The 115,343-nt window shown below is 64.7% G+C and carries 94 protein-coding genes and 2 riboswitches (1 of these 96 only partly in view); of the genes, 54 read left to right on the forward strand and 40 right to left on the reverse strand.

Features of this window, described 5'->3' with window-relative positions; genetic code table 11:
* The 6 genes from ISS97_RS13860 to ISS97_RS13885 all read right to left on the reverse strand — a co-directional run.
* Positions 1 to 79, reverse strand: partial view of a GNAT family N-acetyltransferase gene (locus ISS97_RS13860; RefSeq protein ID WP_379985830.1) — the beginning only. The gene continues 443 nt to the left of window position 1, outside the view; 79 of the gene's 522 nt are visible here — the first part of the coding sequence; the start codon lies at positions 77 to 79; its stop codon lies beyond the left edge, outside the window.
* Positions 79 to 525 (reverse strand): transcription antitermination factor NusB, encoded by a 447-nt coding sequence (nusB, locus tag ISS97_RS13865; RefSeq protein WP_379985829.1) that lies wholly within the window; start codon positions 523 to 525, stop codon positions 79 to 81. The genes ISS97_RS13860 and nusB overlap by 1 nt, the downstream gene beginning before the upstream one ends.
* On the reverse strand, positions 525 to 986 hold the full coding sequence (ribH, locus tag ISS97_RS13870) for a 6,7-dimethyl-8-ribityllumazine synthase (protein ID WP_449757861.1): 462 nt from the start codon (positions 984 to 986) through the stop codon (positions 525 to 527). Before ribH ends, nusB begins: the two co-directional genes overlap by 1 nt.
* Before the next feature lie 336 nt (positions 987 to 1,322).
* Positions 1,323 to 2,288 carry a muramoyltetrapeptide carboxypeptidase gene (gene ldcA / locus ISS97_RS13875; protein WP_379985828.1) on the reverse strand — a complete coding sequence of 322 codons (966 nt, stop codon included), beginning with the start codon at positions 2,286 to 2,288 and terminating at the stop codon, positions 1,323 to 1,325.
* Between the two features lie 72 nt (positions 2,289 to 2,360).
* Positions 2,361 to 3,452 (reverse strand): bifunctional 3,4-dihydroxy-2-butanone-4-phosphate synthase/GTP cyclohydrolase II, encoded by a 1,092-nt coding sequence (gene ribBA / locus ISS97_RS13880; protein WP_379985827.1) that lies wholly within the window; start codon positions 3,450 to 3,452, stop codon positions 2,361 to 2,363.
* A 149-nt stretch (positions 3,453 to 3,601) separates the two neighbouring features.
* Positions 3,602 to 4,243, reverse strand: coding sequence for a riboflavin synthase (locus ISS97_RS13885; protein ID WP_379985826.1), 642 nt, complete (start codon positions 4,241 to 4,243; stop codon positions 3,602 to 3,604).
* Positions 4,244 to 4,375: 132 nt separating this feature from the next.
* Positions 4,376 to 4,572: riboswitch (FMN riboswitch) on the reverse strand.
* A 267-nt stretch (positions 4,573 to 4,839) separates the two neighbouring features.
* Here ISS97_RS13885 and ISS97_RS13890 point away from each other — a divergent pair.
* Together ISS97_RS13890 and ISS97_RS13895 are read left to right on the forward strand one after the other, a co-directional pair.
* Positions 4,840 to 6,924 carry a TonB-dependent siderophore receptor gene (locus ISS97_RS13890; RefSeq protein ID WP_379985825.1) on the forward strand — a complete coding sequence of 695 codons (2,085 nt, stop codon included), beginning with the start codon at positions 4,840 to 4,842 and terminating at the stop codon, positions 6,922 to 6,924.
* An 11-nt stretch (positions 6,925 to 6,935) separates the two neighbouring features.
* Positions 6,936 to 7,643, forward strand: coding sequence for a hypothetical protein (locus tag ISS97_RS13895; RefSeq protein WP_379985824.1), 708 nt, complete (start codon positions 6,936 to 6,938; stop codon positions 7,641 to 7,643).
* Between the two features lie 7 nt (positions 7,644 to 7,650).
* On the opposite strand, the gene ISS97_RS13900 is transcribed toward ISS97_RS13895, so the two are convergent.
* From ISS97_RS13900 to glyA, 5 genes are all read right to left on the reverse strand, one after another.
* On the reverse strand, positions 7,651 to 8,667 hold the full coding sequence (locus ISS97_RS13900) for a Gfo/Idh/MocA family protein (RefSeq protein WP_379985823.1): 1,017 nt from the start codon (positions 8,665 to 8,667) through the stop codon (positions 7,651 to 7,653).
* Complete coding sequence (locus ISS97_RS13905; RefSeq protein ID WP_379985822.1) at positions 8,664 to 9,506, reverse strand: phytanoyl-CoA dioxygenase family protein; 843 nt, start codon at positions 9,504 to 9,506, stop codon at positions 8,664 to 8,666. Before ISS97_RS13905 ends, ISS97_RS13900 begins: the two co-directional genes overlap by 4 nt.
* A gap of 33 nt (positions 9,507 to 9,539) precedes the next feature.
* Positions 9,540 to 10,613, reverse strand: a complete 1,074-nt coding sequence (gene ribD, locus ISS97_RS13910; RefSeq protein WP_379985879.1) for a bifunctional diaminohydroxyphosphoribosylaminopyrimidine deaminase/5-amino-6-(5-phosphoribosylamino)uracil reductase RibD — start codon at positions 10,611 to 10,613, stop codon at positions 9,540 to 9,542.
* 78 nt (positions 10,614 to 10,691) lie between these two features.
* On the reverse strand, positions 10,692 to 11,213 hold the full coding sequence (gene nrdR, locus ISS97_RS13915) for a transcriptional regulator NrdR (protein WP_379985821.1): 522 nt from the start codon (positions 11,211 to 11,213) through the stop codon (positions 10,692 to 10,694).
* A 20-nt stretch (positions 11,214 to 11,233) separates the two neighbouring features.
* Positions 11,234 to 12,487, reverse strand: a complete 1,254-nt coding sequence (gene glyA, locus ISS97_RS13920) for a serine hydroxymethyltransferase (protein WP_379985820.1) — start codon at positions 12,485 to 12,487, stop codon at positions 11,234 to 11,236.
* A 146-nt stretch (positions 12,488 to 12,633) separates the two neighbouring features.
* Between glyA and ISS97_RS13925 the strand changes: the two genes are divergently transcribed.
* The 3 genes from ISS97_RS13925 to ISS97_RS13935 all read left to right on the forward strand — a co-directional run bounded on the left by ISS97_RS13925 (position 12,634) and on the right by ISS97_RS13935 (position 15,383).
* Positions 12,634 to 13,704, forward strand: coding sequence for an alpha/beta hydrolase family protein (locus ISS97_RS13925; RefSeq protein ID WP_379985819.1), 1,071 nt, complete (start codon positions 12,634 to 12,636; stop codon positions 13,702 to 13,704).
* An 11-nt stretch (positions 13,705 to 13,715) separates the two neighbouring features.
* Positions 13,716 to 14,324, forward strand: coding sequence for a TetR/AcrR family transcriptional regulator (locus ISS97_RS13930; RefSeq protein WP_379985818.1), 609 nt, complete (start codon positions 13,716 to 13,718; stop codon positions 14,322 to 14,324).
* Positions 14,325 to 14,387: 63 nt separating this feature from the next.
* Positions 14,388 to 15,383, forward strand: a complete 996-nt coding sequence (locus ISS97_RS13935; RefSeq protein WP_379985817.1) for an aldo/keto reductase — start codon at positions 14,388 to 14,390, stop codon at positions 15,381 to 15,383.
* A gap of 12 nt (positions 15,384 to 15,395) precedes the next feature.
* Here the strand turns inward: ISS97_RS13935 and ISS97_RS13940 are convergent, their stop codons facing one another.
* The gene (locus ISS97_RS13940) at positions 15,396 to 16,262 is read right to left on the reverse strand and encodes a DUF817 domain-containing protein (RefSeq protein WP_379985816.1); all 867 of its coding nucleotides are present in this window, start codon (positions 16,260 to 16,262) and stop codon (positions 15,396 to 15,398) included.
* A 239-nt stretch (positions 16,263 to 16,501) separates the two neighbouring features.
* On the opposite strand from ISS97_RS13940, the gene ettA reads away from it, so the two are divergent.
* The 3 genes from ettA to ISS97_RS13955 all read left to right on the forward strand — a co-directional run bounded on the left by ettA (position 16,502) and on the right by ISS97_RS13955 (position 20,081).
* Positions 16,502 to 18,169, forward strand: coding sequence for an energy-dependent translational throttle protein EttA (gene ettA / locus ISS97_RS13945; protein WP_379985815.1), 1,668 nt, complete (start codon positions 16,502 to 16,504; stop codon positions 18,167 to 18,169).
* A 67-nt stretch (positions 18,170 to 18,236) separates the two neighbouring features.
* The gene (gene pyrF, locus ISS97_RS13950) at positions 18,237 to 19,049 is read left to right on the forward strand and encodes an orotidine-5'-phosphate decarboxylase (RefSeq protein WP_379985814.1); all 813 of its coding nucleotides are present in this window, start codon (positions 18,237 to 18,239) and stop codon (positions 19,047 to 19,049) included.
* Between the two features lie 63 nt (positions 19,050 to 19,112).
* Complete coding sequence (locus ISS97_RS13955; RefSeq protein WP_379985813.1) at positions 19,113 to 20,081, forward strand: MBL fold metallo-hydrolase; 969 nt, start codon at positions 19,113 to 19,115, stop codon at positions 20,079 to 20,081.
* A gap of 23 nt (positions 20,082 to 20,104) precedes the next feature.
* Here ISS97_RS13955 and ISS97_RS13960 read toward each other — a convergent pair whose 3' ends face one another.
* The 5 genes from ISS97_RS13960 to ISS97_RS13980 all read right to left on the reverse strand — a co-directional run bounded on the left by ISS97_RS13960 (position 20,105) and on the right by ISS97_RS13980 (position 28,226).
* Entirely contained in the window at positions 20,105 to 21,265 is a 1,161-nt protein-coding gene (locus ISS97_RS13960; protein ID WP_379985812.1) for a threonine aldolase family protein, read from the reverse strand.
* A gap of 97 nt (positions 21,266 to 21,362) precedes the next feature.
* Positions 21,363 to 22,142, reverse strand: coding sequence for a virulence factor family protein (locus tag ISS97_RS13965; RefSeq protein ID WP_379985811.1), 780 nt, complete (start codon positions 22,140 to 22,142; stop codon positions 21,363 to 21,365).
* Positions 22,139 to 24,748, reverse strand: a complete 2,610-nt coding sequence (mprF, locus tag ISS97_RS13970) for a bifunctional lysylphosphatidylglycerol flippase/synthetase MprF (protein ID WP_379985810.1) — start codon at positions 24,746 to 24,748, stop codon at positions 22,139 to 22,141. Before mprF ends, ISS97_RS13965 begins: the two co-directional genes overlap by 4 nt.
* A gap of 438 nt (positions 24,749 to 25,186) precedes the next feature.
* Entirely contained in the window at positions 25,187 to 27,181 is a 1,995-nt protein-coding gene (locus tag ISS97_RS13975) for an OPT family oligopeptide transporter (RefSeq protein ID WP_379985809.1), read from the reverse strand.
* Positions 27,182 to 27,335: 154 nt separating this feature from the next.
* Positions 27,336 to 28,226 (reverse strand): LysR family transcriptional regulator, encoded by an 891-nt coding sequence (locus ISS97_RS13980; protein WP_379985808.1) that lies wholly within the window; start codon positions 28,224 to 28,226, stop codon positions 27,336 to 27,338.
* A 110-nt stretch (positions 28,227 to 28,336) separates the two neighbouring features.
* On the opposite strand from ISS97_RS13980, the gene ISS97_RS13985 reads away from it, so the two are divergent.
* Complete coding sequence (locus ISS97_RS13985; protein WP_379985807.1) at positions 28,337 to 28,798, forward strand: YybH family protein; 462 nt, start codon at positions 28,337 to 28,339, stop codon at positions 28,796 to 28,798.
* Positions 28,795 to 30,045, forward strand: a complete 1,251-nt coding sequence (locus ISS97_RS13990; protein WP_379985806.1) for an MFS transporter — start codon at positions 28,795 to 28,797, stop codon at positions 30,043 to 30,045. The genes ISS97_RS13985 and ISS97_RS13990 overlap by 4 nt, the downstream gene beginning before the upstream one ends.
* Before the next feature lie 4 nt (positions 30,046 to 30,049).
* On the opposite strand, the gene ISS97_RS13995 is transcribed toward ISS97_RS13990, so the two are convergent.
* The gene (locus ISS97_RS13995) at positions 30,050 to 30,520 is read right to left on the reverse strand and encodes a hypothetical protein (RefSeq protein ID WP_379985805.1); all 471 of its coding nucleotides are present in this window, start codon (positions 30,518 to 30,520) and stop codon (positions 30,050 to 30,052) included.
* Positions 30,521 to 30,769: 249 nt separating this feature from the next.
* On the opposite strand from ISS97_RS13995, the gene ISS97_RS14000 reads away from it, so the two are divergent.
* The gene (locus tag ISS97_RS14000; RefSeq protein ID WP_379985804.1) at positions 30,770 to 31,093 is read left to right on the forward strand and encodes a helix-turn-helix domain-containing protein; all 324 of its coding nucleotides are present in this window, start codon (positions 30,770 to 30,772) and stop codon (positions 31,091 to 31,093) included.
* A 40-nt stretch (positions 31,094 to 31,133) separates the two neighbouring features.
* On the opposite strand, the gene def is transcribed toward ISS97_RS14000, so the two are convergent.
* Entirely contained in the window at positions 31,134 to 31,673 is a 540-nt protein-coding gene (gene def, locus ISS97_RS14005) for a peptide deformylase (RefSeq protein ID WP_379985803.1), read from the reverse strand.
* Positions 31,674 to 31,988: 315 nt separating this feature from the next.
* Here def and ISS97_RS14010 point away from each other — a divergent pair, with 315 nt between their 5' ends.
* From ISS97_RS14010 to ISS97_RS14030, 5 genes are all read left to right on the forward strand, one after another.
* Positions 31,989 to 35,486: a two-component regulator propeller domain-containing protein gene (locus ISS97_RS14010; RefSeq protein ID WP_379985802.1), complete on the forward strand. Its 3,498-nt coding sequence runs from the start codon at positions 31,989 to 31,991 to the stop codon at positions 35,484 to 35,486.
* A gap of 106 nt (positions 35,487 to 35,592) precedes the next feature.
* Positions 35,593 to 37,668: a carbon starvation CstA family protein gene (locus ISS97_RS14015; RefSeq protein ID WP_379985801.1), complete on the forward strand. Its 2,076-nt coding sequence runs from the start codon at positions 35,593 to 35,595 to the stop codon at positions 37,666 to 37,668.
* Positions 37,669 to 37,679: 11 nt separating this feature from the next.
* The gene (locus ISS97_RS14020; RefSeq protein ID WP_090451258.1) at positions 37,680 to 37,874 is read left to right on the forward strand and encodes a YbdD/YjiX family protein; all 195 of its coding nucleotides are present in this window, start codon (positions 37,680 to 37,682) and stop codon (positions 37,872 to 37,874) included.
* A 178-nt stretch (positions 37,875 to 38,052) separates the two neighbouring features.
* A complete protein-coding gene (rhuM, locus tag ISS97_RS14025; protein ID WP_379985800.1) occupies positions 38,053 to 39,036 on the forward strand; it encodes a RhuM family protein in 984 nt (327 codons plus the stop codon).
* A 164-nt stretch (positions 39,037 to 39,200) separates the two neighbouring features.
* Positions 39,201 to 39,719 carry a DUF2127 domain-containing protein gene (locus tag ISS97_RS14030; RefSeq protein ID WP_379985799.1) on the forward strand — a complete coding sequence of 173 codons (519 nt, stop codon included), beginning with the start codon at positions 39,201 to 39,203 and terminating at the stop codon, positions 39,717 to 39,719.
* A 10-nt stretch (positions 39,720 to 39,729) separates the two neighbouring features.
* On the opposite strand, the gene ISS97_RS14035 is transcribed toward ISS97_RS14030, so the two are convergent.
* The 6 genes from ISS97_RS14035 to xerD form a co-directional block, all read right to left on the reverse strand.
* On the reverse strand, positions 39,730 to 40,641 hold the full coding sequence (locus tag ISS97_RS14035; RefSeq protein ID WP_379985798.1) for a DMT family transporter: 912 nt from the start codon (positions 40,639 to 40,641) through the stop codon (positions 39,730 to 39,732).
* Positions 40,638 to 41,513, reverse strand: a complete 876-nt coding sequence (locus ISS97_RS14040; RefSeq protein WP_379985797.1) for a glycosyltransferase family 2 protein — start codon at positions 41,511 to 41,513, stop codon at positions 40,638 to 40,640. The genes ISS97_RS14035 and ISS97_RS14040 overlap by 4 nt, the downstream gene beginning before the upstream one ends.
* A gap of 132 nt (positions 41,514 to 41,645) precedes the next feature.
* Positions 41,646 to 42,389, reverse strand: coding sequence for a hypothetical protein (locus tag ISS97_RS14045; protein WP_379985796.1), 744 nt, complete (start codon positions 42,387 to 42,389; stop codon positions 41,646 to 41,648).
* A gap of 317 nt (positions 42,390 to 42,706) precedes the next feature.
* Positions 42,707 to 46,567, reverse strand: a complete 3,861-nt coding sequence (gene purL, locus ISS97_RS14050; RefSeq protein WP_379985795.1) for a phosphoribosylformylglycinamidine synthase — start codon at positions 46,565 to 46,567, stop codon at positions 42,707 to 42,709.
* 236 nt (positions 46,568 to 46,803) lie between these two features.
* A complete protein-coding gene (locus ISS97_RS14055) occupies positions 46,804 to 47,565 on the reverse strand; it encodes a DsbC family protein (RefSeq protein ID WP_379985794.1) in 762 nt (253 codons plus the stop codon).
* 111 nt (positions 47,566 to 47,676) lie between these two features.
* Positions 47,677 to 48,606 (reverse strand): site-specific tyrosine recombinase XerD, encoded by a 930-nt coding sequence (gene xerD, locus ISS97_RS14060; protein WP_379985793.1) that lies wholly within the window; start codon positions 48,604 to 48,606, stop codon positions 47,677 to 47,679.
* Between the two features lie 26 nt (positions 48,607 to 48,632).
* Between xerD and ISS97_RS14065 the strand changes: the two genes are divergently transcribed.
* From ISS97_RS14065 to ISS97_RS14085, 5 genes are all read left to right on the forward strand, one after another.
* On the forward strand, positions 48,633 to 49,130 hold the full coding sequence (locus ISS97_RS14065; RefSeq protein WP_379985792.1) for an RDD family protein: 498 nt from the start codon (positions 48,633 to 48,635) through the stop codon (positions 49,128 to 49,130).
* Positions 49,131 to 49,257: 127 nt separating this feature from the next.
* On the forward strand, positions 49,258 to 50,010 hold the full coding sequence (locus tag ISS97_RS14070; protein WP_379985791.1) for a class I SAM-dependent methyltransferase: 753 nt from the start codon (positions 49,258 to 49,260) through the stop codon (positions 50,008 to 50,010).
* A gap of 99 nt (positions 50,011 to 50,109) precedes the next feature.
* Positions 50,110 to 51,363 (forward strand): polyhydroxyalkanoate depolymerase, encoded by a 1,254-nt coding sequence (locus ISS97_RS14075; RefSeq protein ID WP_379985790.1) that lies wholly within the window; start codon positions 50,110 to 50,112, stop codon positions 51,361 to 51,363.
* A 114-nt stretch (positions 51,364 to 51,477) separates the two neighbouring features.
* Positions 51,478 to 52,185, forward strand: coding sequence for a helix-turn-helix domain-containing protein (locus ISS97_RS14080; protein WP_379985789.1), 708 nt, complete (start codon positions 51,478 to 51,480; stop codon positions 52,183 to 52,185).
* Positions 52,186 to 52,221: 36 nt separating this feature from the next.
* Positions 52,222 to 53,163, forward strand: coding sequence for a nitroreductase family protein (locus ISS97_RS14085; protein WP_379985788.1), 942 nt, complete (start codon positions 52,222 to 52,224; stop codon positions 53,161 to 53,163).
* A 43-nt stretch (positions 53,164 to 53,206) separates the two neighbouring features.
* On the opposite strand, the gene ltaE is transcribed toward ISS97_RS14085, so the two are convergent.
* Both ltaE and ISS97_RS14095 read right to left on the reverse strand, forming a co-directional pair.
* Positions 53,207 to 54,226, reverse strand: coding sequence for a low-specificity L-threonine aldolase (gene ltaE, locus ISS97_RS14090; protein WP_379985787.1), 1,020 nt, complete (start codon positions 54,224 to 54,226; stop codon positions 53,207 to 53,209).
* Positions 54,227 to 54,393: 167 nt separating this feature from the next.
* A complete protein-coding gene (locus tag ISS97_RS14095; protein WP_379985786.1) occupies positions 54,394 to 57,690 on the reverse strand; it encodes a TonB-dependent receptor in 3,297 nt (1,098 codons plus the stop codon).
* Between the two features lie 299 nt (positions 57,691 to 57,989).
* Between ISS97_RS14095 and ISS97_RS14100 the strand changes: the two genes are divergently transcribed.
* Positions 57,990 to 59,759 carry a glucan ABC transporter ATP-binding protein/ permease gene (locus ISS97_RS14100; protein WP_379985785.1) on the forward strand — a complete coding sequence of 590 codons (1,770 nt, stop codon included), beginning with the start codon at positions 57,990 to 57,992 and terminating at the stop codon, positions 59,757 to 59,759.
* A gap of 171 nt (positions 59,760 to 59,930) precedes the next feature.
* Here ISS97_RS14100 and lptG read toward each other — a convergent pair whose 3' ends face one another.
* Both lptG and lptF read right to left on the reverse strand, forming a co-directional pair.
* Positions 59,931 to 61,031, reverse strand: coding sequence for an LPS export ABC transporter permease LptG (lptG, locus tag ISS97_RS14105; RefSeq protein WP_379985784.1), 1,101 nt, complete (start codon positions 61,029 to 61,031; stop codon positions 59,931 to 59,933).
* Entirely contained in the window at positions 61,031 to 62,140 is a 1,110-nt protein-coding gene (gene lptF, locus ISS97_RS14110) for an LPS export ABC transporter permease LptF (RefSeq protein ID WP_379985783.1), read from the reverse strand. The genes lptG and lptF overlap by 1 nt, the downstream gene beginning before the upstream one ends.
* Before the next feature lie 99 nt (positions 62,141 to 62,239).
* On the opposite strand from lptF, the gene ISS97_RS14115 reads away from it, so the two are divergent.
* Positions 62,240 to 63,730, forward strand: a complete 1,491-nt coding sequence (locus ISS97_RS14115; protein ID WP_379985782.1) for a leucyl aminopeptidase — start codon at positions 62,240 to 62,242, stop codon at positions 63,728 to 63,730.
* Between the two features lie 119 nt (positions 63,731 to 63,849).
* The gene (locus tag ISS97_RS14120) at positions 63,850 to 64,272 is read left to right on the forward strand and encodes a DNA polymerase III subunit chi (RefSeq protein ID WP_379985781.1); all 423 of its coding nucleotides are present in this window, start codon (positions 63,850 to 63,852) and stop codon (positions 64,270 to 64,272) included.
* Between the two features lie 107 nt (positions 64,273 to 64,379).
* Here ISS97_RS14120 and ISS97_RS14125 read toward each other — a convergent pair whose 3' ends face one another.
* Positions 64,380 to 67,925 carry a hybrid sensor histidine kinase/response regulator gene (locus tag ISS97_RS14125; RefSeq protein WP_379985780.1) on the reverse strand — a complete coding sequence of 1,182 codons (3,546 nt, stop codon included), beginning with the start codon at positions 67,923 to 67,925 and terminating at the stop codon, positions 64,380 to 64,382.
* Positions 67,926 to 68,301: 376 nt separating this feature from the next.
* Here ISS97_RS14125 and ISS97_RS14130 point away from each other — a divergent pair, with 376 nt between their 5' ends.
* From ISS97_RS14130 to ISS97_RS14150, 5 genes are all read left to right on the forward strand, one after another.
* Positions 68,302 to 69,768: a GTPase gene (locus ISS97_RS14130; RefSeq protein ID WP_379985779.1), complete on the forward strand. Its 1,467-nt coding sequence runs from the start codon at positions 68,302 to 68,304 to the stop codon at positions 69,766 to 69,768.
* Positions 69,769 to 70,374: 606 nt separating this feature from the next.
* The gene (locus ISS97_RS14135) at positions 70,375 to 70,992 is read left to right on the forward strand and encodes a YceI family protein (protein WP_379985778.1); all 618 of its coding nucleotides are present in this window, start codon (positions 70,375 to 70,377) and stop codon (positions 70,990 to 70,992) included.
* On the forward strand, positions 70,989 to 71,567 hold the full coding sequence (locus ISS97_RS14140; protein ID WP_379985777.1) for a cytochrome b: 579 nt from the start codon (positions 70,989 to 70,991) through the stop codon (positions 71,565 to 71,567). The genes ISS97_RS14135 and ISS97_RS14140 overlap by 4 nt, the downstream gene beginning before the upstream one ends.
* On the forward strand, positions 71,567 to 72,124 hold the full coding sequence (locus tag ISS97_RS14145) for a YceI family protein (RefSeq protein WP_379985776.1): 558 nt from the start codon (positions 71,567 to 71,569) through the stop codon (positions 72,122 to 72,124). Before ISS97_RS14140 ends, ISS97_RS14145 begins: the two co-directional genes overlap by 1 nt.
* A 6-nt stretch (positions 72,125 to 72,130) precedes the next feature.
* Positions 72,131 to 73,471: a DUF697 domain-containing protein gene (locus ISS97_RS14150; protein WP_379985775.1), complete on the forward strand. Its 1,341-nt coding sequence runs from the start codon at positions 72,131 to 72,133 to the stop codon at positions 73,469 to 73,471.
* Positions 73,472 to 73,555: 84 nt separating this feature from the next.
* Here the strand turns inward: ISS97_RS14150 and ISS97_RS14155 are convergent, their stop codons facing one another.
* Complete coding sequence (locus ISS97_RS14155) at positions 73,556 to 73,792, reverse strand: glutaredoxin family protein (protein WP_379985774.1); 237 nt, start codon at positions 73,790 to 73,792, stop codon at positions 73,556 to 73,558.
* Positions 73,793 to 73,873: 81 nt separating this feature from the next.
* Between ISS97_RS14155 and ISS97_RS14160 the strand changes: the two genes are divergently transcribed.
* The 3 genes from ISS97_RS14160 to ISS97_RS14170 all read left to right on the forward strand — a co-directional run bounded on the left by ISS97_RS14160 (position 73,874) and on the right by ISS97_RS14170 (position 80,195).
* Positions 73,874 to 75,256, forward strand: a complete 1,383-nt coding sequence (locus ISS97_RS14160) for an L-serine ammonia-lyase (protein WP_379985773.1) — start codon at positions 73,874 to 73,876, stop codon at positions 75,254 to 75,256.
* Between the two features lie 232 nt (positions 75,257 to 75,488).
* On the forward strand, positions 75,489 to 78,254 hold the full coding sequence (locus ISS97_RS14165; RefSeq protein ID WP_379985772.1) for a LysM peptidoglycan-binding domain-containing protein: 2,766 nt from the start codon (positions 75,489 to 75,491) through the stop codon (positions 78,252 to 78,254).
* Positions 78,255 to 78,530: 276 nt separating this feature from the next.
* Positions 78,531 to 80,195 (forward strand): APC family permease, encoded by a 1,665-nt coding sequence (locus ISS97_RS14170; protein ID WP_379985771.1) that lies wholly within the window; start codon positions 78,531 to 78,533, stop codon positions 80,193 to 80,195.
* A gap of 172 nt (positions 80,196 to 80,367) precedes the next feature.
* Here the strand turns inward: ISS97_RS14170 and ISS97_RS14175 are convergent, their stop codons facing one another.
* The 3 genes from ISS97_RS14175 to metX form a co-directional block, all read right to left on the reverse strand.
* Positions 80,368 to 81,453, reverse strand: a complete 1,086-nt coding sequence (locus ISS97_RS14175; RefSeq protein WP_379985770.1) for a homoserine dehydrogenase family protein — start codon at positions 81,451 to 81,453, stop codon at positions 80,368 to 80,370.
* Positions 81,450 to 82,640: a cystathionine gamma-synthase gene (metB, locus tag ISS97_RS14180; protein WP_379985769.1), complete on the reverse strand. Its 1,191-nt coding sequence runs from the start codon at positions 82,638 to 82,640 to the stop codon at positions 81,450 to 81,452. Before metB ends, ISS97_RS14175 begins: the two co-directional genes overlap by 4 nt.
* 68 nt (positions 82,641 to 82,708) lie before the next feature.
* The gene (gene metX, locus ISS97_RS14185) at positions 82,709 to 83,746 is read right to left on the reverse strand and encodes a homoserine O-succinyltransferase MetX (protein WP_379985768.1); all 1,038 of its coding nucleotides are present in this window, start codon (positions 83,744 to 83,746) and stop codon (positions 82,709 to 82,711) included.
* Positions 83,747 to 83,823: 77 nt separating this feature from the next.
* Positions 83,824 to 83,939, reverse strand: a riboswitch (SAM riboswitch).
* A 178-nt stretch (positions 83,940 to 84,117) separates the two neighbouring features.
* Between metX and ISS97_RS14190 the strand changes: the two genes are divergently transcribed.
* The 12 genes from ISS97_RS14190 (at position 84,118) to ISS97_RS14245 (ending at position 96,049) form a co-directional block, all read left to right on the forward strand.
* Positions 84,118 to 84,855, forward strand: coding sequence for a 2OG-Fe dioxygenase family protein (locus tag ISS97_RS14190; protein ID WP_379985878.1), 738 nt, complete (start codon positions 84,118 to 84,120; stop codon positions 84,853 to 84,855).
* A gap of 79 nt (positions 84,856 to 84,934) precedes the next feature.
* Positions 84,935 to 85,288 (forward strand): DUF1304 domain-containing protein, encoded by a 354-nt coding sequence (locus ISS97_RS14195; RefSeq protein ID WP_379985767.1) that lies wholly within the window; start codon positions 84,935 to 84,937, stop codon positions 85,286 to 85,288.
* Between the two features lie 22 nt (positions 85,289 to 85,310).
* Positions 85,311 to 85,991 carry a M24 family metallopeptidase gene (locus ISS97_RS14200; protein ID WP_379985766.1) on the forward strand — a complete coding sequence of 227 codons (681 nt, stop codon included), beginning with the start codon at positions 85,311 to 85,313 and terminating at the stop codon, positions 85,989 to 85,991.
* A gap of 48 nt (positions 85,992 to 86,039) precedes the next feature.
* A complete protein-coding gene (locus ISS97_RS14205; RefSeq protein WP_379985765.1) occupies positions 86,040 to 86,534 on the forward strand; it encodes a GFA family protein in 495 nt (164 codons plus the stop codon).
* A gap of 53 nt (positions 86,535 to 86,587) precedes the next feature.
* Positions 86,588 to 86,845, forward strand: a complete 258-nt coding sequence (locus ISS97_RS14210) for a type II toxin-antitoxin system prevent-host-death family antitoxin (RefSeq protein WP_379985764.1) — start codon at positions 86,588 to 86,590, stop codon at positions 86,843 to 86,845.
* Positions 86,833 to 87,156, forward strand: a complete 324-nt coding sequence (locus tag ISS97_RS14215; RefSeq protein ID WP_379985763.1) for a type II toxin-antitoxin system RelE/ParE family toxin — start codon at positions 86,833 to 86,835, stop codon at positions 87,154 to 87,156. Before ISS97_RS14210 ends, ISS97_RS14215 begins: the two co-directional genes overlap by 13 nt.
* 84 nt (positions 87,157 to 87,240) lie before the next feature.
* A complete protein-coding gene (locus ISS97_RS14220; protein WP_379985762.1) occupies positions 87,241 to 88,842 on the forward strand; it encodes a peptide chain release factor 3 in 1,602 nt (533 codons plus the stop codon).
* A 95-nt stretch (positions 88,843 to 88,937) separates the two neighbouring features.
* Entirely contained in the window at positions 88,938 to 89,852 is a 915-nt protein-coding gene (locus ISS97_RS14225) for a CPBP family intramembrane glutamic endopeptidase (RefSeq protein WP_379985761.1), read from the forward strand.
* A 162-nt stretch (positions 89,853 to 90,014) separates the two neighbouring features.
* Positions 90,015 to 93,617 (forward strand): response regulator, encoded by a 3,603-nt coding sequence (locus tag ISS97_RS14230; RefSeq protein ID WP_379985760.1) that lies wholly within the window; start codon positions 90,015 to 90,017, stop codon positions 93,615 to 93,617.
* Positions 93,602 to 94,486: a CheR family methyltransferase gene (locus tag ISS97_RS14235; RefSeq protein WP_379985759.1), complete on the forward strand. Its 885-nt coding sequence runs from the start codon at positions 93,602 to 93,604 to the stop codon at positions 94,484 to 94,486. The genes ISS97_RS14230 and ISS97_RS14235 overlap by 16 nt, the downstream gene beginning before the upstream one ends.
* A 1-nt stretch (position 94,487) precedes the next feature.
* On the forward strand, positions 94,488 to 95,057 hold the full coding sequence (locus ISS97_RS14240; RefSeq protein ID WP_379985758.1) for a chemotaxis protein CheB: 570 nt from the start codon (positions 94,488 to 94,490) through the stop codon (positions 95,055 to 95,057).
* Complete coding sequence (locus tag ISS97_RS14245; RefSeq protein WP_379985757.1) at positions 95,054 to 96,049, forward strand: diguanylate cyclase domain-containing protein; 996 nt, start codon at positions 95,054 to 95,056, stop codon at positions 96,047 to 96,049. The genes ISS97_RS14240 and ISS97_RS14245 overlap by 4 nt, the downstream gene beginning before the upstream one ends.
* 10 nt (positions 96,050 to 96,059) lie before the next feature.
* Here the strand turns inward: ISS97_RS14245 and ISS97_RS14250 are convergent, their stop codons facing one another.
* The 3 genes from ISS97_RS14250 to ISS97_RS14260 all read right to left on the reverse strand — a co-directional run bounded on the left by ISS97_RS14250 (position 96,060) and on the right by ISS97_RS14260 (position 99,992).
* The gene (locus ISS97_RS14250) at positions 96,060 to 96,530 is read right to left on the reverse strand and encodes a hotdog fold domain-containing protein (protein WP_379985756.1); all 471 of its coding nucleotides are present in this window, start codon (positions 96,528 to 96,530) and stop codon (positions 96,060 to 96,062) included.
* A gap of 58 nt (positions 96,531 to 96,588) precedes the next feature.
* Positions 96,589 to 99,060: an acyl-CoA dehydrogenase gene (locus ISS97_RS14255; RefSeq protein ID WP_379985755.1), complete on the reverse strand. Its 2,472-nt coding sequence runs from the start codon at positions 99,058 to 99,060 to the stop codon at positions 96,589 to 96,591.
* A gap of 71 nt (positions 99,061 to 99,131) precedes the next feature.
* Positions 99,132 to 99,992, reverse strand: coding sequence for an alpha/beta fold hydrolase (locus tag ISS97_RS14260; protein WP_379985754.1), 861 nt, complete (start codon positions 99,990 to 99,992; stop codon positions 99,132 to 99,134).
* Positions 99,993 to 100,109: 117 nt separating this feature from the next.
* Between ISS97_RS14260 and ISS97_RS14265 the strand changes: the two genes are divergently transcribed.
* The 5 genes from ISS97_RS14265 (at position 100,110) to ISS97_RS14285 (ending at position 104,623) form a co-directional block, all read left to right on the forward strand.
* On the forward strand, positions 100,110 to 100,688 hold the full coding sequence (locus ISS97_RS14265) for a TetR/AcrR family transcriptional regulator (protein ID WP_379985753.1): 579 nt from the start codon (positions 100,110 to 100,112) through the stop codon (positions 100,686 to 100,688).
* A gap of 126 nt (positions 100,689 to 100,814) precedes the next feature.
* Entirely contained in the window at positions 100,815 to 102,593 is a 1,779-nt protein-coding gene (locus ISS97_RS14270) for a phosphoenolpyruvate carboxykinase (GTP) (protein WP_379985752.1), read from the forward strand.
* Between the two features lie 127 nt (positions 102,594 to 102,720).
* On the forward strand, positions 102,721 to 103,269 hold the full coding sequence (locus tag ISS97_RS14275) for an RNA polymerase sigma factor (RefSeq protein ID WP_379985751.1): 549 nt from the start codon (positions 102,721 to 102,723) through the stop codon (positions 103,267 to 103,269).
* Positions 103,266 to 103,703, forward strand: coding sequence for a hypothetical protein (locus ISS97_RS14280; protein WP_379985750.1), 438 nt, complete (start codon positions 103,266 to 103,268; stop codon positions 103,701 to 103,703). Before ISS97_RS14275 ends, ISS97_RS14280 begins: the two co-directional genes overlap by 4 nt.
* 17 nt (positions 103,704 to 103,720) lie before the next feature.
* Entirely contained in the window at positions 103,721 to 104,623 is a 903-nt protein-coding gene (locus tag ISS97_RS14285) for a DUF4097 family beta strand repeat-containing protein (RefSeq protein WP_379985749.1), read from the forward strand.
* A 68-nt stretch (positions 104,624 to 104,691) separates the two neighbouring features.
* Here the strand turns inward: ISS97_RS14285 and ISS97_RS14290 are convergent, their stop codons facing one another.
* Positions 104,692 to 105,609, reverse strand: a complete 918-nt coding sequence (locus ISS97_RS14290; protein WP_379985748.1) for a hypothetical protein — start codon at positions 105,607 to 105,609, stop codon at positions 104,692 to 104,694.
* A 274-nt stretch (positions 105,610 to 105,883) separates the two neighbouring features.
* Here ISS97_RS14290 and ISS97_RS14295 point away from each other — a divergent pair, with 274 nt between their 5' ends.
* On the forward strand, positions 105,884 to 108,787 hold the full coding sequence (locus ISS97_RS14295; RefSeq protein WP_379985747.1) for a bifunctional diguanylate cyclase/phosphodiesterase: 2,904 nt from the start codon (positions 105,884 to 105,886) through the stop codon (positions 108,785 to 108,787).
* A 9-nt stretch (positions 108,788 to 108,796) separates the two neighbouring features.
* Here the strand turns inward: ISS97_RS14295 and hslO are convergent, their stop codons facing one another.
* The gene (gene hslO / locus ISS97_RS14300) at positions 108,797 to 109,693 is read right to left on the reverse strand and encodes an Hsp33 family molecular chaperone HslO (protein ID WP_379985746.1); all 897 of its coding nucleotides are present in this window, start codon (positions 109,691 to 109,693) and stop codon (positions 108,797 to 108,799) included.
* Between the two features lie 211 nt (positions 109,694 to 109,904).
* Between hslO and mtgA the strand changes: the two genes are divergently transcribed.
* The 3 genes from mtgA to ISS97_RS14315 all read left to right on the forward strand — a co-directional run bounded on the left by mtgA (position 109,905) and on the right by ISS97_RS14315 (position 112,160).
* Positions 109,905 to 110,645, forward strand: a complete 741-nt coding sequence (mtgA, locus tag ISS97_RS14305; RefSeq protein ID WP_379985745.1) for a monofunctional biosynthetic peptidoglycan transglycosylase — start codon at positions 109,905 to 109,907, stop codon at positions 110,643 to 110,645.
* 59 nt (positions 110,646 to 110,704) lie between these two features.
* A complete protein-coding gene (locus tag ISS97_RS14310; RefSeq protein ID WP_379985744.1) occupies positions 110,705 to 111,643 on the forward strand; it encodes a glycosyltransferase family 2 protein in 939 nt (312 codons plus the stop codon).
* Between the two features lie 88 nt (positions 111,644 to 111,731).
* Positions 111,732 to 112,160, forward strand: coding sequence for a CBS domain-containing protein (locus tag ISS97_RS14315; RefSeq protein ID WP_379985743.1), 429 nt, complete (start codon positions 111,732 to 111,734; stop codon positions 112,158 to 112,160).
* 3 nt (positions 112,161 to 112,163) lie between these two features.
* On the opposite strand, the gene ISS97_RS14320 is transcribed toward ISS97_RS14315, so the two are convergent.
* A complete protein-coding gene (locus tag ISS97_RS14320; protein WP_379985877.1) occupies positions 112,164 to 113,435 on the reverse strand; it encodes an NTP/NDP exchange transporter in 1,272 nt (423 codons plus the stop codon).
* 127 nt (positions 113,436 to 113,562) lie between these two features.
* Between ISS97_RS14320 and ISS97_RS14325 the strand changes: the two genes are divergently transcribed.
* Positions 113,563 to 115,185: a GMC family oxidoreductase gene (locus ISS97_RS14325; protein WP_379985742.1), complete on the forward strand. Its 1,623-nt coding sequence runs from the start codon at positions 113,563 to 113,565 to the stop codon at positions 115,183 to 115,185.
* Positions 115,186 to 115,343: the final 158 nt, after the last annotated feature.

Consider the following 115,343-nt stretch of genomic DNA (forward strand, 5'->3'; position numbering starts at 1 on the left):
GGCAAGTATCGAAATCGTCCGCACGATGGGCGCGCAGCACCAGGCGCTCGGTTTCGAGCACCGGAATCTGCGCCGCCATCAACCCTTCTTCTCCACCGAGCGCAGCGCCCCGGCGAGCTTGTCCAGCACGCCGTTGACGTAGCTGTGGCCATGGTCGGCGCCGAAGCGCTTGGTGACCTCGATGGCCTCGTTGATGATCACGCGGTACGGCACGTCCGGGCGGTACTTCAGCTCATACGCGGCCAAGCGCAGCGCGGCGCGCTCGATCGGGTCGATCTGGCCGACTTCGCGATCGACGTAAGGCTTGAGTGCATCGTCGAGTTCATCGACATGCTTCTCGACGCCGTGCAGCAGGTCCTCGAAGTATTCGAGGTCGGCCACTTCCATGTCCTGCTCGTGGCGAAACTGGTCGATCACTGCATTCATGTGGCTGCCACTGAGCTGCCACGCATACAGCGCCTGCAGCGCACGGCGGCGGGCACGCGAGCGAGCGGCGAGATCGATGCCTTCGGGACGCTGGCTCATCACAGCTTTCCGTACAGGTTGACCATCTCGAGCGCAGCGATGGCAGCATCGGCGCCCTTGTTGCCGGCCTTGGTGCCGGAGCGCTCGATGGCCTGCTCGATGTTGTCGGTGGTCAGCACGCCGAAAGCCACCGGCACGCCGGAAGCATAGGCCGCCTGGGCCAGACCTTTGGCGCACTCGCCGGCCACGTAATCGAAGTGCGGCGTGGAACCGCGGATCACCGCGCCCAGCGCGATCACCGCAGCGTACTTGCCGGAGTTCGCCAGCTTGTGCGCGGCCAGCGCGATTTCCCAGGCGCCCGGCACCCGGATCAGCTCGATGTTGTCGTCCTTCACGCCATGGCGCACCAGCGCGTCACGCGCACCAGCCACCAGCGGCTCCACGACGAAGCCGTTGAAACGGCCGGCGACGATGGCAAAACGGCCCTTGGGCGTGGCGAAATCGCCTTCGATGATCTTCATGGTCAGTGTGTTCCTGGGTGGACCGCGGGCTTAGGGATGCTCTGAAGAAGTCTACGTAGCCGTCACCGGCTCTGTCTGCTCACAGATTCGTGGTGCGTTGGCGACGGCAGACTGGCCGTCTTCCTAGCCAGCGCGCCGCGGAGCTGTGAGCAGACAGAGCCGGCCCTCACATTTGAACTTGAATGACAGGGTGATGTGTGGGAGGCCCGCAGGCTGCAGCCCACGTCTAGGCAAGGCAGCCAGCCTTGCCGTCGCCGCGCGCCACACCCTGCGGGCCTCCCACACATCATGACGGCTACGTAGACTTCTTCAGAGCATCCCTCGGGGCCGGGTATTTTACGGGATTTCGGGGAACCTGCCCGGATCGGGCCGCGAGGCTCCCCCTGACAGGTGCGGATAACCATTGAACGACAGCGTCGCCTGTCCCTCCGTCACACGCAGCCGTGCTGGCACGCCGAACGGCAGGGTCAGCTTGTCCGGCTCGTGCCCGAAAGGCATGCCGTGCACCAGCGGCACCCGGGTCAGGCGGCTGATCTGGGCAAAGCCCGAATCAAGGTCGTAACCGTTGTCGTAGGCGCTGGGCCGGCATTGGCTGAAATCGCCCAGCACCAAGGCGCGCTGGCGATCCAGTACACCGGACAGGTGCAACTGGTACAGCAGGCGCTCGATGCGGAACGGCGGCTCGCCCACGTCTTCGACGAACAGGATGCCGCCTTCGATGGCCGGGAAATACGGCGTGCCAATCAGGCTGCACAGCACGGCCAGGTTGCCGCCCCAGAGCGGGCCTTCCACGTCCAGTTCGGCGTCGCCTGGCGTCTGCCAGTTCCCGCTCGCCTGGGGCGCGGTCAGCGTTTGCCAGAAATGCTGCCAGGTGAAGGCACTGGGTTCGGCGGCGCCGAAGTCCGGCCCCAGCATCGGGCCACCGAAGGTGGTGAGACCCGCGCGCTTATAAAGCGCCAACTGGAGTGCCGTGAAATCGCTATGCCCGACCAACAGCGTCGAGGTGCCCGCCAGCCGTTCGCGCAACGCGTCGTAGTGAAGATGTTCGAGCAAACGGGTGGCGCCATAGCCGCCACGGATCGCCAGCGCGATATCCGGCAGCACCTCGGCCGTGGCCAGTGCATTGATATCGGCCACGCGTTCCGGATCGGCGCCGGCATAACGCAGCTCGGCGCGATCCAGCACTTCCAGACCATCCACCGTACAGCCTGCTGCGCGCAGCCGCGCCACGCCGCGCGTCACGGCAGGACGGTCATGCGGATACCCGGAAGGAGCGATCAGACAGATGGTCGTAGCGGTCATGGCGTGTCGTCGTTGAGGGTAGCCGGCAGTATGCCGGCTACGGTATGGCGAAGGCGGGGCGAAGCCATGGCCTCACACGTGCTCGACCACCTCAAGGCCGAAGCCGGCCAGTCCAACCAACTTGCGCGGCGTACCGAGCACACGCAGGCGATGCACGCCTAGATCGGCCAGCATCTGCGCGCCCAGTCCAAGCTGGCGCCATTCCTGCTGCTGCACTTCCTCCGGCGCCTGCGTCGTGGGCTGACGGCTCAGGCGGCGCAGCAGCGCATCGGGCGTGTCTTCGCCGGACAGCACCAGCAGCACGCCGCGATCTTCATCGGCGATGCGGCGAAGCGCCGAAGTCACCGTAAGACCGAGATCATCCCGCTGCAGATGCAGCACATCGGAAAGCGTATTGCGCACGTGTACGCGTGTGAGCACCGCCCCACCATCGTTCACTTTGCCGCGCACCAGCGCGAAGTGCAGGCCGTGGCGAATCGCATCGCGGTAGGCCACCAGACGGAACGGACCGAACTCGGTCTCTACCTGTTCCTCGTGCACGCGCTGCACGGTCTTCTCGGTTTCCAGGCGATAGCGGATCAGGTCGGCGATGCTGCCGATCTTCAGGCCGTGCTTCTGCGCAAAGACTTCCAGCTCGGGACGGCGCGCCATCGAGCCGTCCTCGTGCAGGATTTCGATCAGCACGGCGGAGGGCTCCAGGCCGGCCAGCGCAGCCAGATCGCAACCGGCTTCGGTATGGCCGGCGCGCGTGAGCACACCGCCCGGCTGCGCGGTGAGCGGGAAGATGTGGCCAGGCTGCGACAAGTCATGCGGCTTCGCATCCGACTTCACCGCGACCTGGATGGTACGTGCGCGATCGTGTGCGGAGATGCCGGTGGTGACGCCTTCGGCCGCTTCGATCGAGACGGTGAAGTTGGTGTGGTACGGCGACGTGTTGTCGCTGACCATCGGTCGCAGGCCGAGCTGGCGCGTGCGCTGCTCGGTCAACGTAAGACAGACCAGGCCGCGCGCCTCGCGCACCATGAAGTTGATGTCTTCGGGCCGCACCATTTGCGCGGCCATGATCAGATCGCCCTCGTTCTCGCGATCTTCGTCGTCGAGAATCACGACCATGCGGCCGGCGCGGATGTCTTCGAGGATTTCGGGGATGGTGTTGAAGGCCATGGGGGGATCTCGTTGATGTTCTGTTTTTTGCTCCTCCCCCTGCTTGCAGGGGGAGGTCGGGAGGGGGTAAGCCCTTGAGAAAACGCTGCGGGCTTGCAGGCTCACCCCCAACCCCGCCCCTCCCCTGCTGCACGCAGGAGAGGGAGTGACTAGGCGAAGCCGTGCTGCTTGAGAAACGCTTCATCGATGCGCGGCGCTTCACCGCTGCCGATCAGCCGCTCGATATAACGCGCCACCACATCCACCTCGATATTCACCGCATCACCCGCACGACGCGCATGAAACGCGGTGTGCCCGACCGTGTGCGGAATCAGGTTGACGCCGAAGCGGTTGCCCGTGACTTCGTTAACGGTAAGGCTGGTGCCGTCGATACAGATGGAGCCCTTGGCGGCGATGTAGCGCGCCAGCGACGCCGGCACCTCGAACACCCAGCGCAGTGAGCGCCCGTCCGGCGTGATGGAAACCACCTTGCCCACGCCATCGACATGGCCAGACACCAGATGGCCGCCCAAACGGTCGGCAAGGCGCAAGGCCTTCTCCAGGTTTACCGGGTCGCCGGCCTTGTGCTTGCCCAGCGTGGTAAGCGACAGCGTTTCGTTGGAAACGTCCGCGCTGAAACCGCGCGACTCCAGTGTGACCGCCGTCAGGCACACGCCGGAGACGGCAATGCTGTCGCCCAGTTGCACGTCGGAGAGATCGAGATCGCCGGTATCGACATACAGGCGAACATCGCCGCCGCGGGGTTCGAGCCGCGCGATGCGGCCTACGGTCTGGATGATGCCGGTGAACATCAGCGCACCTCCCGCTGGAGGTGGATGGAAGGGACTTTCTTAATAGCAGGCATGAAACGTTCTCCGCGTGGAGCCAATAGCGAGAACGCCCCAAGGCATGAGGCAGACGCACGGCCGCGAAGCCGTTCGCCATGCCGTCTTCTTTCATCCGGACTGTGAGGAAGCTGCTGCCAGCTTCCAACCGTCGGCTCCGGCATTCGACCGGATCTGCTGACCCTTCGCGACCGAAGTCGACGAAGGCGCTCGCGGGCTCGTTGCCGGAACATCCCTTAAGGGCTGCCCTTCAACCTACCGCCGGTGGGGAATTTCGCCCCGCCCTGAAGACGCTATGGATAGTTGCCGGCAAAGCCGGCCTGCGGATTCTAGCATCCCGTTCCGCAGCTTCCGACGGCATCCACTAGGCGCATGGACCGAACGCTGCGTTCCCGGCAAGCATGCGGGAGCGATGCTGCGCGCCCCGCGCGACCCGCACGCCGGGCATTGCCCTTCGCCGTCGACCCGCATATTATTGCGAATCATTCTCGTTTGACTGTCCGAGCAACAGGCAGGCCTCGCCAGGCCGACCCAGGGCGCCGGAACCCCACCAAGGAACATCCATGCGCTATTCCGTCGGCCTGTCGGCCCTCGGTCTGGTCGCGGCGTGCGCGCATGCCCAAGCCAGCCAAGTCGAGTCCCCCGTTTCCACGCTGCAGTCGGTCGATGTGCAAGGGCATGCGGACAAGGGGCTGCTCGGTCAGCGGGTCGGTGTGGGCGCCTTCCGTGATCAATCCATCATGGATGTGCCCGCTACTATCAACGTCGCGACCCGCGACCTGCTCGACGCGCAGGCTGCCGTCAGTCTCTACGATGTGCTGCGCAATACCGCTGGCGTGACCAAGCAACAGCTCAGTGGCGAGGTGTTCGACAACCTGTCCATGCGTGGCGTCACCCTCGACAATCGCAGCAATTATCGGCTCAACGGCTCGCTGCCGCTGCTCAACCTCACCGAACTGCCGCTGGAAGACAAAGAGCGCCTGGAAGTGCTCAAGGGCGTATCCGCGCTCTACTACGGCTACACCGCACCCGGCGGCGTGGTGAACATGGTGACCAAACGTGCCGGCAATCAACCGGTGACCATGCTCGGCCTGAGTATCGACAACAACGGCGGCACCATTGGCCAGCTCGACGTCGGCCGCCGCTTCGGCGATCGCCAACAATACGGCGCGCGCATCAACGTCGCTGGCGGCAGTCTGCAATCGCCGGTGGACGGCATCGACGGCGACAAGCGCATGGCCAGCGCGGCACTCGATTGGCGCGTCAACGACCGGCTGAATCTGCGCGCCGACCTGGAATACTTCCGCAAGAAAATCGGCGAGCAGAGCGTAATCACCCAGCCCGCTGCGAAAAACGGCGGCATCGACCTGCCGCGCATGCCGGACCCCAGCAAGCGCCTGTCGCCGGACTGGGCCGACTTTGTCGCGCATGGCAGCAACGTACTGCTGCATGCCGACTACGCGTTGAGCGAGCAATGGCTGGCGACACTGGAAGCCGGACGCGCCGACCTCACCCGCGACCGCCGCGCCTTTACCGAGATCAAGAACTACAACCCGCTCACCGGCCAGGGCACGCTCACCGGCAATCGCCAGAGCGACGCCAGCTGGAACAATCAGAACCTGCGTGCCGAACTCTTCGGCAGCTTCGCTACCGGCGCGGTGGGACATGAACTGACGATCGGTGCGGCGCAGACCAAGTCGAACCAGGATCAGACCGTGACCGGCCAGTTCACCGGCACGCAGAATCTCTACGATCCGGTCACCGTCCCCTGGCTGCCGGTGACCAAGACCACCGTCACGCCCGCCCTGAATGCGGTGGACCGCGGCATGTATGTCACCGACCGCATGAGTTTTTCCGAGCATTGGCAAACCATCCTCGGCGCACGCTACACCCGCTACACCAGCGACCAGGGCAGCAACCACTACAAGGCGAGCAAGACCACGCCGCTGGCTGCGCTGATCTACAAATTCAATCCGCGCCTGATGGCTTATGCCTCATATGCCACGGGCATCGAACAAGGCGACCGCGCGCCGAATACGGCGATCAACGTCAACGAGGCCCTGCCGCCGTCGATCAGCAAGCAGAAAGAAGTTGGCGTTCGCTGGCAACCCAGCGATCGACTGCTGCTATCCAGCGCGGTATTCGATATCGATCGCGCAGCCAGCTACGTCAATGACAGTGGCCTGTTCGTGCAGAGCGGCCGCTTGCGTTACCGCGGTATCGAGTTGAGTGCGCAGGGCCAGCTGTCACGCGACTGGTCGCTGCAGTTCTCTACGCAGTATCTGCAGGCACGCTTCCGCGACATCAGCGCCGCACTGGAAGACAAGACGCCGGAAAACACACCTGCCGTCACCGCCAGCTTGTTCGCCGAATACACCGTGCCGGTCGTGCCCGGCCTTGCGCTCAACGGCGGCCTCTACTTCACCGGCCGCCGGCCGTTGAACAACGCCAACCAGGGCTTTATCGACAACTACACCTTGCTCGGCCTGGGCGCGCGTTACGCCACGCAGATGTTCGGCAAGCGTGTGCTGTGGCAGCTCAACGTCGAGAACGCCACCGACAAGCGCTATTGGGCAGCGACCGGAAACAACCGGCTCGCCATGGGGCTGCCGCGGACGGCGAAACTCACCGTGAAGATCGACCTTTAAGGATGCGCGCCATGGCCACAAAGAACTCTTTCATACGCAACCTCGCCGCGATCGCTCTGCTCTGCCTGTGCGCTATCTCGACGCAAGCTGTCGCCGCCAGTCACGGCAAGAACGTGTTGCTGGTGGTCCGCAAGGAAGGCAAAAGCCTCGCCTACGACCAGAAGATCCAACAGCACCTGACGGCACGCGGCTTCACCGTCACGCTCTACGACCAGTATCAGCCTGCCGCCAAGGCCAAGGACTTCGACCTGGTGGTGCTTTCCTCCACGGTGCGTTCGCGCGACCTGCTCGGCGCCTACCGCGATACACCAGTGCCGCTGGTGACCTGGGAAAGCGACCTGCTCGACGACATGGGCATGAGCGGCAAACGCCCCGACACCGACTTCGGCAAGACCGACAAGCAGCACGCACTGTGGCTGGTGAACGCGCCGCATCCACTGGCTGCCGGCTTGCCGGCCGGCATCGTCAATGTCTACGTGAAGAATGCGCCGATGAACTGGGGCAAGCCCGGACTGGGCGCCAGCATCATCGCTACGCTGGCCAGGGACCCCGAGAAGGTCGCCATCTTCGGCTACGAGAAAGGCGCCACCATGGACTACGAAACGCTGGCGCCGGCACGACGGGTGATGTTCTTCCTCGACAACGAAACCTTCGACAACCTCACCCCCGAGGGCTGCAAGCTGTTCGATGCAGCCATCGACTGGGCGCTGGCGCGCTGAGTCTCGCTCAGCGCTTTTCGGCGCTTGCCCGCGTCCGGTATTCGCGCAGCACCTGATCCATCACCCAACTCGTACGCGCACCCGTGTCAGCGGTCGACGGACAGGCGCCAACCTGGCCGGTGAGCTCGGCGACGATGGTCTCGATCAGCGGCTGCTGGATATGCCGGGGGTTCTCGACGTGAAACTCCCGCGTGCCTTCCGCGTTCTCCACCCGGATCGCACCATCGCCGAACGTGGCGAAACTGATACGCCCCCGATCGCCCACCACTTCGATGCAGTCGTGGTGCTTGAAGCTGTCGAAATTCCACAGCCCCGTGCCGAGCATGCCGTTGCCGAAGGCAAACGACATCGACACGGTGTCTTCCGGCGGATAGGCCTGGAGCTGGTTGCTCGCATGACCCGTGGCGGAAACGATCGGCCCGAATAGCCAGTCGAGGATATCCAGCGTGTGGCAACCGATATCCATGAACACGCCACCGCCGGATATCTCGGGAACGACATGCCACGGCAAGTTGTTCCGATCGTGATAACGCGGATGATGCGGCTCGTACAGCACTGTGTTGACGATACACGGCGTACCGATCACTTTCGCCTCGAACAGCAATTCACGCACCTTATGGAAGCGCGGCAGCATCCGGCGGTAATACGCCACGAACACTGGCACCCTCGCCTCACGTCCGGCGCGGATGATCGCCTCGCACTCGGCATGATCCATGGCCATCGGCTTTTCCACGTACACCGGCTTGCCCGCGGCGATGCTCATCAGCGCGTATTGCTTGTGCGTAGAGGGCGGCGTGGCAACGTAGACCGCATCCACTTCGGGATCGGCAATCAGCTTGGCCGCATCGTCATACCACTTCGGCACACCGTGGCGCTGCGCGTAATCGCGCGCCTTGTCGCCATCGCGGCGCATCACCGCCACCAGCGCGGAATGCGGCGCCTTCTGGAAACCCGGGCCACTCTTCAGCTCGGTGACGTTGCCGCAGCCGATGATGCCCCAGCGAATGGTTTTCGCGTTGCTCATTTGATGACGAATTCCTTGCTGATGAACTGCTGGTGCCAGGCATGGTACTGGTCGACCTGCGGGTGGCGCGCACGCTCGGCGATATGCGCCAGCAGGGCTTCGCGCACCGGCGGTGCGAGGCTGGCGAGATAATCGGCGGTGTACTCGCGATGATCGAGCACGCCGAAGTGGCAGGTCGGCTCGTACTGATTGGAGTGGAACCCGAGATGGATGGTGATGCGACGCTCCGCCAGCACACCGGCGTAGCCGCGATGCACGGCGTAGTTGTTGTAGAACACCGCCTGCCCCGGCTGCAGCACCAGCTGCACACCCTCGTCCAGCTCCGGCTGCGCATCCACCGGCGCGATGCGTGGATCGCCACCAAAAATACGCTGTTCAGCTTCATTGAGTGGGCGCCGATGGCTGCCCGGCACGATCCACAGACAGGGGTCCGGCGTCAGCGAGATATTCGCTTGTACATAGTTGTAGTGATAGTCGGCACTGAACCAGCGTGCGTCGATCTGATCGTCTGGCACCTGCATCAGGTCGCGATGCCAACCCTGGCGATAGTCGACGCCGGCGTCGGCATAGAACAGCGAGGCACCATCGATGATGATCCCATCGCCCAACAGATCGGCGGCAATCGCCTGGATGGCCGGCTGGCAGATGATGTCCTGCACCGCGCGGACCTCTTTGCCCGGCTGCAGGAATTGGAGGTTCATCATCTTGCCGCGTTCGCCACGCTCGCGGCGTGCCGCTTCCACAGCATCCACATATCGCGCGATATCGCCGGCATCCAATACCTGGCGAATCACATAACCCTGGGTCCGGAACTGCTCCAGCTCCGTCTTGGCAAGCATCTTGGTTCCCCTAAGCCTGGTTGTTTAAGCTCTTTAATTGCGAGCCGCCGGCGCGGGACGTAGCCGCAGCCGGATATCCGTACCCAGCATACGCTGGTCGAACAACTGGAGATTCCAGCGTTCGCTCATGTCATTCAACGCGGGCAGCCGCAACAACGGACGCCCCCGATGACCCAGCAGCAGAGGCGCCACATAGATCAGCAGTTCGTCCGCGAGGCCCGCTGCCACCAACGCGCCACAAAGCGTCGCACCCGCTTCCACATGCACTTCGTTGCAACCGCGTTCGGCCAGCAGGTGAAGCACAGCCGCCAAATCCAGCTGCCCGTTCTTTTCAGTCACCGACGCATATCGGATGTTGTCGGCATGCTTCGGCACGTTCGCGTCGTCTGCATGCAGCACCAGGGTGAGTGCATCGCTGTCAAAAACGTGGTTTGCCGTGGGCGTACTCAGCTGGCGGTCCAGCACAACGCGCAGCGGCGGGGTGAACGCCTCGCCATCCGGCAGGCGCACGGTCAGATGCGGGTTGTCCGCCAAAGCGGTCCCGCTGCCTGTGAGGATTACGGAGCTGCGTGCGCGCCAGCGCTGTACGTCGGCACGCGCGGCCTCGCCGGTGATCCACTTCGAGGTGCCATCCGCCAATGCCGTACGCCCATCCAGGCTCATGGCCAGCTTGACGCGCACCCACGGGCGGCCGCGCTCGATGCGGCTGAAAAAACCGATATTGAGTTCGCGCCCGGTCTCGCGCATCAGGCCCGACTCGACCATGACGCCGGCGTCGCGGAGTTTGCCGATGCCGCGCCCTGCTACCTGCGGAAAAGGATCTTCGGTAGCGATCACCACACGAGACACGCCAGCGGCGATCAGCGCATCCGCGCACGGCGGCGTGCGCCCGTGATGCGCGCAAGGCTCCAGCGTCACATAGGCCGTTGCGCCACGTGCGCGTTCGCCTGCGGCGCGCAAGGCGAACACTTCCGCATGTGGCTCACCAGCACGCTGATGCCAGCCTTCGCCCACCGCCTCTTCACCGTGGGCGATGACGCAACCAACGCGCGGATTGGGCTGGGTGGTAAACAGGCCGTGCTCGGCCAGGCGCAGGGCCTGCGCCATATGCTGATGATCGAGAACGCTGAAGTGAGAGTTCGGCATGCGGGCATTCTCGCAGAACGTGCGGCCCGCGGAAAAACGTCAGCCTTTCTTGCTGCGCTTGATGCCGCCTTCGCCCAGCAGCGAGAGCTGCAAACTTTCGAGGCCCGGCAGATCGCGCTCGAGCTTCTCGATTTCCTCGCGGAACGCCTGCACATCCTCGAACTTGCGGTAGACCGAGGCGAAACGCACGTAGGCCACCTGGTCGAGCTTCTTCAGCTCGCGCATCACCAGCTCGCCAATCTGGCGTGACGGCACTTCGCGGTCGCCGCTCTTGCGCAGGTCGTTGATGATGGTGCGCACGGCGACATCCACCGCATCGCTCGCCACCGGCCGCTTCTGCAAGGCGCGCTCGAAACTCACGCGCAGCTTGCGCTCGTCGAAACTCTCGCGACGTTCGCCGCTCTTCACGATCGCTGGCAGTTTCAGTTCCGCCGTCTCGAACGTGTTGAAGCGCTCACCGCACTGCGGACACTCGCGACGACGGCGCACGGTGGCGCCGTCTTCGGCGAGGCGTGAATCGATCACGCGCGTGTCTTCATGCTGGCAGAAGGGGCAATGCATGGTGGGCGGCTAGGCGTCCGTCAGCCGTAGACCGGGAATTTCTTGCACTGCGCCGTGACTTTGTCGCGCACTTTGGCGATCACTGCCTCGTCGGCCGGTGCGTCGAGCACGTCGCAGATCCACTGGGTCAGCTCCACGGTATCGGCTTCTTTGTAGCCGCGGGTGGTGATGGCCGGGGTACCGACGCGCAGGCCGGAGGTGACGAAGGGCTTGCGCGGGTCGTTCGGCACAGCGTTCTTGTTGACCGTGATGTGGGCGCGGCCGAGCGCTTCTTCCGCGTCCTTGCCGGTCACTTCGCGGCCGATCAGGTCGACCAGCATCAGGTGGTTTTCGGTGCCGCCGGAAACGATCTTGTAGCCACGCTCAATAAAGGTCTTGGCCATGGCCTTGGCGTTCTTCACCACCTGGGCCTGGTACTCCTTGAACGACGGCTCCAGCGCTTCCTTGAACGCCACTGCCTTGGCGGCGATCACGTGCATCAGCGGACCGCCCTGGATGCCGGGGAACACGATCGACTGCAGCTTCTTCTCGATCTCTTCGCCAGCGTCCTTTGCCACGATGATGCCGCCGCGCGGACCGCGCAGGGTCTTGTGCGTGGTGGAAGTGACGACATGCGCATGCGGCAGCGGGTTCGGGTACACGCCCGCCGCGATCAGGCCCGCGACGTGAGCCATGTCCACGAACAGGTAAGCACCGACCTTGTCGGCGATGGCGCGGAAACGCGCCCAGTCCATCACCTGCGAGTAGGCGCTGAAGCCCGCCACGATCATCTTCGGCTTGTGCTCGACGGCAAGGCGCTCGACTTCGTCGTAATCCACCAGGCCGTTCTCGTTCACGCCGTACTGCACCGCGTTGAACAGCTTGCCCGAGACGTTGACCTTGGCGCCGTGGGTGAGATGGCCGCCGTGCGCCAGGCTCATGCCCAGAATGGTGTCGCCCGGGTTGAGCAGCGCCAGATACACCGCCTGGTTGGCCTGCGAACCGGAATGCGGCTGCACATTGGCGTAGTTGGCGCCGAACAACTGCTTGAGGCGGTCGATGGCGAGCTTCTCGGCCACGTCCACGTATTCGCAGCCGCCGTAGTAGCGCTTGCCCGGATAACCCTCGGCGTACTTGTTGGTGAGCACGCTGCCCTGCGCTTCCATCACGCGCGGGCTGGCGTAGTTCTCCGAAGCAATGAGTTCGACGTGGTCTTCCTGTCGGCGCGCTTCATCGGCCATGGCCTGGGCCAGTTCAGCGTCGTAACCGGCGATCGTCTCGTTCTTCGGGAACATTCGGGCCTCGTCGTGGCAAGCGGGGGAAAGACTTAGGAGTGTAACGGTCATGGGCTATGGCCGGCCACCGGCACGGCCCTTGCCGACACGTTGCGTACAATGTACCGTACATCGCACGCAACGTAGCCACGACGAGGTCGCCACCCATGGGGATTCGCTTTCCACGTGCTGAAAAATGGCTCGCCACGCTGCTATGGCTGCTACCGCTGGCGCTATCGGCCCAATCCGCCACCGGGGTGGGCATGGCCTCCATCCGCATTCCCGATCCGGTGGGCGGCAGGCAAACCGATGGCTATATCTTCTACCCATCCGCGCAAACCGTCAGTGGCACCACCGCGATCGGGCCCTACGAAGTGGCCGCCGTGCCCGATGCCCCGGCACTCCCGGGCATCAAGCCGCTGGTGGTGATTTCCCACGGCAACGGCGGCAGCCGTCTCGGCCATCACGACCTGGCGACTTACCTGGCCAGCCATGGCTTCATCGTGGCAACGCTCAATCACCCCAAGGACGATTTCCAGGACACCAGCGGCGTGGGTCATGCCGAAGTGCTCGCCGGCCGCCCGCTGCAGGTCAAATCCACCATCACCACCTTGCTCGCCGATCCGCGCTGGAAGAGCCTGATCGACCCGGAGCGCATCGGCGTCGCCGGCTTCTCGGCAGGCGGCTATACGAGCCTGATGGTGCTCGGGGCGCACCCGAAGTTCGAACGCTTCATCGACTTCTGCGATCGCCATCCGGAAGTCCAGGACGTCTGCGGCGCACGCGCCAAGCTGGAAGCCGAGATGGCCAAACAGGGCCGGACCATCAAGGACTACCTCGCCGACGTTCAGAACGACATGGGCCGCTGGGGCGATACCGCAGATCCACGCGTGAAAGCCGCCTTCGTGATGGCGCCGCTGAGTCTGGTCTTCGACGAAGCAGGTCTCGCACCGATCCACGCCCCGGTGTTTCTGTACTACGGCCAGAACGATCACGTGCTGCCGCCGGCGGACAACGCGAAACATATCCGGCCCTTGCTCAAGAGCCTGGTCGCGGTGAAGGAAATACCGAAGGCGGACCACTGGGTTTTTATCGCCCCGTGTTCAACGGCACTGGCCAAAGAAGCCAGCACCATTTGCACCGACCCGGCAGGCGTGGATCGCGCAAAAGCCCATGCGCAGATCAACGCCGATGCGCTGGCGTTCTTCCGCAAAACACTCAAGCTGCCCGGCCGCTAAAGGAACCCATCGTGCCCAAAGCCCTGCGCGACGACGAAACCGAAGCCTTCCGCGCGCGCATCGGCGAAGCCGCCGCGCGCCTCTACGTGGAGGAAGGACCGGCCGCAGTCACCATGCGCCGCATCGCCGCCGAACTCGGTTGCGGCACGATGACGCCATACCGCTATTTCGCGAACAAGGACGACATCATCACCGCCGTGCGCACACGCGGCCTGCACGAGTTTTCCGCCGCGCTGGAACAGGCACTCGCATCGCCGGGGGACGGCCGCATGCGCAGCCGCGCAGTGCGCGATGCCTATATCGCCTTCGCCCGCGCCCATACCGCCACCTACCGGCTGATGTTTGAGTTTCCGGAACAGAACCGCGACAACCCCGCCTACCGCGAAGCGCACGAACGCATGTGGCAAACCATCGCCGCGCATGTCGACGTGATGATTGCCGAAGGCGTGGTCAAAGCCGATGCAGTCATCCTCGGCCACCAGATCTGGGCCGCCCTGCACGGCGCCGTGATGCTGGAAATCGCCGGCCTGCTACCACCCGGCTACGACGCCGCCTCGCTGCATACGCGCACTGCCGGCACGCTGTTCGACGCGGCGCATCCGAAACCGGATCGCCACTGACCCATTGGCAGTCGTCGCGCCGCAGGCGCAACATCCACAGACTCTCTCCGTGGAGCGCCTCCCATGAAGTTCCGCACCCTCGGCAAGCACAACCTGCACGTTTCGGCTCTTGGCCTTGGCTGTATGGGCATGTCCGACATGTACGGCGCCACCGAGCGCAGCGAAAGCATCGCCACTATTCACGCCGCGCTCGACGCCGGCATCAGCCTGCTCGACACCGGCGACTTCTATGGCATGGGCCACAACGAGATGCTGGTCGGCGAGGCGCTGGCCGGACGTCTTCGCGACAGCTACCTTCTCAGCGTGAAATTCGGCGCCCAACGTGGCCCTGGCGGCGAATGGCTGGGCTACGACGCGCGCCCCTCGGCCGTGAAAACCGCCCTCGCCTACTCGCTCCGGCGCCTGCGCACCGACTACGTCGATATCTACCGCCCTGCCCGCCTTGATCCGAACGTGCCGATCGAAGACACCGTGGGTGCGATCGCTGACCTGGTGAAGGAAGGCTACGTACGGCACCTGGGCCTGTCCGAAATGGGCGTAGACACCATTCGCCGCGCGGCCAGCGTGCTGCCTGTCGTGGATCTGCAGATCGAGTACTCGCTGATCTCGCGTGGCATCGAACAAGCCATCCTTCCCACCTGCCGCGAACTCGGCACCGGCATCACCGCCTACGGCGTACTGTCGCGCGGCCTGATCAGCGGCCACTGGTCAAAAGAACGCAGCACGGACGCCCGCGACTTCCGCACCCACAGCCCCCGCTTCCAAGGCGACAACCTCGACCACAACCTGGCCTTGGTCGATCTCCTGCGCGAACTGGCCGAGGCACGCGGCGTCAGCGTGGCGCAGCTGGCCATCGCCTGGGTGTTGGCGCGTGGAGAAGACATCGTGCCCCTGGTCGGCGCACGCTCACGCTCACGTCTGACTGAAGCCCTGGGCGCGCTCGACATCAATCTCAGCACGGAAGACCTCGCCGCCATCGAACGCGCCATCCCGTCCGGTGCGGCAGCCGGTGATCGCTATAGCGCACAGGGCATGGCATCGCTGGATAGCGAGCGCTGAGGACAGATGGCGTCAGCCATCTCTGTCGTTACGCCGCCTCGCCACTGCCGACACCATGACATAGCTGATGATCATCAGCAGCAACCACGCCCCCAACTTGCCCACCGGCACCATGCTCCAGCCGTGCCGCTGTGCGGGATAGCGCCAGGCGGAGGTGAACGTACCGATGTTCTCCGCCAGCCAGATGAAACCCGCCACCAGAACGAAGCCGAGCAACAACGGCATCCGGCGATAGGTGTCGCGCACCCGGAAGAAGATCCAGGTCCGGCCGAACAGGATTACCACCGCGGCAAACAGCAGAAGGCGGGCATCCAGCAGGTAGTGGTGCGCAAAGAAATTGAGGTAGATCGCCACCGCCAGCCACACCGTCGCGCCGAACGACGGGTGGCGCACGAAGCGGAATCCAAACAGGCGCCACGCCCGCGCGATGTAACTACCGACCGAGGCGTACATAAAGCCGGTGAACAGCGGCACGCCGCCGACGCGCAGCACCGACGCCTCGGGATACGTCCATGAGCCCACCGCCGTCTTGAACACCTCCATCGCGGTGCCAACCAGGTGGAACAACAGGATGACCCAGGCCTCCTCTCGGCTCTCCAACCGGAGCGCGAGAAGCACCACCTGGATCGCCAGCGCGGCCAGCGTCAGAAAGTCGTAGCGGGTCAGCCACACATCCTCCGGGTAGAAAGCCCAGGTCACGACCAGCAGGGCCACCATGCAGCCGCCAAAAAGACAGGCCGAAGCCTGCTTTACCCCGAAGCAGACAAACTCGTGCAGTGCCGCGGCCCAGCGACCGTGCCGCGACACCAGCTGCGCTGCCCAGGCGTCCAGCCACGCCACGCCGCGCGTCAACGCCCCTTCCGTCCCCAGCCGTTCCATCGCCGCGCGCTCCCACCACCCCAAGAACGGCAAGCATCCAGGGCGGGCGTGGCACATCAGCAACGGAATATGGCCGCGAGGGGATGGCCACTGGAGAAAACCAGGCCATGCGTGGCACAACCGCCTCAATCTGTCACCGAGAACACCCGGCAAACCGCTATAATGCGCGGTTTGTTACCCACGCCCAGCGCATCCGCCCCCGTTCCAGGGCCAGCGCCGCGCACGCCTCCGGAGGCTCCATGAGCTCGCAATACATCTACACCATGAACGGGGTCAGCAAGATCGTTCCCCCGAAGCGCCAGATCATCAAGGACATCTCGCTCAGCTTTTTCCCCGGCGCCAAGATCGGCCTGCTGGGCCTGAACGGTGCGGGCAAGTCCACGGTGCTGAAGATCATGGCCGGCGTGGATACCGATTTTCAGGGTGAAGCCCGCCCGCAGCCGGGCATCAAGGTCGGCTACCTGGCGCAGGAGCCGCAGCTGGATCCGGAAAAGACCGTGCGCGAAGCGGTCGAGGAAGGCGTCTCCGTCATTCTCGACGCGCAGAAGCGCCTGGAAGAGGTCTATGCCGCCTACGCCGAGGAAGGCGCCGACTTCGACAAACTGGCGAAGGAGCAGGAGCAGCTCGAGAGCATCCTCGCGGTGAACGATGCCCACGCGCTGGAGCGTCAGCTGGAAGTGGCCGCCGATGCACTGCGCCTGCCGCCGTGGGACGCCAAGATCGGGCCGCTCTCGGGTGGCGAAAAGCGCCGCGTGGCGCTGTGCCGCCTGCTGCTGTCCAAGCCGGACATGCTGCTGCTCGACGAGCCCACCAACCATCTGGACGCCGAGTCGGTGGATTGGCTGGAGCAGTTCCTGCAGAACTACCCGGGCACCGTGGTGGCGGTGACCCATGACCGCTACTTCCTCGAGCACGCGGCCGAATGGATTCTCGAACTCGACCGCGGCCGCGGTATTCCGTGGAAGGGCAACTACACCGACTGGCTGGAGCAGAAGAGCGAGCGCCTGGCCCGCGAAGAAGCCGCCGAGAAGGGCCGCCAGAAGGCTCTTGCACGCGAGCTGGAGTGGGTGCGTTCCGCCGCCAAGGGCCGTCAGTCCAAGGGTAAGGCGCGTATCAACCGCTTCGAGGAACTGAACTCGGTCGAGTACCAGAAGCGCAACGAAACCAACGAGCTCTACATTCCGCCGGGCGAGCGCCTGGGCCAGGAAGTGATCGAGTTCAAGAACGTGTCGAAGTCGTTCGGCGATCGCCTGCTGATCGACGACGTCTCGTTCAAGGTGCCGCCGGGCGCCATCGTCGGCGTGATCGGCCCCAACGGCGCCGGTAAGTCGACCCTGTTCAAGCTGATCACCGGCCAGGAAACGCCCGACCAAGGTGAGGTCAAGCTCGGCCACACCGTGCAGCTCGCTTATGTCGACCAGTCGCGCGACAGCCTCGATCCGAACAAGAACGTGTGGCAGGAAATCTCGGACGGCGCCGACATCATCACCATCGGCCGCTACGAACTGCAGTCGCGCGCCTATATCGGCCGCTTCAACTTCAAGGGCACCGATCAGCAGAAGATGGTCGGCAGCCTGTCCGGCGGTGAGCGCGGTCGACTGCATCTGGCCAAGACTCTGATGCAGGGCGGCAACGTGCTGCTGCTCGACGAGCCGTCCAACGATCTGGACGTCGAAACGCTGCGTGCGCTGGAAGACGCGATGCTGGAATTCCCCGGTTGCGCGATGGTGATCTCGCATGACCGCTGGTTCCTCGACCGCATCGCCACGCACATCATCGCGTTCGAAGGCGACTCGCACGTCGAGTTCTTCCCCGGCAACTACAACGAGTACGAAGCGGACAAGAAGCGCCGCCTCGGCGATGAGGCCGCCAAGCCGCATCGCGTGAAGTACAAGAAGCTGGCGTAACGCCATTGAGACAACGTCATTCCGGCGCAGGCCGGAATGACGTGTGCAAAGATCACCGGAGACCACGATGCACTTCATGCAATCACTGCAACAGGCATGGACCCGCAACAACTCACTGGTCTGCGTCGGTCTCGATCCAGAACCCGCGAAGTTCCCGGCGCACCTGCAAGGGCGTCCGGATGCTGTTTTCGAGTTCTGCAGCGCCATCGTCGACGCCACTGCCGACCTGGTCTGCACCTACAAGCCGCAGATCGCGCATTTCGCCGCCCTGCGTGCGGAAGACGCGCTCGAACGCCTGATCGCGTATATCCACGCCAAACATCCGAACGTGCCGGTGATCCTCGACGCCAAGCGCGGCGACATCGGCAGCACGGCGCAGCACTATGTCACTGAAGCATTCGACCGTTTCGGCGCGGATGCGGTGACGCTCAATCCGTACCTCGGCCGCGACTCTGTGCAGCCGTTCCTGGATCGCGCCGACAAGGGCGTGATCCTGCTTTGCCACACATCCAACCCCGGCGCCGCCGACCTGCAGGACCTGGACGTCGGCGGCAAGCCGCTCTATCAGCACGTCGCGCAGACCGTCGCGCGCGACTGGAACACGCATGGCAATTGCGCTCTGGTCACCGGTGCCACCTGGCCGGAGCAATTGGCTGAAGTGCGCGCACTGGTCGGCGAGGTGCCGCTGCTGGTGCCGGGCATCGGCGCCCAGGGCGGCGACGTGGAAGCCGTGGTACGCAACGGCCGCACGGCGAACGGCACCGGCCTGATGATCAGTTCCTCGCGCGCCATTCTTTACGCAGGCAACGGCGAAGACTTCGCACAAGCAGCGCGCAACGCCACGCTGGAACTGCGCGACACCATCAACCGCTATCGCTGAGCGGTACTTTCCGGGCAGCCACGCGCGCGGCATAGTCGTGCCTCGCCTCCGGATGGTGTGCTCATGCAAGAAGCCGACGAAAGCCGCATCGATCTCCGCCGTCGCCGCCTGTTGCAGGCGGCCGGACTTTCGCTGGGCGCCATCGCCTGCGGCACCCTGCCCGCAGCGTTGCGCGCCGCACCGGCGTCCCGCTCGCGCCTGATCCTGCTCGGCACCGCCGGCGGCCCGACACCAAAACCCGATCGCTCCGCACCGGCGCAAGCGATCGTAATCGACGGCGTGATCTACGTGATCGACTGCGGCAACGGCGTCGCGCGGCAGATGGTGAAGGCTGGGCTGGATCTCGGCGCGATCCGCAACGTCTTCATCACTCACCAGCATTCCGACCACAACGCCGACTACGGCAACCTGCTGTGGCTGGCCTGGGCGGCGAAGCTGCATACGCGCGTGGATACATGGGGACCGCCGCCACTGAGCACGATGACGCAGCAGTTCCTGGCGATGAACGACTATGACATCCGCACCCGCATCGCCGATGAGGGCCGCCCACCGCTCGCGCCATTGATCGTGCCGCACGACATCACGCAAGGCGGCGTGGTGATGCAGGACGAACGGGTCAAGGTGACGGCGGCGCTGGTCGAGCATCCACCGGTCGCTCCCGCTTTCGCCTATCGCTTCGACTGTCCGGATCGTTCCTTCGTGATCTCCGGCGACACGTGTCCCTCAGAACACCTGATCAAACTCGCCCATGGCGCCGACGTACTGGTGCACGAGGTGATGTATCTGCCCGCGCTGGAGAAGCTGATCGCCACCGAGCCGAACGCCGCGCGCCTGCGCGAGCACTTACTGGCCAGCCACACCACCACTGAGCAGGTGGGACGTATTGCGACCGAGGCCGGCGTGAAAACACTCGTGCTTTCGCATTTCGTGCCGGGTGGTTATCCACCCATTGCTGATGACGTATGGCGCGATGCGGTCGCGCCGCACTTCAAGGGTCGACTGATCGTCGGCCACGACCTGCAGGAAATCTGATCCCCTGATACTGCGCTGTGGGCTCAGGCGGCGAAGGCTTTGACGATGGCATCGGGCGATTTACGCAGCAAGGTTTCGTTGAAAGTCAGCGCCACGCGCCCCTCGTGGAGTTCGCCGATGACGACATCCGCCTTGCGCAAGCGATCCTCCAAGCCCGGCCGGCGTCCTTCGGCCACCTGCAGGAAATGGATGTTGGTGCCCTGCTCCACCCGCTGCACCGTATAGCCATCCAAAGCCGTCAAACCAGCCAGCACGCGATCGCCCACCGCGCGCACCTTGGCAAAGCGCTGTTCGAAGCCGTCAAGACTATCCAGCGCGAGTAGCGCGGGCTGCCAGGCGTGGAAGATGCCGCCGCCAAAGATATGCCGCGTGTCGCGCGCCTTGGCTATAGTGGCTTTGGTACCCGCGAGGATCGCGCCGAACGGCGCACCCAGATACTTGTAGAGCGACACATAGACCGTATCGAACGGCGCCGCATACTTCGCCGCGCTGAAACCATCGGCACCGCTATTGAGCAACAGGCGTGCGCCGTCCAGATGCAGCCCAATTCCTTTCGCACGCGCACGCTCGGCAATCGCCTGCACCGTCTCGAACGGCACCATCGCGCCGTCGGCGCGGCGCACCGGACTCTCCAACGAGATCGCGCCGATCGGCAACGGATAGGCAGCCTTCTCGGAGACGGTGATCGCCGCCTCCACTTCGGCCAGCGTGGGTGCGGCGCGTCCGGGCGCCAGCGGCACCAGGTTGATCGCGCTCAGCGTGGTCACCGCATCGCTCTCGTCGCAGTAGACGTGGCTTTCCTGCTGCACCAGTGCGCGCCGCTTCTCTCCACACAACAAGCGCAACGCCACCTGATTGGCCAGGGTGCCGGTGGGCATGAAAGCGGCATCCTCCTTGCCGAGCAGCTTGGCGAAGCGCTGTTCGAGTTCCTCCACGGCACCACCGCGGAGATAGAAGTCGCTGGCCTTGTCGCGCTTCTGCAGGATCGCGTCCAGCTGCGCCAGCACATCGCGCCCGTAATGGGGCACGTTATCGCCCTCCAGGATCACCGCCCGGTTGATGCTCTGCGGATCTTGCGGGCTTTTGGGCGAAGCGGCCGCGAATGCCGCTGGCATTGCGCCGGACCACAACGCGGTAGCCGCGCCCGCACACAACGACGACCGGAGAAAATCGCGACGATCCATGAGCTGCCTCCGCTGGATGGGCTTGCGTGTCCGACTCGATGTCGGGTTCCGGAACGGAACCCTAGCACCGGCGGATGCGCCGCCTATCGGCCGGAGGTCATGGGGCTGCGGGCAAATCCGTGATCATCTGCCGCGCCAGGCCTTCGTAGTTGTAGTCGAAGTGATGGTCGCCGGGCTTCTGGTACACCTTGATCCAGGCCGGCAGGCCCTGCTCGGCGCAGATGGTGTCGTCTTCGTCGTCCTTGCCGTAGTAGCACACGACCGGTGGCTTGCCCTGCAGCGCGAGCAGCGGCGGATGGGCATCGTAGTGCTTCACCGGGTTGAGCCACTGGAAGAAGTCCTGCGTGTAGGTCTTCCACCAGCCCTCCACCATATAGCCTTCCATCTCGATCTCGAAGTTGACGTCCTTGCTCGGCGACAACAGCACTATCTGCGCCACGCGTGCGCGGTTTTCCGGTGAGAGCCGGTCGACCACGGACGGCACCACATCGGCGCCGAAGGAGAAGCCGATCAACCACACGCGCTTCTTGCCCAGCTGCGCGCTGTACTTGGTAATCAACGCGTCGAGGTCGGCGGCGGAAGCTTCTGCCGACCGCTCGCGCCAGTAGTACTGCAACAGGCTGACACCCAGTACCGGAATGCCATGGCTGGCCAGGATGGCGCCGAGCTGTTTGTCCAGGTCGCGCCAGCCGCCATCGCCGGAATAAAAGATCGCCATCACGTCATCGCGCCCGGCCATCGGCGTTACGCCCGCCTTGGCCGGCACGATGACCAGCGATTCTTCCATCGTCGCGTGATGCCAGGGGTGCCAGGCAAGCGCACCGGCTGCTGCGGCCACCAGGATCGAGAGGGAAAGAATCTTTGTAACTCGCTTCATCGACGCACCATACCCGAGAGCCCGCCGGAGATCAGGCTGGCGACATTGGCCAGCACCAGCGGCAGGGCGATGCCCCCGGGTACGGCGAGATAACGCGGTTCCCATTCGGGATCGAATTTGTCTTTGTATTTGTGCAGGCCGCGGAAGTTGTAGAAGCGCTCGCCACGACCGAACAGCAACGCACCCATCCGGCTCCACAGCGGCGCGCTGCGCCGGCTCTGCAAGCCGGAGAACGGCGCCATGCCCAGGTTGAACCAGCGGTAGCCCTGCTGCTTCGACCATTGCATGAGTTCAATGAACAGGAAGTCCATGATGCCCGCGGGACCATCCGGCAAGTGACGCATCAGATCGAGCGATGCCTCTTCCTTGCTGTCGGTGAGAAACAGATTGGCGAAGGCCACCATCTGATCGCCTTGCCATACCACCGCCATCGGCGTGCGTGCGAGGTAATACGGATCGAAGCTGCCGAGCGAGAAGCCCTTCTCGCGCACGCCTTTGTCGCGCATCCACGCGTCGGAAATCTGCTTGAGCCGCGGCAGCAGCGCCGGCACGGCTTCGGCCGGCACGATCTCCATGCGCAGACCGTCGCGGGTGAGTTTGTTGACGGTGTTGCGCAAGACCTTCTTTGACTTGCCGTCGAGGTTAAAGGTGTCCAGGCGCACGCGCGCCTCCTCGCCGATCTTGAGCAGGTTCATGCCCGCTTCGAGATAAAGGTCGAGATCTTCGGGGCGCACCTGATAGAACAGCGGCCAGCCGCCGGCGCGCTCGCATAGTTCGCGGAAGGTCCATACCAGTTCGCGACGCGCATCGTCGTCCTCGCCCACCGGATCGCCCATGGCGACCCAGCTGCGGCCTTCCACGTCATACATGATGAAGGCCTTGCCCTCGGAATCGAACAGCAAGGTCTTGTCGCCCATCAAGGCGAGATGCGCCTGCGCCGAGGAATAGTGCTTGATCAACGGCAACGCCTTGGCCAGATCGTCCTCGTCCGGCAAGCGCAGGTCGGGGCGCACCGGACGGATCAGATTGGCCAGCGCGAACAGCATGCCCACCGCCGTCGCACCCACCAGCGCGCGCAGGGCGCGCGGCGCACCACCGTGATAGAAGCTGAACTCCCACCACAGATTGTTGCTGTATTCGACGTGCTTATAGCTGAAAGACACCAGCCAACCGGCGCAACCGAGCACGGCAAGGATGGCGATGATCCAGCCGACCGAGAAAGTGGCGCTGAACAGCGAAGCACGGCGGTAGAACAACCGGTGCGCCGGGGCCAGCCCCAGCGCCAGCAGCGATAGCAGGGTCGCTTCTTCGTAGTCGATGCCTTTCAGCAGCGACAGCACCGCACCGAGCAGCAGCAGCACGAGCGTCAACACATACGCCGCGTCGAGCCTGCGCTGCAGGCCGCGCGCGAGGATCAGCAGCAGCATGCCGACCATGCTCGCGAGGAAGTGCGAGAACTCCAGCACCGGCAGCGGCAAGACATGGCGCAGGATCTCCATGCGTCCCGGCAGCGCCGACGTGGCGCCGGAGAACAGCAGCACCGCGCCGGAAACCAGGGTCAGGCCGGCAAAGAACGGTGGCAGCAGACCGGTGAACCACGGTGCGAGCGGTACCTTGCCGGCGACGCCGCGCGCTTCGCGCAACAGCACCACCACCGTGGCGGCGCACAGCGGCAGGAAGTAGTAGATCAGGCGATACGCGGCGAGCGCGCCAAGGATCGGCGCCTCCAGCCCCTGATTGCCCGTGGCGCCGAAGCCGGCCAGCATCACCGCCTCGAACACACCCAGGCCACCCGGCACATGGCTGACCAGGCCGGCGATCTGCGCCAGCACGAAGATCGCCATGAAATGGCCAAAGCCGGTGTCGACCTCGTTCGGCATCAGCAGATACAGCACCCACGCCGCCAGACCCCAGTCCACCGCGCCAGTAACGATTTGCCGCGCCGCGGTCGCGGTCGACGGCATGCTCAGCCGCCAGCGCCACACGTGCAGCGGACGACGCAACAACTTGCTGCCGGTCAGCCATAGCAAGGGAATCAGCGTGAGCACAATCGCCACTGGCAGGCGCAGTTCGGCCATCGGCACGTACGGCGGCATCGGCACCAGCATCAAGGTGACGCCGGTCAGCGCGAACAAGCCGAGCCAGAAACTGGCGGTGCAATACAGCACCACCTTGGCCACCTCGACGGTGGAAAGGCCAGCCTGGATATAGAAGCGGTAGCGGATCGAACCGGAGATCAGCAGCGCCATACCCAGCGCATTACTGAAGGCGTAGCTGATAAAGGAGATCAGCGTGACTTGCGCGCGCGGCAACTTGCGGCCGATGGACGCCAGCCCGAACCAGTCGTACAGGGTCATCACGCCATAGCTGGCCGCCGTGAGCAGCACAGCGAGCACGATGCGGTGGTTTTCGAGTCCGTGGACGTAGCGCGCGACTTCGCGATAGCTCACCTGGCTGGCGAGCTGATGCAGCGCCCACAGCGCCAGGCACAGCATGCCCACCGACAACAGCGGGCCGGCAAGCCGGCGCAGCCATAGGGCGCTCGGGCCAGGGCGTACCAGGGCTTCTACCGGATCCGGGACGTCCGCCCCTTTCTGCTCCACCACTCGACCAAGGCCTCCACAACACGATTCAAGGCATGCGGCGCATGCCGGTCACCACCGGCACGATCGGCCGCGACCGTTCAGGCCCCGCCCCGCGCCGATGGGCGCATTAAGCAAGACGGACGGACAGCGGATTGCTGCAACGGTAAAGAATAGCCTGTCGAACCCGCATCCGTTCATAACGATGCACGTTCGCCCCCTTGCCGACGTGGGTCGGACGCGCCGGAGTGTACGGCGTGCCCTTCGATGGATGGTGACACCAGCGTGTCAGCACCTGCCCCTCCCCCCCTGCTTGCGACGCGAAGCTAGTCCTGTGGGACAGGGGGAGGCTGGAAGGGGGTAGGCCCTTGCGATAACGCTAACGAGTAAACGCTTCGACTACTTGAGTGGCTTGACCCCACCCCAACCCTCCCCTGCTGCACGCAGGGGAGGGAGTCCCGATCAGGCGCCGCTGCGCCCCACGCGAGCGACCCAGCGATACAGCACCACCACCACGGCGGCGAACGCGGCGCCGCCGATCCACTCGGCGGTCGGGGCGAAGCTCTCGCTCACCAGCGCCAGCGGCGCGCCCTTGCCGGAGAACGCCACGATGGCGGCAATCACCACGCCGATCACGCTCTCGCCCACGATCAGGCCGGAAGCCAGCAGCACGCCCAGTTGCTTGGTCGCTTCCGGCTTGGGGCCACGCTCGGCGCGCTTGTCGAAGAACCAGCCGACCACCGAGCCAACCACCACCATCAGCGTGCTCGCAGTGGGCAGGTAGATGCCCAGGCCCACGGCCAGCGGCGGGATGCGCATGTGCTTGGTGGTGCGCGCCAGCACTTCGTCCACGGCGATGATCGCCACGCCGATCCAGATGCCGGTGATGATCAGGCTCCAGTCGATGTTGTTGGTGATCACACCCTGCGCCAGCGCGGAGATCAGCCCCGCCTGCGGCGCCGGCAGCGCATGCGCGCCAGCACCGGGTACGCCCGCGAAACCGTAAGCATGGTTGAGCAGATCCAGCACCGGCGGGATCACCGCCGCGCCAGCGATCACGCCGATCACCAACGCCACCTGCTGCCGCCACGGCGTGGCGTCCACCAGTTGGCCGGTCTTCAGATCCTGCAGGTTGTTGTTGGCGATGGCCGCCACGGTGAAGATCACCGCGGTGGTAAACAGCGAGAACGCCACCAGTGCTTTGCCCGCCTCGGCTGGCACGTAAGGCTTCACGCCCGCCACCAGCAGCAGCGCCGCGCCGATCACTACCAGGATGCCCACGCCCGACAGCGGGCTGTTGGACGAACCGATCAGGCCGGCCATGTAGCCGCACACGGTCGACACGAAGAAACCCATCAGCACCACATAGGCCACGCCGCCAACCGCCAGCACCGCCATGTGGTCGCCTAGACCGCTGGTGTTGGCGAAATAGCCGAGCAGCCAGGCGATCGGCACAAAGCAGACCAGGGTGATCAGGCCGACGATGCCGATCGGAATGTCCTGCTCGGTACGCGGCAGCGTGTCCGCCTTGCCAGCCTTGCGCACGCGCGAGGCCGCCATGGCGGAGGTCAGGCCGCTGATCACCGGCTTCACCAGCTTGGCCAGTGTCCAGATCGCCGACACGCCGATGGCGCCGGCGCCCACGAAGCGCACCTTGTGGCTCCAGGTGCCCAGCGCCAGGTCCGCCGTCGCACTGGCGGCATCGCCAGCCAGCAGCGAGAAGTGCGGCACGCCCCAGCCCCAGCCGATCAGCGCACCGACCAACATCGCAATACCCACCGACAGGCCCACCAGGTGGCCGATCGCGAACAGCGCGAAGGAAAGATTGAAATCGAAGCCGCTTACCGCGCCCTTGTCGCCGACACGGAAGTAACTGACCACGTCAGCGGCGAACACCTGGGTCGCCACCACCACCGCGAATACGGCCGAGGTGATCGAGCCCCACAGCACCGCCATCAGGCCGGCCTTGCCCTCTTCCACGCTGCCGGCGTGGTCGCTGTCGCTGCTGCCGACCTTCAACACCTCGGCGCAGGCGATGCCTTCCGGGTACGGCAGGTCGGAGTTGGTCACCAGCGCGCGGCGCAGCGGGATCGAATACATCACGCCGAGCACGCCACCGAGCGCGCAGACGGCAAACGAGGTCCAGAACGGAAAGCCGGTCCACCACCCGATCATGATCATGCCGGGTAGCACGAAGATGATCGACGACAAGGTGCCCGCTGCCGAAGCGATGGTCTGCACCACGTTGTTTTCCTGGATGGTCGAATCCTTGAAGCTGCGCAGGATCGCCATCGAGATCACTGCGGCGGGGATCGAGGTAGCGAAGGTGAGACCCGCCTTGAGGCCGAAGAACACGTTGGCCGCGGTGAACACCAGGGTGATGATCACACCCAGAATGACGCCGCGCAGCGTCAGCTCCTTGCGCACATCCGCGCCCGTCGCGAGATTGGCGCTCACGAATGCTTACCCGTCATGGTGGATCTCCCCATTGTTGTTATTCAAAAAGACGGCATGGATATAAGAGGACGGCCGCTCGCCATCCCTAGATTTGCCACACTTTAGCCTCAGAGCAAAGCGCAGTGCAGCAGAACCCGCGGGTTCGCCCGCGCTTTCAGACCTCCGCCAGCCACCGCGACGCTACAAAATCAATAAAGGCGCGCGTACGCGCCGGCAATTGCTTGCTGGCCGGCCACACGATGTGCACCGGCATGCTGGGCAGGCCGTACGGCGCCAGCACCTGCTCCACCAGGCCCTGGTCGATCAGTCCGCGTACCTGCCACAACGGTGCCAGGCCGATGCCCAGCCCGCTGACCACGGCGGCATTGCAGGCGGCAGCGTTGTTGGCGCTGAAGCGGCCATCCACCTCAACCGGCATGGGTTTGCCGTTGCGGGTGAAAGCCCAGGTCTGCGCATCCTTGGCGGAACGGCGCAGCACGCATTGATGTGCGCTCAGCTCGGATGGCCGGCGTGGGCGCCCATGCGCGGCGAGGTAACCAGGCGAAGCGAACGCGATCTGCCGCAAATGTCCCAGCAAGCGCGCCTGCAAGCGGCTATCCGGTAGTTCGCCCAGGCGCACGGCGGCATCAAGACCATCGCGCAACAAGTCGGCGTGGCCATCGTCCACCACCAGCTCGATATCCACGTCGGGGTAGCGTTCCATGAAGGCCGCCATCAGCGGCACCACATGTACCGGCGCGTATTGGGTGGAGCCGCCGATACGCAGGCTCCCGTCGATCTTGGCGCCGTGCTCGGCCAGCGACGAACGCGCCAGATCGATATCCGCCAGCGCCGTCTTGATGCGCGCGTGGAAGGCAGATCCCGCCGCACTCGGTTGCGCACGGCGCGTGGTGCGATGGATCAATTCCACGCCCAGCTCGCGCTCCAGCGAGGCGAGCACGCGGCTCACCGTCTGCAGGGAACAGTGCAGATGCCGCGCGGCGGCACTGAGATTGCCCTGCTCCACTACGGCGATAAAGACGCGGTAATCGTCGATGCTGGCCATATCACTCATTCTCACGGATAGCGTGATAGTACCTACCTTTAACCGTCGATTCTCTCCCGCTCCACCCCGCTCAATACTCGAAGCTCCACGCCCCCTTCCCCGGAGCAACCATGAGCCTTCTTCTCCCGCAGAGCATCGACGGCATCGAGACGCGCTTCGCGCCAGACCACCCCATCGCCGCGTTGGCGGACTTCTACCGCGCATTCAATGAGCGCGACCTTGAGGCCATGGCACGGCATTGGGCTCATCACGCCGAGACATCGATGAGCAATCCGCTTGGGGGCATCCGGCGCGGCTGGCCGGAGATCCGCGCGGTGTATGAGCGCATCTTTCACGGCGCGGCACGGGTGCGCGTCATGTTTCACGATTACACCTTGCACGAGAGCGCCGACAGCTTCCTCGCCGTGGGGCGCGAGCGCGGCACGCTGATACGTGGCAACGCACAACTTGAACTGGCGATTCGCACGACGCGCTTGTATCGCCGCATCGATGGTGTGTGGCGCCAGTTTCATCACCACGGCTCGTTCGACGATCCGGCACTGTTTGAAGCTTATCGGGAGGCGTTGGCGTGAGCCCCTCGATCGCGCCCCCGCCAACACACGCCGCTCCGTCTGTATCGCTGTTCGCACTCGCCACCGCGGTGATCGTGCTGAGTTTGTATCTGGCGCAGCCATTGGTGGGAATCATTGGGCCATCGCTGAGCCTTTCGCCTGCTGCTGCCGGCTTGATCACTACACTGACACTGGCCGGTTATGCGCTTGGTCTGTTTCTGCTGGTACCCCTGTGTGATTTGGTGGAGAACCGCGCTCTGGTCCTGATCACGCTGGCGGTGCATGTCGCGGCGCTGACCGTGGCAGCGTGTGTTACCACGCCGGCGGTCTTTCTCGTCGCCAGTCTGCTGGTGGGGCTCAGTGCATGCGCGATCCAGATGCTGATTCCCATGGCGGCGGCGATGACGATCGAAGCGCGGCGCGGCGAAGTCATCGGCAACATCATGAGTGGCCTGTTGCTGGGCGTGATGTTGTCGCGTCCACTGGCAAGCCTGGTTGCGGGGCGTTTCGGTTGGCATGCCGTGTATGGGTTGCTGGCTATCGCGGTCGCTGTGTTGCTGCTGGCGCTGATGCGCACTCTGCCGAAACATCGCCCGGTGGGCAGTCGCACCTATGTTTCTTTGGTCGCTTCGCTATGGACCCTGTGGCGCGAAGAACCTGTGCTGCGTACGCGAGCGATCACGGCGGCTTTCTGTTTTGCCGCTTTCAATGCGTTCTGGAGCACGGTTGCCTTGGCATTGGCGCGCGCACCGTTCTCGCTCGGCGGTACCGGCATCGCGCTGTTCACGCTGGCCAGTATCAGCGGTGCGATTAGCGCGCCCGTCGCCGGGCGCCTCGGCGATCGCGGCAAGACGCGGCTCGCGACGCAGATGGCCCATGCCTGCGTGATCGCGGGATTGGCGTTGGCGTGGCTGGCGGACTCGCCATGGGCGATCAACCATCTCTCGCCCATGCTGGCGCTGGCCTTGCTGTGTCTTGCGGCGATCCTGCTCGATGCCGGCACGATTGCCGACCAGGCGCTTGGCCGGCGCGCCGTGAACCTGCTTCGCCCGGAAGCGCGCGGTCGTATCAATGGGCTGTACACCGGGCTGTTCTTTCTCGGTGGTGCCGTAGGGTCGGCACTGGCGGGCGCCGCATGGGTATCGATGGATTGGAGCGGCGTGTGTCTGCTCGCCTTGGTTTTCGCCGTGGCGGCCGGCGTGCTGGATGCACAGCGTGCGCCGCACGCTGCCAAAGCGCTGGCTCGCGTGTGCCGCGCGGACACGTAATGCGCTAGTAACCTGGGTATTCGTCTTTCGCGAAGCTCTCGGCCAGCCATCCACGCGCACGCAATTCCGCGAGTCGCGGATGCGTGAGGTAGAGCGCCGCATGTTCTGCCAGGTATCGCCAGCGCGCAGTCTCTTCGCGCAACTGAAATACATGGTCTCGAATGATCCGCCCTACGGAGGTGTCCAACCAGCCAGCGGATACCTGGAGCTGCATAACACAGCGCAGAGCGTCTTCGGCGTTGTGTGCAGCCGCCGCCTGCGCCAGCGCGTTGGCGCGTATGTGCCGCAGGCGTTCGCCACCGAGACGGGACAAACCCTCGTCCTCCATCATCAGCAGGCTGTTGCCTTGCAGATCGTTCAAAAGACGGTCGAGATGACTCGGCGGATAGACCGGCACCGGTGCACCTCTGGTTCCCCTGCGCTTATCGACGAACTCGTGACCGGACCAGCCCCGCGTGACTCTTTTGCGTTCCATGCGCTTTGCACTGTTGTCGCGACCATGTCCGGTCGCCCTGAAATACAACCATAAATGGTCAGTATGTGCAATCATTTATTGCAATAGCCAGGGAATAGATAAACAACAATACGGACTCATCTTTTTGCGCCTGCGCGCGACGCCAGAGCCGTCTCTGGCCCGCTCCGAGCAGCGAGGACGGAGTCTCCCTTGGTATCGACCCCGCACGGGTTTGCCCAGCGCCTACATGTCGCCATGGATTTGGCTGGCATGAAGAAGGGGCGATCCCGTACAAGCGAGCTCGCTGCGGTCTTCGATGTCTCCCGCGAAACGGCGCGCAAGTGGCTCAATGACCTCGCCATGCCGGAACTGGAACGCATGACGGAGATGGCTGGCCGCTTCGGCGTGAGCTTCGAGTGGCTGGCGACGGGCCGCGGCACCCCCAAGGGTTTCCACATGGTGCAGGACGCTACGGCGCCTTATCGAGTGGAAAACCGCGAGCAGGCGCGGCTGATCGGCCTGGTCGGCCGCTTGCCGCGCGATCAGCGCAAGGCGCTGCTGGTTTTGCTGGAACAGTTGGTCGATAAATCCTGAGTGCGGCGTCCCAAGCGCGCGCACTCAAGACGTTTCCATCTCATTCGTCCGCGCCCGGATCCATACCGGGAAACAGCACTTCGGTGTAGCCGAACTTGGTGAAATCGGTAATGCGCGAGGGATAGAGCCGGCCGATCAGGTGATCGCATTCGTGCTGCACCACGCGCGCATGGAACCCTTCCGCCGTGCGGTCGATGCGCTCGCCCTTGGGGCCGACGCCTTCATAGCGGATCAGCGTGTAGCGATTGACCGCTCCGCGCAGGCCGGGCACGGAGAGACAGCCCTCCCAGCCTTCTTCCATGTCTTGCGACAGCGGCGTGATCACCGGATTGAGCAAGATGGTCTGCGGCACCGCTGGTGCATCGGGATAACGCTCCGAACTGTCGAAGCCGAAAATCACCAGTTGCAGATCCACGCCGATCTGCGGCGCGGCCAGCCCCACGCCACCGGCGTCGTGCATGGTGTCGAACATGTCGGCAATCAGCGCATCCAGCTCGGCGGTGCCGATCATGGCATCGGGCACCGGCGGCGCAATGCGCAGCAGGCGTGGGTCACCCATCTTCAGAATTTCGCGGATCATGGAAGTCTCACTCGCGCCGTCGTCGCCTATGGATTGTGGTCCGCCAGGTGTTAATGCAAGAGCCACGGCGGGCGCCCCGCTGGAGCGTATCCAGTACCAAGCACCCAGCCGCCAGCTTAACGGGAGGTCCGCTCGCCATGCAGACACCGTGACCCCTGGAACAACAACTCGCCGTGCAATGGGGCATGATCGCCCTTGGTCTTGTGCCGGCCGCCCTTAGCGGCCCCCAGGGCCACCTTCCCGAAAGCCAGTGCCGATGCCGCCCCGAACCCACGTGACAGCTCAAATGCCACGCGCCGCCAAGGAGACCGCACCTTGCTTTCCGCATTGATGCTGCAAGCGCTGCTGGCCGCGGCCAGCGCGTCGCCGCCAGCATGGGTCGATCCAAGCTTCCGCAACTACGGCATGGCCGAAGGGCTGCCCAGCAGCAATATCGACGCGCTGGCGCAAGACGGCGAGGGCTACGTGTGGATCGCCACCGAATCCGGACTCGCGCGCTACGACGGTAATCGTTTCCGGGTATGGCGGCACGATCCGCGCGATGCCCATTCGTTGTCCGCGATGCCACTGGCGACATTGATGGTGGATACCGAGGGGCAACTGTGGGGCGGCAGCCGTGATGGCCTGGTGCGGTATGACCCGGCTCATGAGAACTTCATCCATTGGCGCCACGACCCGGGCGATCCCGCGTCGCCCGGCAGCGACGACGTCACCGCGATGGCGCGCCTCGGAAAAGGGCAGCTGTGGGTCGGCCATTTCGATGTGGGGCTGGACCGTATGCGCCCGGACGGGCGCGGGTTCGATCATCTCCGCCACGACCCCGCCGACCCCACCAGCCTCGCCTCGGACACGGTGTACTCGCTGCTGGCAGACAGCGACGGGACACTTTGGATCGGCACTGGCCGCGGCCTCGACCAACGCGCACCGGACGGAAAGATCAGCCACATCGTATTTGACCGTGCCGGCGATGCCGCCCGCGACAAGCCACTGCGCATTTACCAGCTCGCCCGCGTCGGCCGGAAGCTCTACATCGGCAGCGACCGCGGGCTGTACGAACTGGCGCCGGGCGCGCCCAAGGCCATTCCGGTGGCGCCGGACGTGCTACCTCACAAGCTCATCTACGCACTGGCGGCCGATGCGCAGAACCAGCTGTGGGTCGGCACCAACGACGGCCTGTACATGCCAGCGGCCGATGGCGGCTATCGCCGTGTGGAAGCGCGCCCGTTGCTGCGCCAGGGACTACCGAACGGCTTCATCGCACAGATGCTGCGCGATCACGAAGGCGGCATGTGGATCGGCACGTTGAATGGCCTGGCCTATCTTTCGCCGCAGTGGACCGACTTCCAGTACATCACGCACATCCCGGAGAACCCGGACAGCATCGTTCCCGGCGCCTACCAAGCTGTGGCCACGGCCGGGGACGACCATGTGTGGATCGCCAGCACAAACGGAGCGATCGATCGCCTGGACCTGACGACCGGCAAGGTCCGCCATCTGGCGTTCCAGATTCCGCAGGGGCGCGGCGCCAACTGCATCGCCGAGGATAGGCGTGGTCGCCTGTGGATCGCCTCGGCAAGCGGCAACTTCGTACTCGATGGCGACAAGGCCACTGAGCTGAAGGCACCGATGGCCGAACGCATCGTGTTCGGCGACGACGGCACCGCTTATTGGCAGGCCGACGATGGCGTGTTCGCCTACGACCCGGACACCTTCAAGGCTCGCCCGCTTGCTTTGGACGAACACGCCAAGGATGTCGCCATCAACGACATGCGCCTGCACGATCACGCGCTCTGGCTTGCGACCAACGCTGGCGTTATGCGCTGGGCGCCGGGCGACGCACGGGCCACCATTGTCGATGGCATGAAAGCCATGGCCTATAGCGCGCTGGATCTGCGCGATGGCCATGCATGGCTGCTCGATGATGAGAACCTTTACGACTACCGGCTGGAGGGCCAACGGGCCGTGCTGGCCGGAACGTTCCCGATCTATCGGCAACGCACGCTCAGCGACATCCTGGGTATGCACGCCGATGGCCTGGGCCGGATCTGGTTCTTCTCGCGCAGCGGGCTGTGGCGCTACGACCCCGCCAGCGGCAACGTGCGCGAGCAGGGTCTGGCGCAGGGATTGCCGGAAGGTCAGTTCACCAACGTATCCCATGCGGAGACGCCCGACGGGCGCGTGCTGGCGGCAACCAACAGCGGTATCGCGGCTTTCGTCCCGGAAACCATTCACGAGCTTTCCCGCGAACCACGTGTACGCCTGGAAGGCGGCAATGTTCGCCGTCAAGGCGAAGTGCTGGGGCTCGTCTCCGCCGAACAACCCTGGCAGCTCGACTGGAATGACCGCGACCTCACCCTCACGGCCCGCGCACTGACCTACATGGCGCCGGAACGCACTCGCTATCGCTTCCTCCTCGACGGCCTGGACAGCGACTGGGTCGATACCGGCGTCCGCGGCGATCGCACCTTCACCCAGCTGCCCGGCGGCGACTACAGCCTGCATGTGCAGGCGGCCGGCCCCGACGGCGTCTGGGGCGAGTTGCCCGCACCGTTGCGCATCCATGTAGACAGCCCACCGTGGCTGCGCTGGTGGGCGTGGCTGGGTTACGCCGCGCTGCTTGTTTTGCTGTTCGCCGCACTGCTGGCTGCCATGCGCCGCCGTCAGGCGCAGCGCCACCGCCTGGAGCTGATCACCCAGGAACATCAGTTGGCACAGTCCGCCAACCTCGCCAAGACCGAATTCCTTGCCGAGCTCGGTCACGAAATCCGCACGCCGATGACCGGTGTGCTGGGCATGGCCGAGCTGCTGCTCAGCCGTCCGCTGGAAGCCACCGAACGCGGCTATGTGCAAACCATCCGCAACTCCGGCGAAGTCTTGCTGACCCTGGTCAATGACGCTCTCGATCTGGCGCGTATCGAAGCCGGCCGCCTACAGTTGGCGCCCGCGCCGTTCGATCCGCGCACCCTGCTGCACGATGTGGCCGAACTGCAACGCGGCAAGGCCGTCGGCAAAGGACTCGCGCTGCGCGTCGCCATTGCCGATGACGTGCCCGCCAAGGTCCTGGGCGATGCTGTTCGCATCAAGCAGATCCTGCTCAACCTCAGCAGCAATGCGCTGAAGTTCACCGACCACGGCGAAGTATGTTTGGCGCTTGCGGCGAAAGCGGATGGGCTGCAGTTCACGGTCAGCGACACCGGCCCGGGCATCGCCGCGGCCGATCAAGCGAAACTGTTCCAGCGTTACCAGCAGCTCGACAGTCCGCAGCGCGGCTCGGGCAGCGGCCTTGGCCTGGCGATCTGCCGCGAGCTGACCACACTGATGCACGGCACGATCACATTGGAGTCGGCCACCGGGCGGGGCAGCGAATTCCGCGCTGTCTTGCCGCTACCAGCCATCGCCAAGGGCAGCGAAACAACGCGCGTTCCGCGTACGGCTCAAGGTCCACACTGGCGCTTACTGTTGCTGGAGGACGAGCCGACGGTCGCCGCGGTGATCGTGGGGCTACTGGAAGTGCAAGGGCATGTCGTCGAGCACGCGCCGAACGGCCTGAAGGCGATGGAACTACTGGAAGGCGGCCGCTTCGACGCCGCGCTGGTCGACCTCGACCTGCCCGCGCTGGATGGCTTCCAGTGGGCACGCCTGGTGCGCTCGCGCGAGTCCGGCCAGCGCTTGCCGATGATCGCCATCACCGCGCGCTCCGGCGGCGACGAGGAAGCCCAGGCCAAAGAAGCGGGCATGAACGGCTTCCTGCGTAAGCCATTGCAGGGCGAGCAATTGGCGCAGGCGCTGGCGAGGCTGTTCTCATACGCCTGAGCCACCTTTATTCGACCAATGGCTAATGCCCGCGGGCGCACAATGGCATTGACCCCCGCAAGCGCGGGGACGACCCTTGCGGATGACTTTCAGAGGGAGTCCGTTCATGCAAACCGCCGCTACCCAACCGAGCCCGGCAGGCAAGATCCTGTGGGCCGCCATCGCCATCGTCGGCGCGTGGTGTTTAGGCGTCGTGGCCTTGCGCCGCGGCGAGCCGATCAACGCCATCTGGCTGGTAGCGGCGGCGATCGCCGTGTTCGTGATCGGCTACCGCTTCTATAGCAAGTTCATCGCCAGCAAGGTGTTGCAGATGGACCCCAGCCGCGCGACGCCGGCTGTGCTGCGTAACGACGGCCTGGACTATGTGCCTACCGACAAATGGGTGGTGTTCGGCCATCACTTCGCCGCCATTGCTGGCGCCGGCCCGCTAGTAGGCCCGGTGCTCGCGGCGCAGATGGGTTATCTGCCCGGCACGCTGTGGATTCTGTTCGGCGTGGTGTTTGCCGGCGCCGTGCAGGATTTCATGATTCTCGGCCTGTCGATCCGCCGCGACGGCCGTTCTCTCGGCAACATGCTGCGCGATGAGCTGGGACCCGTCGCCGGCGTGGTCGCCATGTTCGGTGTGCTGGTGCTGATGATGATCGTGCTGGCGGTGCTGGCGCTGGTGGTGGTGAAGGCGCTGACGCACAGCCCGTGGGGTACGTTCACGGTGGCCTGCACGATTCCGATCGCGCTGCTGATGGGCGTGTATCTGCGCTGGCTCCGCCCGGGCAAGATTCTCGAAGTGTCGATCATCGGCCTGGTGCTACTGCTCGCCTCGATCTGGTTCGGCGCGTACGTCGCCGCTTCGCCGAGCTGGGCGGCGGTGTTCGATTTCGATGCCAAGGCGCTGGCCTGGTTGCTGATCGCTTATGGCTTCTGCGCTTCGGTGCTGCCGGTATGGCTATTGCTGGCGCCGCGCGATTACCTGTCCACCTTCCTCAAGATCGGCACCATCGCGCTGCTGGCGCTGGCGATCTTCCTGGCTGCGCCAACCCTGCAGATGCCCGCCGTCACCAAGTTCATCGATGGTACTGGCCCGGTGTTCCAGGGCAACCTGTTCCCGTTCCTGTTCATCACCATCGCCTGCGGTGCCGTGTCGGGCTGGCATTCGATCATCGCCTCCGGCACCACGCCCAAGCTGCTCAGCAGCGAAGGCGAGGCGCGCATGGTGGGCTACGGCGGCATGCTGATGGAGGCCTTCGTGGCCATCATGGCCCTGATCGCCGCGTCGTCGCTGCATCCTGGTGTGTACTTCGCCATGAACTCGCCGGCGGCGCTGATCGGCACCACCGCGCAAGATGCGGCCACCGCGATCAGCCAGTGGGGCTTCGTGGTGACGCCGGATGAGTTGCTCAACACTGCCAAGAACATCGGCGAAGGCAGCATCCTCAGCCGCGCCGGCGGTGCGCCGACCCTCGCGGTGGGCATGGCCCAGCTGCTGCACGGCATCATCCCGGGCGAAGGGATGATGGCGTTCTGGTACCACTACGCAATCCTGTTCGAAGCACTGTTCATCCTCACCACGGTGGATGCCGGCACGCGCGTGGGCCGCTTCATGATCCAGGAGATCGCCGGCCTTATTCACGAGCCGCTGAAACACACGGAATCGTGGACCGGCAACCTCATCGCCACCGCAATCTGCGTGGGCCTCTGGGGTTACTTCCTCTATCAGGGCGCAGTTGATCCATTGGGCGGTATTAACACCTTGTGGCCACTGTTCGGCATCGCCAACCAGATGCTCGCCGCCGTGGCGCTGATGCTCGCGACGGTAGTGACAGTGAAGCTCAAGCGCGAACGCTACGTGTGGGTGCCGGGCATTCCAGCGATCTGGCTGGTGGTGTGCACGCTGACCGCCGGCTGGTACAAGCTCAGCGGCCCGATCAGCTTCACCGCGGCTGCGCAGAAGTACGCGCAGGCCATCGCCGACGACAAAGTACTGGCACCAGCAAAGAACGCCGCGGAGATGCAGCGCATCGTCACCAACAACTACGTCGATGCCACGCTCACGGCGATCTTCATGCTGCTGATCCTGACCATGCTCGGCTTCGCCATCAATGCGATCCTGAAGGCATGGCGTATCAATCACCCGACCGCGCACGAGGAACCGTACGTGGCACTGGGAAGCGTGCCCACCCGATGAGGGCTGCGATCATGAAACCTAACCTGCAATCCATCCGCAAATGGGCGGTGCAAACCGCCCGCCTCTGCTGCGGCGTACCGGACTACGACGTCTACGTGAAACACCTCCGCGAGCATCACCCGGAGCGGGAGGTGCCGACCTACGCGGAATTCTTCCGCGAACGCCAGGTGGCGCGGTACAAGGGGACGGGCGGGCGCTGCTGCTAGGACATGTTCGACCGATAACGACAAGGCCACGCAGATACCCTGCGTGGCCTTGTCGCTTTATTCCCCGGTAGTCAAACCGACCCAGCCTGTCTTCATCATCTCACTCTCGATTGCGGGTTTCGCTGATCACACAACCAAAGCCCGACGCGTATGCTCTACGTACTTGGGAGCGTTCGCCATGACTGAAGCAGATACCAACGAGGTCCTGATCTATCAGAATGAGGATGGGGTCGTTGTCACGGAAGTGCGCTTGACGGGCCAGACCGTTTGGCTGCGCCAGGAGCAAATGGGGCGACTGTTCGGGCGCGAGCGCTCGGTGATCTCCAAGCATCTTCGCAACGTGTTCAAGGAAGGCGAATTGGCCGAAGAGGGCAATGTGCAAAATTTGCACATTGCCGGATCGGACAAGCCAGTACGGTTCTATAGCCTCGACGTCATCATTTCGGTGGGCTACCGGGTCAAATCCGTCCAGGGCACCCGCTTTCGCCAATGGGCGACAGGCGTCCTTCATCAGCACCTGACCAGGGGTTATTCCATCCAGCGTCAGCGCTTCGAAACGAACGCGCGCGAGCTGGAGGCCGCCCTACAATTAGTGCGAAAGACAGCGCGAAGCCCGAAACTGCAAGCTGACACCGGCCGCGGGCTGGTGGACATCGTCAGCCGCTACGCCCAGACCTTCCTGCTGCTGCAACGCTATGACGAAGGCCTACTGGCCGAACCGCCTGCGCAACCGGGCGGCGACTTGCCAACCCTGGCCCAGGCGCGCAAAGCATTGGCTGAACTCAAGGCAGACCTGATCGCTCGCGGCGAAGCAACCATGCTGTTCGCGCAAGAGCGAGACGATAGCTTGGCCGCGCTACTCGGCAATCTGGATCAGAGTGTGTTTGGCGAACCCGCCTATCCGACGATAGAGGCCAAGGCTGCTCATCTGCTGTACTTCGTGATCAAGAATCACCCTTTCAGCGATGGCAACAAACGCAGCGGCGCGTTCCTTTTCGTCGATTTCCTGAATCGCAATGGCCGGCTATTGGATGCGAGTGGGCAGCCGGTCATCAACGACATCGGCCTCGCCGCCCTCGCGCTGCTCGTAGCGGAATCCGCTCCGACACAGAAAGACACCATGATCCGGCTGGTCATGAATATGCTCGCCACTCCGGCCTGACGCATTCTGCAAGCGATGTCCAAGGGCTTGAAGCCACACGGCCAGGCCGCATCTCCCTGACTCGAAGCTTGCTTCCGTCCCGACACAGCGTTTGTTCGACTTTGAGTATTCCGCCCCGCACTGTGCCGGGAGACAATGTCCGGACCACCCAGCCCCCAGCAGCCATGCCCCATCGCGACCACCACCTCACGCAGCCGAGCTCCGAGATCGAGGCCCAGCACAGTCTCGGCCTGCGCATCATCGCGATTTACAAGGCCATCAAGACCGTGTGCCTGATCGTGGTAGCGATTGCGGCGTTCCGCCTGATCCAGCCGGACCGCTTCCATCACATGCTGCACTGGCTGGAGCATCTGCCGCTGACCGACAGCAATGGCCTGCGCTGGAAGCTGGTCGATCTGCTGGAGCAGATGGGGCCGAGCAAGTTTGTCGCCGTCGGCATTGTGGCCCTCGGCTACGCGGCGATCTTCGCCACCGAAGGTATTGGACTGTGGCTGCGCAAGCACTGGGCGGAGTGGTTCACGGTGATCGCCACGGGCTCGCTGATTCCGCTGGAACTGTACGAGTCGGTGGCGCACTTCACCTGGCTGAAACTGGCGGCGTTGGTGGCGAACGTCGCCATCGTGATCTACCTGGCGCGCATCGCCATGCAGCCACGGCCGCCCAAGCACACCGCGAAGACCTGAGCTGTCGCGCTCATACGTCGTGATGTGCGGCCTCGGCATGCAATGCTGAAGCGGCGCCCTGCCGTCGCGGCATCAGCTCCACCAGATACATGGCTGCCAACACCAGCGCTCCACCGGCGAGCATGCGCCAGGTCAGCGACTCGCCGCCGAGCACGACGGCAAACGCCGCGGCGAATACGGGCTCGGTAGTCATCACGATGGCCGCACGCGTCGCGCTGAGGTGCGATTGCGCCCAGGTCTGCATGAGCATGGCGCCCGCACCGGCCGCCAACGCCATGTACAACACGGCCAGCCAAGCACCGCCATCAGGCGGCAAGGTTGGACCGTGTGGCAAGGTGGCGAGCAGGCAGATCAATGCGATCGCCAGCATCTGCACCGTCGACAACGCAAACGCGCTGCCGGGCCGCGACCACAGACCAAGGCCCACGATGTGCAACCCGTAGAGCAATGCCGAAGCCAACGTGATCCACACGCCATAACCCAGGCTCATGCCACGCAACGCCAGCAGAGCCAGCCCACCCACGGCGAGCAGTACCGCCAGCCATGTCACCCCCGGCAGGCGCTGGCGCAACAGCACCGTGCCCAGCAACGGGGTGAACACCACGTACATGCCAGTGGCAAAGCCGCTGATGCTGGCTGAGGTGTGTTCCAGGCCGGCGGTCTGCAGCAGTTGTCCGATGCCGTACACCACGCCGAGCAATAAGCCTTGCCGCCACTCGGATCTCGACAATCGCCACAGATGCCGATGGAACAGGATCAGCATCGACAGCGCCGCGATGACGAAGCGCACCGCCAGGAAATCGGCCACCGGCATGCGGCCGATCAGATCCTTGATCAGGAAAAAGGTGGAGCCCCAGATCGTGGTGACGGAAATCAGCCCCAGCGTGGCGAGCGTCGACAGGCGCGACGCCTGCGCACTCATACGCTGACCGGAACCGCACGACGCCTGAGCAAGCGCCACCATTGCCTCGGTATCTGCAGTAGAAAATGCGCCCAGATGCCGCACCAGACGACAGCGGCGAGCCACGGCCTGCGCGCTGCCGGATCGAACTTGCGGAACCAGCGCCACATGCCGCGATGCTTGTGCCAGCTCACGAACACCGGCCGATGCCGACTGGAGCCACCCTTGCCGTGAAGCACGCGCACATTGCCCGCCAGCCACACCTGATAACCCGCATCGCGCGCCCGGCGGCACAGGTCGAGATCTTCGCAATGCAGAAAATAGGTCTCGTCGAAACCTTTCAGGTATTCAAAAGCGCGGCGCGGCATCAGCATCAATGCGCCAGAAACGTTCTCCGCTTCCACCGGCTCTGACGGCATCTGGCCGTCCATAGTGACGCCCCCGCCGGCCACGCCAAACAGGCTGCGCAATGCTCGGCGCATCAGCGGATCGCGACGGTACGACGCGGGATCCGGCACACCTTGCGCATCGCACACGACGGCGCCGATCACGCCGGCCTTCGGATGCGCACTCAACAGATCGAGCATCCGGTGCAGGCTATCGTTGTCCAGCATGCAGTCCGGATTGAGGATCAACAGCACCTCGCCGCGCGCGCGCGCCGCGCCGCGATTCACTGCCGGGCCAAAGCCCAAATTGGCATGGTTGTAGAGCGGCCGTAGCCGCGGTTCACCCTGGTGCGCCCGCTCGATCGCCTGCGGCATACCATCGGTCGAGCCGTTGTCGACCAGGATCAACTCCAGCGGCACATCGCAGGCCATCACGTGACGTACACAATCGCGCAACGTCGGCCCACTGTCGGCGGCCACCACGATCACGCTGACAGCAACAGGCAAAGAAGCTTGGAAAGCAGAAGTATTCACTGCGCAAGTATGTAGGAGCGCACCCTGTGCGCGATAGCCGCGGCCGTGGCGGAATATGCATGCGTCAGGTGAAGACGCCCATGCTGCCGCCAGCCCGGCGCGCTGCTACTCGCCAAGAACCTCGTGCAGCGCCACGGGCAGGTCATCTTCATGCCGCGCCAGCCAGGGCCATTCGCCGTTTTCCCAGCCGCACAGTTGCCAGCCGCGTGGGCGATGCCATCTTCCACGGTCGCGATCGCACAGCACATCGCCGCGCCCTTCCGGCAAGCTGGCCACGAACCAGCGTCCCGAAGGACTGAAGGCATGCCGAGGACTGAGCCGGTCGACAACGGAGCCATCCGCAAACACATAGCGTCCCGTGCCCGATGCCTGCGCCTCATAACGCACCATGCCGCCACGCGGATCGGCGAACTCCCCGCCGGCCTCATCCCATGCAACCGCTTGCAGTTCGATGATGTGTGCGGCCGGTCCAATCGGCGCCATCGCCATATCGCGCCATTCAGGCGTGGCTTTCGCCTTGGCCTGACGGCGCACGCGGTGGAACAACAGCGACTCCAGCAAGGCGACCAACGAGAAGCCGACCAGCGCGCCGAGCAAAGCCGCGCCCCACGCCAGCAGATCGCCACCCAGCGCACGCTGCAGCGCAAACAGACATCCCGGCAGCCCCCATTTCAAACCCTGTCGGCAGGCCTCACTAAGGCTGGCCGAGCGCCGCGCATACCACACCGCACCGGCGGTGGCTCCCAGCAGCAGAATCAAGCCCAGCCACCACGGCAGCAAGGCGAGCAGCACCATCCAGCCTGCCAGCAATAGCAGGTGGGCAAACCTGGGGCCGAAGGGAACGGTCACGCCCGCTCCTTTAGAGTCTGCTCCCTATCTTTTCGTGGCCCGCGCCGGGAGCTGTTTGCGCGCCAGCCAAGGAAGAGGGAGGGAGTGTACGTCCGTACACGACCGAGCGATGACGCCGGCTGGCGCGCAAACAGACCCGGCCCTTCGGGTTGAGTGTCGCCGGGCGCCATGCGGCGGTGCGCGGCTTGGCCTGGCAGCCAGCCAGGCGCTGCGCCACGCTCCACCACCTGACGCCCGGCGACACTCAACGCGGGCCACGAAAAGATAGGGAGCAGACTCTTACAAAAAGGGCACGCCATAAGCGTGCCCTTTCATGATCAGCCGCACCACACCCGTGCGTTGCGGAACATGCGCATCCAGGGCGAGTCCTCGCCCCACTGCTCCGGATGCCAGCTCATCTGCGCGCTGCGGAACACGCGCTCGGGGTGCGGCATCATGATGGTCACGCGACCGTCGGCGGCAGTGAAGCCTGCCAAGCCACCGGGCGAACCGTTCGGGTTCAGCGGATAGTGCTCGGTCGGCCTGCCGCGGTTGTCGACGAAACGCACGGCGCCACCGGACTTCGACGGGCTGCACACCTGCGGGAAGCTCACCCGGCCTTCGCCGTGCGCCACCGCCACCGGAATGCGCGAACCGGCCATGCCCTTGAAGAAGATGCTCGGCGAGTCGAGCACTTCCAGCGTGGCAAAGCGGCCTTCGTACTGCTCCGACGTATTGCGCAGGAACTTCGGCCAGTGCGCCGCGCCGGGGATGATGTCCTTCAACTGCGACAGCATCTGGCAGCCGTTGCACACGCCGAGCGCGAACTTGCTGCTGTCGGCGAAGAACGCCGTGAACTCCGCGCGCAGCATGTCGTTGTACATGATTGACGTGGCCCAGCCGCGACCAGCACCGAGCACGTCGCCATACGAGAAACCGCCGCACGCCGCGAAACCGCGGAAGTCGGCCAGCTTAATGCGGCCACTGGCGAGGTCGGACATATGGACGTCCACCGCCTCGAAGCCGGCACGGTCAAACGCCGCCGCCATTTCCACCTGACCATTCACACCCTGCTCGCGCAGGATCGCCACGCGCGGGCGTTCGCCCTTGGCGATGAGTGGCGCCGCCACGTCCTGCGCCGGATCGAAGGTGAGCTTGGGACTGATGCCCGGATCGGTATCGTCCAGGCGCCATTCCAGCTCCGCCTCGGCGGTGAGCGGGTTGTCGCGCAGGCGCTGCATGGCGTGGCTGGTTTCGTTCCACGCGGCGAACAGCTCGGTCCACTTCCAGGCGTGTTGCTTCTCGCCACCGTTGAAGAGCTTGATGCCAAGCTTTTCTTTCGGATGGCCGATGCGATAACTCATACCGGCCAGGCCGTGCTTCACCAGGAGCGCCTCGAAGGCTTCGCGGTTGGCCTGGGCCACCTGCACCACCGCACCGAGCTCTTCGTTGAACAGCGAGCGCAGCGTCGCATCGCCCCAGCCTTCGAGCTGGATCTCCAGGCCGCAGCGGCCGGCGAAGGCCATCTCCAGCAAGGTAACGATGGCGCCGCCGTCGGAGCGATCGTGATAGGCCAGCAGCAGGCCGCTGGCATTCGCTTCCTGCACCAGATCGAACAGCGCCTTCAGACGCTTCGCGTCGTCCAGGTCCGGCGGCACGCCGCCGCCGCGATTGAAGACCTGGGTCAGCGCCGAGCCACCAAGGCGGTCGCGGCCATCGCCGAGGTCGAGCAGCCACAGGTCCGAGTCGCCGCGATCCAGACGCAGCTGCGGCGTCAGTGTGCGGCGCACGTCGGTGACGCGCGCGAAACCAGTGATCACCAGCGATACCGGCGACACCGTGCGCTGCGGCTGGTCGCCGTCCTTCCACACGGTCTGCATGGAAAGCGAGTCCTTGCCGACAGGAATCGAGATATCCAGTTCGGGGCACAGCTCCATGCCGACAGCCTTGACGGCATCGAACAAGGCGGCGTCCTCGCCGGGGTGGTTCACAGCAGCCATCCAGTTCGCCGACAGGCGAACTTCGCTCAGCGACGCAATGGGTGCGGCGGCGAGATTGGTGATCGCTTCGCCCACGGCAAGGCGCGCAGCGTCAGCGCTGTTGAGCAGTGCCACCGGCGCGCGCTCGGCCATCGCCATCGCTTCACCGGCATAACCGTCGAAGTCGGAGATGGTGACCGCGCAATCGGCCACCGGCACCTGCCACGGGCCCACCATCGGATCGCGATGGTTGAGGCCGCCGACGGTGCGATCGCCAATGGTGATAAGGAAGCTCTTGCTGCCCACGGTAGGCAAGCGCAGCACGCGAAGCAGCGCTTCATCCATGCCGATGCCGGTGAGGTCGGGCACCAGGTCGATGCGCGGCTTGATGCGCTTCGCATCGCGATGCATGCGCGGCGGCTTGCCGAACAGCACATCCATCGGCAGGTCGATTACGGTGAGATCGCGGCGCGGATCGCGCACGGTCAAACGACGCTCCGCGGTCGCATCACCCACCACCGCATACGGGCAACGCTCGCGCACGCAGTAGGCTTCGAATTCCGCCAGGTCGGCCGGCTCGATCGCCAGCACGTAGCGCTCCTGCGATTCGTTGCTCCACACCTGCATCGGCGACAGCGATGGGTCGTCGCATGGCACCTTGGAGAGATCGATCACACCGCCGACACCAGCGTCGTTGAGCAATTCAGGAATGGCGTTGGAAAGACCGCCCGCACCCACGTCATGGATGCTGACGATCGGATTCTTGTCGCCACGCGACCAACAGCTATCGATCACCTGCTGGCAACGGCGCTCCATCTCGGCGTTGTCGCGCTGCACGGAGGCGAAATCCAGTTCCGCACTCGACGTACCGGAAGCCACCGACGAAGCAGCGCCGCCGCCCAGGCCGATCAGCATGGCCGGACCGCCCAGCACGATCACCTTGTTGCCCGGCTGCACGTCGCGCTTCTGCACGTGGTCGGCGCGCATATTGGCCAGACCACCGGCGATCATGATCGGCTTGTCGTAGCCGCGGCGCACGCCGGCTTCGCCCGTCTCGTGCTCGTAAGTGCGGAAATAGCCACCCAGACACGGACGGCCAAATTCGTTGTTGAACGCAGCGGCGCCGAGCGGGCCATCGCGCATGATCTCGAACGCACTCGCCATGCGCGGCGGCAGCGGGCGATCGACTTCCCACGGCTGCGGATGGCCGGGGATGCGCAGGTCGGAAACGGAGAAACCCGTGAGGCCCGCCTTCGGCTTGGCGCCACGACCGGTGGCGCCTTCGTCGCGGATCTCGCCGCCCGCGCCAGTGGCAGCACCGGGCCACGGAGCAATCGCGGTCGGATGGTTGTGCGTCTCCACCTTGATCGCGTATTCGATGCGCTCGTCGTGCTTGCGCCACACGCCCGCTTGATCGGTGTAGAAGCGCTTGCCTTCGTTGCCTTCGATCACCGCAGCGTTGTCCTTGTAGGCGGACAACGTGTAGTTCGGCGAATGCTGGTGGGTGTTCTTGATCATGCCGAACAGGCTCTTTTCCTGAGCCTCGCCATCCAGCGTCCAACTGGCGTTGAACACCTTGTGGCGGCAGTGCTCGGAGTTGGCCTGGGCGAACATGAAGAGTTCGGCGTCGGTTGGATCGCGACCCAGCTCGGCGTAGCGCTCGGCGAGGTAGTCGATCTCGTCCTCGGCCAGAGCCAGGCCCAGTTCGGCATTGGCCTTGGCCAGCGCGCCGCGGGCGTCGCTACCCAGCGCGATATGCACCAGATCGCCCGGCTTGCCGGCCAGGAACAGGCCCTTGGCGTCGTCGATATGGTGAAGCACCGATTGCGTCATCGCATCGCGCAGCACGGCCATGACGGCGTCGTGATCCGGCGCGCCCGCTTCCGGCAGGCCGACCGCCTGGTAGGCGACACCGCGCTCCACCCGGCGCACCGCGAAACCGGCGCCATGCAGAATGTCGGTGGCCTTGCTCGACCACGGCGAAATCGTGCCCAGACGCGGCACCACCCATAGCGAAGCGTTATCGGTCGCGGTGTCCTTCGCCTCCAGCACTTCCAGCAAACGCTGGCGCTGCTCGCCCTCCGGGGCGACATCGGCATCGATGAAGTAAACAAACCACGAAGCCTGCACACGAGCGCCGCGATGCAGGGCATCCAGGCGGGCATTGAGGCGTTCGAGGCGGAACGGCGAAAGGGCGCTCTGCCCGTCGAGTGCGATCATGCGGGGAACGGGAGCTATGCGGAGGAAACGCGCATTCTACCCTATGCTGCAGGACAACATCGGCCAGGGGCTCGAAAGCGCATAGCGGCGCCGCTTTGAGGCCCCTCCCCTCGGGAGAGGGGTTGGGGTGAGGGTTCGGTGTTTGCGGCGCCCCTCAACGGGTCAGTCCGCCCGAACCCCCATCCGCCCGCCGACACCTTCTCCCGAAAGGGAGAAGGGTTCAATCTTGAGGTTTATCAGCCCCCGGCCGCCTTGTTGCGCTTGTCCAGCGCCTTCAGGAGCTGCTCCGGCGTCATATACCCGCCCAGCACGCTGCCGTCCTCGGCCACGATGGTCGGCGTGCCGGTGACGCCCAGGCGCACGCCCAGCTCGAACTCATCCTTCACCGGGTTGGCGCAGGTGGCGTCCTTGGGCTTCTTGCCCGACTTGGCGGCGGTAAAGGCAGCCTTGCGGTCGGCCGCACACCAGACCGACACCATCTCGGTATAGGTCGGCGTCGGGTTGCCGGCCGTGCTGTTCACACCCTCACGCGGCCAGGCGATGTATTCCAGCGCGATGCCGGCCTTGTTGAAGTCGGCCACATGCTCATGCAGCGCGCGGCAGTAACCGCAGTTGACGTCGGTGAACACGGTGACCGTATGCAACGGCTTGGCCGGCGCAAACACGATGCGGTCGGCCGCCGGCACCTTGGCCAGTTCGGCCTTGCGGAACTCGGCCCAGCCGGCATCGCTGATGTCTTTCTTGCTGGCGAGGTCGATCAGGTTGCCGGTCATCATGTATTTGCCATCGGCGCTGACATAAACCAGCTGGCCGGAGGCGATCACCTGATAGAACCCCGGCAGCGGCGAAGGCTTGATCGACTCGATCTTGACCTTGGCGAGACCCAGCACCGCCTGGCGCACGATGGTCTCGGCACCGGCCGGCGCCGCCACATCGGCCGCAATCGCCTGGAAGGTCAACGCGCTGGCGCACAGGGCCAGCAACCACTTCTTCAACATGTCAAACCTCGCTCGCTTCCATTTCCGCGCTCGGGAATGGCGGCGGAAGCGTTGGATTCTCGCACAGGCGGATGAATGACTCCGTCAGACAATTCTCAAAGATTAAGAGAGTTAGCCGCGCGGATGGTGCTGCGCATGCAGCCGCTTGAGGCCTTCCTTCGCCACCAGCGTATAGATTTGCGTGGTGCTCAACGCGCTATGTCCCAGCAACATTTGCAACGCGCGTAGATCGGCGCCGTGATTGAGCAGATGGGTCGCGAAGGAATGCCGCAGCACATGCGGCGAAATGCGTTTGGGCACAATGCCGACCTGCACCGCATAGCGCTTCACCAGGGTCCAGAACATCTGCCGCGTCATGCCCTCCCCGCGCTTGCTGAGGAACAGTGCAGGGGGTTGCCTGCCCTTGGCCAGCACCGGGCGGGCGGTAGCGAGATAAGCCTCGATACGCTCCAGCGCCACCTCGCCCACCGGCACCAGGCGATCCTTGCCGCCCTTGCCGGTCACACGCAGCACGCCCTGGCGCGGATTCAACGCAGCCAGCGGCAGCTCCACCAGTTCGGAAACGCGCAGGCCGGAGGCATACATCAACTCCAGCATCGCGCGGTCGCGCAAACCCAGCGTGGTCTCCACGTCCGGCGCATTGAGCAAGCCTTCGATCTCGCGCTCCGCCAACGCCTTGGGCAGGCTGCGCGGCATCTTGGGCCGCTCGATCAGCAGGGTCGGATCCTCAAACCCCGGCTCGTTACGCGCCACGAATCCGTAGTAACGGCGGAAGGCCGATTGCCGCCGCGCGAGCGAACGCACCGCCACCGGCTGCGCGCCGTGGTACTCGGAAAGATGCTGTCGCCGCGCGGTGTGCAAACTCTGCCCACGCCCGGCCAGCCAGCGTGCCAGCCCCTCCAGGTCGCGGCGATACGCCTCCAGCGTGCGGTCGGACAAACCATCCTCCGACCACACCCGCTCGATAAAGGCGGCGATGCTGCGCTGGTCGGCTTCGGCGATACTTGCGGACTTCTCTGACATGCGCGAGATGCTGGCCATTGCGCGCGCCCGACGCAAGCGAACCGATGAGCACAAGCCTCCAAGCCCCGCCCTGCCCGCTGTGGCGACGCCTGATCGCACTGGTCTACGACCTGCTGGCGGTGCTGGCCATCGTGATGGTGGTGGGCTACGTCTGCCAGCGCATCACCGGCGGCGAACTGATCCACACCGGCGACCATGCGCAGATCGCGTGGTGGTATCAGCCGCTGCAAGGCCTGGTGGTATCCGCGTATTTCATCGTGTCGTGGTTGCGCGGAGGGCAGACGCTGGGCATGCGGCCCTGGCGGCTGCGACTTACCCGCCATGACGGCAGCCGGATCGGCCTGGCGCAGGCGTTGATCCGCGTACTCGTGGCGGGTGCGCCTCTACTGTTGCTGGAAGTGGCGCCCTGGCTCGGAATGCGCGTCGCATTGTGGTCGGTGGTGATCGCATGGGCGGTATGGTTCGCCATCGCCCTGATCGATCCGCGCAAACGCGCCCTTCACGACATCGCCGCGGGTACCGAACTCCGCCGGATCGGGTGATACCCCGTAGGAGCGCACCCTGTGCGCGATGCTCTTCCCGCCCCATCGCGCACAGGGTGCGCTCCTACAGAAAATCCCCCATGAGATTCACACTCGCCTCAGCGTCAGGCGAGCGACACTAACCGGCATGCCCAGCCCATTCGCCCCCACGCAACCCGCGCGCAGCGACGCCGACCTGATCCGCACCAACCGCGGCTTCTACGAATCGCTATGGGCCGACGCCCGCCTGGTTTCCCCTGAGCGCTTCAATACCTGGCCACTGGTACGCGAGCTCGCCGCCGCCGCGCCACGCCGGCTGGAAGTCGCCCCCGGCCTGCGCCCGCGCCTGCCCCTGGAAGGCACCTGCTTCGTCGACCTCAGCCACGCCGCACTGCGCAAGCTGAGCGAACGCGGCGCCGAAGCGGTGCACGGCATGATCGGCGCACTGCCCTGGGCCAATGCCCGGTTCGACCTGGTCTGCGCCTTCGACATTCTCGAACACGTGGCCGATGACGAAAGCGCCCTGGCGGAACTGGCCCGCGTCGCCGCACCAGGCGCCACCCTGCTGATGTCCGTGCCGCTGCACCCGGAAGCCTGGACCGCCTTCGACGATTTCGTCGGCCACTGCCGCCGCTACGAGCCCGCACAGATCGAAGCCTTGCTCGACCGCTACGGCTTCCACATCGAACGCAGCGCGGTCTACGGCATGCAGCCCAAGTCGTCGCGCCTGCTCGAACTCGGCCAGTACTACCTCACCCACCAGCGCGAGCGCGCCATGTGGTGGTACAACCGGGTGTTCATGCCGCTGGGACTGCGCATGCAGAAGCCATTGCAATGGCGCCCGGGAATGGGCGACACGGCGGGCGTCGACGAGGTGCTTCTGGTCTGTCGCAAGCGCTAAGCGACTGATTCAGTTAACCCAACGGTCTTGCGGCATCGCAGCAGGCCGCACCCGGACCGGGTAAGATGCGGCCTTTCCGTCCCCCGGTGGTCTCCCGCCATGCTCTATCAGATCCACGAGTGGCAACGCTCGATCCTCGGCCCGCTCAGCTATTTCGCGGACGCCAGTGCACGGATGCTCACCGACCAAGCCAGCCCCTTCACCCACGTCCCCGGCGCCCAGCGCCTGGCGGCGGGTTACGAGCTGCTGCACCGCCTGGGCAAAGAATACGAAAAGCCCGACTTCGGCATCCACCAGGTCGTGGCGCACGGCCAGGAAATCGCCATCGTCGAGCGCGTAGCGCTGGATAAACCGTTCTGCCAACTCAAGCGCTTCAAGCGCTTCAGCGACGACCCGGACACCATCGAAAAGCTCAAGGCCGATCCGGTTGTGCTGGTGGTGGCGCCGTTGTCGGGTCACCACTCGACCCTGCTGCGCGACACCGTGCGCACCCTGCTGCGCGACCACAAGGTCTACATCACCGATTGGGTCGACGCACGCATGGTGCCGGCCAGTGAAGGCGCGTTCCATCTCGACGACTACGTCGCCTACATCGAAGAGTTCATCCGCCACATCGGCGCACGCAGCCTGCACGTGATCTCGGTATGCCAGCCGACCGTGCCGGTGCTCGCCGCCGTCTCGCTGATGGCCGCGCGCGGCGAAGACACCCCGCTCAGCCTGACCATGATGGGCGGCCCGATCGAGCCACGCAGCAACCCCACCGGCGTCAACAACCTCGCCACCACCCAGCCGCTGAGCTGGTTCAAGGGCAACCTGATCCACACCGTGCCCTCGAACTATCCCGGCCGCGGCCGCGAGGTGTACCCCGGCTTCCTGCAGCACGCCGGTTTCGTCGCGATGAACCCCAACCGTCACCTCAACTCGCACTGGGACTTCTATCTCGACCTGCTGCGCGGCGATCTCGACGACGCCCAGGCACACCGCAAGTTCTACGACGAATACAACGCCGTGCTCGACATGCCGGCCGAGTACTACCTCGACACCATCAACACCGTGTTCCAGCAATTCCTGCTGCCGCGCGGCCTGTGGGATGTGGCGGGCGAACGCGTGAAGCCAAGCGCCATCAAGCAAAGCGCCCTGCTTACTGTCGAAGGCGAACTCGATGACATCTCGGGTCTCGGCCAGACCGAAGCGGCGCACGACCTGTGCAGCGGCATTCCCGCCGATCGCCGCGCACACAAGGTGATCGAAGGTGCCGGTCACTACGGCATTTTCAGCGGGCGACGCTGGCGTGAAGTTGTCTATCCACAAGTACGCGACTTCATTCGGCGCTTTGATCAGCCTGTGGGCTAAGCACCCGGGGCGACATGAACATCGTTCACCGCCTTCCCGTCGCACCGTTGCGATCAGTCATCGATCGCTACTGGAGTTGGGAAGGCCGCTGACGCGCTTCGCCTGCTGCCGTTGATGCCCAGCCCGGGCGGACTGGAGATTTTCTTCCATTACGGCCGTCCGTTTGTCGCGCGCAACGAACGCGGCATGGACACCCTGCCAAGGGCACACCTGACCTGCGTTCGTAAGCAGCCGGTCGAACTGTTCCACCACGGTGGCCTGGGTTTCATCGCCGTACGCATAAAGGCCGGCGCAGGTGCTCGGCTCACTGGCATGCCGGTCGCCTTGTTTGCCGACAGCTTCATCGCAGCGACGGATGTCTGGGGCAAAGCCGCAAACGATTTGCTCGAACAGATCGCGCTGGCATCCTCCATAGACGAACGCGTGGCGCTACTGGATGGCTTTTTTCTGGCACAGCGCCATCGCGCCAGTCGCGGCGCCACCATCGACTTGGCAGTCAATACGTTGCTGCAACAGCCATCGCGCGTAGCCGACATCGCACGAGACATCGGCCTCGGCACACGCCAGCTGGAGAAGCGCTTCCATGCGGCCACTGGACTCACGCCCGCGCGCTTCCGCCGGCTGGCGCGCCTTCGCCGCTCGATCCGCAACCTGCTGCTGGCCCCTCCTCAGGCCACACTCACCACCCTGATCGACACCGCCTACTACGATCAGGCGCAGCAGGTGCGCGAGTTCCGTGAACTCACCGGCTTCACGCCTGGCGAGCTGCGCCGTGCCGCTCCAGACTATTCGCATTTCTACAATCCGCCCTGGCCGAAATGACCGAGGCTGGCGGCTCCCTTCCCTAGGAGCCACGCCATGATCTTCGTTGCCGAACTGCAGGCGCGTGAGGACTCGATCGACACCGTTCACGCGTTGCTTGCCGACCTCGCCAGAACCACCGCCGCCGAGGATGGCGCCCTCGCCTACAGCGTGCGCCAACACCTCGACGACCCCACCCGCTTCCAGGTCAGCGAGCACTACCGCGACCACCTTGCCTTCGAGCAACACATGGCCTCGCCACCCGTACAGCACGCGCTGGCGCGCTTCGCCGAGCTACTACGGGCGCCTCCGGCGGTTGCCCGTTACGAGGAAAAAGCAGCGCTGCCCCAGACCCAAGGCGTCACCCTATCCGTCGCCGATGCCATCCGTCAGCGACGCGCGGCGCGCCACTACCGCCCCGATGCGGTCGATCCACGCGTGCTCGACGAACTCATCGAACTCACTCTCGCCGCACCGTCGAGCTGGAACCTGCAGGATCGCCAGCTAGTGATCATCACCAGCGAAGGCGGACGTCAGGCCTTGGCGCACGCCACTGGTGGGCAGTCACAGCCTCAAGAGGCACCGGTGATGGTGGTCTTTCTTGCCGACTGCATGGCACACGCGCGCGATCGTTCCGACATCGTGAATCTGGCTCGCACCAACGGCGCCTGGAACGAGACCTTCGCCAATTTCTTCGCCGCCGAATCGCAATCCTTCCAGGAAGCGTTGGCTGCTCGTGGCGCACTGCGCGAGTACGCGATCAAAGACGCCATGATCGCCGCCAGCTTCTTCATGCTCGCCGCGCAAAGCCGGGGCCTGGCGACGTCCCCCATGAACGGCTGGGACGAAGCTTTGGTGAAGCGGGCGATAGGCGCCGAGCAGCGCGATGATCCGGCCGTGGCGCTGCTGGTCTCCCTGGGCTACGCAGCGGAACAGCCGCTGGCGCCCGGGAGGCGACCCGCGACGATGAATGTATTTCGAGAGCGGGTGCCGGATTAAGAGCGAGCCCTACGCCCGCCCTTATCCCAGGGGGCGGGCGCAATCAGCCGCCCGTGAAGAAGGTGCGGAACGCCTTCACCGTGCGCGCCACACCGGCATCGTCGATATCCAGATGCGTCACCAACCGCAACGTCGGCAGATAACCGATGCTGATGCGTATCTCCGCCGCGCGAAGATGGACGTCCAAATCCCGCAGGCGCTCCGCCGGCACATCGACAAACACCATATTGGTGTGATGGCCGAGCAGCTTGACACCATGGATTTCACCGAGCTGCGCAGCCAACGACGCAGCGCGCGCATGGTCTTCCGCCAGTCGCGCCACATGATGATCCAGCGCGTACATCCCCGCCGCCGCCAACATGCCCGCCTGGCGCCAGCCGCCACCGGCCACCTTGCGCCAGCGCCGCGCCTTCTCGATCAGCGCCGCCGAACCCACTAACACCGAACCCACCGGCGCACCCAACCCCTTGGACAGGCAGATCGACACGCTGTCGAACAAACCGGCAATTTCACGCGCCGACACGCCGCTGGCAACCGCCGCATTGAACAATCGCGCACCATCCAGGTGAAAACCAAGCCCCCGCGCACGCGCAAAATCACGCGCGGCATGCAGATAACTCAGCGGCAGCACCCGTCCATGCCAGGTGTTTTCCAGTGCAAGCAGCCGCGTGCGTGCAAAGTGGGGATCGATCGGCTTGATCGCCGCCGCAAGCTTGTCCAATGGCAACGTGCCATCCACGTCGTGCGCAATCGGCTGCGGCTGGATCGAACCCAATACCGCCGCACCGCCACCTTCGAACTTGTAAGTATGCGCATCCGCACCGACGAGGTATTCATCGCCACGCTCGCAATGCGACATCAACGCCAGGAGGTTGGATTGCGTGCCGGTAGGCACGAACAGCGCAGCCTCGAAGCCAAGGTCGTCCGCAAGGCGTCGTTGCAGCGCATTTACGGTGGGGTCCTCGCCATACACGTCATCGCCCACGTCGGCCGACAACATGGCTGCACGCATGGCAGGCGTCGGCCTGGTAACCGTGTCGCTGCGCAGATCTACCCATTCCACGTGACTATCCCCGCAAGAACAAAGCATGGAGCTTCGCCTGCTGGCGGTACCGAAGCAAGAGTCTCCGTTTCCCACTCCTTCCCTTCAAACAAGGGAAGGAGTGGGATTTCTTACGCCGTCAGCCCCTAACAAGGGAGACCAGGGTGAGGTAAAGCCTTGCGGTTACCTCAGAACGTGTAGCGCACCGTCGCCTGCAGCGACCAGCGCGACTGCGCACGATCATCTTCCAGCACATAGCCGCCGCTGTTGAAGTTGCCAGCCTTGTCGGTCGGCAAGGCATAGACGTACTTGCCGGTAGCGGGATCGACACCGGCGAAGTTGGCGAGGCTGCGCATGTAGGGGTAGCCCACGTCGCGCACCTGGCCCCACTTCTTATTGAACATGTTCAGCACGTTGAACACGTCCAGGCGCAACTCGCCCTTGTTGCCTTTGAACAGGCCGGGGATTTCCTGGCGGAAAGCCAGGTCGAGTTCGTTGACCCACGGTGAGCGCGCACCGTTGCGGCCGGCGACCTGGCCCTGGTGATCCTTCAAATAGTTCTCGCGCTGGATGAAGGCGTAGAACTGGTCGATGGCCTGCTGCGGCGTGCCCTTCTGGAACTGCACGTCACCCGGGCGCGGGATGTACATCAGCCCTGGCGGTGCGGACAGGCCGCCCGGCTTGATGCCGCTGACGTCATTGCCGAACACCCAGCTATAGGGCTGGCCGGTGTGGCCGTCATAGAACGCACTGATGCTGGTGGCGTAGTCGCCGAAGAAGCGGTGCTGCCAGGTCAGCGAGGCGATCACGCGGCGTGCGATTTCGAAATTGCTGTGGCTGGCCTTGTCGGCGTTGGGGTTGTACACCGCGTCGTTGGCCCAGGCGCTGGCGGCCACTTTCTCATTGCCGGAGCTGACGTCGGTGGAACGGCCGAACACCACGCCCAGCGAACCGGACCAGTCGGAGTCGGCGGTGAACGGGCGGCTGAGCTTGAGCGTGAAATAGTCGGCCGAACCGTTCCGGGTATTGCTCAGGTAGATCACGTTGCCGAACTGCTGATTGCGGTTCGTGCGGGCCGATGCGCAACTACGGTCGGGCGTGGCGCACAGGGTCTGCCCGCTCGGGTTTTTGCCGGTCACCAGGAACGCGTTGGGATCGGTGGTGTTCCAGTAGCTCAGGCGTCCATCCGGCAACGCGCCGTTGGCTTTGCCCAGGTTGAGATCCTGGAAGTACACGCCGTCGCGCGTGGACAGATGCTCCACCTCGGCGGTGAACACCGTGCTCCACCACGGCAGCTGGCGATCGAAGCCAAGACTCATCTTCCACACCGAGGGCATGCGGAAGCGCGCGTCGGTCACGTCCACTTCCGGTGAACCGCCCTTGCGCGCGCCGGCCGGAATCAGCGGGTTGTTCGGATCCGCCGAGAAGCCGAAACCGTTCGACGCTGAGTAGCTCGTCAGCGACACGCCGTTGTTGGTGTACGGGTTGGACAGCCACACGCCCGGAGGTGCGCCTTCCGACAGGCCCACACCACCACGCAGTTGCATCGCGCGCTCGCCGTCGAAGCTGTAGTTGAACGACACGCGCGGTTCGAACAGACCGTTGCCATCGAAAGTGGCGTTATTCGGCACGCCCGGGAACGCGGCGTTGAACGTCGGATTCGCCAGCGGCGACTGGTTTACCTTCGGCAGGTCATAACGGAAGCCGTACTGCAGCGACAGGTTGCCGATCTGCCAGGTGTCCTGTGCGAACAGGCCCCACTGGTTGAGCGTCCAGCGTGCGGCGATGCTTTGCAGGTCGCCGTTGGTCGGGCGGAACACGGTGTACTGGAACCAGTTGTTATTGGCGAAGGCATCGATGCTCGGGAAGGTATACGCGCCGAACTCGGTACGGCCGAACAGGTTGTAGAACTTGTCGCGCTGGAAATCGAAGCCAACCTTGATGCTGTGGTCACCCAAGGCCCAGGTACCGGCGAAGAAGGTATTGAGGCTCTTGATGTTCAGTATGTTGTAGTGGCGGAATTCTTCCTCACCCAGATACACACTCGGCCCGGTGATGGTGCTTCCGCTGATGCTGCCGTTGGTGAACACGCGTACCTGCGGCTGCTGTGCATACGGAATCGGCGTGGCGTCATAGGTGGAGTACGACACCGCCGCCTCGGTGGAGAAGCTGTCGGTCCACGCGTCATAGGCGTTGAGCACATACTGCTTGCTCTCGCGGTTCTTGGTGAACCAGTAGCTGGAAAGGCTCAGGCTCGGTGTCGTCGACGACGTGCTGTAGCCATTGAGGTTCGGCTGGGTGCTCTTCACGCGGTCGAAGCGGAAGCTCACGCGATGGCCGTCCGCGATGTTCCAGTCCAGCTTGAACAGGCCGCGCTTTTCATCCTGGTTGGCACCGGCGGCATTCACCACGCCCGGCTTCATGCCGTGCTGGGCGGCGATCTGTGTGATGCGGTCGATATCCGACTGCGCGATCGGCACGATATTGCCTTTGCCGGAGCCCTGCGGGCCAAAGTTCGGCGCCGCCGCAATGGTCTTCGACTCCTCGACGTTGGCGAAGAAAAACAGCTTGTCCTTGATGATCGGCCCGCCGAAGGTGGCGCCACCGGTCCACTGGCGCTTGAAGCCGGTGAACTGGTGGCCCGCCCTATCCTCGCCCACCATGCCATCGGCATTGCGGTAGGCGTAATAGGCCGAGCCGTGGAAATCGTTGGTGCCGCTCTTGGTGACGATATTGATCGCCGCGCCCACCGCGCGTTTGTTGGCGACATCGTAGTTGGCGGTGGAGATGTTGTATTCCTCGATGGCATCCAGCGCCACCGGCTGGTTCAGCGCCGGCAGGCCGTTGTCTTCCAGGCCGAAGGAATCGTTGGTCGGCACCGCGTCGATGCTGATGTTGTTGTAGCGGCTGTTCTGGCCCAGCGCGGAGATCTCGCCCTTGCTCTTGTTGGTCACCGTGATCATCGGGTCGAGGCGCGCGATGTCCTGGATCGAACGGTTCGGGATCGGCAGCACCTTCAGCTCGCGCTGCGAGACATTGGTGCTGATGCCCTTGGCGTCGGGCTGGAAGATCTGCGCCATCGCCACGGCATCGCTATTGGCGCTGACCTGCACACCCTGCAGGTTGGTCGCGTTCGACGCCGTGGCACCGAGGTTCAGATCGATGCTGCTTTCCTGCGCCAGCTGCAGATACACACCATCTTTCTCACCGGAGGCCTGGCCGTCCTTGCTCACGGTGATGTCGAACGGACCGCCCACGCGCAGACCCTGCGCCTTGTAGCGACCGTCCGCGTCGGTGGTTACGGCCTGGGTGGTGCCGGAGGGCACATGCACGATCTGTACTTTGGCCCCGGCCACCGGCTTGCCGGCGGTGTCGAGCACACGGCCGCTGAGCGATGACGACGTGTTCTGCGCGAATGCGGTACTGCTGATCAATAGCGACGCGATGGCGAGCGGCAACAAGCGCCCGCGAAGACCGACCTTCATGTCTACCCCTTTCCTTGTGACGCGACGGACCCGGTCCGTCCCCAGAGATGCCGCCCAAAGAGGACAGCGAAAGGCCGCAGATTAGATCGCCTGTGTGACGTGTCCGTGATGACCATCCCGATATAGCAAACCCGGTAGGAGCGCACCCTGTGCGCGAAAGCGGCCCCGGGCCGCCACATGATGCGATCTCTAGCTCGCCACCTGATGCGGCCCTGCTTCGCAGGGCTTTCGCGCACAGGGTGCGCTCCTACGCGGTCGTGCGATGCTATTTGCGCCACCACCTACGGGAAGCTGTCGCCTTGTCGTTCCTGCGTCTCTATCTGCGCGTGCTCGGCCTGCTGGCGCCCGAGCGGAATCTCGCCATCACCCTGGCGCTTGCCAACCTCGCGCTGGCCGGCGTGTTCTTTCTCGAACCCATGCTGTTCGGCCGCGTGGTGGACGCACTGGCCGCTCCCACCGCCGGCGGCGCCCCGCGGCTGATTGCGCTATGGGCGCTGGCCGGCTTCGGTGGCGTGCTGGCGAACGTGTGGGTGTCCCTGCATGCGGACCGCCTGGCGCACCGGCGCCGGCTAGCCGCGATCGCGCTGTTCTTCGAGCATGCCGCCGCGCTGCCGATGGCCTTCCACAGCGACCATCACACCGGCCGCCTCGCCCGCATCATGAACAACGGTGTGGGCAACCTGTTCGGCTTATGGCTGAGCTTTTTCCGCGAACACCTCGCCACCCTGCTGTCGATCTTTGTGATGGTGCCGCTGGCGCTATGGATGAACTGGAAGCTGGCGTTGCTGATGATCGCCCTGCTGCTCTGCTTCGCTACCTTCAACGCCATCGCGGTGCGTCGCACGCACCAAGCACAGGGCGAGGTGGAGGAACTGCATCACGAGATCGCCACACGGGCGGGCGATGTGTTCGGCAATGTCACGGTGGTGCAGAGTTTTACGCGGCTAGCCGCGGAATCGGCCGCACTGAAAGAGATGATGACGCGTGTGCTCGACGCGCAATACCCGGTACTGAAGGGCTGGGCGATTCTCTCCGTGCTCAACCGCGCCGCCAGCACGCTGACCATTGTGGCGATCTTTGCATTGGGTAGCGCGCTGCATGCGAAAGGCGAAGTGACTGTGGGCGGTATCGTCAGCTTCGTCGGTTTCTCGATGATGCTGATCGGGCGACTGGAACAGTTCGCCAGCTTTATCTCCAGCCTGTTCTTCCAGACACAATCGCTGCGCGACTTCTTTGGCGTGCTGGACGAGCACCCCGCCATCATCGACGCCCCGGATGCCGAAGTGTTGCCGGTGGTACGCGGCGAAGTGGTGTTCGAGCGGGTGAGCTTCGGCTATGACCCGGTGCAGCCGGCGCTGCACGACCTCAGTTTCCACACCTCACCTGGGAGCACGATTGCCCTGGTCGGCCCGACCGGCGCGGGCAAGACCACGGCGCTCAGCCTGCTCTATCGTGCCTACGATCCAAGCGGTGGGCGCATCACCATCGATGGACATGACATCCGCCATGTCACGCTGGAATCGCTGCGCCAGAACGTGGGCGTGGTGTTCCAGGATCCCGGCATGTTCTATCGCTCGATCCTGGAAAATCTGCGCGTGGGCAAACCGGATGCCGATCTTTCGGAGATCGAAAACGCCGTTGCCGCCGCCGAAGCCGCCGCCTTTATCGCGCGCAAGCCCGAGGGTTTCGAGACCATGGTGGCGGAGCGCGGCCGCTCGCTGTCCGGTGGTGAGCGCCAGCGCCTGGCGATCGCGCGCGCGATGCTGAAGAACGCGCCGATCCTGGTGCTGGATGAAGCCACCAGCGCGCTCGACAACGCCACGGAGGCGCGCATCCAGCGCGCGCTGGATGCATTGACCAAGGGTCGCACCACCTTCGTGATCGCGCATCGCCTGTCGACCGTGCGCAATGCCGACCTGATCCTGGTGCTGGATCAGGGGCGACTGGTGGAACAGGGACGCTTCGACGAACTGATCCGCCAGGGCGGTTTGTTCGCACGGCTGGCGGAAGACGGCAAGTTCGCACCGGATGCGCAGGCCGACGAAGCATCGGCCATCGTTTCACTGTAGGAGCGCACCCTGTGCGCGACAAACCGGCAGGACTGCCGGTTTGCACGGCGAAGCCGCCCTAAGGGTGAGGCCATGGATGGCCCGAGTGAGAGCCCCGTGCAAACGGGGCCGCGTCATGTGGCGGCCTGGCGGCCGCTTTCGCGCACAGGGTGCGCTCCTACGAAAAGCGCGTCAGCCGTGCTTGCGGAAGTACAGCCACGCCGCCAGCGCCAGGATCATCGCCGGCAACAGATTCGCCATCAGCGGTGGCACGCCGTACACCGTGCCGAAGTTCACCATGGCCTTCTGCAGGAAGTACCAGCCGATCGCCAGCAGCATGCCGATGAACATGCGCTTGCCCAGGCCGCCCGAACGCAGCGCGCCGAACGCGAAGGGCATCGCGCACAGCACCAGCACCAGCACGTTGAGCGGGTACAGGGCGCGCGTCCAGAACGCCACCGCGTAGACGCCGGGGTTCTGGTTGTTGGCTTCGAGGTATTTGATGTTGCGGCGCAGGTCGCGCATCGGCAGGTATTGCGGCTGGATCACCGACTGCTCCAGCACCTGCGGATTGAGGCTGGAATCCCAGCGCTGCGTCGTGGCTGTGGTGCTGTGCGTGCCCTGGTCATCCAGGGTGGTGCTGCGCACATCACTCATCACCCACTGGCGGCCGTCGTGCTCGGCGGTCTTGGCCCAGTCGAAACGCGACACCTGGCCATCGTGCGTCAAGGTGAAGACACGCACATCGGCCAACTGCACCGTGCTGTGCGTACCCGTCTGCTTGGCCATGGCGGCCTTCGCATTGATGATGCGCTCGCCGTCGCGCGCCCACAGGCCGGTGTTGGTTGCCATACCCACGTTGCGCGACTTCATGCGCAGCTGCATCGCTTGCGCCTGGCGGTCGCCCCACGGCGCCGCTGTTTCGCCCAGGATCACCACACCCACGATCAGCGACGCGACCACGCCCACCGCCGACGCGCCAATGCGCAGCTTGGACATGCCCGCCGCACGCAGCGCGGTCAGCTCACCGCTGGAGGCAAGGCCACCAAGGCCGAGCAGGCCGCCGATCAGCGCCGCATTGCCGAACATCTCGTACATGCGGCGCGGGAACGTCACCAGGATGTACACCACGGCATTGCTGAGCGTGTAGCCGTTGCGCCCCACCGCGCCGAGCTGGCGCAGGAACTGGATCACCGCGTCGAAGCCGGTAAGCAACAGCCACACCATCAGCAGCGAGCCGAGCACGCTGGTGCCGATCAGCCAATCGACACGTTTGACCCGGAGAGCGGCCATCAGGCGTTGCCTTTGCGCGGCCGGCGGGCCGTGTACTGGTTGCGGAACATCCACGCGGCGGCGGCAAATACCAGCAGGCTGACCAGCCACATCGGGCCGGCGTTGTGCCAATGGCCCTTGACGATCTGGCTGCGGCAGAGCGCGAGCAGATTGAAGTAAAGGAAGAACGCCAGCACCGCCAGCAGCATGCGCCCGTAGCGCGGCTCGCGCGGTGTCTGCCGCGACAGCGGCAGGGACAGCATCATCAGCACTACCGCCATGATCGGCACGGTGATGCGCCACGCGAATTCGGCGCGCGTCTCGGGCGTGGTCCCATGCGACAGCGTGATGGTATCCAGCGTATGCGCGGGATCATCATCACTGTCGTTGTTCTGCACATTGGACAGCGACGCATCGTTGCGCTCGTACTGCATCTTGCGCCAGTTGTCGGCGCCCAGCGGAATCTCGTACTGCCAGCCGTCATGCAGCGACAGGTAGCGGCCGTCGCCGTTGCTGTCCTGATAGAGCTGCCCGCTCTTGCCGGTCACCAGCTTCACTACCGCGGGGCCGTTGTTCTTGCCGGGGCGCTCGGTAACGATCAGGGTATTGCCCAGCACGCTGCCATCGCGGCTGAGCGAATCGACAAAGATGATGCCGCCCTTGCCCGGCAGCTCGGTGAAGCGGCCGGCATCGAGGCCGGCGGCGATCACCGAACGGTTCGCCGCCGCCACCAGTGCATCGGCCGTGCGCGTGGCCCACGGCCCCAGCCACAGCGACACAACGGCCACCAGCGCGACCAGGCAGACGGCGAGCAGTGCCACCGGCCGCAGCAGGCCGAGCGGCCCCATGCCCGACGAAGCCAGCACGTGCATTTCGCTTTCGCGGTACATGCGGCCCAGCGACCAGAACACGCCGAGGAAGCCCGACAGCGGCAGCAGGTTGGAGAGACCGTCGAGCATGTTCAGGCCAAGTACCTGGAACATCACGCTGGCCGGAAAGCTGCCGTTGGCCACTTGCTGCAGCACGCGCGCGAACGCCGAACCGGCCATGATCACCAGCAGCACCACAGCCACGGCGGCCACGGTCTGGGCCAGCTCGCGCAGGAAGTATCGGTCGAGGATGCTCAGCATGAGGTAAAGTGAAGGGCTCCGTGCCTTGCCCCAAGCGGGCCGGCAAACCCCAAGTCTAGCCTGTCCGCCGCTCGGCCGGACCTTCGCAGGATCTTATCGATGACGCTCCAGTTCAGTCTCGGCCCCGTCGCCCCCGAAACCGTCGAAACCCCGTGCGTGGTGGTCGGCGTTTACGAGAACGGCGTGTTCACCAGCGCCGCCGCCCGCGTAGATACCGCCGCCCATGGCGCGATCAAGCGCCAGGTGGAAAGCGGCGACATCAGCGGCAAGGCTGGCAGTGCCACCGTGCTGTTCGGGCCGGAGGGCGTGACGGCCAAGCGCGTGCTGGTGGTGGGCTTGGGCGGACAGAAGTCGTTCGATGGCGCCCGCTATCAGAAGGTGTGCATCGAAGCCGCTCGCGCACTCGGCCGCCTGCCGATCGACGCGGCCGTGTGCTGCCTGACCGAAGTCGACGTACCCGGCCGCGACGCCGCCTGGCGCGTGCGCACCGCCGCGCTGGCCGCCGACTATGCCGCCTATCGCTACACCGCCACCTTCAAGCCGCGCGAGAAGAGCGCGCAGCCCGAGCTGACCACCCTCGCCTTCGCCGGCGGCGACGACGCCAAGGCTGGCCTGGATCAGGCCACGGCCATCGCCGAGGGCGTGCGTTTCGCGCGCGAGCTGGCCAACCTGCCGCCGAACATCTGCAACCCCGCTTACATCGCCGACCAGGCCAAGGCCTTCGCCGACGCCAACGACAAGGTCAGCTGCAATGTGCTGGACCACGTCGAGATGGAGAAGCTCGGCTTCGGCTCGCTGCTGGCCGTGGGCCGCGGCTCGGTCAACAAGCCCAAGTTGGTGGTGCTGGAATACAAGGGCGGCAACGAGGGTGACAAGCCGTACGCTTTCGTCGGCAAGGGCATCACCTTCGATACCGGCGGCATCAGCCTCAAGCCCGGCCCGGGCATGGAAGAAATGAAGTTCGACATGGGCGGCGCGGCCGGCGTGCTCGGCGCGTTCGTGGCCACGGTGAAGATGGGCCTCGCGCTCAATCTGGTATGCGTGGTGCCAGCAGTGGAGAACATGCCGGACGGCGACAGCTATCGTCCCAGCGACGTGCTCACCAGCCTGTCGGGCCTCACCATCGAAGTGCTCAACACCGATGCCGAAGGCCGCCTGATCCTGTGCGACGCGCTGACCTATACCGCGCAGACCTTCCAGCCGCAGGTGCTGATCGACGCCGCCACGCTCACTGGTGCCTGCGTGATCGCGCTGGGCAAGCACGCCAGCGGCCTGATGAGCAAACACGACGATCTCGCCGCCGAGCTGCTCGCCGCCGGTGAAACCACGCTCGACCGCGCATGGCGCTTGCCGTTGTGGGACGACTATCAGGCGCAGCTCGATTCGGGCTTTGCCGACGTCGCCAACATCGGCGGCAAGAACGCCGGCGCGATCACCGCCGGCTGCTTCCTCGCGCGCTTCACCGAAGGCCAGCGCTGGGCGCATCTGGATATCGCCGGCACGGCGTGGGACGAGGGCCGCAAGGGCCTCGCCACGGGCCGGCCAGTGCCGTTGCTGGCGCAGTGGTTGATTGATCGCGTCGCTGGCTAATGAGCAGGGAACGGGGAATAGAGAACGGGGAGCAGGTGCGGTGCGTGACATCGCCCTGTCGCGTTCATGCGCTTTCCGTTCCCCATTCCCCGTTCCCTATTTCCTCCTCGCCCTGACCCATGCCTCGCGCCGACTTCTATCTGATCGACAAGCCGCGCTTCCGCGAACAGCCGCTGCTGCTGGTGTGCGAGCTGGCGAAGCGCGCGTATGCCGCGCAGCAGCCGACCATGATCCTCACCCGCGATTTCGAGCAGGCGGAAGCCATCGATGAATTGCTGTGGGCGTTCGATGACGATGCGTTCATTCCGCACCAGTTGGCGGGTGACGATGACGATGCGAATACCGCGGTGCTGATCGTGCCGCCCGGCATCGATACCGCGGATCGCCCAATGGTGATCAACCTGCGCGAGACCTGCCCCACCGGCCGTTATGAACGCGTGCTGGAAGTAGTGGCCGCCGACCCGGCCGAGCGCGAGGGTTCGCGTACGCGCTGGGGTGAGTACAAGCGCCTGGGCGTGGAAGTCGCAAAGCACGATATGTAGGAGCGCACCCTGTGCGCGAAAGCCCCGCGTGAGCGGGGCTGCTCATTTCTGCTTATGTGGCAACGGCGGCCCTGCTCACGCAGGGCTTTCGCGCACAGGGTGCGCTCCTACAGTGGCGCGTGCTCCGCAGTCAGCGCGCTCGCCAGCGCTTCCGCCAGTTGCTCACCTGTCACTGGCTTGCGCAGGAATCCATCCATACCCGATTCGTGCGCGCGGGCTTCCTCATCGCCGCCGGAGCGCGCAGTGATGGCAATGAGCGGCAGATGCTCGCCGTCGCCTTCGCGCATGCGGATCAGGCGGGCGATCTGGAAACCGTCCACGCCAGGCAGATCCAGATCCAGCAGCACTACGTCGTAAGTGTTCTGGCTGAGCTCGGTCATCGCCGCGAGACCGTGGCCGACGTAACGCACCCGATGGCCTTGCCGTTCCAACAGACCGCGCACCACCGCCGCCACGATCGCATCGTCTTCCACCAGCAGGATGCGCAGACCTTCGGCTTCGTTGGTGCGGACGGGCGCAGCTACGGTGCTGACTTCGCCTTCCACCACTTCCAGCGGCAGGTGCACGTGGAAGCTGCTGCCATGTGCCACTTTCGATTCAAGCTCAATGCTGCCGCCCATCATCGCCACCAGCTCGCGGCAAATCGCCAGGCCAAGTCCGCTGCCGACTTTGCGCTGCGGCCCGGTCGCCTGCTCGAAACGCTGGAACAGGCGCGCCTGGCTCGCCTCCGGAATGCCGGGGCCGGTATCGATCACACTGAAGTGCAGGCCGTTCGCATCACGCACGGCGCGCAGGGTCACGCTGCCGTGCTCGGTGAACTTCAACGCGTTGTTGGCGAGATTGAGCAGGATCTGCTGCACGCGCAACGCATCACCCATGACACGCGCCGGCAGATCGTCGGCCATCGCCAATTGGAAATGCAGGCCCTTGGCACGTGCCTGGCCTTGTTCGAGCTGCGCCACTTCCTGCACCAGTGCGCGCGGATCGAACGGCGCGAGGTCGAGCGACAGGCGGCCGGCTTCGATGCGGGCCAGGTCCAGCGCGTCGTTGAGCAGCTTGAGCAGCATCTTGCCTGATCGCTGGATGGCTTCGGCGTAGTCATGCTGCTGCGGGCCGAGCGGCGTACTCAGCAACAATTCCGCCATGCCCATCACGCCGGTCATCGGTGTGCGTATCTCGTGGCTCAAGGTGGCCAGGAAGTGCGTCTTGGCCGCGCTTGCCTGCTCGGCGAGACGGCTGCGCTGTTCGGCCAGCTGGATCTGATGACGCTGCGCCAGGCGGCGGCGCCACACCAGCAGCACCATCAGGCCCAACAGCGCGGCGAACAGAACGTAAGCGCACCATGCCCACCAGCGCACCCACGGCGGTGCCTGCACATGGATGTGCAGCGGCTTCGACAACGAACCCCATTCGCCATCCGCACCCGCGCCCATCACATTCAAGGTGTAATCGCCCGCAGCCAGGCCGGCGAATTCGCGCTCGCCGCGATTGCCGGTGTCGACCCAGTCATTGTCGAGACCGTCGAGACGGAAGCGGTAACGATTGTCCACAGGGTTGACGTAGGAGAACACGCGCGCATCGATACTGAGGCCGCGATCGCGCCAACCCAGCTCCAGCGCATCCCGGTGCAACGGCTGCGCCAGGATGCCGCCCTGCGTACGTACGCCGATGCCGGTGATGGCCAGCGGCGGCACCGCCGTGCCGCCATCGCCCTGGTCGGGATTGAAACCAATCACACCACCCATGGTCGGCGCGTAGATGTTGCCGTCGGGCATGCGCGCGAAGCCGCGGAAGAATTCGCCGTTGCTCAGGCCGTCCTGCAAGCCGAACGCGCGGAACGTGCCACTGTCCGGATCGAAGCGCCACATGCCGTCGCGGCCGAGCATCCACACGCGTCCGCGCTTATCCACCGCGACGTCGACGACATTCACCGAGGGCCAGCCATGGTGCGCATCGATCTTGCGATCCAGCACCAGTCCATCGCCTTCGTAGCGGTAGAACTCCAGGCCATCCGGCCGGGCCAGCCACATGCCGTCCTGAGTGAAGTCGAACGCATCTACCGCGCGATCATTGCGTACACCCGGTACGGGTTCGAAATGATCGCGGGTGGCATCGAGCCGAAGCAGACCGCCGTCACTGGCATACCAGAACACGCCGTTCTTCAAAGTCAGCTGACTGCCCCAACGCGCCTTCTCATCGGCCGGCTGGATCGCCACCGGAGTGACCGCCAGCGTTTCCTGGTCGACGCGGAACAGACCTTCACTGAAACTACGCGCATACAGCTTGCCGTCCGGCCCAAGCTCCACCTCCAGCGGATGCGACATGCCATGTCCGGCGCTGGGCACACGATCGAGCTTGCCGTTGGCGTAGCGGAAGAGGCCGCCTTGCACCGTGATCCACAAGCGATCCTGTGCATCCTGGGTCATGCCGATCACATCGCCGCGCATATCGGAAAGCACATGCTCCGCCTTGCCAGTGACGGGATCGAGCTTGTCGACACGGCCGTTACGCGCACCGACCCAGATGCGCCCATCGCGGCCGCGCGCTACGGAGGTGGCGACAGAGTCGCGCAGACTCTCGTTATCCTCGGGCACGTGCGTGAAGCGGCTTACGTTGTCCCAGCCAGGTGCGAGATAAGCCACGCCGCCATCGAACAGAGCGATCCATAAACCGCCCTCGCGATCCGGCATGATCTTCCACACCCAGGTGCCCGGCAGATTGCCGTTCAACAGGGGCTGATTGATCAGCGGCCGCACCGGACCACCCGGCGACGTCTGCAAGTACATGCCACGCTGCGTGCCGATCCACAGGCGTCCGGCGCGGTCACGCGTACTGCTCAGTACATTGATGTCGGCGATGTCCTTGCAGAACATGCGCATCACGCCGTCCTTGTCCACCACCAGCAGACCGCGCGCGGACGCGATGCGGATCTCGTCACCGTCGCCTTCGATGCGCCAGGCGTCCACGACTTCCGACGGATGCTCATACGGCACCGGGCGCACGACGCCATCGGTATCGCGCAGAAAAATGCCGTTGCTGCCGCCGATCCAGACGCGCTGTTTCGCATCTATGTACAACGCCGCCACGGCACCAAAACCGGCGGCATCGTTGTTGGGCGCCGGGATATGGTCAAAGCCTGTGCCATCCGGACGCATGCGATCCAGGCCCAGCGCCGTGCCTACCCATATCGCACCATCCGGGCCGGATTTGATCACCCACACCTTGTCGCTGCTCAGGCTGTTGGGGTCGGATGGATCGTGCGTCCAATGCTGGAACTTGTCGGTCTGCGGGTCATAGCGATTCAGTGCCGCTTCCAGTCCGCCAGCCCACAGATGCCCCGAGCGATCGAAGGCCAGGGTGGAAATACCGTTGTCGCGCAGCGAGCCAGGATCGTCCGCGACATGGCGGAACACCTTGAACCCCACACCGTCATAACGCGCGATGCCGCCCTTGGTGGCGAACCACATGGCGCCGTCCGGCCCTTGCAGCACCGTGTACACGCTGCTGCTCGGCAGACCATTGACGGTGCCATAGCGGCGAAACTGCGGCGTAGGCAGCATGCTGCCCGACGGCGCCGGTAGCGCCACCGCCGTCTCGGTCGCCGTCGGCGACGACACCAGCAATGCCAGGCTCAATAGCAACGAGGACAGCATGCATTCCCCCTCCCAAGCACGCGATCATGCCAAATCCCCCGGGGCTTAACGAGTGTCGAAGGCCCATAGATGACCAGGGCACCGCTGATCAAGTATCGCCATCGTCATGATGCCTGGAAGACTCGCAGGCGTTGCTGCGTGGCGCAGGGAAGACTGGCCGTCTTGGCAAGCCGCGCGGCGGCGCCTGCGAGTCTTCCAGACATCACCCCATCATTTGAAATCTCATACGTGGGGCCGGCCCTGTCTGTTCGCAGGCCGCAGGCCCGCCGTCTCGACAGACCACCAGTCTGCCTTCGCCGACGGGCCTGCGGCCTGCGAACAGACAGGGCCGGTGACGATGGCGATACTTGATCAGCGGTACCCTAGAATGACCCTCATGTCCCGACGCCCAAGACTGCTGCTGGCCGCGCTCGCCATCGCCGCCCTGTTGTGGCTGCTGTTCGCCGCGGCCGAACGCGCGCTGGCGCTGGCCCAGCGCTTTCTGCAATTGCCGGCCTGGCTGCAGTGGACGCTGGGCTCCACCCTCGCACTGTTCGCCCTGCTTGGGCTTGGCGTGCTGTGGTGGCTGTTCCGGCCACGCCGCAAGCGGCGGCCCGTGCCGGCCCCAGATCGCGGCAGCCTGGAACAGCGCATCGATCAATTACAAAACCGCGGCGCCGACACCGGCGCGCTCGGCGCCGAACTGGGCGAACTGGATCGCCGCCGTGCGACGGCGCGCGTCTATGTGGCGCTGTTCGGTGAGATCTCCACCGGCAAGTCCACCTTGATCCGCGCGCTTGCGCCACACGCCACCGCCATCAGCGATGTGCGCGGCGGCACCACCCAGCAGGTCAGCCACATCGACGGCCAGTTGCCCGACGGCCGCACCCTGGTACTCGCCGACGTACCCGGCAGCCGCGAAACCAACGGCGAAGCGCACGAAACCCTCGCCCGCCAGGAAGCCCTGCGCGCCCACGCGGTGATTTACGTCTGCGCCGGCGACCTCACCCGCAGCCAGGCGCAGGAAGTGCGCTGGCTCGGCGACTTCGGCAAACCGCTGCTGCTGATACTCAACAAAGCCGACCAGTGGAGCGACGCCGAACGCGATCTGCTGCTGCATCGCCTGCGCCAGCAAAGTCACGACATCGCCGCCACCGTCGTCGCCGTCAGCGCCGGCGGCAGCGAACGCTACCAACGCACCCTCGCCGACGGCGGCATCGAACAGATCGAACGCCAACGCAAACCCGCCATCGAGCCCTTGCTCAAAGCCTTGATGCGCCTGACCGCGCCCGGCACCGAAGGCCTGGAGCCGCAACGCGAACAAGCCGTACTCGCCGGTCTGCACGAACGCGTCGGCGCGCTGGAAACACAAACCCGCGCCGCCGAAGCCGAACGCATCGTGCGCAAATACGCACGCCGAGCCATCGTCGGCGCACTCGCCGCCGTCGCACCCGGCAGCGACCTCGTCATCCAGGGCGCCCTCGCCGCCGCCCTCACCCGCGAACTCGCCGAACTCTATGGCGTGCGCGTCACCGACGTACAAATCGACGACTTCATCCAGCAAGCCAAACTCACCCTGCGCACCGGCAGCTCCATCGTCCTGGCCATCGCCGGCAACGCCCTCAAAGCCTTCCCCGGACTAGGCACACTCGGCGGCGGCGTACTCCACGCCTTCGCCTACGCCCTCATCTTCGACAGCCTCGGCCGCGCCCTCGCCACCTCCCTCGCCGAACGCCACACCCTCGATCAGCAAGATGCAGGTGCACGACTCAAGACCTTGCTCGCCGATAGCGGTGGTGCGCGCGTCAAAGAGCTCGCGACGCTGACGATGGAAGCGTGGCGGGAGAGGGAGAAGAGTGAGTGACGATTGATTCGCCAATCACGCGCACTGCAACCCATCAGTAGCAACACTTCCCCGAGCACCCACCCCTCACCCCAACCCTCTCCCCGGAGGGGAGAGGGAGCAATGCTTTTCTGATCTTGCTGGGCGATGCGAAGCGAGCCCGCCACCGGGTCCCCTGTGGAGCGGTGAGGGTTGGACGATCAGGCCCCGAAGGGGGCATCGGCATGGATGCCGATGCCTTTTCGACAGGACATGGATGTCCTGTCGAAAAGCCCGGCCAACCCTCACGGACCCGTAGGCGTAGCCGGAGGGCGCGTAAGAGGGGTGCCCTCTCTTTTGGTTACTTTTCTCTGGGCAAGCAGAGAAAAGTAACTCGGCTCGCGGCAGCGAGACGAAACCCCGCCGCAGGCGAGCCAGGTCAAGTCAGCGCGACAACCGAGCGACAACTCTACTGGATCCCTGCCTGCGCAGGGATGACGAGCAGGAGGGGTTGTCTCAAGAACGCACTCTCACCCCCAACCCTCTGTCGAAGGGAGAAAGAGCAAAGCAAAAGCCACACTCACGGAAACAATCCGTTTCACACACACCCGCTGGCGCCCCCACCCCCGATCCGCCAGACTTCCTCCCATGCTCAAGCCACGCGCCAGCCACCTATTCGCCCTCGCCCTAAGCACCCTGCTGGCCTGCGCAAATGTCCAGGCCGCGCCAAGCACCTACCGCTACGACACCACTCACAGCCAGATCCTTTTCAGCATCGACCACAACGGCTATTCGCGACCGTTTGGACGGCTGCACATCGCGCGCGGCTGGTTGCGCTTCGATCCGGACGACTGGAGCCGCTCGGCCACCGAGCTGGACATCGACCTGGACAGCCTGGACATGGGCGACAAGGAGTGGAATGCGGCCGTGCTCAAACCCTCATTCCTGGATAGCGGCAAGGCGCGTTATGCGCATTTCGTCAGCACCTCGGTGGAGCGCAAGGACGATACGCACGGCGTGCTGCACGGCCAGCTCAGCCTCCGCGGCATCACCCGTCCGGTGGAACTCCCGTTCACCGTGAACCGGATCGCCAAAACCATCTATGGACTGCATACGGTCGCCGGCTTCTCCGCCACGGCCATGCTGGACCGCACCGACTTCGGTATCACCGCCAATCCTGGGGCCATTGGCCGCAGCGTTATGGTGTGGCTGGAGCTGGAAGCTATCCTCGACGACACCGCTCAGACCAACAAGGAGTCTCCATGAGCCTGCGCAGCAACGACCGCCAGTGGGGTTCGGTCGCCAAGTTCTTCCACTGGATCATGGCACTGCTGATCCTGGGCAACGGCATCTTCGGATTGCTGATGGATATGGCCGGCAATCCCATGCAGAAGATCAACTGGCTGGCCTTGCACAAGTCGATCGGCCTTACCGTGCTGGCGCTGTTCCTGCTGCGCCTGTTGTGGCGCTTTGGCGACAAGCGCCCGCGCGAGGAGCCTGCACCGCGCTGGCAGCAAATGGCCGCGCATACCACGCATGCCGCGCTGTATCTGTTGATCGTGGCCTTGCCGCTCAGCGGCTGGTGGTTCAATTCCGTCGCAGGCAAACCGCTGCAGTTCTTCAAGCAGTTCAACCTGCCCGCGCTGGTGGAGGCGAATCCCGACCACCAGGGTCTGTCGCATGAAGTCCATGAATACCTGTTCTGGTTTCTGGTGCTGGTATTGGTCGCCCACATCGGCGGTGCGCTGAAGCATCACCTCTTCGATCGCGACAACACCCTGCTGCGCATGCTCCCCTTCCGTCGCCTGCGCGACGACACCCCCTCGAAAGGAGATCACTGATGAAAGCCTTGACCCGTTTCGCTCCCTTGCTGCTCGCGCTGGCTCTTCCGGGTCTGGCGGGCGCCGCCGACTACACCGTGCAGCCGGCCGGCAGCACGCTCGGCTTCTCCGGCAGCTTTCAGGGTGCCGGCTTCAATGGCACGTTCGGCAAGTGGACCGCGGCGATCAGCTACGACGCAGCCAAGCTCGCCAGCTCGAAGTTCGACGTGGAAGTCGATCTCGCCAGCGTGAAAACCGGCGACAAGGACCGTGACGGCGCACTGCCCGGTTCGGATTTCTTCAATGTCGCCAAGTTTCCCAAGGCGCATTTCGTCACCACCGGCTTCCGCCAGAACGGCGCGCAGGTGATTGCCGACGGCAACCTTACGCTGCGCGGTGTGACCAAGCCGCTGAGCCTCAACGTGACCTTCACGCCGCAGGGCACCGGTGCCACGCTGGATGTGGCCGGCAGCATCAAGCGCCTCGACTTCGGCGTGGGCGGCGGCGACTACGCCGACACTTCGGTGATCGGTGGCGACGTGAAAGTAACGGCGCACGTCGTACTCGCGCCGAAATAAATCCGCATGAGTGAAGGCACGCTGTGGCAGCGCCTGCGCGGCTGGCTGACGCCGGAGCAGACAGGCACTGCCGCAGCGATGCCGGGCGGAACGCGCATGGCGGACAGCCTGCGCCATCTGCTCGATGACCCAGATATTCCCGCAAGCATCCGCAGCGAACTCGCCGCGGATTTCGGCCGCGTGGAGACCATGCTCGACCGCCTGCAACGCGGCGAGCTGCATGTGGCGGTGTTCGGTCGCGTGTCCGCCGGCAAATCCGCGCTGGGCAATGCGCTGCTGGGACGCGAGGCATTCACTGTCGGCGTTCTGCATGGCACTACCACGCAAGCCGAGCAGGCAACGCTGGATGAGGCCATCCAGGATGGTCTGGTGCTGATCGACACACCCGGCATCAACGAACTGGATGGCGACGCACGCGAACGGCTCGCCTTCGAGGTTGCGGAAGTCAGCGACCTGGTGGTGTTCGTCGCGGATGGCGACCTTACACGCGACGAACTGGATGCGCTGAAGCTGCTCGCCGCCACGCAACGCCCGGTGCTGCTGGCACTGAACAAGTCGGATCGCTACAGCCCCGACGAACGCGCTTCGCTGATCGCGCATCTGCGCGAACGCACACAAGGGCTGGTGCGCGCCGAAGATGTGGTGGCCGTCGCCGCGCGTCCGTCGCCGCAGCGCATGATCGAGCTCGGTGCCGACGGCCGCGAACATGTGCGCGACACCTCCGCGCCACCCGAAGTGGCCGCGCTGCGCGAGCGCCTGCTTGGCATCGCACAACGCGAAGGCAAGACTATCGCCGCGCTCAATGCCGGCCTCTATGCCAGCCGGCTGACCGACCAGGTAAGTACGCGCATCGCGGAAAGCCGGCGCCAGCTCGCGACCAAAGTGATCCGTCAGTACTGCCTCGCCAAAGGTGTGGCGGTGGCGCTCAATCCCATTCCCGTCGCCGACCTGCTCGCGGCGGCCGGCCTCGACGCGGCGATGGTGCTGCAGTTGTCGCGCGTGTATGGACTGCCGCTGACACGTGCCGAATCCGGACGCCTGGTGGCGGTGATTTCCGCGCAACTGATTGCACTGATGAGCGCGATCTGGGGTGTGCATCTGGTGGCGTCCGCACTCAAGGGCGTCAGCGCCGGTCTTTCCGTCGTCATCACGGCGGCGGCGCAAGGTGCGCTGGCCTGGTACGCGACGGTGCTGATCGGGCGTGCGGCGGAGCGCTATCTGGTCGCCGGCAAGTCCTGGGGCGAATTGGGCGCCAAGCGTGCGGTGGCGGAGATTGTCGCCAGCCTGGATCGCGACTCGATCCTGCGCGAGGCGCGCGAGGAAATCCTCAAGCGGCTGAAGCGCTGAAGCCACTCTATTGTAGGAGCGCACCCTGTGCGCGATGCTCTTCTTGCAGGGCCATCTCAAGCACATCGCGCACAGGGTGCGCTCCTACAGGCTTGCTTCCAGAAACTGGCGCAGTGCCGACGCATCAAACGGCCAATCCAGTTCTCGCCCATTGCGCACATCGCGCAACACAGGCACCCGTGTGCCGTAGCGCTCCTCTAGCCCCGCGTCGTCATCCACCCACACGCTGTCGAAATCCGGCGCGCGCGCCTCGGCCATCACGGCAAGCGCCTGATCGCACAGGTGGCAGTAGTCGCGCTGGTAGAGGATGAGGTCGGCCATAACAAACGGAAGCGTACGGACTACGGGATGCCATAGGGACGCGTAGAATACCGGGCTCCCTCCCTAGCCCGCAGCATCGCCATGGCCGTCAGCGTATTTGACCTGTTCAAAATCGGTATTGGTCCGTCCTCTTCGCATACGGTGGGCCCGATGCGCGCTGCCGCACGTTTCGCCGAGCGCTGGCTGGAGGAGAAAGGTGTGCTTGACCGCGTGGCGCGCCTGCGTGCGGAACTCTACGGCTCGCTGGCCATGACCGGTCGCGGCCACGGTACCGACAAGGCCGTGCTGCTCGGCTTCGAAGGCGAGCACCCCGACACTGTCGATCCCGACCGCATTCCTGACGTGTTGGAGCGCATCCGCCGTACGCATCGCCTGCGTGTGCTGGGCAAGCACGAGATCGAGTTCGACGAGAAGCGCGACCTGGTGTTCAACAAGCGCCAGAAGCTGCCGTTCCACACCAACGGCATGCGCTTCACCGCTTACGACGCCGACGGCAACGAACTGGGCACGCGCGACTACTACTCGGTGGGCGGCGGCTTTGTGGTGAACCAGGACGAGGCGGCGGAAGACCGCATCGTGGCCGACACCACCGCGCAGCCCTACCCGTTCTCCACCGGCGATGAAATGCTTGCGCTGTGCGCGCAGCACAACATGACCATCGCGCAGCTCATGATGGAAAACGAGAAGGTGTGGCGCGGCGAGGCGGAAACCCGCGCCGGCCTGCTCACCATCTGGAAGGCCATGCAGGATTGCGTCAATCGCGGTCTGCGCTCGCCCGGCGTGCTGCCCGGCGGCCTCAAGGTGACGCGCCGTGCGCCGGCGATGGCCGCCGAATTGCGCGACCAGCCCGAGGCGGCTTTGAAGGATCCGCTCACCATTCTCGACTGGGTGAATCTCTATGCGCTGGCGGTGAATGAAGAGAATGCCGCCGGTGGCCGCGTGGTCACCGCGCCGACCAACGGCGCCGCCGGCATCGTGCCGGCTGTGCTGCACTACTACCACCGCTTCTGCCCCAAATCGAACGACGACGGCGTAATCGAATTCCTGCTCACCGCCGCTGCCATCGGCATTCTCTACAAGGAGAATGCCTCGATCTCCGGCGCCGAAGTGGGCTGCCAGGGTGAAGTGGGCGTGGCCTGTTCGATGGCCGCCGGTGGCCTTACCGCCGCGCTCGGCGGCAATGTGCTGCAGGTGGAGAACGCCGCCGAGATCGGCATGGAACACAACCTCGGCCTCACCTGCGACCCGATCGGCGGCTTGGTGCAGATTCCCTGCATCGAGCGCAATGCGATGGGCTCGGTGAAGGCGATCAATGCCAGCCGCATGGCGTTGAAGAGCGACGGCAAGCATCGCGTGTCGCTGGACAAGGTGATCGCCACCATGCGCGACACCGGCCGCGACATGAAGGACAAGTACAAGGAAACCTCGCGCGGCGGCCTTGCGGTCAACGTGATCGAGTGCTGAGGGAAGCACTCTCTCACCCGCCCTGCATCCTCCGTAACGTCACTCGGGCCACGCAAATCCGCCCATAGCGGCGGCGCATTTTCTCGCGCCGACCACGCGCGTATCGCGCTGCATACGCGATACGCATCGCTGATGCGGACGCAAGAACCTGAGCCTAGGGAAAGTCCGTATTGCCGCACGATGACAGTGGATCTAAATGCCGGGCTATTCCCCACGGCATGGAAGTTCCGCCATGACATACGTCGCCCCCAGCGTATCCGCCACCTACACGCAGCCCCAACTCCCGCCACCGCAGACCTACACCGCTACCGGCAATGAGACGGTCACGCAGGTCGCCCAGCAGCATGGCGTGACGCCGGAGGAATTGGCGCGAACGAACGGCATCAGCGTGGACAGCGCGCTATCGCCCGGCCAGGTGCTGACCCTGCCGCCCCACGCGACGGCGCCGACGACCGCACAGGCTGCGCCCGTGCAGCAGACGCCGGCGCAGAAGACCGACGCGGCCATCGCCGCGTATCAGGCCGCCGTCAAGGAACACGACGACGTCATGCGCAACGCGCCGCACAACCGCGGCATTCGCCAGGACCTGGACACCAGCGAGCTGGACAAAGTCGACGCCGCTAAAAAAGCCATGGACCAAGCGATCAGCGACGAGATCGCCGGCCAGGTCGCCTCGCGCAACCAGGGCGTGCCCGCAGAATTCCGCACGCCCACCGACCAGCTGATCAGCAACGCCGGCGACGCGATTCTGGCGCGCCACCCGGGTGACCAGGCGCTTACCACCACGCTCAATGGCTCCATCCACACCTACCAGGTGCGCAGCGACGCCAATGCGCTGATCCCCGACTACTCCGGCGACTGGAGCCCGGCGGACAAACTCAAGGGCATCATCCTGGATGGCCAGCCGCAGGAAGTGGTCGACGCCGTGCTGGCCGACCCGCGTGTGCAAGGTTGGATCAAGGACGCCGCCAGCCAGGTCGATCAGCCGTACAACGGCATCAGCAACTACGCCAATGCCGAAACCCAGGCCCCTGACGCGGCCCAGCGCCTGCTCGATACGGTACAGGGCCTGCCCCCGTCGCTGGCCGCAGCAGTGGTCCAGCAAAGCATGCCCACGATCCAGAAGATCGCGCAGTGCGAGATGGTCTACGGCGGCGAAGGCGCATACGGCACCATGCAGCGCGTGGTCAGCGCGCTGGGCGAAGGCCCCCAGGCGCAGGACCTGGCCAATCAAATCGCCGGCGCCTACGTGCATCAGGCCGAACGCTGGGACGGCTTTACGACCGACGCCACCAAATACGCCGTCTCCGACGGAGCCAGCCCCACGCTCGCCCTGGCGTTGGCCAATGCGCTACGCCAGGACGGCAAGGGCGAGCAGGCCGATGGCATCACCAACATGGCCACGCAGGGCCTGCACAACTACCTCGCCTACGGCAAAGACAACCCGCTGAAGGCATACGAGGACGCGCACGGCGCGGCCGAAGAAAAAGACAAGCGCCTGTCGCAACTGCTTGCCAACGCCGGACCACTCAGCGACGACCAGAAGAAAGCCTTTATCGAGGCCTACACCAAAGATCCGGACAACGCGAAGGTGTACCAGGCCGACGCCGATGCCGCGAAGAACCTCGCGGCCTACATGAACGCCCACAAGGACGACTTGCTGGCCGCCGCCGGGCGCAGCCCCGACTCGGCCAGCCAGCTATACCAATGCATGAAGGACCTTACGCAGTCGGGCCAGGGCGAAACCGCACTGACGTTCGCGGACGCCATCCAGTCGGACAGCGCGGCATCCAAAGCCTTCAGTGCCTTCTCCGACTACCAGAGCGATTTCCTGCCCAAGGCCATCGCCTCGGCACAAGGCCAATTGTTGGTAGAAGAAAAAGGCGACACCAAGACCGCGGTCGACAAGCTGCTTGAAATGGCCGAGCCGCTGTTCAAAGGCAAGGAAGGCTGGGCCTCGCTGAAGGAGAACTACGAGCGGCTCGGCAAAAACGAAGACAAAGCGTTCGACCCCAAGACGCTGGGCGAAGAGTTCGCAACGATGGGCCCCGCCGGCAAGGGCCTGGCGCTGGCCTCCGTCATGGTCAGCGCTTACAACGGCTCACAGGCCGAGAGCATCTCTTCGATGATCAACGCCTACAGCACAGCCGGTGGCAACGCGGCTGGCCTGGCCAGCGGAGCCGTGCAGTCCCTGGCGGACGCCGGCAAGTTCGGCCGCTATACCGAAGGCGCCGAGGCCTTCGCCGCGTTCAGCTCGCGCCTTGTCCCTGGCCTAGCTGTGATTGCCAGCACCTCCGCGTTCGCCACGGATTTCGACAAGCTCAAGAACAACCCTGTTTATGCCGGCGCGCTGGTGGGCGATATGTTCTCGGTGATCGGCAGCGCGCTGGAAACCACCGGTGTGGGCGAAGTGCCCGGCGCATTCATCAACGGCATCGGCTTCCTGATCTCCGCGCCGTTCCAGTTCGTCGGCGGCCTGATCGATGGCCATAGGGAATCCGAAGAGCTGCACAAAGAAGTAGAGAAATACCTCGGTGCCGACGGCGTGGGCCTGGACGACAGCACCAGCAAGGCGCTGGCGGAAAGCGACCCGGACCAGGTCAAGCAACTACTGGCCACGGGTATGTCGCCGGACCAGTTACAGAAACTGGCCAAACTCGATCCGAATCTGTTGCAGAGCGTGCATGGCGGTAGCCCTTCGGTAGAAGGGCTGCCAGATCTGGAGAAGCGCCTCGGACTTAGTGGCAACGACCTCTACAACATGCTCCAGGCTGCCGAAGCGGGGGGCCCGCAGAGCGGCGGCGGCGTGGCGGAGATCATGTATGTGCTGGGCCATCCCAACTTCTTCCCCGACGCAGCCAATGCGCAGAGCAAGGCGGACCTCGCGGCCAGTTTCCGCGCGCTCGCGCAAAGCATGCAGGGCGACAGCGTCGACAGGAGCACGAATGCGGGCAGCATCCAGGCCCTGAACCAGGCAGCAGCGTGGTTGGTTGGATAACCACTGACGGCTACAGACCGGGGCCGGCGCGCCACGCGCAGGCCCCGGCACTTCACACGACACAGACCGCCGCGAGGCGCTCCATACGCCGATGAAGGGATGGCAAAGCCCTTGCCACCAAGGGAAATGTTGCGACGCACCTGCCCTTGGCGCCGCGCGTACGGCGGCGTCGCCATGACTTGTGCAGGCTGACAGGCGCTCGAGGGGCTGTCATCATCCCGCCCTTATGCCGTCCGAGGGGGCGGCCATTTGAGATCCAAATCTGCGGGAGTCTGCATGTCCTCTTCCAGCCCGATCCGCCGCGAAGTCGGCCCATTCGCGCTTATGCTCACCGGCCTGGGTTCCATCATCGGCTCCGGCTGGCTGTTCGGCGCATGGCGCGCGGCAGGCCTGGCCGGTCCTGGCGCGGTGTGGGCCTGGGTGCTCGGTGCGGCGATCATCATGACGATCGCGCTGACCTATGCGGAACTCGGTTCGATGTTCCCCGAGTCCGGCGGCATGGTCCGCTACAGCCACTACTCGCACGGTTCGCTGGTCGGCTTCATCGGCGCGTGGGCGAACTGGATCGCCATCGTCTCGGTGATTCCGGTGGAAGCGGAAGCTTCAGTGCAGTACATGGCTTCGTGGCCGTGGAAGTGGGCGCAGGACCTGTATATGCACATGCCGGACGGGCATGGCGAGCTGTCGCTACCAGGCCTGTGGATCGCCGCCGTGCTGGTGATCGTGTACTTCCTGCTCAACTTCTGGAGCGTGAAGCTGTTCGCGCGTTCCAACACCTTGATCACGGTGTTCAAGCTGGTCGTGCCGGCAGCCACGGGTCTGGCGCTGATCGCCAGCGGCTTCCACAGCGAGAACTTCTCGGTCGGCGTGCATGGTGATGCGCACTCGATCGATTTCGCCGCCGTGCTCACCGCCGTGGCCACCGCCGGCATCGTTTTCAGCTTCAACGGCTTCCAAAGCCCGGTGAACCTCGCGGGTGAAGCGCACAACCCGGGCAAGAGCATTCCGTTCGCGGTGATCGGCTCGATCGTGCTTGCCACCATCGTCTACATCATTCTGCAGGTAGCCTACATCGGCGCGGTGCCGCCGGAGATGCTGGCCAAGGCCGGCTGGCACGGTATCGATTTCCGCTCGCCGTTTGCCGAACTGGCGATCATCGTCAACCTGCACTGGCTGGCGATGCTGCTGTACGTCGATGCCTTCATCAGCCCCAGCGGCACCGGCATCACCTACACCGCCACCACCGCACGCATGATCTACGGCATGGAGCGCAACGGCACGCTGCCCAAGATCCTTGGCCGCATTCATCCCAAGTGGGGCATCCCGCGTCCGGCGATGTGGTTCAACCTGCTGGTGTCCTACGTGTTCCTTTTCAGATTCCGCGGCTGGGGCACGCTGGCGGCGGTGATTTCGGTAGCGACGATCATTTCCTACCTCACCGGCCCGGTGAGCGCGATGACACTGCGCCGCACCGCACCCGAGCTGCATCGTCCGCTGCGTATCGCCGGCCTGCCGATCCTTGCCGGTGTCGCCTTCATCATGGCGACGGAGTTGCTGTACTGGGCCAAGTGGCCGCTGACGGGCGAGATCATCCTGCTGATGGTCGTGGCGCTGCCGGTGTACTTCTACTACCAGGCCAAGGCCGGCTGGCATGACTTCGGCCGCCAGATGAAAGGCGCGTGGTGGCTGGTGTTCTATCTGCCGACGCTGGCGCTGGTCTCGTGGGCCGGCAGCACCATGTTCGGCGGCATGGGCTATCTCTCCTACGGCATGGATCTGGCCGTGGTTGCCGTGGTGGGCCTGATCTTCTACGTATGGGGCGTGAAGTCCGGCTGGCGCACGCCGTCGGTGGAAGCGGCGCTACTCGAGGCGAAGGCCCATCCAGGTGCGCCGGTGGTGCCGCCGGATGAGTTCGAGTCCGAGCGCATCACGGGGCACTAAGCCTCCAGCGCCTTACCAAAGAAAAACGCGCGGTGACGAGCCGCGCGTTTTTTGTTTCTGTAGGAGCGCACCCTGTGCGCGAACGCCCTGCGTCAGCAGGGCCGCTGTTAAAAAAAGCGCGGTCCTTGCGGGCCGTTTCGCGCACAGGGTGCGCTCCTACGCAATCGATATGTCAGGCCAGCGCCAACACGTCGCCCAGCAGCGCCTGCGCCGTCACTTCCGGTCCCGCGCCTGGCCCCTGGATCACCAGCGGCTGGGAGTGATAGCGGGTGGTGGTGAGAGCGAACTGGTTGTCGGTTCCGTAGAGACGCGCGGCGGGATGTGTGGCAGGCACTTCGACCAGACCGACGCGTGCACGACCGCGCTGATTGAGGCGTGCCAGGAAACGCAGCACGCCGCCGCGCGCTTTCGCTTCCGCGTGACGTGCGGCGAGCGGCGCATCGAGTTCTTCGAGACGCGACAGGAAAGTCTCGGTGTCCACGTCGCGCAACGCCTCGGGCACCAGGCTTTCCACTTCGACCTCATCGGTGCCCAGGGCGAAGCCGGCGTTGCGCGCGATGATCAGCAGCTTGCGCGCCACGTCTTCGCCGGAGAGATCGGAACGCGGATCGGGCTCGGTGTAACCGAGCTTGCGCGCCTCGCGCAGCAGCGCGGAGAACGGCTGGCTGCCGTCGTACTGATTGAACAGATAGGACAGCGAACCGGAGAACACGCCTTCGAGCGTGAGCAGCGCATCGCCGCAGCCGCGCAGGCGACGTAATGTGGACAGCACCGGCAGGCCAGCGCCGACCGTTGCGGCGTCCCCGTAACGCGCACCGTTCGCCGTGGCCGCTTGCAGTGCACGCCATCCCGGCAGCTCACCGCCCGCCAACGCCTTGTTGGCGGTGACGACGTGATAACCCTTGGCCAGCCATTCCGCGTGACGCGCGGCGAGGCCCGCATTGGCGGTGGCATCGATGATGACCTTCACCGCCGCACCGCTGGCATCGAGCGAGGCCAGCAGACTGACGTCATTGCGCGGGTCGCCCTGCGTCTTGAGCTTTTCACGCAGGCCACGGTCGGCCAGTTGCGCAGAATCGGTCTGCTGACGGCGCGAATTCGCAGCGCCTACCAGGCGCAGCGAAGCGGCGGCTGGAGTGTTCAAAAGCTTCAGCAGGGCACCGCCGACAACGCCGGTACCGAGCAGGACCATTGCAATGCCCGAGACGGCAGCCGGTGCCTTCGCGGCATCCGCGGCTTCGGCCAGCACCGCGCTCATGCAAGCACCCGGCGTTTCGACGCCAGCGAAGCCTGCGCGCGAACCAGTGCCGCATCGAGATCACGCAGCAGATCGTCACCATCTTCGATGCCCACCGACAGACGCAGCAGGCTGTCGGCGATGCCGGCGGCGCGGCGCGCTTCCGGCGCCATCGATGCATGCGTCATCGAGGCGGGATGCGCCACCAGACTTTCCACACCACCCAGCGACTCGGCCAGCGAGAAGTACTGCAGGCCATCGACGAAGGCTTCGATCTGCGACACATCGCCTTCCAGCTCGAAGCTCAGCATGGCGCCAAAGCCCTGCTGCTGGCGCCCGGCCAGCGCGTGGCCAACGTGACTTTCGAGGCCGGGGTAGTAAACCTTGCGAACAGCCGCATGGGCGTCCAGACGCTCGGCGATGCGCACCGCGTTTTCCTGATGCTGACGCAGACGCACGCTGAGCGTACGCAGGCCACGCAGGGTGAGGAAGCTGTCGAACGGCGCGCCGGTGAGGCCGTTGCAGTTGCCCCACCACTTGAGCTGATCGGCCACCGCCGCATCGCGCGCAATCACTGCGCCACCGACCACATCGCTATGGCCGTTGATGTACTTGGTGGTGGAATGCACCACCACATCCGCGCCCAGCACCAGCGGCTGTTGCAGGGCCGGCGAAAGGAAAGTGTTGTCCACCACCACCAGCGCGCCCACGGCGTGCGCGGCCTGCGCCACGTGGCGGATATCGGTGATGCGCAACAGCGGATTGGACGGCGTTTCCACCCACACCAAGGCAGGCTTGGAGGCCAGACCAGCGGCCAGCGCCACGCTATCGGTGAGGTCGACGAACTCGACGCTGAAACGGCCCTTCTTCGCCCACGCATCCAGCAGGCGCCAGGTGCCGCCATAGCAATCGTGCGCGGCGAGAATCTTCGCACCGGCAGGCACCAGTTCCAGCGCCAGTGCCACTGCCGACATGCCACTGGAGGTCACCACGGCACCCGCGCCCTGCTCCAGTTCCGCCAGCGCATTGCCCAGCTGATCGCGCGTGGGATTGCCGCTGCGCGAGTAGTCGTAGGCACGCTTGCCGCCCAGGCCGTCGAAGGCGTAGTTGGTCGACAGATGCAACGGCGGCACCACGGCGCCGTGCTGGGTATCGGATTCGATGCCGGCGCGCACCGCGCGGGTACAGGGGGCCGTGGTCTCGCTCATGGTGAATCTCCGTGTCGTACTTGGTGCCCGGGTGATGTGGATCGGGCGATGCGTGGGGACGTAAAGGGTCAGGCCAGGGCTTCGCGCAACAGCGGCGCGAGGCGGTCGGTTTCCTTGAGGAAAGCGTCGTGTCCATACGGCGACTCGACCACTTCCAGCGTGGCTGGGCCGTACAGGCGGCGCTGCAATTCGCACAGGTCGGACAGCGGCACCAGGCGATCGGACGGAAAGCCGATCAGTGTGGCCGGCGCGGCGACCTGCTCGGGCGTCACGTCATGCAGATCGATGGATTCGGACAGGGCCAGGAAGCGCTCGACATCGAAGCGCTCGACGAAGCTGCGGCCTGCGTGCTCCAGGTAATCCTCGACCGGGAAACGGAAGCGGCCGTCGCGGAACTCCGGGGCGGCGGTGAAGCGGCGCGCGAATTCTTCGCTGCCGCGATAGGTGGTCATGGCCAACTGGCGGGCCAGCGCCAGCGCCTGCTCCGGCTGGCCGGTGCTCTGGCCGAGACGCACAATGCCGCGCTGTACTGAGCGCTGTGCCGTGGCGAGAGGATGCGGACGATGGGCGCCAGCGAGCAGCACGAGACGGCCCAGCGCATAGGGATGGCGCGCAGCGAAGGCGAGCGCGGCCATCGCGCCGTACGAGGAACCGACAAAGGCATGCACGCGGCCGATGCCCAGCGACTCGACCAGCGCAGCCAGCGCATCGGCCTGATCCTCGCTGGAGATGGCATCGACGCCTTCGAGGTCGGCGGGGGTGATCCAGTCGATCGACAGCACCCGATAACGATCCAGATCCACCGGCAGGCCAGCGCCCACCACGTCCTGCCACCAGCCCTGCGCGGCCTCGCTATCCAAGGCGACCACGTCGCGGCTGGCCGAGATGCCGCCCTGCACGATCACCGTCGGCGCATCCGGCGCGCCGCACCACAGGTAGCGCACATCGACTTCGCAGGGACGGCTGCCGTATTTGGGCGTGAAACGCACACGGCGGGAACTGCGTTGGGTGGCGAGGCGTTGCGTGGTGAGGTCCGAGCGCAAGGCACCCGCCAACGTACAGTGGCTGGAGGTGCTGGTCGGAACGGGCTGGGGCTGGCTGGGCATCACACTCTCCGGTTGGCATCGCCCTGCGGATCCGGAGAGGTCGCCACGCCTCCGGCAAGGGATGCCAGTGCGGAGCTCGCCCATCTCTCGGTGGCGCCGTAGCGCCTCCGCAGGAGTTGGCACCGTCGCGGAGTGAATCCCGCAGGTTGCCCCGGCTTCAAAGGGCCTGTCCCTCAGCCGGTCTCGATGAGTAGAGCGGACTGTATCGATGCGCGATCCGTTGTGTCAATAGACGTCTAAACGTCTACACATCCATTCCACGAAACTGGCTTCGATCCCATAGCCTACAAAAGGCCCGGAAGGCGCATGACTGCGCCATATGCGGCCTTCCGCGAGGCGTTATGATGGGCCTCCCCTCCAGCCTCCCCGCCATGACCGACCACCAGGCCTCCAGCCCCGAAACCCTGCAAACCCTGATCCGCCAGGACGGCTTTGCCTTTGTTACGCCCGAAACCATGCGCTGCCTGCTGGCACCTGCCGGCAATCTGGCGGACTGGGCTGCGTTTGCCGCCAGCTGGGAGCAGCTGGGACCGGATACCTATCTGGCCGCCAAAGGCCGCCATCGCCGGCGGCGCCATGCGGTGTTCTCGGCGGGCCCGGCCGGCGAGCTCAAACGACAGCCGCACCAGCCGCACTATCAGAGCCTCGACTACAACAACTTGCAGGGCGGTATCGAGCGCTGGTTCGAACCGGTGCTGCCAGCCATTGCCGATGGCGCGAGCATGCAATGCATCCTGCATTTCTGCCGCGACTTCTTCGGCACGCTCGCACCGGCCGTCCGCCAATGGCATGTCGAGGTGCATCAGTTCCGCATCGAGGCGCGCATCGGCGAAGCTGGCGAACCCACACCCGAAGGTGTCCATCGCGACGGCGTGGACTATGTACTGGTGCTGCTGATCGACCGGATAAATATCGAGAGCGGCACCACCAGCATCCACACACCCGATGGCGAGCTGCTGGGCAGCTTCACGCTCACCCATCCGCTGGACGCCGCCCTGGTCGACGATGCGCGCGTCTGCCACGGCGTTACTGCCGTCACGCCACACGACCCGACCCAGCCTGCGCATCGCGATGTACTGGTGGTGACGTTCCGGGCCGTCGAAAGCTAGGGCGCCGCTGATCCACCACGACCATCTCTGGTTATGCTGCACCCGCCATCCTTTCCGGACGCTATTCAGGGGAACCCACGTGTCCATCATTGCCAACGTTGTGATCGCTCTGGTCGCTCTGTTTCACCTATGGTTTCTGGTGCTGGAGATGTTCCTGTGGGACAAGCCCGCCGGTCGCCGCGCTTTCGGCACCACCGCGGAATTCGCCGCACAGTCGAAGGTGCTCGCCGCCAATCAGGGGCTGTACAACGGCTTCCTGGCAGCCGGCCTGATCTGGGGTTTGCTGCTTGGCAGCGATGGCCTGCAGGTGAAGACTTTCTTCCTGGCTTGCGTGCTGGTGGCTGGTCTCTACGGCGGCTTCACGGCCAGCCGCAAAATCCTTTGGGTCCAGGCACTGCCGGCGGCCGTTGGCCTTGCCCTGCTCTGGCTTTGATATTCAACCGATCTTTCCCGTCATGACCACGATCACCCCCATACCCTCCCGCGAAGCAGTCGGCACAGGCTTTGACCCCGGCGCCATGCAGCGCGCACGAGAGCAAAGCTGGGCGGCGCTGCATGGCATTCGCGAGCGCATGCGTCCCGGCATCAGCGAGGACGAAGCAAAGGCCGAAGCCACTGAAGTGTTCAAGGCGCTCGGCATGGAGCGGCTGTGGCATCCGGTGATCATCCGCATCGGCGAGAACACCACCAGGATCTACCGCGAGCGCTCCACGCCTGATGTGCGGCTGGGCGAGAACGACATCTACTTCATCGACCTGGGTCTAGTGTTCGATGGCCACGAAGGCGATGTCGGCGACACCTTTGTGGTCGGCCATGCGCCGGAGAAGCAGGCTTGCGCGGATGCCGCGCGCGCGTTGTTTCACAGCGTCGCCGATGCATGGCGCACGCAGGACCTTAGCGGCGAGGCCTTGTATGCCTTCGCTAACGAGCATGCGGAAGCCATGGGCTGGCGCTTCAATCATGCGATCAAGGGGCATCGCGTCAGCGACTTCCCGCACTCTGTGCACAAAGCTGGCGATCTCGGCGAGCTGGGTGTGGTGCCGTCGAGCGGACTGTGGATCCTGGAAATCCAGATCGCCCACCCGACCGAGCCCTACGGCGCCTTCTACGAAGACCTGCTGACACGCACACCCTGATCCGCGGGAGTAGGCTATCCGCCACATGTTCCCGGCAGGAGCATCGCGATGGCTATCCTCGACCTTCCACTGGAAGGCGGCTGTACCTGTGGCGGCGTGCGTTACCGGCTGAGCAGCAAGCCGCTGATCGTGCATTGCTGCCATTGCCGCTGGTGCCAGCGCGAAACCGGCACGGCGTTCGCGCTCAACGCGATGATCGAGACCGATCGCGTGATCCTGCTCAAAGGGCGCCCGCTGCTGGAGACCATCCCCTCCTTCAGCGGAAAGGGCCAGCAGGTTGCCCGCTGCCCCGACTGCCTGATCGCCCTGTGGAGCCACTATGCCGGCGGCGGCAACACCTTCGCCTATGTTCGGGTGGGCACCCTGGACGACCCCGACCGGCTGCCGCCTGACGTGCATATCTTCACCATGAGCAAGCAACCCTGGGTGGTACTGCCGGAGGGCGTGCCGACGGCGGAGACGTTTTATTCGCGCAGTGCCGTGTGGCGGCCGGAAAGCCTGGAGCGGCGGCGGATCGCGCTGGAAGGGCACTCGAAAATCTGAGCAGAACCCTCTTCAAGTTGCACCAGGCAAAGTGACACTTTAGTATCACTCACATGCGTACTGAACTCGTCACCACCCTGAAACGCCAGGCCACGGAGCTTCTCGCTGAACTGGAGCGGGACCGCGAGCCCATCCTGATTACACAGCACGGCCTGCCCAGTGCGTATCTGGTCGATGTCGCATCCTTCGAAAAACTGCAGCAGCGCATGACCTTGCTGGAAGGCATCGCGCGGGGCGAACGTGCGCTCGAAGAAGGCCGCACCCTGACCCAGTCCCAGGCCAAGACGCGCATGGCCCGATGGCTGAAGTAGGCCGGCACGAGATCGTCTGGACCGAGCCCGCGCTGGCCGAATTGGACGAGATCGCTGACTACATTGCACTGGACGACCCGCAGGCCGCACGCGGCCTGGTGCAGCGGGTTTTCGCCCACGTCGCTCAGCTCGCCGACCATCCGGCCAGCGGGTCGAAGCCTCCCGAGCTGAAAGGCTGGCGTTATCGCCAGATCATCGAGCCTCCCTGCCGGGTGTTCTACCGGGTGGATGCCGGCAAGGTCGTCATCTTGTATGTGATGCGCAGCGAGCAGCTTCTCCGGGCCAGCCACCTGGCCGGCCGGCGCCCCTAATAACCGGCTCAAAGCCGCTGAGGACCGGGGGCTGACCGTTCCACGGTATCATTGCCGGTTCGCGTCTCCAGCCGAACCGCCCGCATGTCCACCCATCTCGACGAAACCCTCCGCCGCCGCACCTTCGCCATCGTCAGCCACCCTGACGCGGGCAAGACCACGCTGACCGAAAAGCTGCTGCTGTTCGGCGGCGCGATCCAGATGGCCGGCTCGGTGAAGGGGCGCAAGGCCGCGCGCCACGCCACCTCGGACTGGATGGCGCTGGAAAAGGAGCGCGGCATCTCGGTGACTTCGTCGGTGATGCAGTTCCCGTACGAAGACAAGATCGTCAACCTGCTCGACACCCCGGGCCACGCGGATTTCTCGGAAGACACCTACCGCGTGCTTACCGCGGTGGATTCGGCGCTGATGGTGATCGACTGCGCCAAGGGCGTGGAAGAACGCACCATCAAGCTGATGGAAGTGTGTCGCCTGCGCGACACGCCGATCATGACCTTCATCAACAAGCTCGACCGCGAGGGCCGCTCGCCGATCGAACTGCTGGACGAAGTGGAATCCGTGCTCGGCATCGCCTGCGCGCCGCTGACCTGGCCGATCGGCATGGGCAAGCGCCTGAAGGGCGTGTACCACATGCTCCTCGACGAAGTGCATGTGTTCGAGCCGGGCAAGAACTTCACGCGACAGGACTCGACCATCTTCAAGGGTCTCGACGCACCGGGCCTGGAAGAGGCCATCGGCGCCGAAGCCATGCGCGAGCTGCGCGACGAACTGGAATTGGTGCAAGGCGCCTCGCATCCGTTCGATCTCGACCAGTACCTTGCCGGCAAGCTCACGCCGGTGTTCTTCGGTTCGGCGGTGAACAACTTCGGCGTGCAGCTGCTGCTCGATTTCTTCGTGGAGCATGCGCCCTCGCCCAAGCCTCGCGGCACGCTGACGCGCGAGATCGAGCCCACCGAGGAAAAGCTCACCGGCTTCGTGTTCAAGATCCAGGCCAATATGGATCCGGCGCACCGCGACCGCGTCGCGTTCATGCGCGTGTGTTCCGGCACCTATACCGCCGGCATGAAAATGATCCAGACGCGTACCGGCAAGGAAGTGCGCATCGCCAATGCGCTGACCTTCATGGCGAGCGACCGCGAAATTGTGGAAAGCGCCTTCCCCGGTGACGTGATCGGCCTGCACAACCACGGCACCATCAGCATCGGCGACACATTCTCCGAGGGCGAGCCGGTGTCGTTCACCGGCATTCCCAACTTCGCGCCGGAACTGTTCCGCCGCGCGCGCCTGCGCGATCCGCTGAAGATGAAGGCGCTGCAGAAGGGCCTGGCGCAATTGTCGGAAGAAGGTGCCACGCAGTTCTTCCGCCCGCTGATGAGCAACGACCTGGTGCTCGGCGCGGTCGGCGTGCTGCAGTTCGACGTGGTGGCCTACCGCCTGAAGGACGAGTACGGCGTAGACGCCAGCTTCGAATCGGTCGGCGTCGTCACTGCGCGCTGGGTGCATTGCGACGACGCGAAGAAGCTGGAGGAGTTCCGCGAGAAGAACGCGATGAACCTCGGCATCGATGCGGCGGGCGAGCTGGTGTATCTGGCGCCGTCGCGGGTCAATCTGCAGCTCGCGCAGGAGCGCTGGCCGCAGGTGCGCTTCTCCGCCACGCGCGAGCACGCGGCATCAGTGGAAGTCTGAGCGCTGCTGTCCACTGGTTTCGCGTGTGACTGAAGCCACGGGGCCGTGCCGCCCCGCCCTGCTAGCCTGCGTGAAACCCAGGGGAGCCACACAATATGCAGACAGGACAGATCGCCTTCGTTAGCCCCGTCGCAGCGCCGGGATGGCAGCGCTGGCTCGTGTTCTCGCCGGTGGCGCGCATCGTCAACTTCGCGGTGATGATGTTCGTGTTCACCGTCACGGTGCATTTCGTGGTGGGTTCGATGGGCTGGACGGCAAAAGAAGCCACCCCGCTGCAACACGCCCTCGCCAGGCTGGCCATGCAGCTGTTGCCGGCGATACTCGCCTACCTGGTCCTGGTAAGGCTGATCGAGCGGCGCCGCATGACCGAGCTGTCGCTACGCCAGTTGCCCACACTGGGCCTGCTGGGATTGCTGATTGGCGCCTGCCTGATCAGCCTGGTGATCGGCGTGCTGTGGCTGACCGGCAGTTATCACGTCATGGGTACCAACCCGCATGTGGACTGGCTGCCGGCGGTACTGGTGGTGGGCCTGGGCGCCGGCATCGGCGAGGAAATCATCACACGTGGCGCGCTGTTCCGGATCGTCGAGGAAGGGCTGGGTACCTGGTGGGCGCTGGCTATCTCGGCGGCGTTCTTCGGCGCCGCGCATATCTTCAATCCCGGCGCCACGCTGTGGAGCTCGGCAGCCATTGCGATCGAAGCCGGCATCCTGCTCGCCCTGCTCTATCACGTGACCCGCTCGCTATGGGCCTGTGTTGGCATGCATGCGGCGTGGAACGTACTGCAAGGCACCTTGTTCGGCGTCGCCGTCTCCGGCACGGCGGCGGATGGGCTGCTGGTGTCCAAGCTGACCGGCCCCGACTGGCTGAGCGGCGGCGCCTTTGGCGCGGAAGCTTCGGTGGTGGCCCTGCTGGCCTGTTCGTCGGTCAGCGTGGTGTTGCTGATTATCGCCCTGCGCCGCGGCTCCATCGTGCCGCCAGCCTGGAGGCGTATCGCTGCCAGCGCCTGACCCGGTCATCTGCGGCGGACAACACACCTAGCTATCCGTGGCCTGGCAACTGCGGCTACCCTGCGCCGGACCGCCCACGCCAGGCAGGACGCCCAGGCACCGACAGTGACGACACGCATGGCGCACACACCAAGTAAATACAGTTGGCTTGCGCATCGGCCGATGCAGCAGAAAGTCCTGATCGCCATCATCGCGCTGGTGTTGTTGTTCGTGATAAGCGGCGTGGTCAGCTTGCAGGCGCTGTCGCGCCAGGACGAGAGCTGGCACTGGTCCAGGCACACCTACGAAGTGCAGGCCAAGCTGGACGATATCGTGGAAGCGCTGCAGGACAGCCAGGTAGCTACGCGCGGCTACCTGCTTACCCAGCGCCCCGACGACCTGAACACCTTCCATCAGGCTAATCAGGAGCTTGGCGCCAACGTCGAGCAGTTGCGCCAGATGACCGGCGACAACTCTTTGCAACAGGCTCGCATCGATCGCCTGGTGACCATGACGGCGCAATGGCAGAAGGAGGTCACACAGAACGGCATCGAGGCGGTGCGCTTGATCAAGACCGCCGATCCAGCCGCCGCCGCGCTGGAGCGCGAACATATTCAGGCCAACTATCTCGACCATCGCTCGGTGCGCGTCGACGATATCCGCGCGCTCATCCGGCAGATGGACGACACCGAGGCAGTGCTACTCAAGCAGCGTGAAGACACGCAGCGGCGCGACGTGCTGGTGGTGCGTGTCGTCACCTGGACCACTTTGCTGCTGTGCGTCCTGCTGGGCGCCCTGGTGATCCTGATGACGTTCCGGCTGATCACCCGGCCTATCCGCCGCATGACAGACCTGATGACGCGGCTGGCCCAGCACGACCATTCCGTCGATATCCGCCAGCTGGAGCGTCGCGACGAAATCGGCGAGATGGCGCGTGCCCTGCAGGTGTTCAAGCAGATGGCGATCGAGACCAGCGCGCAGACCTGGGTGAAGACCCATGTCTCGCAGATTGCGGGCGAACTGCAGACGGTAAGCAACCAGCGCGAGTTCGCCGAGCGCCTCACCAGCACCCTGGTACCGCTGCTGCAGGGCGGCGTCGGCGTGTTCTATGCCAGCGATGACGGCGACGCGAGTCTGCAACTGCAGGGCAGCTACGGCTATCAGCAGCGGCGTCACCTGAGCACCCGGTACGCGCTGGGCGAAGGCCTGGTGGGCCAGTGCGCGGTGGAGCGCAAACCGATCACCTTGCAGGATGTGCCCGACGATTACGTGCGCATCCATTCCGGCACCGGCGAGGCCGTGCCGCGCGCTATCACTGTGTTGCCACTGCTGTTGCGCGACAAGCTGCTGGGTGTGCTCGAGCTGGCCAGCTTCCATCACCTCACCGAGCCACAGCAGCATTTGCTCAACGAGCTGCTGCCAATCGCGGCGCTTTCTCTGGAAAACCTGGGCCGTGCGCTGCGTACGCAGGACCTGCTCAAGCACACCAGCGAACAGGCCGACGAACTGCGAGCCTCGGAGGAAACGCTGCGCCGCCAGCAACAGGATCTGCAAGTCACCAACGAAGAGCTCAACGCGAAGACGCAGGAATTGCAAGAACAATCGCAGCGCCTGCTGGCATCGGAAGAAGAATTGCGCGTGCAGACCGAAGAACTGCAGGCCTCCAATGAAGAGCTGCGGCAGAAGACCGACACGCTGAATCAACAAAAGCACGTCCTGGAAGGCCTGCAGCGCGAAACGCAGGAAAAGGCCGAGGAACTCGCGCGCGCCAGCCAGTACAAGTCGGAATTCCTCGCCAACATGTCGCATGAGCTGCGCACGCCGCTCAACAGTCTGCTTATCCTGTCGCGCAACCTGGCCGACAACCGCGAGGGCAATCTCGATGCCGAGCAGATCGAATCGGCGCGGATCATCCACGACTCCGGCACCAACCTGCTGCGCCTGATCAACGACATCCTCGACCTGTCCAAGGTCGAAGCCGGCAAGATGGAGCTGATGCTGGGCGATCTGCCGTTGGCCGATCTGGAGCGCGTGCTGATGCGCACTTTCGGCCATGTGGCGCAGGAGAAGCAGCTCGGCTTCCGCGTGGAGATCGAGCCTGGTTTGCCCGCCACGCTTTATACCGACGCATCCAAGCTGGAGCAGGTTGCCAACAACCTCATAGGCAACGCCTTCAAGTTCACCCATCAAGGCGCGGTAACGGTACGCATCGGCCGCCCCGCTTCGGATATAGCGCTGCCGGAGACGCTGCAGGGCAAGGGCGTCATCGCCATCGCGGTCAGCGATACCGGCATCGGCATTCCGCCGAGCAAGCTGCAGCGGATCTTCCACGCGTTCGAACAGGTGGATGCCGGCACCAGCCGCCAGTACGGCGGCACCGGACTCGGCCTGGCTATTTCGCGGCGCCTGGTGGAGTTGCTGGGCGGCGACATCGAGCTGCGCAGCGAAGAGGGACGCGGAAGCACCTTCATCATCCTGCTGCCCGAACAGGCAAGCACCACAGCTGTCGCGGAGACCGCTCCCGCGGCGAGTCAACCGCAGGCGATCGCGCGCCCCGCTCCGACACCGGCGCTGCTGCCGGACACCATCGAGGACGACCGCCACGCCATTGCCGCGGGCGACACGGCGATCCTGATCATCGAGGACGATCCCGTGTTCGCGCGCATCCTGGCCGATATGGTGCATCGCAAGGGTTATCGCGTACTGGCGGCGGGCGATGGCGAGTCCGGCCTGCAACTCACCTTGCAATACCGGCCCACCGGCATCCTGCTGGACGTGATGCTGCCGGGCATGGATGGCTGGACGGTGATCGCCCGGCTCAAGGAGAGTCCCGACACCCGCCACATTCCGGTGCATTTTATTTCCGCCGTGGATGAGGCCAGTCGCGGCCGCGAACTCGGCGCGGTCGGCTTCCTCACCAAGCCAGTGAGCCGCGAGGCGATCAGCGGAGCCTTTGAGCGTCTGCTGCATTTCGCCGAAGGGCATATGCGCCATCTGCTGATCGTCGACGACGACGCCGATTCGCGCGCGGCCATGCGCACGCTGCTGCGTTACGACCATGTCGCGGTCGACGAAGTCGGCAGCGCGGAAGAAGCCCTGCAGCGGATGGATTCGGTCAGCTATGACTGCATCGTGCTCGACCTGGGCTTGCCGGGCATATCGGGCATGGAGTTCCTGGAACAGCTTTCCGCCTCCGGCCGGATTCCCCCGGTCGTGGTTTATTCCGGCCGCGAACTGAGCCGCGAGGAAAGTCTCAAGCTGCGCCAGTACACCGACAGCATCGTGATCAAAGGTGCGCGCTCGCCAGAGCGCCTGATGGACGAGGTAAGCCTGTTCCTGCACAGCATCCAGGGTGGCCGCCATTCGGCCGCCGCCGCAACCACCGCTTCCGCTGTCGCACCGGCCGGCGAGCTGCGCGACCGCAAGGTGCTGCTGGTGGACGACGACATGCGCAACCTGTTTGCGCTGTCCAAGGTGCTGCGCGGCTGGGGCATGAACGTAGCGATGGCGCAGGACGGACAGAAGGCACTTAAGGCTCTCGCCGAACACCACGATATCGAGCTGGTGTTGATGGACATCATGATGCCGGTGATGGATGGCTACGACACCATTCGCGAGGTACGCGCGCAGACGCGCCTGACTAAGTTGCCGATCATCGCGCTCACCGCCAAGGCCATGCGTGGCGATCGCGAGAAGTGCCTGGAGGCCGGTGCCAACGACTATCTTTCTAAACCGATCGACATCGACAAGCTATCGTCGATGATGCGCGTATGGCTGCACCGATGAAGCCGAGTGGCGTTCCGGCGGAAGCTATGCCTGACGTCGGGCTGGAAGATATCGAGGTCGAGCTGTTCGTGCGTGCGCTCCAGCTACGCCATGGCTACGACTTCAGCCAGTACTCGCCTGCTTCGCTGAAAAGGCGTGTGCTGCAGCTGGTGCAAGCGCAACAGACTGGCACGATCAGTGAACTCACCGCGCGCCTGTTGCACGAAGCCGGCTTCCTGCAGACCGTGCTGGAAGGCTTGTCGGTGCCGGTGTCGGAAATGTTCCGCGACCCTGAGGTATTTCGCGCCTTGCGGGAGCAGGTCTTTCCGCTGCTGGCTTCCTATCCGCAGATCAATATTTGGCAGGCTGGCTGTGCGCACGGGCAGGAGGTGTATTCGCTCGCCATCCTGCTCGAAGAAGCCGGCCTGTATGAGCGCACGCAGATCTATGCCACCGACTTCAACGAGAGCGCCTTGCGCCATGCGCAGGAAGGCATTTATCCGGCCAAGGAGGCGCAACTGTGGTCGCGCAACTACCTCGCCGCCGGCGGCAGCCATACGCTGGCCGACTACTACAGTGCGCGCTACGAGCTGATCAAGCTGGACCAGCGCCTGCGCCGCAACGTGATCTTCGCCAACCACAACCTGGTCACCGACGAAGTGTTCTGCGAAGCCCACCTGGTGCTTTGCCGCAACGTGCTGATCTATTTCTCGGATCCTTTGCAGGACCGCACGCTGGCCCTGTTCCGCGACAGCCTGGTACGCGGCGGCTTCCTCTGCCTGGGTACGCGTGAGAGTCTGGACTTCGCGCCGTCGGCAGCGGACTTCGTGCCGGTCGATGCCGGGTTACGTATCTACCGCCTCGGGCCGCGCACGCCCGGCGGTGAGTGAAATGCATACGCCGGAGGCCATCGTGATGGGGTGCTCGGCGGGTGGATTGACCGCACTGGAGGCCCTGCTCGCCGCGCTCGATCCTCAGCTATCTCAGCCGCTGGTGGTGTGCTGCCACACCGGCTCCTCCAATGTCGACATGCTGTGCGAACTCTTATCCGGCCATGCCGCGCTGCCGGTCATCGAGGCGCGCGAACGCGAGCCGCTGCAACCGGGCATGGTCCATGTCGCGCCCAGCGGCTATCACCTGCTGGTCGAGCCGGATCGGCGTTTCGCGTTGTCGGTGGACCCACGGGTAAGTTTCGCGCGGCCGTCGATCGACGTGCTGTTCGATTCAGCGGCCGAGGCGTACCGCGACACGTTGATCGGTGTGGTGCTGACCGGCGCCAACAAGGATGGTGCCGAAGGCCTCGCAAGCATCCGCCGGCTGGGCGGGGTCGCCATCGTGCAAGAACCCGGCGATGCGGAGTCGCCCACCATGCCCCAGGCGGCGCTGGATCATGCCGGCGCCGATCATCGCCTGCCACTCGCGGCCATCGCGCCGCTGCTCAACCGTCTGTGTCTGCCATGAATGCCGTAGCTCCCAAGATCCTCGTCGTCGACGACACTCCCGCCAACCTGGTCGCCATGCGCCGGCTGCTCGCCGATTGCGGTGCGCAGCTCTATGAAGCCGATAGCGGCAACGCAGCGCTGGCCATGTGCCTGGATCATGAGTTCGCGCTGATCCTGCTCGACGTGAACATGCCGGAGATGGATGGCTTCGAAGTCGCCGCGCTGCTGGGCGAGGCGGAACGGCTGCGCGAAACCCCGATCATCTTCGTCACGGCCGCCTATGCGGACGACATCAACCGGCTCAAGGGGTATCGCTTTGGCGCGGTGGACTATCTGGCCAAGCCGGTCAACGACGTGATCCTGCAATCGAAGGTGCGCGTGTTCCTGGATTTGTACTTGGCGCGCGCGCAACTGTCGGCCGCGCTGGACACACTATCGGAACGCAATCGCCAGCTCGGCATCGAGATCACCGAGCGCAAGCGCGTGGAGGAACAGATCCGCCACCAGGCCACGCACGACATGCTGACCGGCCTGCCCAACCGCACGCTGTTCCACGACCGCCTGCTCACCGCCATGCAACGCGCACCACGCCACGGCAACGCTTTCGCGCTGGCATTGCTGGATATCGATGGCTTCAAGGGCGTGAACGATGGCCATGGCCATCCTGCTGGCGATGCCTTGCTGCAGGCCATCGCCGTGCGCCTGCGCGGACAGCTGCGCGCCAACGACACGGTGGCGCGTCTTGGTGGTGACGAGTTCGCGTTGATTCTTGAGGACGTGCTCGATGCACCGTCACTGATGGAGCGTTGCCGACAGATCGGCGAGCGGCTCGCCCTGCCCTATCCACTACAGGGGCGGCACGGCGATTTCGAGGCGAAGGTAAGCGCAAGCATCGGCATCGCGCTATGTCATGGCGATGGTATCCACGATGAAGAGTTGATCCAGGCGGCGGATCGCGCGCTCTATGCGGCGAAGGACGGTGGCAAGAACCGCTGCGTCCTCGCCACGTGAGCTCAGTCGCTCAACGGCGACTGCGCGGCGAAACCCACATGCTGATGCGGGCGCGAAAGACTTCCTGGCCGCCGGCATCGCGCACACTGACCATGACCGGCCACTCGTAGCCTTCCGTGGATTCCACGGCGGCACGCTCGGGTGTGGCCACGGCATGCAGGGTGCCTACCGCCTTCGCCAGGTACTCGACCGACATCCCCTTGGGAATCCAGCGCATGCTGGTCGGGATCGACACGTCGGTCATCGTGCCACCGCTCAGCTCGGCGAGATTGCACAGCGCGATGGCGTGCACCGTACCGATATGGTTGTGCACGCGGCGGCGATCGCGGATGCGGATTTCGCAGCGTCCCGGCTCCAGCACCAGAAAGCGCGGTGCGATGGTGGCGAAGTAAGGGGCCTTGAAACAGATGAGGCGCGAGAACATCCACTGGCCGCCAGGCCACGATGCGAGGCGACGCCAGGCCGACAGCGCCGCGCTCACCGCGGCACTCCCACCAGGACGGAGCGAATGCCCCGTCCTGTAGAGACCGCGTGCTGCATCATGCAGCGTCCGCCAGCTTCTTCTTTTCGTCGGCGCGCGTCTTGGCCGCGCCCAGCTCGGACGGATCGAAATCGTCCACCGAGATGAACTCGAACACGCCCTCGCGCACACGCTTGAGCAAGGCTGCTTCGGCGGCATCGATCACGCCGGCCTTTTCGGCTTCCACCAGCTGGCCGAAGTAGTCGTGCGAGGTGAACTGGCCAGCCTTCTGCGCCTTGCCGAACTTGCGATCGACCGGTTCGGCGGCAATCACATCAGGCAGCAACGCATTCATGCGGCCGATGGTGTTGTTGGCGGTGGGGGTGAGGTAGACCCACTCGGTCAGACGATCGCGCGCTTCGCCCGGTGCGGTGATGATCGCGGCCACGCGGCGACCCAGGCGATCCGACGGCGGCACTTCGCGGCGACCGAACGGGAACACCAACGCGCGCAAAAGCCACGAAACCGGCTTCACCGGGAAGTTGCGGATCGCACCATCCAGCGCCATCTGCGTACGCCACATGCACTCGTGGAAGGCCCAGGCCAGCAGCGGACGATCCGCTTCTGGACGACCGGTATCTTCGTAGCGCTTGAGCATGGCGCTGGCGATATACAGATAGCTCAGCACGTCGCCGAGGCGGGCGGACAGCTTCTCCTTGAACTTCAGCTTGCCGCCGAGCACACCCATGAAGGTGTCGGCACACAGCGCCAGCGCGGCGGAATAGCGATTGAGCTTGCGGTAATAGCGGCGGGTGTACGCATCGCCCGCGGTCTCGCCGATGCGCGAACCGGTGAGGCCCAGGGTGAAGGCGCGCACGGCATTGGAGATACCGAAGCCGAGGTGACCGAACAGCGCGCGATCGAAGGTCTTCAGGCGCTCGCTGTAGTCGGCAATGGTCAGCGACTGCATTTCCTTCAGCACGTATGGATGGCAGCGGATCGCACCCTGACCGAAGATCATCAGGCTGCGCGTCATGATGTTGGCGCCTTCCACCGTGATCGCGATCGGCACGCCCTGCCAGGCGCGGCCAGCGTAGTTCTTCGGACCGAGCTGCACGGCCTTGCCGCCGTGGACGTCCATCGCATCGCCCGCGATCACGCGGCCCCATTCCGTGGCGTGGTATTTGGCGATGGCCGACGGCACCGCCGGCTTCTCGCCGCGATCCACCGCCGCAGCGGTAGCGCGCGACAACGCGGCGGTGGCGTAAGTCAGGCCGCCGATGCGGGCCAGCGCTTCTTCCACACCCTCAAAGCGGGCGATGGCGAGACCGAACTGCTTGCGCATGCGCGCGTAAGCACCGGTGGCGGCAACGGCAGCGCGCACACCGCCCGTCGCGTTGGACGGCAGCGAGATGGCGCGACCGACCGAAAGGCATTCCACCAGCATGCGCCAGCCATGACCGGCCATGTGCGGACCGCCGATCAGCGTGGACAGCGGCACGAACACATCCTTGCCATGCAGCGGACCGTTCTGGAACGGCACGTTGAGCGGGAAGTGGCGGCGGCCGATTTCCAGGCCCGGCGTGGTGCGCGGCAGCAGCGCCAGGGTGATGCCCATGTCTTCCTTGTCGCCCAGCAATTTCTCCGGGTCGTACATGCGGAAGGCCAGGCCGACCACCGTGGCGATCGGCGCCAGCGTGATGTAGCGCTTGTCGAAGGTGAGCTTCACGCCCACGGTCTCGACGCCATCCACCACCTGCTTGCAGACGATGCCGAAGTCGGTGATCGAGGTGGCGTCGGAACCTGCATACGGACCGGTGAGCGCGAAGCACGGAATTTCTTCACCGACGGCGAGGCGCGGCAGGTAGTAGTTCTTTTGCTCGTCGCTGCCGTAATGCAGCAGCAGCTCGGCCGGGCCGAGCGAGTTGGGCACAGCGACGGTCGAGGCGACGGTGGCCGACATGGTGGCCAGCTTCTGCAATACCGCCGAGTGCGCCAGCGCGGAGAAGCCGAGGCCGCCGTACTGCTTCGGGATGATCATGCCGAAGAACTTGTGCTTCTTCAGGAAGGCCCAGACCTCCGGCGGCAGATCGGCCAGCTCGTGGGTGATCTGCCAGTCGTCGATGATGCCGCACAGTTGTTCCACCGGGCCGTCCATGAAGGCCTGCTCTTCGGTGCTCAGCTCGGGCTTCGGCTGCTTCAGCAGCTCATGCCAGTCCGGCTTGCCGGAGAACAGTTCACCTTCGAAGCCGACAGTGCCTGCTTCGAGCGCGGTCTGCTCGGTTTCGGACAGCTTCGGCGTCACTTTGGCGAACAGCTTGAGCAACGGCGCGCTGATTTTCTTGCGGCGGAAATCCACCATCAGCAGCGGCACGGCAATCGCCAGCTCGATGATCAGCAGGATCGTCATCGTCCACGGTGCCTGCGCGATCAGGCCGACCACCAGCGTGGTGACCACGGTGGCGATCGCCCAGGTGCGCAGGCTGCTGCGGTGGTAGGCACAGGCGCCGGTGGCGATGAGCGCCGCCAGCAGGGTCAGGATCACGGACATCTCGGCACCTCGTTACGAATGACGTTGTTGCAGAAGACAGACATAAGCACAGCTCGATTCATGCGGCTCAGTTAAGCCAGAGACCGCACAAATCGTGCGATCTCGCGGGTGAAAGCATCGTTGGCGTCGCCAGCCACCATATGGGTGGCGCGCGGCAGCTCCACGTGTTCGGCATGCGGCACCAGTTGCATGAACTCGCCCACCGTGTCGCGCGACACCACGTCACTGCGACCGCCGGAGAGCAACAGCACTGGCACCTGCACTTTGGCGGCGGCGGCCATCAGGCGCGGCTGGTAACGCTCGCTTTCGCTCACGACGCCACCCAGCAACGCGGGATCCCAATGCCAGCGCAGGCGGCCATCGGCGCCTTCGCGCAGCAAGGGACGCAACTGTTCCTCGCTCTTGCGGCCAGCGCGGTGCGGCAGATAAGCGGCGATCTGCTCGGCCGCTTCGGCGTAATCGGCGAAACCATCGGGATGCGCCTGCATGAAAGCCAGGATGCGTTCCACACCAGCGGTTTCCCAGCGCGGCGTGATGTCGACCAGCACCAGGGCGCGGAACAGCGAGGGATCGATTTCGCCCGCCACCACCAGACCGATCAGACCGCCCATCGAGGCGCCTATCAGCACCGGCCGGGAGGGCTGGGCATTGCCGAGCTGCACCAGGTCGGAGACGAACTGCTCCATGTGGTAGTCGCCGCCGGGCAGGCGATCGCTCTCGCCGTGGCCGCGAGTATCGAAGCTCACGCAGCGGCAGCCTTCCTGCGCCAGCGCTGTCGCGGCGGCATTCCATGCACCGCGCGTCTGGCCGAAACCGTGTGCAAACAGCAGCGACGGTGCGCCTTCGGGATGGCGCAGCTCGACCGCCAATCCGACACCATCGGAGGTGACGAAGCGGGACATTGTGGAGACAGGTGGCGTCGCGATAACCATACGCTTGAGTATGGATGCTCTTCCGAGCTTCCGTCAACCACGCAACAAGACCCCCTGCAATCAACGGCTTGCAGCCCAGCCGATTGCAAAGGCCCCGACTGGGGCTACCATGCTCCGATGAATGTCAGCGCCAAACCCGAACGGACCCGCCTCTCCGCCGAGGACTGGGAAGATGCCGCCCTCAAGCTGATCGCCGACCAGGGCGTCGGCGCCCTGGCCGTCGAGGCCCTGGCCCGCCAGCTGGGCGTGACCAAGGGCAGTTTTTACTGGCACTTCCGCACCCGCGAAGCGCTGCTGCAAGCCGCGCTGGAGCGCTGGGAGCAGTACGGCGAACGCGAAGTGATCAGCCAGATCGAGGCCATGCCCGACCCGCGCGCGCGTCTGCCCGAACTATTCCGCCGCGTAGCGCACGAGATCGCCCCTCACCGCGTCTATGCCGCCCTGCTCAAGGCGTTGGATCATCCGCAGGTGGTGCCGGTGATGGCGCGCGTCTCGCAGCGGCGCATGGAATTCCTGACCACCATTTACCGCGAAGCTGGATTGCCCCCGCCCGAGGCATTGAACCGGGCGCGGCTGACCTATGCCGCCTATGTCGGCTTCCTGCAGCTGAACTTCACGCTGGGTCTACCGCGCATCAGTCATGAAGAGTTCGACGCGTACGTCGAGCACATGATCACCACGCTCACGCCTGGCTGAAAGGCGAGTCGCATCAGCATCTTGGCGGCCCTTCGGGGCCGTTTTGCTGCACCTTGCCTTGCAATGCCAGTGCACGCAAACTACCGTTTCTGCTCTTTTTTATCCTAAGACCAGAGTGAGGAACGCATGGCGAGCAAGCTGGAGGCGCTGCAGCGCTGGGTGGACGAGGTGGCGGCGCTGACACGCCCCGCCCACATCCATTGGTGCGATGGCTCGGACGCCGAATACCAACAGCTGGTGCAGCAGATGCTGCAAACCGGCGACCTGATCGAGCTGAACCAGCAGACCCACCCAGGCTGCTACCTGCACCGCTCGAACCCTTCCGACGTAGCCCGCGTCGAACACCTCACCTTTGTCTGCACCAAGGACGAGGAAGACGCAGGCCCGAACAATCACTGGATGGCCCCGACCGAAGCGCACGCCAAGATCGATGCGCTGTTCGACGGCTGCATGGAAGGCCGCACCCTGTACGTCATTCCGTACTGCATGGGCCCGATCGACTCGCCACTGGCCCGTTGCGGTGTGGAGATCACCGACAGCCCCTACGTGGTCGCCAATATGCGCACGATGACGCGCATGGGCGCCGCGGCCATGGCGCGCATCGAGCGCGAAGGCACGTTCGTGAAGGGTCTGCACTCGACCGGCGAACTGGATCCGGAACGCCGCTTCATCATGCATTTCCCGGAAGAGCTCACGATCAAATCGTACGGCTCCGGCTATGGCGGCAACGCGCTGCTCGGCAAGAAGTGCCATGCGCTGCGCATCGCCAGCTGGCAGGCCAAGTCGGAAGGCTGGCTGGCCGAGCACATGCTGATCGTGGGCATCGAAAACCCGCAGGGCGAAACGCACTACGTGGCCGCGGCGTTCCCGTCAGCCTGCGGCAAGACCAATCTCGCCATGCTCATTCCGCCGGAGGGCTACCGGAAGGATGGCTGGAAGGTGTGGACCGTGGGCGATGATATCTGCTGGATGCGCCCCGGCGCGGATGGCCGTCTATACGCCATCAATCCCGAGGCCGGCTTCTTCGGCGTGGCCCCGGGCACCAGCGACAACAGCAATCCGAACGCATTGGCCAGCATCGCGCGCGACACCATCTTCACCAATGTCGCCGTCACGGCGGACAACCAGCCGTGGTGGGAAGGCCTGCCCGGTACGCCGGTTACCGACTGGCAGGGCCGCCCTTACGACGCGGCGAACGGTCCGGCTGCGCATCCGAATTCGCGCTTCACGGTGAGTGCAAAGCAGTGTCCCACCTGGTCGCCCAAGGCCGAGGACGCGCAAGGTGTGCCGATCAGTGCCATCGTCTTCGGCGGCCGTCGGCCGTCGCTGGTGCCGCTGGTATTCGAAGCACGCGACTGGGCACACGGTGTGCTGGTCGGCGCCGCGATGGGTTCGGAAACGACCGCCGCCGCCACCGGTGCCGTCGGCGTGCTGCGCCGCGACTCCATGGCGATGAAGCCGTTCTGTGGCTACCACTACGGCGACTACTTCAAGCACTGGCTGTCGTTCGACCAGGCCGGCGCGAAGCTGCCGAAGATTTTCCACGTGAACTGGTTCCGCAAGGGCAAGGACGGCAAGTTCCTGTGGCCGGGCTTCGGCGACAACTTGCGCGTGCTCGAGTGGATGATCGCCCGCGTGAAGGGCGAGGCCGAAGGCCAGGTGACGCCGATCGGCACACTGCCCGCCAAAGGTGAGCTGCGCCTCGATGGCCTGGATCTCAACGCCGCCACACTTGAAGAACTGCTCGAGGTGGACCACAGCGGCTGGCAGGCTGAGCTCGACGCCATCGGCGATTACCTGCACAGCTTTGGGGCACGCATGCCCAAGCAGCTGCATGACGAACAGCAACGCGTAGCCAAGGCCCTGGCTGCGGCGGAGCCGCGCCGCGAAGCGGTCGCCTCCTGATGTTGCCGGCGTGGCCGGACTGCAACGGTCCGGCCACGCTTTATTGCTATCTTCTCTAAACCCTGCCGCACACAGGCGCATCCAAGCTGGCAAGATGATCAGCGCCTGCCTCGCCACCGGAAGCTCCATGTTGCCTGCCCCCGCCGCAGAGTCCGACGACGCGGATGACGTGCGCGCGGCCGCCGCCGGGGACCGTACCGCTTTCCAGCGGCTGTACCGGCAACACGTGGACCGTGTCTATGGCGCGGTTTACCGGCTGGCCGGCTACGACCATGCACGCGCCGAGGACCTCACCCAGGACGCCTTCGTGCGCGCCTGGCAGAAACTCGAGGGATTCCGCCACGAAAGCAGCTTCGGCACTTGGTTGTACCGGCTGGCAGTGAACGTGGCGCTAATGGATATCCGCTCGCGTGGTGCGGACCCGGTCAGCATGATGGACGAGGACAGCTTGCCCGATCATGGCGAAACCCCGTTCTGCGCGGCCGAACGCGAAGAACTGGAGCGCGCCATTGGGCGTTTGCCGCCGCGAGCTCGCGCCGTGCTGGTATTGCACGACATCGAAGGCTGGCGGCACGAAGAAATCGGCATCGAGCTCGGCATGGCCATCGGCTCGTCGAAAGCGCAGCTGCACCGCGCACGCGGTCTGCTGCGGAAAGTTTTAGGAGAAGCGTCATGAACGAACTCGAATGGCACCGCCAGATGCGCGCCCTGCGCGAACCGGTGTCACCGCGCCGCGATATGTGGCCGGACATCGAAGCTGCCTTGGATGCCAACGCCGGCGCGCGGATTCCGCCGGCGCGCGTATCGCGCCGTCAGGCTTGGTTGCTCGCCGCCGGTTTCGCTGGCCTCTCCCTGCTGGCTGGCGGTCTCAACCTGCAACTGCAGCGTACGCAGCAAGCCGAGGCGCCGGCCAGCGACATCGCTAGCGTGGCTCACTGGAAGCCCGCCGATCCGCGCCTGGCTGGCGCCGCGGTGGAACTGGACGCGGCACGCATGGAATTGCAACAGGCCATCCAGCAGGCACCGCATTCACCGGCGCTGCAACGCCTGCTCGATCGTACCGAGAAGCGACAACTGCAATTGCGTCAGATGGAAAACCAGGCAGGCTGAGTTACCGGAGCACACTCATGAAAACCGCACGCTACATCCCCCTCCTGCTGGCCTTGTCGATCGGCCAGGCTCTGGCCGATACGCCCATCAACCTCAGTCATGACGCAAGCCCCAACGTTCGCGTGGATGTCAGCAACGTCAAAGGTTCAGTGAACATCACGGCATGGGATCGCAATCAAGTGCAGGTCACCGGACGACTCGGCGAGGGTGCCAAGCCGCTGAGCATCGACGGCAGCAACAGCAATCTTTCGATCAAGGTCGAGCCGCTGGGCAAAACCGGCTGGTTCAACTGGAACAGTGACGCTTCCATGGGTAGCAGCACATTGGATGTACGCGTGCCCAAGGGAGCCTCGCTCGACGTGGAAGTGGTCAGTGCGCCTGCCAACATCGACGGTATCGATGGCGGCACGATCAAAGTCAATTCGGTGAGTGGCAAAGTGCGTATCAATGCGCGCTCCCCCTCGGTCGAGGCGGAAGCCGTCAGCGGCAGCGTCGAGCTGGCCGGCCACGCGGATAAAGTGAACCTGCAAACGGTGAGCGGCGACATCCTTGCACCGTCGGTGAGCCAGGAGGCAGAGTTGCAGACGGTGTCCGGGCGCATCCGCGTGAGCGGCGGCCCGTGGAAGCGACTTAACCTCAGCACGGTATCCGGCGACGTGCAGCTATCCGGTGGCGCCGCGCCGGGCGGCAGCCTGGATATCGACAGCATGAGCGGCGACGTGCAGCTGCAGGTGCCCGGCAACCTTTCCGCCATCATCCATGCCAGCAGCTTCAGCGGCGATCTGCGTAGCGACTTCGGTACGCCAAAGAAGGTGGAACACGGCCCGGGCTCCGAACTGAATGCGACCGCCGGCGGCGGCAGCGGCCACATCAAGATCGAGACCTTCAGTGGCGACCTGCGCATCCGCCGACAGGACTGATATCGGCCGCACAAACAAAAACGCCGTCGCTCAAGCGACGGCGTTTTTGTTTATCAAACCCGTGAGACTCAGAGATCCTGGTGATATTGCACGTACGGTGTACGCGACTGATCCGGCTCCGGACCGGCCGGCGTATTCACCGCATTGCCGGAAGACCACACGTTCTGCGCGCCGATGCTCAACTGACCCTGCCACGGCAGGCGCACGGTCACACCAAGGTCGATGCTGCTCCAGCGACGATCCCCATTGAGAGGGGAGCCAGGAATGCCCGCCGAGGGCTGCATTACCCGGCCAACCACGCCACCGCTCAGCGGACCGCGATCGACGCCGAAGCTCAGCGCCTTCTGGTCCAGCGTATTGATGCCAAGTACGTTACCCGGCAACAGGCGGACGCGGCCGACACTGGCCCCAAGATCGATACCGCTCTTGCCATCCAGCGCCACTCGACCACGCGCATTGAGTTGCGCACTGCTGTCGAAGCCGCTCAGGCCATTGACGCCAGGGCCGCCACCAGGAAGTAGTCGCGGCAGCGTCGAATTATTGGGCGTGCTGTTCGCACCGACACTGAGACCCAAGCTGTAGCGGCCATTGTCATACGTGGCCCCCACTTCGCTGCCGATGACGCGCGGCACGCGATTGTTGACCCAGGTGTGCTCACTGACGCCCACATGCGCCTGCAGATTGGAACCCAACCCGTAAGTCAGGTCAGTGGACATCGCATTGGCCGCATCCACCACACTGAACTGCAGCGGCCCATCACCATGCTTGGTGCCGGCGAAGTTGTTGTTGTCGGCCTTCAGCGCCAGCCAGCGGCCGTCACTGCCACGCCACAACGGCACCGCCACGCCATTGCCAACCTGCGCCACCTGATCGGGCTTCTGTGTCAGCAGGCGGTTGGCCAGCTCATGCGTATCGCCGGCCAGCGACTGCCCTGCCGCGACAAACGGCATCAGCAGAATCGGCATGGCTAGCAGCAAACGGCGCATGATCAGGAGATACCGAAGGTCCGGTAAGTGGAGGCCAGTACCCGCTCCCCGTGGGTTCGGGCGAGCCAAAGCTTAGCACATTTTACTTTTTACTAACACCCCTCCCAGAGCGGCATTTCAGTGACCCAACCCTCAGAATCGCCTGGGTTTTAGTCCTCGAAAAACCACCCCCGGAACCGGTAGGAACCCCCTACCGCCCAGCGACAACGCTGAACAGAGACGATATAAAGGCGCATCAGACATATCTTGCTTCGCATGGACCGGTCCGCGCCGGATGAGTTCAGCACCTACAAGCAGCGCTCTCACGCCCCGGCCCGCGGATATACAAACCGCGGCCTTGCATACGGCTGTCGAAGGATTGTTCCGCGCCACCGATGCGGCCTGTGTCCTCGAAGTCTGCGAAACGGTGATCCAGGCCCTCCATATCCAGGGAACCCTGCGCTGGCGCCTGCTGGACGTCTCGTCCGAACCCGAGCCCGACATCCCGCCACACCTGGACCTGGCCGAAGACCCTCAGGGCCTGCGCATGCTGGTGTTACAGCTGCCCGGGGATCCGCTACCGGAACATCTCGGCGACCAGCTCGGCTGGCTGGGCCGACTGGCCTCCTCGCGCCTGCGCCAGCTGGCCGAGACCTCCCGGCTATATGAGGCGATCTCTCGGCTGGCCATGGCCGAGCGGCTGCAGCGCGCGCTGTATGCCATCGCCGACCAGGCCAGCACCGAGCACAACATGACCGAGATGATGCACTCGCTGCACGCCATCCTCGGTAGCCTGATGTATGCGGAGAACTTCTATATCGCGCTGTACGACGCCGCCACCGACAGCGTGCGCTTCCCGTACTACGTGGACACCATGGACAAGGATCCGCCCTTGCCCGACCAGAGCGTGCCGCTGCAGGACATGCGCCACAGCCTCACCTGGAATCTGCTGCAGAGCGGGCAGCCCATCATGGGTTCGGTGGATGAGCTGGCCCGTCAGTTCAGCGGCCAGTTCGTACTGCTGGGACCCGTCTGTGAACACTGGCTGGGCGTACCGCTGCTGCGCGATGGCCGCGTCGTAGGCGGCATCGTGATGCAGAGCTACCGCGAAGACACGCATTACACCCAGCACGACCGCGAGCTGCTGAGCTACGTCGCCAAGCATGTGCAGACAGCGCTGGAGCGTCGCGAAGCCCATGCCGAACTGGAACGCCGCGTCACCAGCCGCACCGCCGCGCTGCGCGAGGCCAACCGCGTACTGCGTCAGCAAGTGCTGCAGCGCCAGCGCGGCGAACGATTGCAGGCGGCGCTGTTCCGCATCGCCGAGCTGGCCAATGCTTCCGAGAGCCTGGAGAACTTCTACGCCGCCGTGCATCGCGTCATCGGCGGCCTGCTCTACGCGCGCAACTTTTATATCGCGCTACTCGACGAAGAGCCGAACCAGCTCACCTTTCCCTACTCGGTGGACGAATTCGACACCGTGCGCCTGCCCCGTTCACACGGGCGTGGTCTCACCGAGTACGTACTGCGTCACGGCAAGCCGTTGCTCGCCGCCCCCGAAGACATCGACCGGCTGCAACGTGTAGGCGAAATCGGCCAACACGGCTCGCGTTCCGTCTGCTGGCTGGGCGTGCCGCTGATCTGGGGCGAACGCGCCATGGGCGTGCTGGCGGTGCAGAGCTATTCGCCCGAACACACCTACGATGTGCGCGACCAGGAGTTGCTGACCTTCGTCAGCTATCACGTCGCCAATGCATTGCAGCGCAAGCACACCACGGAATCGCTGAAACAGGCCTACGCTGGGCTGGAACGCCGCGTCACCGAACGCACGCGCGCGCTGGCGCTGGCCAACCGCGACCTGCGCGAACAGATCGCCGAACGCGAACGCGTCGAGCGCCGCCTCAAGTACGAAACCCTGCACGATTCGCTGACCGGCTTGCCCAACCGCACCCTGCTGCTGCAGCGTCTGGAACAGGCGCTGCAGCGCTACCACGGCAACGCGCAGGATCTGTTCGCTGTGTTGTTCATCGACCTGGACCGCTTCAAAGTCATCAACGACTCGGTGGGCCACCTGGTCGGTGACGATCTGTTGTTCCAGGTCGGCGGACGCATCCGCGCGTGCCTGAAAACCCGCGATGTGGTCGCACGTCTCGGCGGCGACGAATTCGCGGTATTGGCCGAAGGCATCACCGATGCCAGGATGGCGCTGCTGATCGCCGAGCGCATCATTGCGGAATTGCAGACACCGTTCCGCCTCGGCGCCAAGGAAATCTTCACCTCCGCCTCGATCGGCATCGCCCTGCCCGGCCCGCATTACCAGCGCCCTGAAGAACTGCTGCGTGACGCTGACGCGGCCATGTACCGCGCCAAGGATGAAGGCCGCCATCGCGCCGCTGTATTCGACGATCGTCTGCGTCGCGAAGCCCTATCCCTGCTAGAAATGGAAGGCGACCTGCGCCGCGCCTTGAGCCGTAATGAGTTCGTCCCGTTCTACCAGCCCATCGTGTCGCTGGAAGATGGCCGCACCGTTGGCTACGAAGCACTGCTGCGCTGGCGCCACCCCGATCGTGGCTTGCTTACGCCCAGCGATTTTCTCGCCGTGGCGGAGGAAAGCGGCTGCTCCGAGAGCATCGATTGGCAGATCTTCGATCAGGTCTGCGCGCAGGCCGAAGCGCTCGCTGGCACCGACGGTTTCGTCAGCATCAATGTTTCCGGCCGCCATTTCCGCTCGGCGGATCTCGATCGCCGCCTGCTCGACCTGCTCGAAGCCCACAAGCTGCCGCCGCGCTGCCTGCGCATCGAAGTCACCGAGCGTGCCCTGCTGGAAAATGCCTCTCAGGTGAAGCGCATTCTCGACACGCTACGCGCCCACGGCGTCGGCATTGCGCTGGACGACTTCGGTACGGGCTACTCCTCACTGAGCTACCTGCATCAGTACCCGATCGGTACGTTGAAGGTGGATCGCTCGTTCATCACCGAACTGCCGCGCGAAGGCAGCCATAGCGTGGCCGTGGTGCGTGCGATCCAGGTGCTGGCCGATTCGCTGCAAATGCAGGTAATCGCCGAGGGCATCGAAGAGGAAAGCCAGCGCGAGGCGCTGCTGCGCATCGGTTGCCGCTATGGCCAGGGCTTCCTGTTCGCGATTCCGCGGGCGGCGGAAGTGTGGCTGCAGCGCGAATATCACTTCGCGCTGCCCTGATCCCCACGGTTACTGCGCGGTGTCCGGCGCACTCACACCAGGCTGGCTCAACAACTGTTCGGCATCGATACGATCAAAGGTGTAACGCTGCGCGCAGAACTCGCAGATCACCTCGATCTCGCCATCGCGCGCTTCCAGCGCCGCTTCCACTTCACCACGGCCGAGCGAGCGCAGCACGGCTTCCACGCGCTCACGCGTGCAACTACAACCGAAGGCGAGCGAGCGCGGCTCAAACAGACGGACCGATTCGTCGTGGAACAGGCGGTACAGCAGCTGCTCCGGCGGCGTCGCCAGCATTTCGTCCTCGCCCAGGGTTGACGCCAGGTGCAGGATGCGCGGCCACGCATCTTCGTCATCCACCGCATCGTGACCGCCTTCGCCCGGCAGCTTCTGCAGCATCAAACCCACTGCGTGATCGCCATTGGCGGCCAGCAGAATCCTCGCAGGCAACTGCTCGGACTGGCTGAAATAGTTCTCCAGCGCGCCGATCAAATCCGGATGCTGCAGATCCACCAAGCCCTGGTAGCGCTGCCCGCGCTCGGCATGGCCGATGGTGATGGCCATGATGGCGTCAGGCAGTTTGGCCAGCTCCAGCGGATCCGGCAGCGGATCGCTCCAGCGAGCCAGGCCGCGCAGGCGCCCATGATCGTTGCATTCGGCAAACAGCAGGCGCAGCGCGCCGCTGCTCTTCAGCTCGATCGACAGCGCACCTTCCAGCTTGATGTTGCCGGTCAGCAGCGCACTGGCCGTCAGCGACTGGCCGAGCAGCGAGCGCAGCACCGGCGGATAGTCCGCGCGGCCGGCCACTTCACGCCACGCCGGGCCCAGCCGCACCAGCACGCCGCGCACACCGGCGCGCTCGAGCAGGAAGCGATGCAGCACGTCTTCGACAAGCACAGTTTCCACGGGATTCAACCTCACAAGGCAAGGCGCGGTAGATGGGGACACCTGGGGCCGGGCGCAAGCGCCGCTTCGATGGCAGCGGTCTCGCAGAGGCCGCGACGGGAGTCGCCGTCGTACCGACGGCCAGGAAAGGTTCGGAGTGTATGCCAATCCCCGACGCCGTCGCTGGCGGGCGCGACACTTATACTGCCGCGACCTCCCAGCTATCGCCCTCATGCGCCAACGACGCCCCCTGCCCGCCCGCCTGCTGCGTTCGCTCGCGATTCTCGTGCTGTCATGGTTCGCGCTCAGCTGGCTGGTAGTGCTGGTGTTCCGCTTCGTGCCGCCGTGGACATCGGCCGTGATGATGGAGCGCCAGCTAAGCGCATGGATCCACGGCGAGAAGGATTTCCAGCTGCGCCATCGCTGGGTGCCATGGTCGCAGGTCTCACCCTACGTACCCATGGCGATGGTGGCCGGCGAGGACCAGAAATTTCCGTTTCACCATGGTTTCGACTTCGACTCGATCCAGGATGCGATGGACGCCGCCGATGAAGGCAAGCGATTGCGTGGGGCCAGCACGATCAGCCAGCAGACGGCGAAAAACCTGTTCCTGTGGAACGGCCGCAGCTTCGTCCGCAAAGGATTGGAGGCGTATTTCACGGTACTGATCGAGCTGACCTGGCCCAAGCAGCGCATCCTCGAGGTGTACATGAATACCGCTGAGTTGGGCGATGGCATCTATGGCGTCGGAGCGGCCAGCGATGTGTTTTACCGCACGTCGCCATCGCGCCTGAGCGCGGCGCAAGCGGCGCGGCTGGCCGCGGTCCTGCCCAGCCCCCGCCGCTTCCGGGTCGATCGCCCGAGCCCCTATGTGCTGGGACGCGCCAACTGGATCCAGCAGCAGATGGGGCAACTGGGCGGTCCGGGCTATCTGCAAGGCAACCAGGAAGCGCAGGTGCACCGTCAGCGGTGACGCTCGCCGACTCGCGGGCACTCCGCTAGCATGCGCCGATTGTTTTTACGGTCCCGCCGATGCCCCTGCTCACCGTCATCGTTCCCGCCTACAACGAAGCTGCCGTGCTGGAAGCTTTTCACCAGCGGCTGGCACGGGTGCTCGACGAACTGCCGCTGGATAGCAGCGTGCTTTATGTGGACGACGGCAGCAGCGACCGTACCTGGGACATCATCGAGTCGCTCACCCAGCGCGACTCGCGTACCGGCGCACTGAAGCTCTCCCGCAACTTCGGCAAAGAAGCCGCCATGACTGCCGGCCTCGATCACGTCGACGCGGATGCCGTGGTGGTGATCGACGCCGACCTGCAGGACCCGCCCGAGCTGATCCCGGCGCTGGTCGACCAATGGCGCGCCGGCCATGACGTGGTGTATGCCACCCGTAGCGCGCGCGCCGGCGAAACCGGCTTCAAGAAATTCACCTCGGCCGCGTTCTACCGCAGCATGGAGAAGCTCTCCGATACCGCCATCCCGCGCGATACCGGCGACTTCCGCCTGCTCTCGCGCCGCGCGCTGGAGGCCCTGCGGCAACTGCGCGAGCGGCAGCGTTTCATGAAGGGGCTGTTCGCCTGGATCGGCTACCGCCAGACGGCGGTGCATTACCTGCGCGAGCCGCGCCAGGCCGGCAACACCAAGTGGAACTACTGGCGCCTGACCCAGCTGGCCGTGGAAGGCATTACCTCGTTCTCCACCGCGCCGCTGCGCCTGGCCACCTGGACCGGCCTGAGCGCATCCGTGCTCGCCTTCCTCTATGGCCTCTGGGTGCTGACCAAGTCGCTGATCTACGGCGACCCCGTGCGTGGCTACCCCACCTTGATGCTGGTGATCCTGTTCCTGGGTGGCGTGCAGCTTCTGGCCCTGGGCGTGATCGGCGAATACCTCGGCCGCAACTACGCCGAGAGCAAGCAGCGGCCGCTGTATTTCATCGAGGAACAGCGCCCGCCAGCGGGACGGACCTGAGGCTTCACGCAGCCGCTACACCTGAGCGGTTCGGCAGCGGTAGACTGGTCGCAAGCGGTAGTCCACGGTCCATTCCGGAGGCTCAGGCATGCGTCAGGTCAAGCATTTGCTGGAAGGCAAGGGCAGTCAGATCTTCAGCATCGCACCGGATGCGCAGGTGCTCGAAGCGATCAAGCATATGGCCGAGCGGCGCGTCGGCGCCCTGCTGGTGATGCGCGGCGAACAACTGGTCGGCATCGTTTCCGAGCGCGATTACGCGCGCAAAGTGATCCTGCAGGGGCGCTCATCGGCGCAGACAGCCGTATCGGAAATCATGAGCAGCCCGGCGCTTACCGTCGGCCCCGACACCGATGTGTTCGACTGTATGCGCCTGTGCACTGATAGCCGCATCCGTCACCTGCCCGTGGTTGAAAAGAACCGCGTGGTCGGTGTGATCTCGATCGGCGATCTGGTGAAGGCGGTGATCGATGCTCAGGCCGAACAGATCGAGCAACTGCAGCGCTACATCACCAGCTGAAGATCAGGCGCTCGCCGATGGCGCGCGCTCCGGCAAAGCCACAGGCTCAGGCTCCGGCAGCAAGTCCGGTGAGTGGCCTGCGCGGCGCGCCACCCAGGTCGCGCATACGGACACCCCCGCGCCAATCATGGCCATGCCGGCCACACCCACGCCGAACTTGCCCAGCAAGCTGACGCCGCTGGTGACCAGCACGTCGCCGAAACGCCACACGGCGGTCTCGACGAAGTTCTTGCCCTTGTAGCGCGTCTCACGCGGCACGCGGGTATACAGCGCATCCACGGCAGGCTTGGTCATGCCATAGGCGAACCCCCGCGAGCCCACCATCATCACGGCCAGCATCGGGGCGCTGAATCCAAGCAGCGAGACGTCGCTGATGCCCAGGCCCACCACAGCCAGCAGCAAAACCAGATTCACCAGCGCGGGCACCACCAGGCCCCAGCCCGCGCCATGACGAACCATCAACCAGCGTGTCACGGTCAGCTGCAACACCGCGCCCAGGAGATTGGTGACCAGATCCAGATCGTTATAGAACGAGGTACGCGCCACGTTGTCGTGGAAATGCGCTTTCGCGTAGTCCGCCATCAGCGCATAAGCCAGCGTACCGATACCGTCGCCTAGCAGCATCAGGATCGCCATGTAACGCAGGAAGGGACGCGACCAGAGCTCCTTCACGCCGGCCCATAGCGACCCACCCACCGGTTCGCTCTGCTGCGCATGGCCGTCACGACGTTCTTGCTGGGCCGACAACCGCAACAACAGACCTAGCGCGAGTAGCAGGGCCGCAGCCGACACGACCAACAGCATGGCCACACCAATCAACTGCACCAGCAGCTTGGTGATGATGGGGCCAAAGATCGCTCCGGCCATGCCGCCCAGCGCGATCAGCGGGAACACCTTGCGCGCCTCCAGGCTGCCGAAAATATCCGCCATGAAGCTCCAGAACAGCGACACCACGAACAGGTTGAACACGCTCACCCATACGTAGAACACCACACCGAGCGGGCGCGCGCCGATGCGATCCTGTGCGACAAAGGCCGGCACGAAGGCAATCAGGCACAACACAAAGAAACTGTAGCTCCAGCCCAGCAGCTGCTTGCGATTGAAGCGCGCCACCAACATGCCGAACAGCGGCGTCAGCAGCAGCATCACCAGGAACACCACCCCATAGAACAGCGGCAGCGATTGCGACCCCACCGCCCCGCTCAATTGGTCGCGTACCGGGCGAACGATGTAGTAGGCCGTCATGACAAAAAAGAAGGCCAGCGCGGACAGCATGGAGGCATGGGCCTGCTCTGTCGCGGCGTTTCGGGACGGATTCACCAGGAGACATCCTGCATGGGTCGCGGCGAAGACTAGCATGCGACTATGACCGCCTCGTCGGCGAGCCAAACGGGGGAAACGGATGGACTACGACTATGTGATCGTCGGCGCCGGCTCCGCCGGCTGTGTGCTTGCCAATCGGCTCAGTGCGGCGCCGGGCAAGCGTGTGCTCTTGCTCGAAGCCGGTCCGCGCGACTGGAATCCACTGATCCATATGCCCGCAGGCCTCGCCAAGCTGGTCGGCGATCAGCGCGGTCTGCGCCGGCTCTATGGCAGCCATCGGATCAACTGGGGCTACCGTACCGAGCCCGAAGCGCAACTAGGGCAACGCCGCCTGTGGTGGCCGCGCGGCAAAACACTGGGTGGCTCCAGCGCCATCAATGCCATGTGCTACATCCGCGGCGCAGCTGCCGACTACGACGCCTGGGCTGCCGCCACCGGCGATGCGCGCTGGCGCTGGGAGCAGGTCTTGCCCTGGTTTCTGCGTAGCGAGGACAACCGGCGCGGCGCCGGACCCTTGCACGGTAGTGGCGGACTGCTCGGCGTCGATGACCTGCGTTATCACAGCGAGCTCTCAACAGCCTTCGTCGACGCCGGCGTCAGCGCCGGCTATCCGCGCAATCCCGACTTCAACGGCGAGCGGCAGGATGGCTTCGGTCTGTACCAGGTCACCCAGCGCGATGGTTCGCGCTGCTCCGCCGCGGTGGCCTATCTGCATCCCATCATGCAGCGGAGCAATCTGGAAGTCCGCACTGGCACGCTGGTCGAACGAATACTGATCGAGAACGGGCGCGCTATCGGTGTGCAGCTCAAGCACGGGCGCATCGTAGCGGGCGAAGTGATCCTGGCTGCTGGCGCCATCAATACGCCCCAGCTGCTGATGCTTTCCGGCATCGGCCCGGCTGGCCACCTGAGCGAGCATGGCATCCCGGTCCGGCTCGACCACCCCCATGTGGGAGCGCATCTGCAGGATCACCTGGATATCTGCACCGTCACCGGCACCACCAGCAAGGCCACCTTCGACCATCTCAACGACGCCGCCGTCGCACTGCGCTATCTGCGCCATCGCGATGGCATCGGCAGCTCCAATGCAGCGGAGGCTGGCGGCTTCGTGCGCAGCCGCTTCGCACCGGACGAGCGCTGCGACATCCAGTTCCATTTCATACCAGCCCAGCTCGACGACCACGGCGCCCGGGCGATGCCCGGCCATGGCTACACCGTTCACGCCTGCTACCTGCATCCGCGCAGCCGCGGCCGGCTGCGCCTGCGTTCCGCCGATCCGGCGCAACCGATCGGCATCGAAGCGAACTATTTGAGCGACCCGGAAGGCCATGACCTGACACTGATGATCGAGGCAGCCAAGCTGTCGCGCGAAATACTCGCGCAAACGCCGTTCGATGCCTTCCGCGGCAAGCCGGTTCAGCCCACGCGCGACATGCGTAGCGACGCCGACTACGCCGACTTCATCCGCGACCGTGCGGAAACCATCTACCACCCGGTTGGCACCTGCCGCATGGGACGCGGCGGCGACGCGGTGCTGGATAGCGAGCTGCGTGTGCAAGGCATCGATGGCTTACGCGTAGTCGATGCCTCGATCATGCCGACACTGATCACCGGCAACACCAACGCCCCGACGATCATGATCGCGGAACGGGCGAGCGCTCTGATCGCCGGCGGAGCTCCGGAAACGCCCTCCGTCGTGTGAACGAACAGCTGGATCTCGTGTCCAAGCTCACCGGTCAAATAGACGGAAGCGCAACACTGGAATGACCGGCGAGCGAGGCTATAAGGCCGGCGAAGCGACTACTGATGGATCTGCGCCGAGGCAAGCCTGAAGCCGTGTTGCCAAATCGCCCGTCCGTT

Source organism: Dyella koreensis (assembly GCF_044904565.1).
Classification (GTDB): domain Bacteria; phylum Pseudomonadota; class Gammaproteobacteria; order Xanthomonadales; family Rhodanobacteraceae; genus Dyella_D; species Dyella_D koreensis.

Coding starts and splice junctions, on each gene's coding strand:
- nusB (WP_379985829.1), bottom strand. CDS start 525: ATGAGCCAGCGTCCCGAAGGCATCGATCTCGCCGCTCGCTCGCGTGCC.
- ribH (WP_449757861.1), bottom strand. CDS start 986: ATGAAGATCATCGAAGGCGATTTCGCCACGCCCAAGGGCCGTTTTGCC.
- ldcA (WP_379985828.1), bottom strand. CDS start 2,288: ATGACCGCTACGACCATCTGTCTGATCGCTCCTTCCGGGTATCCGCAT.
- ribBA (WP_379985827.1), bottom strand. CDS start 3,452: ATGGCCTTCAACACCATCCCCGAAATCCTCGAAGACATCCGCGCCGGC.
- ISS97_RS13885 (WP_379985826.1), bottom strand. CDS start 4,243: ATGTTCACCGGCATCATCCAGACCGTAGGCCGCATCGCGCGGCTCGAA.
- ISS97_RS13890 (WP_379985825.1), top strand. CDS start 4,840: ATGCGCTATTCCGTCGGCCTGTCGGCCCTCGGTCTGGTCGCGGCGTGC.
- ISS97_RS13895 (WP_379985824.1), top strand. CDS start 6,936: ATGGCCACAAAGAACTCTTTCATACGCAACCTCGCCGCGATCGCTCTG.
- ISS97_RS13900 (WP_379985823.1), bottom strand. CDS start 8,667: ATGAGCAACGCGAAAACCATTCGCTGGGGCATCATCGGCTGCGGCAAC.
- ISS97_RS13905 (WP_379985822.1), bottom strand. CDS start 9,506: ATGCTTGCCAAGACGGAGCTGGAGCAGTTCCGGACCCAGGGTTATGTG.
- ribD (WP_379985879.1), bottom strand. CDS start 10,613: ATGGCGCAGGCCCTGCGCCTGGCCGAGCACGGCCTGTTTACCACCCAG.
- nrdR (WP_379985821.1), bottom strand. CDS start 11,213: ATGCATTGCCCCTTCTGCCAGCATGAAGACACGCGCGTGATCGATTCA.
- glyA (WP_379985820.1), bottom strand. CDS start 12,487: ATGTTCCCGAAGAACGAGACGATCGCCGGTTACGACGCTGAACTGGCC.
- ISS97_RS13925 (WP_379985819.1), top strand. CDS start 12,634: ATGGGGATTCGCTTTCCACGTGCTGAAAAATGGCTCGCCACGCTGCTA.
- ISS97_RS13935 (WP_379985817.1), top strand. CDS start 14,388: ATGAAGTTCCGCACCCTCGGCAAGCACAACCTGCACGTTTCGGCTCTT.
- ISS97_RS13940 (WP_379985816.1), bottom strand. CDS start 16,262: ATGGAACGGCTGGGGACGGAAGGGGCGTTGACGCGCGGCGTGGCGTGG.
- ettA (WP_379985815.1), top strand. CDS start 16,502: ATGAGCTCGCAATACATCTACACCATGAACGGGGTCAGCAAGATCGTT.
- pyrF (WP_379985814.1), top strand. CDS start 18,237: ATGCACTTCATGCAATCACTGCAACAGGCATGGACCCGCAACAACTCA.
- ISS97_RS13955 (WP_379985813.1), top strand. CDS start 19,113: ATGCAAGAAGCCGACGAAAGCCGCATCGATCTCCGCCGTCGCCGCCTG.
- ISS97_RS13960 (WP_379985812.1), bottom strand. CDS start 21,265: ATGGATCGTCGCGATTTTCTCCGGTCGTCGTTGTGTGCGGGCGCGGCT.
- ISS97_RS13965 (WP_379985811.1), bottom strand. CDS start 22,142: ATGAAGCGAGTTACAAAGATTCTTTCCCTCTCGATCCTGGTGGCCGCA.
- ISS97_RS13980 (WP_379985808.1), bottom strand. CDS start 28,226: ATGGCCAGCATCGACGATTACCGCGTCTTTATCGCCGTAGTGGAGCAG.
- ISS97_RS13985 (WP_379985807.1), top strand. CDS start 28,337: ATGAGCCTTCTTCTCCCGCAGAGCATCGACGGCATCGAGACGCGCTTC.
- ISS97_RS13995 (WP_379985805.1), bottom strand. CDS start 30,520: ATGGAACGCAAAAGAGTCACGCGGGGCTGGTCCGGTCACGAGTTCGTC.
- ISS97_RS14000 (WP_379985804.1), top strand. CDS start 30,770: ATGAAGAAGGGGCGATCCCGTACAAGCGAGCTCGCTGCGGTCTTCGAT.
- def (WP_379985803.1), bottom strand. CDS start 31,673: ATGATCCGCGAAATTCTGAAGATGGGTGACCCACGCCTGCTGCGCATT.
- ISS97_RS14015 (WP_379985801.1), top strand. CDS start 35,593: ATGCAAACCGCCGCTACCCAACCGAGCCCGGCAGGCAAGATCCTGTGG.
- ISS97_RS14020 (WP_090451258.1), top strand. CDS start 37,680: ATGAAACCTAACCTGCAATCCATCCGCAAATGGGCGGTGCAAACCGCC.
- rhuM (WP_379985800.1), top strand. CDS start 38,053: ATGACTGAAGCAGATACCAACGAGGTCCTGATCTATCAGAATGAGGAT.
- ISS97_RS14030 (WP_379985799.1), top strand. CDS start 39,201: ATGCCCCATCGCGACCACCACCTCACGCAGCCGAGCTCCGAGATCGAG.
- ISS97_RS14035 (WP_379985798.1), bottom strand. CDS start 40,641: ATGAGTGCGCAGGCGTCGCGCCTGTCGACGCTCGCCACGCTGGGGCTG.
- purL (WP_379985795.1), bottom strand. CDS start 46,567: ATGATCGCACTCGACGGGCAGAGCGCCCTTTCGCCGTTCCGCCTCGAA.
- ISS97_RS14055 (WP_379985794.1), bottom strand. CDS start 47,565: ATGTTGAAGAAGTGGTTGCTGGCCCTGTGCGCCAGCGCGTTGACCTTC.
- xerD (WP_379985793.1), bottom strand. CDS start 48,606: ATGGCCAGCATCTCGCGCATGTCAGAGAAGTCCGCAAGTATCGCCGAA.
- ISS97_RS14065 (WP_379985792.1), top strand. CDS start 48,633: ATGAGCACAAGCCTCCAAGCCCCGCCCTGCCCGCTGTGGCGACGCCTG.
- ISS97_RS14070 (WP_379985791.1), top strand. CDS start 49,258: ATGCCCAGCCCATTCGCCCCCACGCAACCCGCGCGCAGCGACGCCGAC.
- ISS97_RS14075 (WP_379985790.1), top strand. CDS start 50,110: ATGCTCTATCAGATCCACGAGTGGCAACGCTCGATCCTCGGCCCGCTC.
- ISS97_RS14080 (WP_379985789.1), top strand. CDS start 51,478: ATGCCCAGCCCGGGCGGACTGGAGATTTTCTTCCATTACGGCCGTCCG.
- ISS97_RS14085 (WP_379985788.1), top strand. CDS start 52,222: ATGATCTTCGTTGCCGAACTGCAGGCGCGTGAGGACTCGATCGACACC.
- ISS97_RS14095 (WP_379985786.1), bottom strand. CDS start 57,690: ATGAAGGTCGGTCTTCGCGGGCGCTTGTTGCCGCTCGCCATCGCGTCG.
- lptG (WP_379985784.1), bottom strand. CDS start 61,031: ATGGCCGCTCTCCGGGTCAAACGTGTCGATTGGCTGATCGGCACCAGC.
- lptF (WP_379985783.1), bottom strand. CDS start 62,140: ATGCTGAGCATCCTCGACCGATACTTCCTGCGCGAGCTGGCCCAGACC.
- ISS97_RS14115 (WP_379985782.1), top strand. CDS start 62,240: ATGACGCTCCAGTTCAGTCTCGGCCCCGTCGCCCCCGAAACCGTCGAA.
- ISS97_RS14120 (WP_379985781.1), top strand. CDS start 63,850: ATGCCTCGCGCCGACTTCTATCTGATCGACAAGCCGCGCTTCCGCGAA.
- ISS97_RS14125 (WP_379985780.1), bottom strand. CDS start 67,925: ATGCTGTCCTCGTTGCTATTGAGCCTGGCATTGCTGGTGTCGTCGCCG.
- ISS97_RS14130 (WP_379985779.1), top strand. CDS start 68,302: ATGTCCCGACGCCCAAGACTGCTGCTGGCCGCGCTCGCCATCGCCGCC.
- ISS97_RS14135 (WP_379985778.1), top strand. CDS start 70,375: ATGCTCAAGCCACGCGCCAGCCACCTATTCGCCCTCGCCCTAAGCACC.
- ISS97_RS14140 (WP_379985777.1), top strand. CDS start 70,989: ATGAGCCTGCGCAGCAACGACCGCCAGTGGGGTTCGGTCGCCAAGTTC.
- ISS97_RS14145 (WP_379985776.1), top strand. CDS start 71,567: ATGAAAGCCTTGACCCGTTTCGCTCCCTTGCTGCTCGCGCTGGCTCTT.
- ISS97_RS14150 (WP_379985775.1), top strand. CDS start 72,131: ATGAGTGAAGGCACGCTGTGGCAGCGCCTGCGCGGCTGGCTGACGCCG.
- ISS97_RS14155 (WP_379985774.1), bottom strand. CDS start 73,792: ATGGCCGACCTCATCCTCTACCAGCGCGACTACTGCCACCTGTGCGAT.
- ISS97_RS14160 (WP_379985773.1), top strand. CDS start 73,874: ATGGCCGTCAGCGTATTTGACCTGTTCAAAATCGGTATTGGTCCGTCC.
- ISS97_RS14165 (WP_379985772.1), top strand. CDS start 75,489: ATGACATACGTCGCCCCCAGCGTATCCGCCACCTACACGCAGCCCCAA.
- ISS97_RS14170 (WP_379985771.1), top strand. CDS start 78,531: ATGTCCTCTTCCAGCCCGATCCGCCGCGAAGTCGGCCCATTCGCGCTT.
- ISS97_RS14175 (WP_379985770.1), bottom strand. CDS start 81,453: ATGAGCGCGGTGCTGGCCGAAGCCGCGGATGCCGCGAAGGCACCGGCT.
- metB (WP_379985769.1), bottom strand. CDS start 82,640: ATGAGCGAGACCACGGCCCCCTGTACCCGCGCGGTGCGCGCCGGCATC.
- metX (WP_379985768.1), bottom strand. CDS start 83,746: ATGCCCAGCCAGCCCCAGCCCGTTCCGACCAGCACCTCCAGCCACTGT.
- ISS97_RS14190 (WP_379985878.1), top strand. CDS start 84,118: ATGACCGACCACCAGGCCTCCAGCCCCGAAACCCTGCAAACCCTGATC.
- ISS97_RS14200 (WP_379985766.1), top strand. CDS start 85,311: ATGACCACGATCACCCCCATACCCTCCCGCGAAGCAGTCGGCACAGGC.
- ISS97_RS14205 (WP_379985765.1), top strand. CDS start 86,040: ATGGCTATCCTCGACCTTCCACTGGAAGGCGGCTGTACCTGTGGCGGC.
- ISS97_RS14210 (WP_379985764.1), top strand. CDS start 86,588: ATGCGTACTGAACTCGTCACCACCCTGAAACGCCAGGCCACGGAGCTT.
- ISS97_RS14215 (WP_379985763.1), top strand. CDS start 86,833: ATGGCTGAAGTAGGCCGGCACGAGATCGTCTGGACCGAGCCCGCGCTG.
- ISS97_RS14220 (WP_379985762.1), top strand. CDS start 87,241: ATGTCCACCCATCTCGACGAAACCCTCCGCCGCCGCACCTTCGCCATC.
- ISS97_RS14225 (WP_379985761.1), top strand. CDS start 88,938: ATGCAGACAGGACAGATCGCCTTCGTTAGCCCCGTCGCAGCGCCGGGA.
- ISS97_RS14230 (WP_379985760.1), top strand. CDS start 90,015: ATGCAGCAGAAAGTCCTGATCGCCATCATCGCGCTGGTGTTGTTGTTC.
- ISS97_RS14235 (WP_379985759.1), top strand. CDS start 93,602: ATGGCTGCACCGATGAAGCCGAGTGGCGTTCCGGCGGAAGCTATGCCT.
- ISS97_RS14240 (WP_379985758.1), top strand. CDS start 94,488: ATGCATACGCCGGAGGCCATCGTGATGGGGTGCTCGGCGGGTGGATTG.
- ISS97_RS14245 (WP_379985757.1), top strand. CDS start 95,054: ATGAATGCCGTAGCTCCCAAGATCCTCGTCGTCGACGACACTCCCGCC.
- ISS97_RS14255 (WP_379985755.1), bottom strand. CDS start 99,060: ATGTCCGTGATCCTGACCCTGCTGGCGGCGCTCATCGCCACCGGCGCC.
- ISS97_RS14260 (WP_379985754.1), bottom strand. CDS start 99,992: ATGGTTATCGCGACGCCACCTGTCTCCACAATGTCCCGCTTCGTCACC.
- ISS97_RS14265 (WP_379985753.1), top strand. CDS start 100,110: ATGAATGTCAGCGCCAAACCCGAACGGACCCGCCTCTCCGCCGAGGAC.
- ISS97_RS14270 (WP_379985752.1), top strand. CDS start 100,815: ATGGCGAGCAAGCTGGAGGCGCTGCAGCGCTGGGTGGACGAGGTGGCG.
- ISS97_RS14275 (WP_379985751.1), top strand. CDS start 102,721: ATGTTGCCTGCCCCCGCCGCAGAGTCCGACGACGCGGATGACGTGCGC.
- ISS97_RS14280 (WP_379985750.1), top strand. CDS start 103,266: ATGAACGAACTCGAATGGCACCGCCAGATGCGCGCCCTGCGCGAACCG.
- ISS97_RS14285 (WP_379985749.1), top strand. CDS start 103,721: ATGAAAACCGCACGCTACATCCCCCTCCTGCTGGCCTTGTCGATCGGC.
- ISS97_RS14290 (WP_379985748.1), bottom strand. CDS start 105,609: ATGCGCCGTTTGCTGCTAGCCATGCCGATTCTGCTGATGCCGTTTGTC.
- ISS97_RS14295 (WP_379985747.1), top strand. CDS start 105,884: ATGAGTTCAGCACCTACAAGCAGCGCTCTCACGCCCCGGCCCGCGGAT.
- mtgA (WP_379985745.1), top strand. CDS start 109,905: ATGCGCCAACGACGCCCCCTGCCCGCCCGCCTGCTGCGTTCGCTCGCG.
- ISS97_RS14310 (WP_379985744.1), top strand. CDS start 110,705: ATGCCCCTGCTCACCGTCATCGTTCCCGCCTACAACGAAGCTGCCGTG.
- ISS97_RS14315 (WP_379985743.1), top strand. CDS start 111,732: ATGCGTCAGGTCAAGCATTTGCTGGAAGGCAAGGGCAGTCAGATCTTC.
- ISS97_RS14320 (WP_379985877.1), bottom strand. CDS start 113,435: ATGCTGTCCGCGCTGGCCTTCTTTTTTGTCATGACGGCCTACTACATC.
- ISS97_RS14325 (WP_379985742.1), top strand. CDS start 113,563: ATGGACTACGACTATGTGATCGTCGGCGCCGGCTCCGCCGGCTGTGTG.